116 protein-coding genes, 1 tRNA gene and 2 other annotated features (2 of these 119 cut by a window edge) are annotated in these 115,343 nt (G+C 35.5%); of the genes, 18 read left to right on the forward strand and 99 right to left on the reverse strand.

Annotated elements, in window-relative coordinates:
- From F5ESL0259_RS04360 to F5ESL0259_RS04435, 16 genes are all read right to left on the reverse strand, one after another.
- Nucleotides 1–540, reverse strand: partial view of a hypothetical protein gene (locus tag F5ESL0259_RS04360; RefSeq protein WP_122037600.1) — the 5' portion only. It extends 297 nt beyond the left edge of the window; 540 of the gene's 837 nt are visible here — the first part of the coding sequence; its start codon is at nt 538–540; the stop codon falls past the left edge of the window.
- Nucleotides 540–1,247, reverse strand: coding sequence for an ATP-binding cassette domain-containing protein (locus tag F5ESL0259_RS04365; RefSeq protein ID WP_122037601.1), 708 nt, complete (start codon nt 1,245–1,247; stop codon nt 540–542). Before F5ESL0259_RS04365 ends, F5ESL0259_RS04360 begins: the two co-directional genes overlap by 1 nt.
- Complete coding sequence (locus tag F5ESL0259_RS04370) at nt 1,247–1,612, reverse strand: GntR family transcriptional regulator (RefSeq protein ID WP_046324860.1); 366 nt, start codon at nt 1,610–1,612, stop codon at nt 1,247–1,249. The genes F5ESL0259_RS04365 and F5ESL0259_RS04370 overlap by 1 nt, the downstream gene beginning before the upstream one ends.
- A 140-nt stretch (nt 1,613–1,752) precedes the next feature.
- Nucleotides 1,753–2,592 carry a hypothetical protein gene (locus F5ESL0259_RS04375; RefSeq protein WP_122037602.1) on the reverse strand — a complete coding sequence of 280 codons (840 nt, stop codon included), beginning with the start codon at nt 2,590–2,592 and terminating at the stop codon, nt 1,753–1,755.
- Nucleotides 2,593–2,668: 76 nt separating this feature from the next.
- On the reverse strand, nt 2,669–3,496 hold the full coding sequence (locus F5ESL0259_RS04380; RefSeq protein ID WP_122037603.1) for a hypothetical protein: 828 nt from the start codon (nt 3,494–3,496) through the stop codon (nt 2,669–2,671).
- Nucleotides 3,497–3,539: 43 nt separating this feature from the next.
- Nucleotides 3,540–4,349, reverse strand: coding sequence for a hypothetical protein (locus F5ESL0259_RS04385; RefSeq protein ID WP_110446106.1), 810 nt, complete (start codon nt 4,347–4,349; stop codon nt 3,540–3,542).
- Nucleotides 4,349–5,053 (reverse strand): ATP-binding cassette domain-containing protein, encoded by a 705-nt coding sequence (locus F5ESL0259_RS04390; protein ID WP_122037604.1) that lies wholly within the window; start codon nt 5,051–5,053, stop codon nt 4,349–4,351. Before F5ESL0259_RS04390 ends, F5ESL0259_RS04385 begins: the two co-directional genes overlap by 1 nt.
- Before the next feature lie 10 nt (nt 5,054–5,063).
- Nucleotides 5,064–5,417 carry a GntR family transcriptional regulator gene (locus F5ESL0259_RS04395; protein WP_122037605.1) on the reverse strand — a complete coding sequence of 118 codons (354 nt, stop codon included), beginning with the start codon at nt 5,415–5,417 and terminating at the stop codon, nt 5,064–5,066.
- A 76-nt stretch (nt 5,418–5,493) separates the two neighbouring features.
- Nucleotides 5,494–6,258 (reverse strand): ABC transporter permease, encoded by a 765-nt coding sequence (locus F5ESL0259_RS04400; protein ID WP_122037606.1) that lies wholly within the window; start codon nt 6,256–6,258, stop codon nt 5,494–5,496.
- Nucleotides 6,259–6,276: 18 nt separating this feature from the next.
- Nucleotides 6,277–7,032 carry an ABC transporter permease gene (locus tag F5ESL0259_RS04405; RefSeq protein ID WP_122037607.1) on the reverse strand — a complete coding sequence of 252 codons (756 nt, stop codon included), beginning with the start codon at nt 7,030–7,032 and terminating at the stop codon, nt 6,277–6,279.
- Nucleotides 7,033–7,037: 5 nt separating this feature from the next.
- Nucleotides 7,038–7,901 (reverse strand): ABC transporter ATP-binding protein, encoded by an 864-nt coding sequence (locus tag F5ESL0259_RS04410; RefSeq protein ID WP_122037718.1) that lies wholly within the window; start codon nt 7,899–7,901, stop codon nt 7,038–7,040.
- A gap of 357 nt (nt 7,902–8,258) precedes the next feature.
- The gene (pepT, locus tag F5ESL0259_RS04415; RefSeq protein WP_122037608.1) at nt 8,259–9,500 is read right to left on the reverse strand and encodes a peptidase T; all 1,242 of its coding nucleotides are present in this window, start codon (nt 9,498–9,500) and stop codon (nt 8,259–8,261) included.
- Between the two features lie 13 nt (nt 9,501–9,513).
- The gene (locus F5ESL0259_RS04420; protein ID WP_122037609.1) at nt 9,514–10,311 is read right to left on the reverse strand and encodes a Nif3-like dinuclear metal center hexameric protein; all 798 of its coding nucleotides are present in this window, start codon (nt 10,309–10,311) and stop codon (nt 9,514–9,516) included.
- Nucleotides 10,304–10,987: a class I SAM-dependent methyltransferase gene (locus tag F5ESL0259_RS04425; RefSeq protein ID WP_122037610.1), complete on the reverse strand. Its 684-nt coding sequence runs from the start codon at nt 10,985–10,987 to the stop codon at nt 10,304–10,306. Before F5ESL0259_RS04425 ends, F5ESL0259_RS04420 begins: the two co-directional genes overlap by 8 nt.
- A gap of 71 nt (nt 10,988–11,058) precedes the next feature.
- Nucleotides 11,059–11,298, reverse strand: coding sequence for an ATP-binding cassette domain-containing protein (locus tag F5ESL0259_RS09040; protein WP_122037611.1), 240 nt, complete (start codon nt 11,296–11,298; stop codon nt 11,059–11,061).
- Nucleotides 11,271–12,647, reverse strand: a complete 1,377-nt coding sequence (locus F5ESL0259_RS04435) for an ABC transporter ATP-binding protein (RefSeq protein ID WP_122037612.1) — start codon at nt 12,645–12,647, stop codon at nt 11,271–11,273. Before F5ESL0259_RS04435 ends, F5ESL0259_RS09040 begins: the two co-directional genes overlap by 28 nt.
- A 180-nt stretch (nt 12,648–12,827) precedes the next feature.
- Between F5ESL0259_RS04435 and F5ESL0259_RS04440 the strand changes: the two genes are divergently transcribed.
- From F5ESL0259_RS04440 to F5ESL0259_RS04450, 3 genes are all read left to right on the forward strand, one after another.
- A complete protein-coding gene (locus F5ESL0259_RS04440; protein WP_122037613.1) occupies nt 12,828–13,268 on the forward strand; it encodes an 8-oxo-dGTP diphosphatase in 441 nt (146 codons plus the stop codon).
- 11 nt (nt 13,269–13,279) lie between these two features.
- A complete protein-coding gene (locus tag F5ESL0259_RS04445; protein WP_122037614.1) occupies nt 13,280–13,489 on the forward strand; it encodes a hypothetical protein in 210 nt (69 codons plus the stop codon).
- A gap of 204 nt (nt 13,490–13,693) precedes the next feature.
- Nucleotides 13,694–14,065, forward strand: a complete 372-nt coding sequence (locus F5ESL0259_RS04450) for a hypothetical protein (protein WP_122037615.1) — start codon at nt 13,694–13,696, stop codon at nt 14,063–14,065.
- A gap of 44 nt (nt 14,066–14,109) precedes the next feature.
- Here F5ESL0259_RS04450 and rpoD read toward each other — a convergent pair whose 3' ends face one another.
- The 10 genes from rpoD to rpsU all read right to left on the reverse strand — a co-directional run bounded on the left by rpoD (nt 14,110) and on the right by rpsU (nt 24,217).
- Nucleotides 14,110–15,231 (reverse strand): RNA polymerase sigma factor RpoD, encoded by a 1,122-nt coding sequence (gene rpoD / locus F5ESL0259_RS04455; protein WP_084619548.1) that lies wholly within the window; start codon nt 15,229–15,231, stop codon nt 14,110–14,112.
- A 13-nt stretch (nt 15,232–15,244) separates the two neighbouring features.
- Entirely contained in the window at nt 15,245–17,053 is a 1,809-nt protein-coding gene (gene dnaG / locus F5ESL0259_RS04460) for a DNA primase (protein ID WP_122037616.1), read from the reverse strand.
- A gap of 15 nt (nt 17,054–17,068) precedes the next feature.
- Nucleotides 17,069–19,135: a glycine--tRNA ligase subunit beta gene (gene glyS, locus F5ESL0259_RS04465; protein ID WP_122037719.1), complete on the reverse strand. Its 2,067-nt coding sequence runs from the start codon at nt 19,133–19,135 to the stop codon at nt 17,069–17,071.
- Nucleotides 19,128–20,045 carry a glycine--tRNA ligase subunit alpha gene (glyQ, locus tag F5ESL0259_RS04470; protein ID WP_046324875.1) on the reverse strand — a complete coding sequence of 306 codons (918 nt, stop codon included), beginning with the start codon at nt 20,043–20,045 and terminating at the stop codon, nt 19,128–19,130. Before glyQ ends, glyS begins: the two co-directional genes overlap by 8 nt.
- 243 nt (nt 20,046–20,288) lie before the next feature.
- Nucleotides 20,289–21,044: a DNA repair protein RecO gene (recO, locus tag F5ESL0259_RS04475; protein ID WP_122037617.1), complete on the reverse strand. Its 756-nt coding sequence runs from the start codon at nt 21,042–21,044 to the stop codon at nt 20,289–20,291.
- Nucleotide 21,045: 1 nt separating this feature from the next.
- Nucleotides 21,046–21,954 carry a GTPase Era gene (gene era, locus F5ESL0259_RS04480; RefSeq protein ID WP_122037618.1) on the reverse strand — a complete coding sequence of 303 codons (909 nt, stop codon included), beginning with the start codon at nt 21,952–21,954 and terminating at the stop codon, nt 21,046–21,048.
- Nucleotides 21,954–22,478, reverse strand: coding sequence for an rRNA maturation RNase YbeY (gene ybeY / locus F5ESL0259_RS04485; RefSeq protein ID WP_122037619.1), 525 nt, complete (start codon nt 22,476–22,478; stop codon nt 21,954–21,956). Before ybeY ends, era begins: the two co-directional genes overlap by 1 nt.
- A 5-nt stretch (nt 22,479–22,483) precedes the next feature.
- Entirely contained in the window at nt 22,484–23,434 is a 951-nt protein-coding gene (locus tag F5ESL0259_RS04490) for a PhoH family protein (RefSeq protein ID WP_122037620.1), read from the reverse strand.
- A gap of 24 nt (nt 23,435–23,458) precedes the next feature.
- Nucleotides 23,459–23,902: a GatB/YqeY domain-containing protein gene (locus F5ESL0259_RS04495; RefSeq protein ID WP_046324880.1), complete on the reverse strand. Its 444-nt coding sequence runs from the start codon at nt 23,900–23,902 to the stop codon at nt 23,459–23,461.
- Nucleotides 23,903–24,040: 138 nt separating this feature from the next.
- Nucleotides 24,041–24,217: a 30S ribosomal protein S21 gene (gene rpsU / locus F5ESL0259_RS04500; protein ID WP_009560161.1), complete on the reverse strand. Its 177-nt coding sequence runs from the start codon at nt 24,215–24,217 to the stop codon at nt 24,041–24,043.
- A 164-nt stretch (nt 24,218–24,381) separates the two neighbouring features.
- Here rpsU and F5ESL0259_RS04505 point away from each other — a divergent pair, with 164 nt between their 5' ends.
- The 3 genes from F5ESL0259_RS04505 (at nt 24,382) to F5ESL0259_RS04515 (ending at nt 26,925) form a co-directional block, all read left to right on the forward strand.
- A complete protein-coding gene (locus F5ESL0259_RS04505) occupies nt 24,382–25,209 on the forward strand; it encodes a pyruvate, water dikinase regulatory protein (protein ID WP_046324881.1) in 828 nt (275 codons plus the stop codon).
- Between the two features lie 150 nt (nt 25,210–25,359).
- Entirely contained in the window at nt 25,360–25,896 is a 537-nt protein-coding gene (gene msrA / locus F5ESL0259_RS04510; RefSeq protein ID WP_122037621.1) for a peptide-methionine (S)-S-oxide reductase MsrA, read from the forward strand.
- A gap of 150 nt (nt 25,897–26,046) precedes the next feature.
- Nucleotides 26,047–26,925, forward strand: a complete 879-nt coding sequence (locus F5ESL0259_RS04515; protein ID WP_046324883.1) for a YitT family protein — start codon at nt 26,047–26,049, stop codon at nt 26,923–26,925.
- Nucleotides 26,926–26,974: 49 nt separating this feature from the next.
- Here the strand turns inward: F5ESL0259_RS04515 and msrB are convergent, their stop codons facing one another.
- Nucleotides 26,975–27,406, reverse strand: a complete 432-nt coding sequence (gene msrB, locus F5ESL0259_RS04520) for a peptide-methionine (R)-S-oxide reductase MsrB (protein WP_046324884.1) — start codon at nt 27,404–27,406, stop codon at nt 26,975–26,977.
- 144 nt (nt 27,407–27,550) lie between these two features.
- On the opposite strand from msrB, the gene F5ESL0259_RS04525 reads away from it, so the two are divergent.
- Nucleotides 27,551–28,735, forward strand: coding sequence for an aminotransferase class I/II-fold pyridoxal phosphate-dependent enzyme (locus F5ESL0259_RS04525; RefSeq protein ID WP_122037622.1), 1,185 nt, complete (start codon nt 27,551–27,553; stop codon nt 28,733–28,735).
- Between the two features lie 84 nt (nt 28,736–28,819).
- The gene (tpx, locus tag F5ESL0259_RS04530) at nt 28,820–29,314 is read left to right on the forward strand and encodes a thiol peroxidase (RefSeq protein ID WP_122037720.1); all 495 of its coding nucleotides are present in this window, start codon (nt 28,820–28,822) and stop codon (nt 29,312–29,314) included.
- 53 nt (nt 29,315–29,367) lie between these two features.
- Here tpx and F5ESL0259_RS04535 read toward each other — a convergent pair whose 3' ends face one another.
- The 7 genes from F5ESL0259_RS04535 to prmA all read right to left on the reverse strand — a co-directional run bounded on the left by F5ESL0259_RS04535 (nt 29,368) and on the right by prmA (nt 37,795).
- Nucleotides 29,368–29,868, reverse strand: coding sequence for an NUDIX hydrolase (locus tag F5ESL0259_RS04535; RefSeq protein ID WP_122037623.1), 501 nt, complete (start codon nt 29,866–29,868; stop codon nt 29,368–29,370).
- Between the two features lie 477 nt (nt 29,869–30,345).
- Nucleotides 30,346–32,196: an aspartate--tRNA ligase gene (aspS, locus tag F5ESL0259_RS04540; RefSeq protein WP_122037624.1), complete on the reverse strand. Its 1,851-nt coding sequence runs from the start codon at nt 32,194–32,196 to the stop codon at nt 30,346–30,348.
- 2 nt (nt 32,197–32,198) lie between these two features.
- Complete coding sequence (gene hisS / locus F5ESL0259_RS04545; RefSeq protein ID WP_122037625.1) at nt 32,199–33,485, reverse strand: histidine--tRNA ligase; 1,287 nt, start codon at nt 33,483–33,485, stop codon at nt 32,199–32,201.
- Between the two features lie 270 nt (nt 33,486–33,755).
- On the reverse strand, nt 33,756–34,193 hold the full coding sequence (gene dtd, locus F5ESL0259_RS04550; protein WP_122037626.1) for a D-aminoacyl-tRNA deacylase: 438 nt from the start codon (nt 34,191–34,193) through the stop codon (nt 33,756–33,758).
- Nucleotides 34,193–36,433, reverse strand: coding sequence for a bifunctional (p)ppGpp synthetase/guanosine-3',5'-bis(diphosphate) 3'-pyrophosphohydrolase (locus tag F5ESL0259_RS04555; protein WP_110446137.1), 2,241 nt, complete (start codon nt 36,431–36,433; stop codon nt 34,193–34,195). Before F5ESL0259_RS04555 ends, dtd begins: the two co-directional genes overlap by 1 nt.
- Before the next feature lie 20 nt (nt 36,434–36,453).
- Nucleotides 36,454–36,807 carry a hypothetical protein gene (locus F5ESL0259_RS04560; protein ID WP_194240838.1) on the reverse strand — a complete coding sequence of 118 codons (354 nt, stop codon included), beginning with the start codon at nt 36,805–36,807 and terminating at the stop codon, nt 36,454–36,456.
- A gap of 43 nt (nt 36,808–36,850) precedes the next feature.
- Nucleotides 36,851–37,795: a 50S ribosomal protein L11 methyltransferase gene (gene prmA / locus F5ESL0259_RS04565; protein ID WP_122037627.1), complete on the reverse strand. Its 945-nt coding sequence runs from the start codon at nt 37,793–37,795 to the stop codon at nt 36,851–36,853.
- Nucleotides 37,796–37,858: 63 nt separating this feature from the next.
- On the opposite strand from prmA, the gene ybaK reads away from it, so the two are divergent.
- Both ybaK and F5ESL0259_RS04575 read left to right on the forward strand, forming a co-directional pair.
- Entirely contained in the window at nt 37,859–38,359 is a 501-nt protein-coding gene (ybaK, locus tag F5ESL0259_RS04570) for a Cys-tRNA(Pro) deacylase (RefSeq protein ID WP_046324899.1), read from the forward strand.
- Between the two features lie 132 nt (nt 38,360–38,491).
- A complete protein-coding gene (locus tag F5ESL0259_RS04575) occupies nt 38,492–39,436 on the forward strand; it encodes a sugar-binding transcriptional regulator (RefSeq protein WP_110446139.1) in 945 nt (314 codons plus the stop codon).
- On the opposite strand, the gene citX is transcribed toward F5ESL0259_RS04575, so the two are convergent.
- The 21 genes from citX to F5ESL0259_RS04680 all read right to left on the reverse strand — a co-directional run bounded on the left by citX (nt 39,433) and on the right by F5ESL0259_RS04680 (nt 61,549).
- Entirely contained in the window at nt 39,433–39,990 is a 558-nt protein-coding gene (gene citX, locus F5ESL0259_RS04580; RefSeq protein ID WP_122037628.1) for a citrate lyase holo-[acyl-carrier protein] synthase, read from the reverse strand. The two genes, F5ESL0259_RS04575 and citX, sit on opposite strands and share 4 nt — an antisense overlap.
- A gap of 89 nt (nt 39,991–40,079) precedes the next feature.
- Nucleotides 40,080–41,618, reverse strand: a complete 1,539-nt coding sequence (gene citF / locus F5ESL0259_RS04585) for a citrate lyase subunit alpha (protein WP_122037629.1) — start codon at nt 41,616–41,618, stop codon at nt 40,080–40,082.
- Nucleotides 41,608–42,522, reverse strand: coding sequence for an aldolase/citrate lyase family protein (locus F5ESL0259_RS04590; RefSeq protein ID WP_122037630.1), 915 nt, complete (start codon nt 42,520–42,522; stop codon nt 41,608–41,610). Before F5ESL0259_RS04590 ends, citF begins: the two co-directional genes overlap by 11 nt.
- The gene (gene citD / locus F5ESL0259_RS04595; RefSeq protein ID WP_046324904.1) at nt 42,523–42,819 is read right to left on the reverse strand and encodes a citrate lyase acyl carrier protein; all 297 of its coding nucleotides are present in this window, start codon (nt 42,817–42,819) and stop codon (nt 42,523–42,525) included.
- Nucleotides 42,809–43,864: a [citrate (pro-3S)-lyase] ligase gene (gene citC, locus F5ESL0259_RS04600; RefSeq protein ID WP_122037631.1), complete on the reverse strand. Its 1,056-nt coding sequence runs from the start codon at nt 43,862–43,864 to the stop codon at nt 42,809–42,811. The genes citD and citC overlap by 11 nt, the downstream gene beginning before the upstream one ends.
- Nucleotides 43,865–43,884: 20 nt before the next feature.
- Nucleotides 43,885–44,679, reverse strand: coding sequence for an alpha/beta fold hydrolase (locus F5ESL0259_RS04605; protein ID WP_122037632.1), 795 nt, complete (start codon nt 44,677–44,679; stop codon nt 43,885–43,887).
- Complete coding sequence (locus F5ESL0259_RS04610) at nt 44,680–46,146, reverse strand: DASS family sodium-coupled anion symporter (RefSeq protein WP_122037633.1); 1,467 nt, start codon at nt 46,144–46,146, stop codon at nt 44,680–44,682. It lies immediately after the preceding gene.
- Between the two features lie 5 nt (nt 46,147–46,151).
- Nucleotides 46,152–46,862 carry a dimethylmenaquinone methyltransferase gene (locus F5ESL0259_RS04615; RefSeq protein ID WP_046324908.1) on the reverse strand — a complete coding sequence of 237 codons (711 nt, stop codon included), beginning with the start codon at nt 46,860–46,862 and terminating at the stop codon, nt 46,152–46,154.
- Between the two features lie 20 nt (nt 46,863–46,882).
- Nucleotides 46,883–47,812: an L-lactate dehydrogenase gene (locus F5ESL0259_RS04620; RefSeq protein ID WP_046324909.1), complete on the reverse strand. Its 930-nt coding sequence runs from the start codon at nt 47,810–47,812 to the stop codon at nt 46,883–46,885.
- Between the two features lie 403 nt (nt 47,813–48,215).
- Complete coding sequence (locus tag F5ESL0259_RS04625) at nt 48,216–49,610, reverse strand: flavocytochrome c (RefSeq protein ID WP_122037634.1); 1,395 nt, start codon at nt 49,608–49,610, stop codon at nt 48,216–48,218.
- Nucleotides 49,611–49,640: 30 nt separating this feature from the next.
- A complete protein-coding gene (locus F5ESL0259_RS04630; RefSeq protein WP_122037635.1) occupies nt 49,641–51,044 on the reverse strand; it encodes a class II fumarate hydratase in 1,404 nt (467 codons plus the stop codon).
- A 185-nt stretch (nt 51,045–51,229) separates the two neighbouring features.
- A complete protein-coding gene (locus tag F5ESL0259_RS04635) occupies nt 51,230–53,281 on the reverse strand; it encodes a copper-translocating P-type ATPase (protein WP_370448800.1) in 2,052 nt (683 codons plus the stop codon).
- Nucleotides 53,282–53,382: 101 nt separating this feature from the next.
- Nucleotides 53,383–54,756, reverse strand: coding sequence for a branched-chain amino acid transport system II carrier protein (gene brnQ / locus F5ESL0259_RS04640; protein ID WP_122037636.1), 1,374 nt, complete (start codon nt 54,754–54,756; stop codon nt 53,383–53,385).
- Between the two features lie 92 nt (nt 54,757–54,848).
- Nucleotides 54,849–55,098, reverse strand: a binding site (T-box leader).
- Between the two features lie 198 nt (nt 55,099–55,296).
- Nucleotides 55,297–55,935: a copper homeostasis protein CutC gene (locus F5ESL0259_RS04645; protein ID WP_122037637.1), complete on the reverse strand. Its 639-nt coding sequence runs from the start codon at nt 55,933–55,935 to the stop codon at nt 55,297–55,299.
- A 27-nt stretch (nt 55,936–55,962) separates the two neighbouring features.
- The gene (locus F5ESL0259_RS04650) at nt 55,963–56,919 is read right to left on the reverse strand and encodes a N(4)-(beta-N-acetylglucosaminyl)-L-asparaginase (protein ID WP_122037638.1); all 957 of its coding nucleotides are present in this window, start codon (nt 56,917–56,919) and stop codon (nt 55,963–55,965) included.
- 341 nt (nt 56,920–57,260) lie between these two features.
- On the reverse strand, nt 57,261–57,980 hold the full coding sequence (locus F5ESL0259_RS04655; RefSeq protein WP_046324915.1) for an MIP/aquaporin family protein: 720 nt from the start codon (nt 57,978–57,980) through the stop codon (nt 57,261–57,263).
- Nucleotides 57,981–58,238: 258 nt separating this feature from the next.
- Entirely contained in the window at nt 58,239–58,610 is a 372-nt protein-coding gene (dhaM, locus tag F5ESL0259_RS04660) for a dihydroxyacetone kinase phosphoryl donor subunit DhaM (protein ID WP_122037639.1), read from the reverse strand.
- Complete coding sequence (gene dhaL / locus F5ESL0259_RS04665; RefSeq protein ID WP_122037640.1) at nt 58,607–59,191, reverse strand: dihydroxyacetone kinase subunit DhaL; 585 nt, start codon at nt 59,189–59,191, stop codon at nt 58,607–58,609. Before dhaL ends, dhaM begins: the two co-directional genes overlap by 4 nt.
- A gap of 14 nt (nt 59,192–59,205) precedes the next feature.
- On the reverse strand, nt 59,206–60,201 hold the full coding sequence (dhaK, locus tag F5ESL0259_RS04670) for a dihydroxyacetone kinase subunit DhaK (protein ID WP_122037641.1): 996 nt from the start codon (nt 60,199–60,201) through the stop codon (nt 59,206–59,208).
- 168 nt (nt 60,202–60,369) lie between these two features.
- Complete coding sequence (locus F5ESL0259_RS04675) at nt 60,370–60,852, reverse strand: nitroreductase family protein (protein ID WP_122037642.1); 483 nt, start codon at nt 60,850–60,852, stop codon at nt 60,370–60,372.
- Between the two features lie 52 nt (nt 60,853–60,904).
- Nucleotides 60,905–61,549, reverse strand: a complete 645-nt coding sequence (locus tag F5ESL0259_RS04680) for an SLAP domain-containing protein (protein WP_122037643.1) — start codon at nt 61,547–61,549, stop codon at nt 60,905–60,907.
- Between the two features lie 208 nt (nt 61,550–61,757).
- On the opposite strand from F5ESL0259_RS04680, the gene F5ESL0259_RS04685 reads away from it, so the two are divergent.
- A complete protein-coding gene (locus tag F5ESL0259_RS04685) occupies nt 61,758–62,618 on the forward strand; it encodes a glycosyltransferase family 8 protein (RefSeq protein ID WP_122037644.1) in 861 nt (286 codons plus the stop codon).
- A 160-nt stretch (nt 62,619–62,778) separates the two neighbouring features.
- Nucleotides 62,779–63,060, forward strand: coding sequence for an HU family DNA-binding protein (locus tag F5ESL0259_RS04690; protein WP_046324922.1), 282 nt, complete (start codon nt 62,779–62,781; stop codon nt 63,058–63,060).
- Nucleotides 63,061–63,123: 63 nt separating this feature from the next.
- Here the strand turns inward: F5ESL0259_RS04690 and F5ESL0259_RS04695 are convergent, their stop codons facing one another.
- From F5ESL0259_RS04695 to F5ESL0259_RS04715, 5 genes are all read right to left on the reverse strand, one after another.
- Nucleotides 63,124–63,825: a methionine ABC transporter permease gene (locus F5ESL0259_RS04695; protein WP_046324923.1), complete on the reverse strand. Its 702-nt coding sequence runs from the start codon at nt 63,823–63,825 to the stop codon at nt 63,124–63,126.
- Nucleotides 63,818–64,882, reverse strand: a complete 1,065-nt coding sequence (locus tag F5ESL0259_RS04700; protein WP_122037645.1) for a methionine ABC transporter ATP-binding protein — start codon at nt 64,880–64,882, stop codon at nt 63,818–63,820. Before F5ESL0259_RS04700 ends, F5ESL0259_RS04695 begins: the two co-directional genes overlap by 8 nt.
- 19 nt (nt 64,883–64,901) lie before the next feature.
- Nucleotides 64,902–65,753: a MetQ/NlpA family ABC transporter substrate-binding protein gene (locus F5ESL0259_RS04705; protein WP_122037722.1), complete on the reverse strand. Its 852-nt coding sequence runs from the start codon at nt 65,751–65,753 to the stop codon at nt 64,902–64,904.
- A 42-nt stretch (nt 65,754–65,795) separates the two neighbouring features.
- Nucleotides 65,796–66,034 (reverse strand) — a binding site (T-box leader).
- Nucleotides 66,035–66,094: 60 nt separating this feature from the next.
- The gene (locus F5ESL0259_RS04710; protein ID WP_122037646.1) at nt 66,095–66,283 is read right to left on the reverse strand and encodes a hypothetical protein; all 189 of its coding nucleotides are present in this window, start codon (nt 66,281–66,283) and stop codon (nt 66,095–66,097) included.
- 1 nt (nt 66,284) lies between these two features.
- Nucleotides 66,285–66,794: a dihydrofolate reductase gene (locus F5ESL0259_RS04715; RefSeq protein ID WP_122037647.1), complete on the reverse strand. Its 510-nt coding sequence runs from the start codon at nt 66,792–66,794 to the stop codon at nt 66,285–66,287.
- Between the two features lie 138 nt (nt 66,795–66,932).
- Here F5ESL0259_RS04715 and F5ESL0259_RS04720 point away from each other — a divergent pair, with 138 nt between their 5' ends.
- The gene (locus tag F5ESL0259_RS04720; protein WP_370448801.1) at nt 66,933–67,265 is read left to right on the forward strand and encodes a TipAS antibiotic-recognition domain-containing protein; all 333 of its coding nucleotides are present in this window, start codon (nt 66,933–66,935) and stop codon (nt 67,263–67,265) included.
- A gap of 33 nt (nt 67,266–67,298) precedes the next feature.
- Here F5ESL0259_RS04720 and pnuC read toward each other — a convergent pair whose 3' ends face one another.
- From pnuC to F5ESL0259_RS04740, 4 genes are all read right to left on the reverse strand, one after another.
- Nucleotides 67,299–68,012 carry a nicotinamide riboside transporter PnuC gene (pnuC, locus tag F5ESL0259_RS04725; protein WP_122037649.1) on the reverse strand — a complete coding sequence of 238 codons (714 nt, stop codon included), beginning with the start codon at nt 68,010–68,012 and terminating at the stop codon, nt 67,299–67,301.
- Nucleotides 68,013–68,156: 144 nt separating this feature from the next.
- Nucleotides 68,157–69,302: a cation:proton antiporter gene (locus tag F5ESL0259_RS04730; protein ID WP_233558041.1), complete on the reverse strand. Its 1,146-nt coding sequence runs from the start codon at nt 69,300–69,302 to the stop codon at nt 68,157–68,159.
- 156 nt (nt 69,303–69,458) lie between these two features.
- Nucleotides 69,459–69,626: an AzlD domain-containing protein gene (locus F5ESL0259_RS04735; protein ID WP_122037651.1), complete on the reverse strand. Its 168-nt coding sequence runs from the start codon at nt 69,624–69,626 to the stop codon at nt 69,459–69,461.
- Between the two features lie 15 nt (nt 69,627–69,641).
- The gene (locus tag F5ESL0259_RS04740) at nt 69,642–70,049 is read right to left on the reverse strand and encodes a carboxymuconolactone decarboxylase family protein (protein ID WP_122037652.1); all 408 of its coding nucleotides are present in this window, start codon (nt 70,047–70,049) and stop codon (nt 69,642–69,644) included.
- 158 nt (nt 70,050–70,207) lie between these two features.
- Between F5ESL0259_RS04740 and F5ESL0259_RS04745 the strand changes: the two genes are divergently transcribed.
- Complete coding sequence (locus F5ESL0259_RS04745; RefSeq protein ID WP_122037653.1) at nt 70,208–70,576, forward strand: MerR family transcriptional regulator; 369 nt, start codon at nt 70,208–70,210, stop codon at nt 70,574–70,576.
- Between the two features lie 112 nt (nt 70,577–70,688).
- Here F5ESL0259_RS04745 and F5ESL0259_RS04750 read toward each other — a convergent pair whose 3' ends face one another.
- Nucleotides 70,689–71,012 (reverse strand): AzlD domain-containing protein, encoded by a 324-nt coding sequence (locus F5ESL0259_RS04750; protein WP_122037654.1) that lies wholly within the window; start codon nt 71,010–71,012, stop codon nt 70,689–70,691.
- Nucleotides 70,999–71,706, reverse strand: coding sequence for an AzlC family ABC transporter permease (locus tag F5ESL0259_RS04755; RefSeq protein ID WP_122037655.1), 708 nt, complete (start codon nt 71,704–71,706; stop codon nt 70,999–71,001). Before F5ESL0259_RS04755 ends, F5ESL0259_RS04750 begins: the two co-directional genes overlap by 14 nt.
- A gap of 212 nt (nt 71,707–71,918) precedes the next feature.
- On the opposite strand from F5ESL0259_RS04755, the gene F5ESL0259_RS04760 reads away from it, so the two are divergent.
- Nucleotides 71,919–72,008, forward strand: a tRNA-Ser gene (locus F5ESL0259_RS04760).
- 253 nt (nt 72,009–72,261) lie between these two features.
- Here the strand turns inward: F5ESL0259_RS04760 and F5ESL0259_RS04765 are convergent.
- On the reverse strand, nt 72,262–73,185 hold the full coding sequence (locus F5ESL0259_RS04765) for a hypothetical protein (RefSeq protein ID WP_122037656.1): 924 nt from the start codon (nt 73,183–73,185) through the stop codon (nt 72,262–72,264).
- Nucleotides 73,186–73,431: 246 nt separating this feature from the next.
- On the opposite strand from F5ESL0259_RS04765, the gene F5ESL0259_RS04770 reads away from it, so the two are divergent.
- Complete coding sequence (locus F5ESL0259_RS04770) at nt 73,432–74,007, forward strand: phosphatase PAP2 family protein (protein ID WP_370448802.1); 576 nt, start codon at nt 73,432–73,434, stop codon at nt 74,005–74,007.
- A gap of 98 nt (nt 74,008–74,105) precedes the next feature.
- On the opposite strand, the gene F5ESL0259_RS04775 is transcribed toward F5ESL0259_RS04770, so the two are convergent.
- Nucleotides 74,106–74,936 (reverse strand): DegV family protein, encoded by an 831-nt coding sequence (locus F5ESL0259_RS04775; protein ID WP_122037657.1) that lies wholly within the window; start codon nt 74,934–74,936, stop codon nt 74,106–74,108.
- A 243-nt stretch (nt 74,937–75,179) separates the two neighbouring features.
- Between F5ESL0259_RS04775 and eno the strand changes: the two genes are divergently transcribed.
- Nucleotides 75,180–76,466 carry a phosphopyruvate hydratase gene (eno, locus tag F5ESL0259_RS04780; RefSeq protein WP_110446171.1) on the forward strand — a complete coding sequence of 429 codons (1,287 nt, stop codon included), beginning with the start codon at nt 75,180–75,182 and terminating at the stop codon, nt 76,464–76,466.
- 70 nt (nt 76,467–76,536) lie between these two features.
- Here eno and F5ESL0259_RS04785 read toward each other — a convergent pair whose 3' ends face one another.
- The gene (locus tag F5ESL0259_RS04785) at nt 76,537–76,872 is read right to left on the reverse strand and encodes a hypothetical protein (RefSeq protein WP_110446172.1); all 336 of its coding nucleotides are present in this window, start codon (nt 76,870–76,872) and stop codon (nt 76,537–76,539) included.
- 612 nt (nt 76,873–77,484) lie between these two features.
- On the opposite strand from F5ESL0259_RS04785, the gene F5ESL0259_RS04790 reads away from it, so the two are divergent.
- A complete protein-coding gene (locus F5ESL0259_RS04790; RefSeq protein WP_122037658.1) occupies nt 77,485–79,758 on the forward strand; it encodes an HAD-IC family P-type ATPase in 2,274 nt (757 codons plus the stop codon).
- Nucleotides 79,759–79,860: 102 nt separating this feature from the next.
- Here the strand turns inward: F5ESL0259_RS04790 and F5ESL0259_RS04795 are convergent, their stop codons facing one another.
- The 30 genes from F5ESL0259_RS04795 to F5ESL0259_RS04940 all read right to left on the reverse strand — a co-directional run.
- The gene (locus tag F5ESL0259_RS04795) at nt 79,861–80,379 is read right to left on the reverse strand and encodes a GNAT family N-acetyltransferase (protein WP_122037659.1); all 519 of its coding nucleotides are present in this window, start codon (nt 80,377–80,379) and stop codon (nt 79,861–79,863) included.
- A gap of 274 nt (nt 80,380–80,653) precedes the next feature.
- Nucleotides 80,654–81,181, reverse strand: a complete 528-nt coding sequence (locus F5ESL0259_RS04800) for an adenine phosphoribosyltransferase (RefSeq protein WP_046324984.1) — start codon at nt 81,179–81,181, stop codon at nt 80,654–80,656.
- A 100-nt stretch (nt 81,182–81,281) separates the two neighbouring features.
- Entirely contained in the window at nt 81,282–83,558 is a 2,277-nt protein-coding gene (recJ, locus tag F5ESL0259_RS04805; RefSeq protein ID WP_122037723.1) for a single-stranded-DNA-specific exonuclease RecJ, read from the reverse strand.
- A gap of 31 nt (nt 83,559–83,589) precedes the next feature.
- Nucleotides 83,590–85,428 (reverse strand): translation elongation factor 4, encoded by a 1,839-nt coding sequence (lepA, locus tag F5ESL0259_RS04810; protein ID WP_122037660.1) that lies wholly within the window; start codon nt 85,426–85,428, stop codon nt 83,590–83,592.
- A gap of 96 nt (nt 85,429–85,524) precedes the next feature.
- Complete coding sequence (locus F5ESL0259_RS04815; protein WP_122037661.1) at nt 85,525–87,393, reverse strand: HTH domain-containing protein; 1,869 nt, start codon at nt 87,391–87,393, stop codon at nt 85,525–85,527.
- A gap of 114 nt (nt 87,394–87,507) precedes the next feature.
- Entirely contained in the window at nt 87,508–88,326 is an 819-nt protein-coding gene (locus F5ESL0259_RS04820; RefSeq protein ID WP_122037662.1) for a PTS system mannose/fructose/sorbose family transporter subunit IID, read from the reverse strand.
- On the reverse strand, nt 88,319–89,119 hold the full coding sequence (locus tag F5ESL0259_RS04825) for a PTS sugar transporter subunit IIC (protein ID WP_122037663.1): 801 nt from the start codon (nt 89,117–89,119) through the stop codon (nt 88,319–88,321). The genes F5ESL0259_RS04820 and F5ESL0259_RS04825 overlap by 8 nt, the downstream gene beginning before the upstream one ends.
- A 1-nt stretch (nt 89,120) precedes the next feature.
- The gene (locus F5ESL0259_RS04830) at nt 89,121–89,603 is read right to left on the reverse strand and encodes a PTS sugar transporter subunit IIB (RefSeq protein ID WP_122037664.1); all 483 of its coding nucleotides are present in this window, start codon (nt 89,601–89,603) and stop codon (nt 89,121–89,123) included.
- A 22-nt stretch (nt 89,604–89,625) separates the two neighbouring features.
- Nucleotides 89,626–90,681: an SIS domain-containing protein gene (locus F5ESL0259_RS04835; protein ID WP_122037665.1), complete on the reverse strand. Its 1,056-nt coding sequence runs from the start codon at nt 90,679–90,681 to the stop codon at nt 89,626–89,628.
- 155 nt (nt 90,682–90,836) lie between these two features.
- Nucleotides 90,837–91,979, reverse strand: a complete 1,143-nt coding sequence (gene dnaJ, locus F5ESL0259_RS04840; protein ID WP_122037666.1) for a molecular chaperone DnaJ — start codon at nt 91,977–91,979, stop codon at nt 90,837–90,839.
- Between the two features lie 78 nt (nt 91,980–92,057).
- A complete protein-coding gene (dnaK, locus tag F5ESL0259_RS04845; protein ID WP_122037667.1) occupies nt 92,058–93,926 on the reverse strand; it encodes a molecular chaperone DnaK in 1,869 nt (622 codons plus the stop codon).
- A gap of 18 nt (nt 93,927–93,944) precedes the next feature.
- Nucleotides 93,945–94,538 (reverse strand): nucleotide exchange factor GrpE, encoded by a 594-nt coding sequence (gene grpE / locus F5ESL0259_RS04850; RefSeq protein WP_046324988.1) that lies wholly within the window; start codon nt 94,536–94,538, stop codon nt 93,945–93,947.
- A 12-nt stretch (nt 94,539–94,550) separates the two neighbouring features.
- On the reverse strand, nt 94,551–95,600 hold the full coding sequence (gene hrcA / locus F5ESL0259_RS04855; protein WP_122037668.1) for a heat-inducible transcriptional repressor HrcA: 1,050 nt from the start codon (nt 95,598–95,600) through the stop codon (nt 94,551–94,553).
- A 134-nt stretch (nt 95,601–95,734) separates the two neighbouring features.
- Entirely contained in the window at nt 95,735–96,667 is a 933-nt protein-coding gene (gene ribF, locus F5ESL0259_RS04860) for a riboflavin biosynthesis protein RibF (RefSeq protein ID WP_122037669.1), read from the reverse strand.
- 18 nt (nt 96,668–96,685) lie between these two features.
- Nucleotides 96,686–97,579: a tRNA pseudouridine(55) synthase TruB gene (gene truB / locus F5ESL0259_RS04865; RefSeq protein ID WP_122037670.1), complete on the reverse strand. Its 894-nt coding sequence runs from the start codon at nt 97,577–97,579 to the stop codon at nt 96,686–96,688.
- Between the two features lie 46 nt (nt 97,580–97,625).
- Nucleotides 97,626–97,988 carry a ribosome-binding factor A gene (locus F5ESL0259_RS04870; protein WP_046324992.1) on the reverse strand — a complete coding sequence of 121 codons (363 nt, stop codon included), beginning with the start codon at nt 97,986–97,988 and terminating at the stop codon, nt 97,626–97,628.
- 17 nt (nt 97,989–98,005) lie between these two features.
- Nucleotides 98,006–100,645, reverse strand: coding sequence for a translation initiation factor IF-2 (gene infB, locus F5ESL0259_RS04875; RefSeq protein WP_122037671.1), 2,640 nt, complete (start codon nt 100,643–100,645; stop codon nt 98,006–98,008).
- Between the two features lie 4 nt (nt 100,646–100,649).
- Nucleotides 100,650–100,961, reverse strand: coding sequence for a ribosomal L7Ae/L30e/S12e/Gadd45 family protein (locus tag F5ESL0259_RS04880; RefSeq protein ID WP_046324994.1), 312 nt, complete (start codon nt 100,959–100,961; stop codon nt 100,650–100,652).
- 2 nt (nt 100,962–100,963) lie between these two features.
- Nucleotides 100,964–101,260 carry an RNase P modulator RnpM gene (gene rnpM / locus F5ESL0259_RS04885; protein WP_110446180.1) on the reverse strand — a complete coding sequence of 99 codons (297 nt, stop codon included), beginning with the start codon at nt 101,258–101,260 and terminating at the stop codon, nt 100,964–100,966.
- An 18-nt stretch (nt 101,261–101,278) separates the two neighbouring features.
- Nucleotides 101,279–102,535: a transcription termination factor NusA gene (gene nusA, locus F5ESL0259_RS04890; RefSeq protein WP_122037672.1), complete on the reverse strand. Its 1,257-nt coding sequence runs from the start codon at nt 102,533–102,535 to the stop codon at nt 101,279–101,281.
- A 19-nt stretch (nt 102,536–102,554) separates the two neighbouring features.
- The gene (gene rimP, locus F5ESL0259_RS04895; RefSeq protein WP_122037673.1) at nt 102,555–103,028 is read right to left on the reverse strand and encodes a ribosome maturation factor RimP; all 474 of its coding nucleotides are present in this window, start codon (nt 103,026–103,028) and stop codon (nt 102,555–102,557) included.
- Nucleotides 103,029–103,133: 105 nt separating this feature from the next.
- On the reverse strand, nt 103,134–107,441 hold the full coding sequence (locus F5ESL0259_RS04900; protein ID WP_122037674.1) for a PolC-type DNA polymerase III: 4,308 nt from the start codon (nt 107,439–107,441) through the stop codon (nt 103,134–103,136).
- 5 nt (nt 107,442–107,446) lie between these two features.
- Complete coding sequence (locus F5ESL0259_RS04905; protein ID WP_122037675.1) at nt 107,447–109,147, reverse strand: proline--tRNA ligase; 1,701 nt, start codon at nt 109,145–109,147, stop codon at nt 107,447–107,449.
- 25 nt (nt 109,148–109,172) lie between these two features.
- Nucleotides 109,173–110,429, reverse strand: a complete 1,257-nt coding sequence (gene rseP, locus F5ESL0259_RS04910) for an RIP metalloprotease RseP (RefSeq protein WP_122037676.1) — start codon at nt 110,427–110,429, stop codon at nt 109,173–109,175.
- A gap of 10 nt (nt 110,430–110,439) precedes the next feature.
- Entirely contained in the window at nt 110,440–111,237 is a 798-nt protein-coding gene (locus tag F5ESL0259_RS04915; RefSeq protein ID WP_046324999.1) for a phosphatidate cytidylyltransferase, read from the reverse strand.
- Nucleotides 111,238–111,245: 8 nt separating this feature from the next.
- A complete protein-coding gene (locus F5ESL0259_RS04920; RefSeq protein WP_122037677.1) occupies nt 111,246–111,980 on the reverse strand; it encodes an isoprenyl transferase in 735 nt (244 codons plus the stop codon).
- Nucleotides 111,981–111,984: 4 nt separating this feature from the next.
- Nucleotides 111,985–112,542, reverse strand: coding sequence for a ribosome recycling factor (gene frr, locus F5ESL0259_RS04925; RefSeq protein WP_122026157.1), 558 nt, complete (start codon nt 112,540–112,542; stop codon nt 111,985–111,987).
- Nucleotides 112,535–113,266, reverse strand: coding sequence for a UMP kinase (gene pyrH, locus F5ESL0259_RS04930; protein ID WP_046325002.1), 732 nt, complete (start codon nt 113,264–113,266; stop codon nt 112,535–112,537). Before pyrH ends, frr begins: the two co-directional genes overlap by 8 nt.
- Before the next feature lie 163 nt (nt 113,267–113,429).
- Entirely contained in the window at nt 113,430–114,341 is a 912-nt protein-coding gene (locus tag F5ESL0259_RS04935) for an ROK family protein (RefSeq protein WP_046325003.1), read from the reverse strand.
- Nucleotides 114,342–114,523: 182 nt separating this feature from the next.
- Nucleotides 114,524–115,343, reverse strand: the 3' portion of a protein-coding gene (locus F5ESL0259_RS04940; protein WP_122037678.1) for a PHB depolymerase family esterase. It continues 233 nt past the right edge of the window; the window shows 820 of its 1,053 coding nt (coding positions 234–1,053); its start codon lies beyond the right edge, outside the window; its stop codon occupies nt 114,524–114,526.

Below are 115,343 nucleotides of genomic sequence, written 5' to 3' on the forward strand. Positions count from 1 at the left end.
GATTATGAAGTAACCAAAAAATGCGCAGAGAATAATCATCATAAGTGCACCAAAGAAATTAAACATAATTTCCAGATCAACTTGTTGCAAATGTCTTCCAATATCAGCAAATAATTCGATTAGGGAGCGATGAAACTGACTATCAAAAGTGAAAGTTACAACGCTTAAAATTAATGTGCAGATAATTTCCAATATTACAAAGAAAAGTAAGGCAGCAAATGAACTTAAAATGTTATCAAAGTAGAATTTTTTATCATCAATTGGTATTAAGCGCCAAGTCTGGTTACCACTCACCCTTTCATTTTGAAAACAGGTAGTTAAATAAAAGATTCCAGTGAATAGCCATGCTTGTACAATAAAAATAGCTAGCCATAATGTAAAAAAGTTAGAAAAAATGTGTCTGTTGATATAAACGTGGCCGTTATTAAAATTGAAAAAAGTCATCGCAAATGAGGCAACAGTCTGGATAATTAACAGAAGAGAAATCCATTTAGTTTTTAACCTAAAGAGTACGGTAAAATAACGATTAAAAATTGCCATTATTCCTCCTCCTCTCTCTGGTAAAAGCTTTCATAAAAATCTTCTACTGTCTGGTTATCCGCTCTAATTTCTTCAGTAGACTTTTGCATACAGACAGTTTTATTTTTAATAATTACCACTTCATCTAATACTGCAGCGATTTCATTGACAAAATGATCAGAAATTAAAATAGTAGACTTTTCCTGCTTCCATAAGATGATCGATTTGATAATCTTTTTACGAGCCATAGCATCAATGCCGGAAAAAGGCTCATCCAGAAGATATAAATCGGTTTTTCTGGAAAAAGTTAGAGCAATAACCAACTTCTCTTTCATACCCTTTGATAATTCAGATAAGCGCAGATCAGAAGCTAAATTCATGAATTTTCTTAACTGCTCAAATTGCTTTAGACTAAAATCATTGTATAGAATTTGGTAAAACTTGACGATTTCATTAATTTTAACGGAGTTAGAAAATCCAGTTAAACCGTCAGTAAAAGAAAGATGTTCCTTTCTTTCAGCCTCCTTAGCAAAGCCTGCAACTTTTACCGTGCCATGGTAATTTTTGGCAACTCCGCTGATAATTCTCATTAAAGTGGTTTTACCCGCACCGTTTTCGCCCAAAAGAGCGACAATTTTTCCCGGTTTGAGTGTTAAATTTAAATCAGTAATAATTTTTTTCTGGTTCTTTTTGTAAACCAAATCGGTTATTTCTAAAGGGTTTGCCATTATTCACGCTCCTCTTTAAGATATTCAGATAAAGATATGAGAATTTGTTCGTCAGATACTCCTAAAGAATTCATACTATGTACAAACTTATCTAGTTCCGCATTAATTAGTTCCCTTTTTGTTTTATCAAGTAAAGTAGTATCTTCAGTGACAAAATTACCTTCTCCCCTCTTGGTGTACAAAATACCTTCAAAATTCATCTGTTGTAAAGCACGTTGCACCGTGTTGACATTAACAGTGAGTTGCACTGCCAGTTCACGTACAGAAGGGATTTTTTTACCTGGCTTTAATTTACCGGTAATTATTTGTCGATATAGGTATTGCTTAATTTGTAAGTAAATGGGAATGTTATCTTTAAATTCCACAAGTCCACCATCCTTTGGCCGTAATACACCTATAATACACTATCATAAACTAGATTGATTTTTTCCGCAAACCTTTTAACATTTGTAGTTAAACTACTTTTTGCAAATAGTTGGCAAGTTTATACTTTTTATTAGTAACCCTACTTATGTTCAGTTGCTTCATAAAAATGATTAATTAGGAAAATATTGCTGCCTAATAAAATAAGATCGCTAATTGCGTTTGCCAAAATTGCAAAAGGTAAACTACTAGAAAAATTAAGTCCATAATTAGTCGGATGAATCACTGATAAAAGAACTTGGTAAACAAAGATATTTTGGATTTTAAAGAAAAACCAGATTAATCCGAAGATTATGACTATGTGTAATACTTTCACAACTGCGCCATTAATGTTTGCAGGGACAAAATCTAGTATTGCGCGGCTGGCAAAATTAAAGAAACTGATAACAAAATATAAAAAGAAACAACTTAAAATAGCTAAAACGATCGTACCAAGTATTATCCAGAATACATTAATGTCAAGATTGCGTAGAATGCTTTTTAATAAATCGCGGAAAAAGTATACAACAGGCTTGTCGGTCAGATACGATGAAAACAGTAATATCATTACTGTGACGAATTCGAGTACAATAAAGTAAATAAAAGATACGAACGTGCTTAATACATTAACAAGATAAAATTGCCCATCGCTTATTGCAGCTAAGCGCCAAGTTTGACTGCGATTAAATTTCTCGCTTTGTAACGGCGTAATAAAATAAACAAAAAAAATAACAAAAAAGGCCAAGAAGACAAAATATAATGCCCATTCCGGTAAAATTCCGACATTGTTTTGGGGATTTTTGCGGATATGCCAATTGATTACTTCATAATATGTAAAAAAGGCACATGCAAGAGCTGCAATTACCTGGAAAAAAAGTAATATGTGTAATTTTTTAGTTTTAATTTTAAATAATCGATTAAATAACCTGTTAAATTCTGCCATTTTGAACTCCTTATTTTTTAATTTTGCTCGATGCCAAACTGTCGCTCATATAAAATTGGTATTATGCCTCTATTTTTTACTCTGCTTCAAAGAAATGCTTAAATAAAAAAATATTAATGACGAACACAATTAAATTAACAACTATAACAATTAAATTAAGATAGGGTAAAGTGTTGTTGTAAGCCGGATTTAAGTTTAAAAAATGCAAAAGGCTGCCTAAAAATTGGTCGACAAAAATTTTTGCTACTCTGGTAAAAAGCCAGGCTATTAGGATAACAATAAAAATATGTAATAGTTTGACAATTAATCCACTTGAAGCTACAGGAAGATAATCCATGATGGCTTTACTGGAAAAATTTAAAAAGCTGATCAATAACGAAATGAAAAAGCAACATAAAAGTAAGAGTAACATGATATCAAAAATTAAACGAATTGTATTCAGTTCAAAATTTGGTCTAAATTGCTTAAACATTCTTTCGCATGAATTACGAAAAGCCTTATCCGTAAAAAATGAAACAATTAGTAAGATGCCTGCAACAATAATGTTAAGAAAAATGAAATAGATAAAAGTTATAAACGAACTTAAACTATTAGCAATATAAAATTTTTCATCAGTGATTGCTGTTAAACGCCAAGTTTGACTGCGATTAATCCGCTCATTTTTGACAGCCATATAAATAAAAAAGAAAATGATAAAAAAGACACTCAATAGACAAAAGTACATTAGCCAATCAGGTAAAAGCTCGGAGTAAAGATTTAAAAATTCACCAAACTCACCTGTACCAATCAGCAGCCCAAAAACAGAAAATGCTAAGGCACCAACTAATTGTATAATTAAAAATGAATAAACTTTCTTGGCTTTTTCTACAAAGAATCTGCCAAATAAATTTTTAAAAGAAGTCATGCTTTTCCCTTCTCCTCTGAAAACAATGAAACAGTATTAGGTTTTACTTCTCTCCTGCTTCAAAAAAGTGATTGATTAAGAAGACGTTAATGCCAAGTATTATTAAATCAATAATAAACATCATTAATACCACTGATTCCAATCCCGCAAGACCTGTAGATCTTAGTAAAAGTATATTGATAATATAGTTTGCAAAGACACTATAGAGCCTAACTAGTAATCCTACCAAGACGATAATTATAAATATGCGCACAAAAGAAATTAGAATATGACTTGATGCATGTGGTAAAAAGTCTAAGATTGCTTGACTGGAAAAGTTAAGAAAACTAACCAAAAAGTAAAGAAAAAGACAAGTAAGAATTAGCAGTAACATAATGCCAATAAAATCAAAAATTGCAGTACTGTTTAAATCAACTTCAATCTGTAAATTTTTGCCAAATTTAGAATTAGTAAATATTGATAAAAATAAAAAACAAATTGCAATTAACACGTCTAAGAGCACAAAATAAACCAATGAAACAAATGAACTTAAGATATTGGCAACATAAAACTTGCCATCACTGATTGGTGCTAAACGCCAGGTTTGATTTCTATTTAACCGTTCATTTTCAACTACAGTTAAAATGAACAAAATCGGTCCGAACAAGAAAGTTAATGATGCAAACAGTGCCATCCATCCTGGTAAAAACTCGAGATTATTGTTCGAATTAAAGTGAAATCTGCCAGAATAAAAACTAAAATAAGTAAAGAATGCTGAAGCTAGAGAACTAATGAATTGCAGAATAACTAAAAGATAAACATTTTTGGCTTTTTTCTGCAGTAACTTTTCAAACAAATGATTGAAAACGTTCATTATTCCTCCTCCGCATCGTATAAACCTTCATAATAATCTTCAACACTTTTATGAAGCTCGCGGATCTCTTCAGTAGATTTGTGCGTGTAAATGGTTTTGTCTTTAATAATGACGATTTCATCAAGCATACTGGCTATTTCGTTGACAAAATGATCTGAAACAAGAATCGTTGAATTTTCCGGTTTCCATAAAATGATCGAATTAATTATTTTTTTGCGCGCCATGGCATCAATCCCCGAAAAGGGCTCATCTAATAAATAAAGGTCAACTTTGCGCGAAAATGCCAGGGCAATGATTAACTTTTCTTTCATTCCTTTGGACATTTCAGATAAGCGCATCTCTGAATCTAATTTCATAAACTGACGCAACTGTTCAAATTGATTTTGATCAAAATCTTGATAGATGACCTTATAAAATTTAACAATTTCTTTGATTTTCGTTGAATTAGCAAAACCAGATAATCCATCAGTAAATGACAGATGTGCCTTTCTTTCTGCAACATTGCTCTCACCTGAAATAGTAACTGTCCCGTGATAGTTTTTGGCCATGCCACTGATGATGCGCATTAAAGTTGTCTTCCCAGCACCATTCTCACCTAGAAGGGCTACAATTTTTCCTGGTTGTAAATTTAAATTGATGTTATCCAAAATTGTTTTTAAATTTTTCTTGTAAGTTAAATCTCTTATTTCCAATAGATTTTCCATTTTTTACTCCCTACTTTAAGTGTTTAGTTAAAATTAAATTAAGCTGTCGCGCTGAAACTCCTAAGGCCTTCATATTATGCACAAATTTACTTTGTTCAGATCTGATAATGTCTCTTTTAATTTTTTCCAGTAATTTTTTATCATTAGTCACAAAATTACCCTCTCCTCTTTTAGTAATTAAAAGCCCCGACGTAGTCATATGTTTGAGCGCTTTTTGTATGGTGTTCACGTTGACCGTTAGATGGGTTGCTAAACTACGGACAGATGGAATTTTTTGACTGGGTTTAAGTTTTCCGGTAATTATTTGGCGACATAAATTTTCTTGGATTTGAACATATATCGGCCTATCATCTTTAAACTTCATATTTTCCCTCTAACTGTATTACATTTATAATACACTATAATATTACAATAAACTTAAAAGTTATGCAATTACTTACTTAAAATCTTTTTCTGCGAAAGATTAAATAGCCGGTAATCACAAAAATAAGAATATAGACTAGACTACCCATAAAAAGCTCTTGGTTATTCAGGTGGGTAGTTAAAACATACATGCCATAATTACCATATTGCCGGGTTAAGTCCACCATATTAAAAGGGTTCCATTTCATAATGCTTATAAGCTTGCCCCCGTTCATTAAGTCGGAAGAAATGTTTTGACCCATGAATGTAACTAGAAGGCTTGCTGTAATTACAATTGCACTACTATTAATTAGACACGAAAGTAAAAAAACAGTGGCAATAATTAACATTGTAGTAACTAAATCTATTAGAGAAGCAGTTATCATGTTTAGCCATACTGGCTGATGATATAGATATGACGCTGACCAGTTAACTTGGTAATTAAATATGGTATAGCGCAAAAAAATTGTATAAAAAAGAGCTAGCAGATGCAGAAAAATATCGTATAAAAACAAAACAATATACTTTGATAAGTAAACATATATTTTATTAGAAGACTTATATAAAAGTGTCAAAATCGTATTGTTTTGAAATTCCATTGAAAAACAGGTGGCACCTACTATCACTAGGATAAACATGATGAAATCAGATGAATCAAAAGTTAATGTTAAAATTAGCTTTTTACTTTCATCTGCTAAAGCGAAACCGGTAACAAGCATTAGAAAAAATAATATGATAGCTGCAATCCAGCTAATTTTGCGGTGCACTAATTTATATAATTCTTGCTTAATACTATAAATCATTTTATTGATCTCCTCTCTTTATACTTGTCGATGTTTGAATAGATAATATCCTAGAACCATAAAAGCTATGCCGTAAATGATATTGGCTATAATTAGTTCAAGACTTGATAAGTGCGATTTTAAGCTAAGACTTGGATTTGATAATTGCTGAGAAATAAAAGTCATATTTAAAAAGTTCCATTTAATAGTACTTATAAAATGGGGAAAGGTTTGCATTAATCCTTTGGAAAAGCTGGCACCAAAAAATGCTAGTACAATTCCAAAACAAACTACTACGGCATTATTTTTAACCAGCATAATGAGCATAAAAGATAAGCCAATGCTAAAAAAGGAATAAATCAATGCTCCTGCCAGGTTAGTTAACAAACCATTTAAAAGAGTATGCCCATTATGAACGGCTAACCAATCATATCTGCCAGTATTAAAGATCACGCTTAACATCAAGGTAAGTAGAAATGCAATCACTGTTAGGAGAAAACTATAGACTAATACAACCAAAAACTTGGAAAAGTAAATTTGAAACTTGCTTGAAGTCTTATACTCCAGCATGATAATCGTGTTATTCTTGTATTCCATTGAAAAAATTGCAGATGCTACGGTAATAACTATTAAAGGAATCCACTCAATTGCACCAAATCCGTAGCTAAGGGATTGGCTTGTAATAGGATTAGTAAAAAAGTTGTAAATCATTGTTACAATGAGAATAATCAGACCATACAGAGCAATGTTTTCATGCTTTAATTTATAGATTTCCTGTTTAAAGCTTATAAGCATTCTGTCTATCCCCTTTTCTTTTCCAAGACATCAACTACAATTCGTTCAAGGTTGGCTTCAAGCGGCAAAATTTCTTTTAAATGAACACCTTCGTTAAAAAGCAGATCTTCTATTTTGTATATATCCTTTTGGCTTACTATCAAATAGTTTTCTTTTGCTTTAAACGTGATCTGGTAAGCAGCAAAAATCTTTTTTGCAAGTTTATTATTTTCAGTAGTCAAATGGTATTTTTGGTGACTAATTTTTTCAAATTCTTTGACCTCTTTATTCAATATAATTTGTCCCCCAGAGATTAAGACAACTCTCGTCATTACTTTTTGTAATTCACTTAAAATATGACTTGAGATTAAAAAAGCTGTTCCTTGATCAGAAAATCTTTTGATTAATTTTCTTATTCGAATCGTTGATTCAATATCCAATCCGTTCATTGGTTCATCAAGAATTACAATTTGAGGTTGATTTAGTAAGGCGATTGCTATTCCTAATTTTTGCTTCATACCAAGAGAATATCCTTTTGCCTTATCATTAATATACGAATCCATTTGTAATTCAGAAATCAAATGTGCCATATCTTTTTGGTCATGAGCATAAAGAGTTAAATTTTGTTTACCAGTAAGAAATGGGTAAATTGCAGGATGTTCAATTAACGCACCTGCCTTGTTTAAAGCATGATGATCATTTTCAGAAACTTCTTGCCCATTAACTTCAACTTTTCCTTTGAATTTCATTAAGCCCAAGATGGTTTTCATAATGGTGGTTTTCCCAGCACCATTTGGTCCAATTAAGCCTATTATTTCACCAGGTTTAATCTTAAAAGTAGCATTTTTGACTAACACTGTTTTGCCAACATAAGTACTAACATTATCCATTTGTAGTACAATAATACTTTTCACTCTTAATCATCCTTACTAAAAAATTATTATACTAGTGAGCTACATATGTAATACACTAGTATAATAAAATAAATTTTATTTTTTTGCAAATTTATTTTTAATCAAAAGTCTTAGAATAATTTAAATGTTCCACATCTTGCTTGTTAATATTACAAGAAATAAAAAAGGCACCTAAAACCATTTTTGATAATGTTTTTAGGTGCTCGTTAGCATATTTTTAATAACTGTGCATAATTTTGCTAACCTTTTATAAGCTTAATTTCCTTTATCAGAACAAGCTTTTAATTTTTAATTTTTTTATAAACAGTCTTAAAAAGGCCCGTTTTTGTTTCACTACTTATTAGCGGCAGCATTCATTTGTACCATTTTTATCATGACATCTACAGCTTTTGCCATGGATTCCAGTACTGTGTACTCGAAGCGTCCGTGCATGTTTTCTTGACCAGAAAACAGATCCGGACAAGGTAAACCTCTATATGTCAGAAGTGAACCATCTGTCCCTCCCCTTACGGGGTCTTCATTGATGGTTAAACCTTCAGCTTGATATGCTTTTCTCGCTAAATTAACAATTTCCATGTGATCTTTAAGAATATCAGCCATATTGTAATATTGATCTCTCATGTTAAGCTTAATTCTTTCTGTGCCGAAATCCTTATTCATTTGATTGACAATAGCTCTCACTTTATTTTTACGATCTTCAAGACCATCTCTTTCAAAGTCACGCACGATGTATTCCATTTGTGCGTTGTCTACTGTACCAGTAAAGTTGGTCAGATGATAAAAGCCTTCTCTTCCAGCCGTCTTTTCAGGAACTTCGTTTTGCGGAAGTTGATTTTGGAAGTTAATGCCAACTTGGATAGCATTAATCATTTGATCTTTTGCAACAGATGGGTGCACATTTACTCCTTGAATATCAAGCGTGAAAGTAGCAGCAGAAAAAGTGCCCCAATCTAACTTTCCAGGAGCTCCGCCATCAACCGTGAAAGCAAAATCTGCACCAAATTCATCAATATCAAAATATTGGGCCCCCATGCCAATTTCTTCGTCCGGAGTAAAACCAAGGCGAATCTTACCATGTTTAATTTCAGGGTGGTTTAACAGATATTCTGCTAATGTAACTAATTCCGCTACCCCGCATTTATCATCCCCACCTAATAAGGTGTCACCTGAAGCCGTAATAATAGTTTGGCCAGCATATTTTCTTAAGTTCGGAAATTCTGCAGGATCTAAATAGAATTCGGAATCTCCAAGGCGAATTTTTGATTTGCCATCATAATTTTCATGAACTTGCGGTTTGACATTTTCCGCATTAAAGTCTGCGGTATCGCAGTGCGCTAGAAGTCCCATTACAGGTACATCATAATCTACATTAGCTGGAATTTCGGCAATAACACACCCTGATTTTTGATTATAATGCACATCTTTGAGGCCAAGCTCTTCGAGATCAGGTAAAATAACATGTTTTTGAAAATCTTCTTGACGCTTAGTTGAAGGAAACCTGTCTGAATGCTCATCAGAGCGTGAATTAACTTTTACATATTTTAAAAATCTTGGTAATAAATTTGGATACTCCATCTTATCTCCTTAATTAAAATAAATCTTGAAATGGGTTAGTTGATACTTCAGATTGGGTAATTTCGACATTCCAAGAATGTTTTTTATTCCATTCAAGCAACTTTTGATAAATTTTTTCTTTAAAAATCTTTTCAGTGTAGTGACCCGGATCAACTACCGTCAGACCGGCAGAAATCATATCGTGGCCCGTATGGTAATAAACATCTCCTGTAATAAAAGCATCAATATTCTCTTCTACTGCTTGATGCCAATATTTGCCGCCATCACCGCAGATAAAACAAACTGAAGAAATAGTCTGCTGATTATCAGCAGTAATTAATCTTACCATTTTTACCTGCATCTTGTCTTTGACGTAATAAGCAAATTCTTCAGCAGATAGTGGTTGAAGCAATCTCCCCTTGCGTCCTATGGCAATTCCATCATCGTCTGGACAAAACGGTTCAACATCTTTCAAACCTAACTCTTCAGCTTGCCAATCACTTGAGCCATCTTCAGCCTTGTCTGAATTGGTATGAATAGAATAGACCGTAATGCCATGAGCAATTATTTTACCGTACATAGCATATTGGGGATTGGCAAAATCCAAGTTTGCAGCGGGGCGAAACATCAAGGGATGATGACTGATAATCAAGTCAACACCATTTTGCACTGCCTCGTCCACCACTTGTGGTCTGACATCTAAGGTGGTCATTATTTTAGTGACATTTTGCTCAAGTGAGCCTATTTGGATGCCAATTGGATCACCTTGGCTAGCTATTTCTTCTGGAAAGTGTTGCCTTAAAACGGCAACTATATCCTCTACTTTAGTCATTTATTTCTTCCTCAATCATTTTTATTTCATACTCAATTTGCTTAATATGTGCCCCATCTTTTTCCTGGGCCTTATTTAAATTAGTTAGCAGCCTTTGATGGTAAGCTAATTGATCACGCCATTTTTGATAAAAAACTTGATTTTTTTCTTTTAGAATTTCAGGTCCAAAAAATATTTGCCGATCAGTTAAACTGATAGTATTTTCCAGCTCTTGTGCCTTAATCAGTTCATATATATGCCCGGCTTCAGTGATAATTTTTTCGTTGATAATTTGATACTTATGTGCTGAAAGCCATTCACGCACACCCGGCTCCCCCACATTAGGCTCCAAAATTAATGTAGCAAAATGAAAATTTCTTGACCAAGCTTCGTTTAAAATATTGGTCATTAACTTGCCACCCATACCGGCAATTACCACTGTATCAATTCTGTCTTTGGCGCTAATTGTTTCAAGTCCAGATCCTAAACGAGTTTCAATTTTGTTTTTTAAGCCAGCAGCAATGATATCTTTTTCAGCATTTTCTAAAGGCCCAGCTGCTACATCACTGGCAATAGCATAATCCACTTTACCCTCTTTTACTAATTGGATCGGTAAATAAGCGTGATCTGTTCCAATGTCTGCTACACGGGCTCCTTGATCAACCATTTGTGCTAAAGTACGTAATCGTAAATTCATCCTCATCCTACTTTCTTTATAATAGAATTTTAGCATAATGCTTTTTATAAGATAAAAATAAAATAATAAATTTAGCTACTCTTATTATTAGTTTCTAAAGCAATCTGGCGGTTAAACATGCTTACCTCGTCTTTAGCTATGTGATGAGCAACTTCAATCACTGTTCCGGGAAATTCTTTTAAGAAAGCGGCGTGGATTTTTTGAGACAATTTTGTGTCCAATGAGGAAGTAGCTTCGTCTGCTAACAAAATTTGTCTTTGCTTAAGCAACGCGCGGGCAATTTCTATGCGCTGATTTTGCCCTCCTGACAAATTTTTACCTCCAAGACCAACTTGATACTGATACCCTTTTTTCTGACCAGTTCTTCTAGACCAGCTTTAGAAACCGCCTTATTCAGTTCTTGTTGGGTAACCTTTTGCCCTAAAGTAATATTGTATTCAATCGTATCATTTAATATAAACGGTTGTTGATTGATTAAAGCAAAGAGTTCATGGTCTTTATTCCAATTGCCATTAGCTTTTTCTTCATTTATTAGATAGGTGCCTGAATCCAGCTTATATTTTCCTAGCAAGACTTTGAGCAAGGTTGATTTTCCCCAACCCGAAGGAGCTTGTAATAAAATTTTTTCGCCCTGTTTGATTACCAAATTTACTTTTTTAAAAATATTTTGGTTATCAAAATGGATTGTGGCATTAGTTAAACTCAAATTATTGAAAACTGGAATTGAACTATTATCGCTTGTTTGTTTTGGTTTTTTATACTTTTGTATTTTTATAAATTTAGTCCAAATGGGAGTAGTTGTTTTAATATCATTAATGCACATAAAAATATTAACTATCGGATTCACAAAATTATTCGATAGCTGCACAATCATCATAAAAGTACTCAAGGTAATATTTCTTATAGTTATCAAATAAACTCCAACACTAAATGGAATAATCATGCCAAAACAATATGCGGCAAAAGAGGTTAATTCGTTTGCAATGCCCTTGGATAAATTCGTTGATTGTAAGGCGTCCTCCATTTCGCGAGCTCTTTTTATTAAGCGCTGAGCAATAGAATTCTCTGAATTATATAAAGAAAAAATGGTTGAGCCGTTAATTGTTTCCATAACAGTAGTGGTATAATTACTATTTGCTTTTTCCCATTTTTTAGAATTAGCAGAAATTTTTTTACCGGCAAAATTTTGCACTAACGCTGGAACTATTGCTGCAATAAAAAAGATCAGGGAGATAAACCAAGATGCAATCACTGCAGTGATAATAGCAGTCAAAAATTTTAGGATGTAATTAACAATTTTTAATTCGGCTACAACTTTGCTGGTCTCAATTTGTTTAAGGTCGTTAGTCATAAATGACGTATCAAGATTAGCTTGATCATTAATATCAATGATCTGATCGGTTGCTATCTCTTTAATTTTGATGTTAATATCATGGATCAAATTTAAAAAGGAATATTGAAATAGTATTCCAATTATGCTAAAAAGACTTAATCCGCTAATAGCGAATATAGTTAATCCGGGCAAGTTTCCCGTAGGCTTTTCAGCAAAGGAAATGAATACTTTTAAAAGATAAGCTAAAAATACTGATTGAAATGAATCAAGAATTGAAATAAATAGAAAAAGAAAAAGTTTCCATTTCTTCGCATATTTGAGAGCCATGTTATCCTCCTAAAACTTAAAATAGTATTACAAGTATAATGGAACAAATTAATAAAAGCCACAAAATTTCTGGTCTAATTTAAATTTGCTGGCAAAAAAGTGAGAAAAATTTTCTTTTTCTTTCTAAATTGCTATTTTATAATTGATAATAAGATTTAAAAGAAAGAGATTTTTTACTTAATGGATAGAACTGAACCAGTTACTTTAACGAATATGTGTATGATTAAAAGCAAGAATAAAATATTAGTGTTGAATCGTAATGACCCCTCTTGGCCAGGGCTTACTTTTCCAGGAGGCCATGTTGAAGATCATGAATCTTTTCATGACTCAGTGGTGCGAGAAGTTAAGGAAGAAACAAATTTAGATATCAAAAACCCTCGCCTATGTGGCATTAAGCAATTTTATGATGAAAATGATCACCGCTATCTTGTTCTTTTTTATATAGCGACTGAATTCATTGGCACAGTCAAAGCCTCAAGAGAAGGCAAATTGACGTGGATGACTAAAGAAGAACTTTTCCAACATAAATTAGCATATAATTTTGACCGCGACTTGCTGGTATACTTTAACGAAGATATTGATGAGCATATCTTGGACGGTAAACGGGATGAATTATTTTAAGGAGTAGCGAAATGCTTTCTGAACCAGCAATTAAGTGTTGGCATTTAGGACAAATAATAGTCCAAGAAATTCTGATTATTATGGTACCTGGATTATTTTTATCTATTAAGCCCCTGACTAAAAGCAGAATTATGGCCCTAATAATTTTGCTAACTTTGTTTATTATGGTTCTTCTGCAACTAACCCTTCTACGCGAAAACATCTTTAAGCAAATAGTCTAATTTAATCATTATTTTCAAGCCGTTAAAGTCCTAATATATTTTTTGGTACTTCACAAAATCGGAGCAGGTTTTAACAAAGTTTTTAATACTTAAGAACTTTATCTATTTGTTAATCCCACTTTCTTTGTATGAACTGGTTATGCTAGTTCCTATGGCAGAACTAACAAGGGAGTAAAATAAATCATAATTTGAGCAAATTATAACTTGTTATTGTTTGAAAAGCTGCTTGTTTCTATCCCGGAGATTTTTACAGTTTTTAATCATTCATGGTTGCAAATTATAAATTCGTTTGCGACAGGTATTGTTTTTGCTGCAGTTTATTTATATGCAGGTTCTTTTTTGGTTAATTTGGGCTATCGTGCAGTTTATGATATACTAGCCTTCCTAGCTACTGGCTCAACAGTTATAACAGTACCCCATATCTTTGACTGGGAATATCTCTTTATTACCACTTTGATCTATTTGGCTTTTGCCTTTTTCTTATTATCAAGTAAGCGAAAAAGTGTTATCGCATATAATTTGCAGCAAAGGGGACTAGAAAATAAGTACGGTGCCAGCGAATTAACTTTTAGCTAATAAAAAAGACAAGATTTTTCAAATCTTGTCTTTTGTTTGGCTAATTAATCTAGGAAATCACGTAATTGATTTGACCTACTTGGATGTCTTAGTTTACGTAAAGCTTTAGCTTCAATTTGACGAATACGCTCTCTCGTAACTCCAAACACTTTACCAACTTCCTCAAGTGTTCTAGTTCGACCATCATCAAGTCCAAAACGCAAACGAAGAACATTCTCCTCGCGATCAGTTAAAGTGTCAAGCACTTCTTCTAATTGTTCTTTGAGCATTTCGTATGAAGCATGTTGTTCAGGACTAGTTGCATCCTTATCCTTAATAAAGTCACCTAAATGTGAATCATCCTCTTCACCAATAGGAGTTTCCAAAGATACTGGTTCTTGTGCAATTTTTAAAATGTCCCTAACTTTAGAAGTAGGCATATCCATTTCTGCACCTATTTCTTCAGGAGTTGGTTCACGTCCTAAGTCCTGCAACAGTTGTCTCTGAATTCTAATCAACTTGTTAATTGTTTCAACCATGTGGACCGGAATTCTGATAGTTCTAGCTTGGTCGGCGATCGCACGGGTGATAGCTTGTCTAATCCACCAAGTTGCGTAAGTTGAGAACTTGAAACCTAGGCTGTAATCGAATTTGTCCACGGCCTTCATCAGACCCATGTTACCTTCCTGGATAAGGTCCAAAAATGACATGCCACGACCTACATAACGCTTAGCAATAGAAACCACTAAACGTAAGTTGGCCTCAGCCAATTCTTGTTTAGCTTCTTCATCACCTTTTTCAATCCTTTTTGCCAAAGAAATTTCCTGATCAGCATTTAGTAAGGGTACGCGGCCGATTTCTTTCAGATACATTCTGACTGGATCATTCATTCTGACACTTGAAGGTGCCGACATATCTTTTAATTCAGCCTTTTCAACATCTTTTTGCTTTTTTAAAGCTAATCTCGAAGGATTACCCTTCTCGTCAACAATGCTAATGCCATTATCTTCAAATTCCTGAACTAATTGGTCAACTGCTTTTCCCTGTAGTTTATAGGGCTTAATCAATTGAGCAACGAATTCTTTTTCAGTAATAGATTTATCTTTTTTAACATCTTTAACTACCTTTTTGACCATTTTGTCTAAAGATAATTTTTCGGTGTTAGCGGTTTTTCCATTTTCTACCACAATAAGCCCCCCTTTAACCCTGGATTCTTTTTAACTGCAAAATTTTACGAGTAATACTTAATATTTCATCCGTATCAGTTTTACGTTTAGCATCTTGTAAATCATTCATTAGTTGCTGCAATTTAAAATCAATTTTTCGCCTGTTTAAAGCATTAATTTGCTCATCGATTTCGCGGTCTGAAAAATCCTGGGGCATGTCTGTCATTTCAGCATTAACTATTATACCTTGAAGTTCACTAGGAATAAAATCTAAAAAACTATTAACTCCCGGATTTTCTTGATTTTCACTAAAATTTAACCATAATTCCGCTAATTTTTGATATTTAGAGTCTGGAAATAAAAATTGATGTGATAATAAATATTCCCGAGCATGTCTTGAATGAATAAATAAATATAATAACCGAGTTTGAACAGGATCGTTTTTACTATAATTCTGTTCAGGTTCAACAAAAGAACCGGAATAGTTGCTATTTGCTTCTTCAGGTTGCACACCATAATTGTTTTGGTGCCTTCTAGCCGCATTTTGCTGTCTGCGATATTTGGTAAAATTAACTTTGAGTGAATCCTTAGAAACACCTTGTTGTTGCGAAATCTTATCCAAATATAGATCTTGCTCTACTGGATTAGACAATTGAGCAATCTCTTTCACTGCTTCGTCGAGATAAGCCAATTTTTCGCGGTCATTTGCTAAATTATATTTTTGAGCCAACCTTTTAAGAAAAAAGTCTGTAGGAGTTAAAGCACCTTTAACTTCTTCCTGATATTTTTCCCAACCATATTTCTTTACATATTCATCAGGATCTAGCTTTTCCGGCAGAACTACTATCCCTAAATTAAAGCCCCCAATATTATTAAACATTCTGGCTGCACGTTCTTCAGCGTGTATTCCTGGGTCGTCTCCGTCATAATTAATGATGATGTTTTTAGTGATCCTGCGTAACATATATATTTGTTGATCAGTCAAGCTGGTTCCCATAGAAGCTATACCAGATTTAATTCCTGCTTTATAGGCCGCAATTACATCCATGTATCCTTCATACAAAATTAAATGCTTTTCACTGCGGACTGCTTTTTTTGCTTCCGCAAAATGAAAAAGAGTTTTAGATTTAGTAAAAATTTTGGTTTCAGGACTATTAATATATTTAGCTTCTGTTTTATCTGGCGAAAGCCTTCTACCAGAAAATCCAACCACATAGTCGCCTTCATCAGTGAGAGGAAACATCAGCCGATCTCTAAAGCGATCAAATAATTCACCAGTCTGAGATTGCACAAATAAGCCACTCTCAGCCAAATCTTCATCTTTAAATTTCTGGTCTCTTAAATAAGTCAAAAGCAAATTGTTTTGTTTAGGAGCATAACCAATACGAAAATGAGCAATTATTTCATCGTTAAGACCACGTTGTTTAGCATAATTATATCCTGGTCTACCAGCATTTGTTGAAACTAATACTTTATGATAAAAATCGGCAGCCTCCTCATTAATTTTTATTAAAATATTGGAAAACTTTGGTTTTTGGTTATTATATTGCCCGATATCAATATGACCAAAATCAGCAACTTTTTGAACACTTTCAGGAAATGTAAGATTTTCTTTATACATTAGAAAAGAAAAGACATTACCACCTTTGCCACAGCCAAAGCATTTAAAAAATTGTTTCCCTTCATTAACAGTAAAAGAAGGAGTTTTTTCTTCATGGAATGGACAAAGACCAACATAATCTTTGCCTTTCTTTTCTAGAGAAACATACTGGCTTATGACATTTACAATATTGACATTATTACGAACTTTAGCAATAGTTTCTTCAGGTATAAGACCGGCCATCTTTGCACCTACTTTTTATTTAATGACTAATTTGCTTAAATCACCCAATCGCTTTGAATGTTGTGCCACATCACTTAGCTGTGCCAAACGATTATTTTTAACAGCTTCATCTTTAGCCATAATCATATTAGTTTCGAAGTAAAGATCAATTACTGGCTGTAATTTCACAAATCCGTCATAAAGATCTGCTAATTTATCAATTTTACTTAAATCGTTAACGCCCTCGGCAAGTTGGATTTCGGTATCGTTATCAAATAAGTCCTTGTTAACAATATTCTTACCTTTATATTTTGCCTTTTTCAAAATATTATTAATTCTAATTAAACTTTCTACTACTGGTTTGAATTTATCATCATCATGATGTAATTGCAAAACTTTTGCTGCAGCTAAAATTTGTATTGGATCCTGCTGACTTGAAGCTAAAACTGCATCAATTATGTCATATTTATAATTATTTTTCTGTAAGTACTGTTTAATACGATCACGAATAAATAAAGAAATCTCTTCTTCCTGCTCAGCTTTTTTAGGCAGCTTAGCCGGAGTTTGATTTTCAAGAGCCGACACAATCTCTGGTAAGACATCATTAAAAGGTAATGACCAACTCTGGTTTATTAAAATGCGAACAATACCATAAGCATAGCGGCGAAGAGCGTAGGGATCATTGGATGAACTAGGGATCATACCCACAGCAAAGAAAGTAATTATAGTATCTAATTTATCTGCTATAGATAACAAGGAGCCAACAGTTGTTTTGGGCAAATTTCCTTCAGAAGTGGTTGGCATATAATGCTCTGCAATTGCTGCGGCAACATCATCCTTTTCACCAGCCAATTTGGCATAATGCTTGCCCATGACACCTTGCAATTCAGCAAATTCTCCTACCATTTGAGTTACCAAATCAAACTTATATATTTGGCTAGCACGATCGAAATCACTGACAACTTGCTTATCTAGGTGCCATCTTTTTGCTAAGAAATCACCAATGATATTGACACGCTTCATCTTCTCAGACATTGAGCCAATTTTGTCATGAAACGAAACATTGTCCAATTTTTGTACAAAATGACTTAAAGGATATTTTCTGTCTTCATCATAGAAGAATTGTGCATCATCAAGTCGTGCTACCAAGACCTTTTCATTTCCTGAAACCACATTTTCTAAGTAATCTTTATTACCATTGCGCACAGCAATAAAATGATTAATTAATTCTCCATTTTGATCATAGACTTCAAAGTAACGCTGATTATCCTTCATCGAAGTGATAAGAACTTCTTTGGGCATCTGCAAATACTTTTTAGCAAAAGAACCTGCAAAAACAGTAGGATATTCAACTAAATTTGTTACCTCTTCAAGTAAACTTTCATCAGGTTTAATTTGCCAATTATTTTTCTTAACCAATTTATTCATTTGGTCAATGATCATTTTCCGACGTTTATTTGCGTCAACAATCACAAACTGATCTTTTAACGCATCTTCATAATCGGAACTATTGGCTAAAACTACGCTATCTCCCAGAAAACGATGCCCTGCCGTCTTTCTACCAGCTGTAATGTCAAGAATTTTTACGGGTATTACATCACTGCCATATAGTGAAACAAGCCAGTGAATAGGACGGACAAATTCGAAATCGTGAGAATCCCACCGCATTTTTGTGGGAAAAGTCATAGACTTAATGATTTCACTCATTCCCAACAGGATATCACTTGTTTTTTTACCCTCTTTTTTTACATGCACGTAAGCGTATTCCGTACCTTTTAATTTGTCAAAATAAATATCGTCAGTGGTCATTCCTTGGCCACGGGCAAATCCCTGTGCGGCTTTGGTCCAATTCTTATCTTGATCAAGAGCAATTTTCTTTGCCGGTCCCTTTTTTATTTCATCAATATCTTCTTGTTTTTCTGCTAAATCTTCAACTAAAACAGTTAATCTCCGAGGTGTTGAGAAAGTTTTAGTACATTTAAATTTAAGACCTTTTTCTTTAAGAAACTTTTCTGTTCTTTGCGCAAGCTGTTTAACACTCCGTTCAACAACATGAGCAGGCATTTCCTCAGTACCAATTTCAAATAAATAATCTTTAGCCATTTTCAAGTCCCGCTTTCTTATCTTCTGCTTTTTTCAATAACGGAAAGCCTCTTTTTTCGCGTTCTTCTACAAAACATACCGCTACTTCATGAGCTAAATTTCTAATTCGAGCTAAATAACCCGCTCTTTCAGTAACTGAAACAGCTCCCCGAGCATCAAGCAAATTAAAAGTGTGTGAACATTTTAAAATATAATCGTATGCTGGTTGAACTAAGTTTAGGCCGATTAATTCTTTAGCTGTTTTTTCATAGACATCAAAAAACTGTAAAAGATCTTCCTGATTTGATTCTTCAAAAGCATACTTAGAGTTTTCATATTCAGCTTCTTTAAATATATCACGGTATAAAACGCCATTGCCCCATTCTAGGTCAAAAACAGAATTGACATTCTGTATATATGAAGCTAATCGTTCCACTCCATATGTGATTTCACTCATTGTGGGTTTAACATCAAGTTCACCAACGGTTTGAAAATAAGTAAATTGACTTACTTCCATTCCATCAAGCCAAACTTCCCAACCAACACCAGCACAACCCATTGAGGGGTTTTCCCAGTTGTCTTCTACAAACCTAATGTCATGCTCAAGTGTATTGATACCTAGTTCTTTTAAACTGTCTAAGTAGTATTGTTGAATATTTTCAGGTGCAGGTTTTATTACCACTTGGAATTGATGATGTTGAAACAATCTATTAGGGTTATCACCATACCTGCCGTCAGCCGGACGTCTTGATGGCTCGACATAACATGCAGCCCATGGTTCCGGTCCCACAGCACGTAAAAAAGTATAAGGACTCATTGTTCCAGCGCCTTTTTCAACATCATAAGAAGGCATGACCATGCAACCTTTTGAAGACCAAAATTTTTCTAATTTAAAAACCATATCTTGAATAGTTAATTTTTTCTTTGCCATTTATATTTCCTTCCTGCATCAGACCATAAAAAAAGCCTATGCAAAACATGCATAGGGACGAGATTTAATCGCGGTTCCACCCTAATTCAGGAAATAATTCCTGCTCTTAATTAAATTGACTAGAGGTGCCTTTTCCCAGATGCTCTCCCACTGTTTAGCACTCGCTTAACAGGTACTTTTTTTATCCTCATTATCGCCAAAATACATTATTATTTTACCATAAAAATCAATGAAGCAGAAGACTCACTCGTTTAATTTAAGTTCATCTAAAAACTTTTTAGTTTTAAGGTTAAGATCAATCGTTTCCTGATATATGCGGTCAATAGCCTTACGGGTCGCCATTTTGGTAGCAGTATTTATTTTGATGTCGCCTAACCGTTCAAAAGGAAGTAAAAAGATTGTTCTTAAAACAGCAGTTTCCTTTGGCTTTAAATGTAATCGCCCAGGATCTGTATCAAAATGTTGACTACATAAAATGCCACCGCTTTTAATGGAATAATCAAATTCGCCTTGTTCTTTACCACAAATAACGCAATGACGCATTTCCGGCTCAACACCATAAGCTTGCAACAGTTGCATTTGCACAATTTGAGTAATCATTTCAGGATCAGTTCCAGCGTCAATTTTTTGCAACGCAGAATTTGCTAGATTATAGTATTTACCCAGATTTTGATATTCAATAAAAGCATGATCTATCAAATCAAGGATAAAAGAAGCATATGCATTTTTAGTTAAATCACTAAACAGGCCATCAAATTGACTGACGTCTTTATAAGTTCTGAGCGTACTTAGACCGTGACCAGTAAAATATATGACATAAGTGCCATAGGAAAAATTAAGTAAAGATGCACCTAGTTTTGATTTTGGCTTAAGTGCTCCATGAGCAAGTAGAGTAACTATTCCATTATTCTTGGTCATTATTTTTGCCAATAAATCTGCCTCACGGTATTTTTGCCTTTTAAAAATAATTCCCTGCACTTCTTTTAATTGTCGTGCCATTTTAGCTAAAATCCTTGGGATTATAGCCTATTTGCTTTAAAAAGCGTGGATCAGAACGCCAATTATGTTGAACTTTAACCCAGAGATGCAAATTGACTTTTTCACCTAACAAATCTTCAATTTGATGTCGGGAATTAATGCCAATCTGCTTCAGCATCTTTCCGCTTTTGCCAATAATAATTCCTTTTTGACCATTCTTTTCAACATAGATGGTAGCTTCAATTTGCAGTTTATTATTTTCATGCTTATTCATTTGTTCGACCCAAACAGCAGTAGCATGAGGAACTTCTTCAGCAGTCAAGTTTAAAATTTGTTCACGAATTAATTCTGCTACCATGAAATATTCAGGGCGATCAGTTATTTGATCTGTTCCATAATATTTAGGTCCTACAGGTAAATATTGATGCAACACCTGAATCAGATCACTAATCCCTATTCCCTGCGTTGCAGAAACTGGCAAAAATTCCTTAAAAATGTTCAGTTGACGGTATTGATCAATAATTGGTAACAGTGCGTTGGGATTAACCTGATCTACTTTATTAATAAGAAGCAAAACTGGAATTTTTGCTTTTTTCAACAAATCAGTAATATAAGCATCACCTTTGCCCATTTTTTCTGGTTCAACCATAAATAAAATGAGATCGACATCGTTTAAGCTAGACAAGCTGGCTTTATCCATATAATTATCTAAATCAAGGTGGGGCTTAAATATACCGGGAGTGTCAACAAAAACTGCCTGCATATCATCAGTGGTTAAAATGCCAGAAATCTTGTTACGCGTAGTCTGCGGCTTACTCGAGGTGATAGCAACTTTTTGACCTACTAAATAATTCATTAGAGTAGACTTACCAACATTTGGTCTTCCTAATAAAGCAACAAAACCAGATTTATTTTTCATATCGTCAGTCATTATTTTCCTCTGCCTTCATCAAGTTGATCCGGATATAGTGGCAACCCATATTCCTCTAAAACTTTACCCTGAATTTTAAACATTACTTTTGCTTCATCTGGTTTAATATGATCATACCCATTAAGATGCAGAAAACCGTGAACCAAGGTATAACCAAATTCACGGTCCCAACCTGTACCATAATCCTTGCTATGACGCATAATCACACTTGGACACATAAATAAATCGCCTATGTCTTCACTGAATTCTGGGTCATTTTCAAATGCGCTGTAATCTAACAGGTCTTCACCATCTTCAATGGCAAACGAAATAACATCAGTCGGTCTGTCTTTGTCACGATATTTCTTATTAATTTCATTGCTTTTTTCTTCATCAACGAAATTAATACTCATTTCCAAGTTATTCTTTTTAGCAATATCATTTTTAGCAAGCAAAAGAAGGTCATTAATCCATTTCTTCCAATCACGCGTTTTATCATCAAGAAAACCAACTTCATCATTGAAAGTAATATCAATTGGGTTCATTAATTTTATTTATCTTCCTTTTCATATGCATTAATAATCTTGGCAACAACCGGATGACGAACAACATCGTTAGCTGAAAACCAAATAAATTTTATTTCAGCAATATTTTGCAAAATTCGCTGAGCATCAATTAATCCACTACGTTGTCTCCCAGGAAGATCAACTTGTGTCATATCACCATTAACAATCATTTTTGAATTGAAACCAAGTCTTGTTAAAAACATTTTCATCTGAGCATCAGTGGTATTTTGAGCTTCATCTAAAATCACAAAAGCATCGTCCAAAGTGCGTCCGCGCATATAAGCTAAAGGAGCTACTTCAATAACTCCCCGTTCCATTAAATGATCAGTAGTATTTGTTCCTAATATAGCATAAAGAGAGTCATAGATTGGCCTTAAGTAAGGATCAACTTTTTCTTTTAAATCACCAGGTAAAAAGCCTAATGACTCTCCTGCTTCAACAGCAGGCCTAGTTAATACAATTCTAGAAACTTCTCCTCTTTTAAAAGCAGCAATTGCACATACCACCGCTATAAATGTCTTACCAGTACCGGCAGGACCAATACCAAATACAACATCATTTTTTTCAATTGCTTCTACATACTTTTTCTGCCCCATATTTTTAACTCTAATCGGTTTGCCTTTAGCATCCCGAATTAAAATCTTTTTGTATAAGTCAGGAAAATATTCCGTAGTACCTTTATCGGCCATTTTCATGGCACTCACAACATCAGCGGGACCAATGTTGATATTGGCATTAACTACATTATCCAAAGCTTGCAGAACAGCTGATACTTTCTTGATATTTTTATCTTCACCCTGAATGGCAATGCTATTACCAGTGTCAATTACACTAGTATTATAGCCAGTTGATAAAAGATTCAAGTTACTATCATTAACTCCAACTAGTTTTTGGATATTTTCAGGATTTTTAGGAATAAAATTGGTTTGGGCCAAATAACTCTGCTCCTTTTCTTGCGTTTAACTTAACTGCTTACGCACCGCATTAGAAGCTGCTTTACCATCAGCTTTACCTTTTATTTTGGGCATCAAAGCTTTCATCACTTTGCCAAAATCGGACTTGCCCTTAGCTTCAGTTTCAGAAATTGCTTGGGAAACAGCCTGGTTGAGCTCTTCATCTGTCATTTGCTTGGGCAGATAATTTTCAACAATAGCTAATTCCTGTTTGGTTTCTCCTACTAAGTCGTCTCTATTAGCCTTAGTAAATTCTGCAATTGATTCTTCACGCTGCTTCTTTTCTCTGCTGAGAACTGTCAGTTCTTCATCAGCGGTTAAATCATGACCAGCTTTAATCTTTTCATTCATCAAAGCTGCTTTTATCATACGCACTGTGTTTAATTTTACTTTATCACGTGCTTTCATTGCGTCTTTCATATCTGACATTATTTGCTCAGACAAACTCAAATAAATTCCCTCTTTCTGTGTAAAGTCTAGGTAAATTATATCAAATTTGAAGCTTAGTTTAAATTAAATAATGCCTTAAACTTTTGATATTTGTAATGAAAAAAACGACTTCTATCTTTTGATAAAAGTCGTTTATAATTAATAATGTCTACGTTTACGAGCTGCTTCAGACTTGAGTTTCCTACGAACGCTAGGTTTTTCATAGAACTCGCGCTTACGGTATTCTTGTAGAGTACCGCTTCTAGAAACGGAACGTTTAAAACGACGAAGAGCATCATCAATAGACTCGTTTTCGTGAACGACTGTCTTGGCCATATGTGATCCCTCCTTCCATTTCTTGACGTTACCGTCATACATTTAACTAAATTATATCAAACATCAACAATCGGTCAATACAAACGTTCAATATTTTTTAGAAAAAAGTTAACCTGTTAATGACTTTTGTTAAATTGTATAATAAATTAAAAAAGGAGTAAATGATGGCTGAAGAGACACTAAAAAAAGAAGTTAACATTATAATTATTTCAGATTCTGCCGGAGATACAGCGTTTAATAATGCTGTAGCTGCCGCAGCACAATTTCCTGACGCACAAATCACTTACAGAAGATATCCTTTCATAATCAATAAGGAAAAATTAGAGGAGACTTTTGAAGAGATAATACAATACCCTAATTTGTTACTTATTTACAGCTTGGTAAAAGATGAAATGCAAATACCAGTTATTCGTTTCGTCAGAGAACATCACATACAAAGTGTAGATATCTTATCACCTGCAATTGAGTCTATCCAAAAATTGACTGGTCTTAAACCTGAGCAAAAAATTGGTGCACAACACAAAATGAACCAAAAATACTTCGATCGGATTTCTGCAATGGAGTTTGCTGTAATGTACGATGATGGGAAGGATCCTAAAGGGTTTTTGGAAGCAGATGTTGTTCTGTTGGGAGTTTCAAGGACTTCAAAAACGCCTTTATCTTTATTTTTAGCAAACAAAAATTTGAAGGTAGCGAATTTACCGCTGGTGCCTGACACCCATATTCCTAAGGAAATATATCAAATTGATCCTAAAAAGATTATCGGTTTGACTAACGATTTATCCGTTTTAAATGAAATTAGGCGTGAAAGAATGATTTCTTATGGTTTGAGTCCTGATACGTCTTACTCTAATACTGATGCGATTAAAAAGGAATTGGATTCTGCACAAAAGCTTTATGATAAATTAGGCTGTTTTGTAATTAATGTTGCACACCGCTCAATTGAAGAAACAGCAGCTATTATTATGAATCATTTAGGAGTACAAAAGTAATATCTAGGGACATATTTTAAGCTGAAAAGGGCTTATTTAATAAATCACCAAGTTTAAGAATTCATAGGCTGATTAATTGCAGTAAAATGGCTCAAAAAATAAAATAGAAGTAGGTAATAACAGCTTTTAGTTCATAGAAAGGGCCAAATTATGCAAGCAAATAATGAAAAACTAGATACTGCGATTTTCGCTGGTGGGTGCTTCTGGTGCATGGTTAAACCTTTTGATTCACTGCCTGGAATTAAGAAAGTGATTTCTGGATATACAGGAGGTCATGTCCCTAATCCTACTTATGAGCAAGTTTGCACTGGAACTACCGGTCACACAGAGGCCGTGGAAATAACTTTTGATCCTGAAATTATATCGTATCAGAAATTATTGGACTACTACTGGCAAGTAACGGATCCTACAGATGCAAGCGGACAATTTCAGGATCGTGGAGATAACTATCGTCCAGTAATCTTTTATAATTCCCCTGCTCAAAAAGAAGCAGCTGAAAATTCAAAAGAAGCTTTACAAAATAGCGGCAAATTTGATGACCCCATTGTTACTCAAATTGAACCTGCTAAACCGTTTTATCCGGCAGAAGATTACCATCAGGATTTTTACAAAAAAAATCCTTTCCGGTACAATCTTGAAGAGTCTGGTGGCAGAGCAGATTTCATAAAAAAACATTGGCAGAATTAATCAAAGTTTTGACCAAAAGTGCTTTAAATTTTACGTAGTTGTGTTAGTATACTTAAGAAAAATACTAGTTTTTATATTTAATATGAAAACTAGTATTTTATTATTTTATAAAAATTAATTAGAGTGCTTAATAAAAAGGATTTATTAACAATGGATCAACTTGACGCGTTCAATCGGCGGTATAACCTACTATCAAAAATTTCTGCATCTTTTTTTTATTCATTAGCGGTTGCCGTAGCTTTAAATTTCTTTTGGACACCCGGCCACATGTACTCTTCGGGGGTTACTGGTTTTGCACAATTGATTAACACTATGAGTGAGCGGTTTTTGCCCTTTACCTTGTCAACTTCAGTCCTCTACTTTGTTCTTAACTTGCCCCTACTTCTTTTAGCGTGGATAAAGATTGGCCATAAATTTACCTTCTTTACCATTATTACTGTCATTCTTGGTTCAATTATGATGAGAGTCATTCAACCAGTAAATATGCATATTGACCCCCTTGTCTGTGCTATTTTTGGTGGTATGATCAACGGACTAGGAACAGGTTTTGCTCTAAAGAATGGTATTTCAACTGGCGGACTGGATATCATTGGAATAGTGATTCAAAGGAAAACGGGTACTAGTTACGGTAAAATCAGTATTTTAATTAACCTGATTATTATTGCTGCTGCGGGTTTTGCTTTCGGCTGGACCCGTGCCCTTTATTCAGCTTTGACAATTTTCATCAATGGCCGTGTAATCGATGCTGTATACACTCAGCATCAAAAATTACAAGTCACAATTGTTACAGAAAAGCCTAAAACAATCATTGATGGTATTCAGGAAAAAATGCACCGGGGCATCACTATCTTTCATGATGTTGAGGGTGCATACAGCCATAACGAGAAAAAAGTTCTCATTACAGTTATTGATAGATATGATATGTATGACGTTTTACATATTGTTAAAAAAAGCGATCCTTATGCTTTTATGAGTGTTACCGAAGTAGAACGAGTTTATGGCAGTTTTAAGGAACAAGAAATAGTTTAAGTAGTAAAAAGGCCTGATTTTGACATCAGGTCTTTTTACATAATTTTTATTATTTAAAAAGTTTACGGTATTCACCATATCCTCTTTGTTCCAATTGATCAAAAGGAATAAAGTCTAAAGCAGAGGAGTTAATGCAATATCTGAGCCCTCCTTTATCACTGGGTCCATCATCAAAGACATGTCCCAAATGTGAATCACCTTCTGGACTCTTAACTTCAGTTCTTTCCATATTGTGTGATTGATCACGGTGATAAACCAATTTCTTGATTGGCCGGGTAAAACTAGGCCACCCGCAACCCGCATCATATTTATCTTCGCTTGAAAACAAAGGCTCTCCTGAGACAATATCAACGTAGATTCCTTTTTGGTAAAAATCATCATATTTTCCTCTAAAAGGATAATCTGTTGCTGCTTCTTGAGTAACTTGAAATTGGTCTGGTGTTAGTTCTTTTAGCCTTTTGGCTTTTTGATCTTGATCCATTTATCTCACGCTCCTTAATTAACTATAACAAAATTTGGGATAACACACTAAACTAAAACTTTATAAAAAACACTTTTTCTTAATTTTATTTAGAAACATACTGGGTTATAATATGGTTTCAATAAAAAAAGGAAGGTTCTTTTTATGCCAACATTAGCAAAAAATTTATCAACAAAAATTAATTCGAAAATTAGTAGTATACCTAATCCAGCGATCAGATCCTTCAATCAAAAAATTTCCACAATACCTGGAATTATAAAATTGACTATTGGTGAACCTGACTTAAATACCCCAGAACACATAAAAAGAGCGGCAATTGATGACATCAAAAATGATGACTCTCATTATGCTCCTGAAGCTGGAAAAGAAAAATACCTGGAAGCTGTTAGCAAATATCTAGCAAAAAGCTTAGGTGTTACATATGATCCCAAAAGTGAACTCTGTGCGACGGTTGGAGTTTCTGAAGGATTGAATATTGCCGCTATGACTTTACTCAATCCCGGTGAAAAAATAATCGTACCTACCCCCGTTTGGGGAGTCTATTTCGGAATCATAAAAATGGCTGGTGGAATTCCAGTTCAAGTAGATACTTCTAATGATCATTTCCTCTTAACTCCAGAAAAATTAACGGAAACTTTGGAAAATGAAGGAAAAGGCGCAAAGGCTGTTATCATCACTGATCCCTCTAACCCAACAGGACGAGTTTATTCAAAGAAAAACTTGCAAGAATTAGCAGCTGTCATTACTAAATACGACATTTTCGCTGTCAGTGATGAAATCTATGCTGAATTAATTTATGGTCAAAAAAAGCATTATTCATTGACACAATTCATTCCTGAAAGAACTGTTTTATTATCGGGGCTTTCAAAAAGTGTTGCCATGACTGGCTGGCGTATAGGCTATATAGCTGGACCTGCTGAGTTAATGAAATCAATGATAAAGGTGAACTCATTTTTAATTTCCGCAGTAACTGACAATGTTCAAGCAGCCGCCACAGAGGCTTTGAATTATGGAGATCAGGACTATGTTGCCGCGCGAGAAAAATATCAAAAACTCATGCATCTGCTTCAGGATGGACTTGAGAAAAATGGCTATACTATGGCTACTCCTGAAGGGGCATTTTATATTTTTGCTAAAATTCCCAGTAAATTTGGCTGTGATGATGTGGCGTTTGCCAGTGATTTAGCTGAAAAAGCCAAGGTTGGCGTAACACCAGGCAGTTATTTCGGTGCTGGGGGTCAAGGATACGTACGCTTATCCTATGCTTCGTCTGAAGAAAACTTAAAAGAAGCTATTAAACGTATCAGTAGCTATACTGAAAGCAATTAAAAAGCTGATTTATTGAGTTACTATTCTGCGATAGGTTAAACTTGAAATGGTAATTGTTTTTATTTTTGAGAAAGGGTAATGATTATGCAAGTAACAATGAAAAGTGAGCCGCTGTCAACTAATGGAGAACCAATCAAAATTGGTGAACAACTGCCAGATTTTAAGGTAAAAAAGTCTGATGGTTCAGTTGCATCAAGCACTGATTTGGTTAATAAGGTTACACTGATTAGTGTTGTACCTAATATCAATACTAGCGTCTGCAGTATTTCCACTAAACGCTTTAACAGCGAAGTGGATAATTTTGATGGTATTAATTTCTATACTGTTTCCACCAATACTCCAGAAGAACAGAAAAATTGGTGTGCTGCAGAGGGTGTATCAAAAATGGAGCTTTTGTCAGACGAGAGTTTTGACTTCGGCAAAAAAATGGGTTTGTTTATTGACGCTACGAAATTCGATTCTAGAAGTATCTGGATTGTAGATGCAAATAAAAAAGTTTTGTACCAAGAACTTATTCATGAGTTAACCAATGAACCTAATTATGCCAAAGCACTTGCATTTTTACAAAATTTGCGGTAATTACAAATAAACAAAAACGGTTAAGGAAAAAATTCCTTAACCGCTTTTTTAGTTTAAAAAACTGGGTGATCTAGTACAATCCAATTAGCAAAAGTTTGATCTGCTAAGTCAAACTTATCTGGCTTTAATAAAATCTCTTTTGCCTTTAATACCAGAGGTGAAGAATTTGCCAGATTGAGCTGTTCTAGAGGAACTGATACAGCCCCTAAAGAATCTTGCCCCGTAAACTGTTTAACTGTAGTTTGTAAATTACCACCAAACTTATTGATTTTATAAAAAACACAGATATGTTGATTAAAATGCCATTGTTCATAATCCCAAGGATATCTAAATGAGGTAACACCAATTTGGTCATAGTCTTGCACAATTAATCCAGTTTCTTCCTTAACTTCTCGCTTAACCGTATGGTCTAATGGCTCCCCATCTTCCAAACTACCGCCCGGCAAGTCATACCGATTTATATAAGGCCCACCCTCTTTTTTGATAACAACTAAACTTTGTTGATCACCAATAATACCATAGCACCCGAAAGCACGATGAAATTTATCCGTCATAAATTATCCTCCTAGTATAAAAATAATAACTGAATAATAATTCTCTCATCATTTAATACTCAAAGCAATTTTATTTAGAGCCTAGTTGCAGCTCTGGCCAGAGGAGCAATAGAATTATATATTTTATGATATAAATGATAGTATTTTTGATAAAGGGCAGTGTTATGTGGATCTGGCGCGATAATTTCATTATATTTTACAAATACATTGATGCAGCTATTCCAGTCTTTAAACCAACGGCACCCCATTGCTGCAATCATAGCGGCACCAATTCCAGGTCCCTGTTCATTCTTTAATGCAACAATATTTTTACCGCATAATTTATCCTGACATTTTTTATTATATAAGTCTGTGAAAGCGCTACATCATAAGAAAATGTCCTCAAGCAAAATTGAATGAGGACAAATAAAAAAGCACAAGAGCTGTGAAAATTTCTTCACAGCTCTTGTGCTCTAATTAAAAATATATTTAAATCTGCTAATCCCAAGTAGTATTTTGAGCGGCGTCTTTTTCAGACTGTGCTCTTAAGTTAGCTTCAATCTTTGCAACATCATCATGATACTTATCTTCGACAACTATGCCCAAATCACTTAACTGCTGATCAGATACAGGTGCAGGAGCATGCATCATTGGTTCAGATGCATTAGCGTTTTTTGGAAATGCTAGTACATCACGAATATTGTCTTTTTCTGCAAGAAGCATTGCAAAACGGTCAAGTCCAATGGCAAGACCAGCATGAGGTGGAAATCCCATGTCCAAGGCTTCTAGCAAATAACCAAATTGTTCATAGGCACGCTTTTTAGTAAAACCGAGAGCCTTAAACATTTTTTCCTGAATTGACCGTTTGTGAATACGTATTGAGCCCCCACCGAGCTCATCACCATTCATAACTATATCGTAGCTACGCGCATGAGCCTTATGCGGTTCAGTATCAAGAAGCTTGATGCCTTCGTCATCCGGCATTGTAAATGGATGATGTGCAGCAATCCATCTACCGAAGCCTTCATCGTATTCAAATAATGGCCAGTCCACTACCCAAATAAAATCAAATACGTGCTTAGGTATAATATCAGTTTCTTTGGCAAATTCACGACGTAAGTGATCAAGTGAATCACAGCAAACTTTCCATTTATCAGCAATAAATACTACTAATTCCCCACCTTTTAGCTCAAATTCATTAATTAGTGCGGATTTATTTTCAGCAGTTAAAAAGCGCGAAATAGGTCCGGAAAATTCTCCATCTTCAAATTTAACCCAAGCCAAACCTTTTGCATGATAGCGCTTAATATAGTCTTGCTTTTTCTCAATTTGTTTACGGGAATATTTTTGTGCGCCGCCTCTAACTGCAATTCCTTTGACAAAACCACCATTAGCAATGGCACCAGAGAATACTTTGAAAGCACTATTTTTAAACACAGAGCTTAAATCGTGAATCAGCATGCCAAAACGAATATCAGGCTTGTCAGTGCCATACTTATTCATTGAATCAGTCCAAGAAATGCGTGCAATAGGTGTTTTTAAATCAATCCCCATTACATCTTTCATAATTTTCTTTAATAGGCCCTCGGTATAGTCCTGCACCTGTTGTTCATCAGTAAAAGACGTTTCCATATCAATTTGCGTAAACTCGGGTTGTCTATCACCGCGCAAATCTTCATCTCTAAAACATCTTGCCAGTTGATAATATTTATCAAAGCCTGCACCCATCAATAACTGCTTGAAAAGTTGAGGAGATTGCGGTAATGCATAAAAACTACCCGGATAAATCCTGGAAGGAACTAAATAGTCTCGCGCTCCCTCGGGAGAAGATTTTCCTAATATTGGTGTTTCAATATCGATAAAGCCGTTTTGATCAAAAAATTCGTGCGTGGCTTGCAATATTTTTGAGCGCAAAATAATCGCGTTTTGCAGGCATGGTCTGCGTAAATCCAAATAGCGATATTTTAATCTGGTTTGTTCAGCAACTTCAACATCATCTTTTATTTCAAAAGGTGGGTTCTTTGCTTTATTCAAAATAATGATTTCTTGAGCATCAACTTCAACTTCTCCAGTCTTCATATCTGGGTTAATACTGGAGCGTTTGACTACTTTTCCTTTAACTTGAATAACGAATTCATTTCCCAGTGCGTCAGCGGTAGTCATCAAGTCTTGACCCGAATCATGGTTAACGACTATCTGAACTATACCTTCACGGTCGCGTAAATCAATAAATACCAAGTTACCAAGGTTTCGCACCCGTTGAACCCAACCATATAAATTTACTTCTTGGTTAAGATATTTGGGGGTAATATTACCACAATAATCAGTTCTTTTTTCTACTTGCTTCATTTTTATTCCTTTAATTGTTTCATTACTGCATTCATATTTTCAAGATCACCAAAACTGAACCTGAAAGTTTGCCCATCAGCAAGACGCTTAACATTTAAAACTCCGTCGGATAATTCTTTGGCGCCAAGAGTAATAACAAATTTTGCATTTGCTCTGTCAGCCTTCTTAAATTGAGCCTTTAATTTCTTTTGGTCAACATCATATTGTACCTTTAGTCCGTTTTTACGCAACAAACGAGCAATTTCAACAGTTTTTATTTGTGTTTCTTGACCGATATTAGTAATGAAGAAATCAATGCCTTGATCTGCAAACAATTCTGGGTTTTGTTTTTGTAATACCAGCATTAACCGTTCTTCTCCGATACCAAAACCAACAGCAGGTGTAACTGGTCCGTCAAATTCCTTAACTAAGTTATCATAACGACCACCACCTAAAATGGTTGAGGCAGATTCCCAAATACTTTTATCTTCGACCATAAATTCAAAAATGACGCCAGTATAATAATCAAGTCCGCGAACTAAATCATTATCTATCACATAACTAATGTCCAGTTGGTCCAGCATTTCCAAAATCTGATCAAAATTAGCTTTTGATTCTTCATCTAAATAGTCAATTATTCGGGGGGCGCCAGGTAAAAATTGCTTATCCTGGTCATCTTTGGAATCTAAAATACGTAAAGGGTTTTTTTCTAACCGCCTTTTTGAGTCATCTGAAAGCTGATCTTTAAAAGGTGTAAAGTAATTGACTAAAGCATCATGGTAATCCTGACGAACCTTGGCGTTTCCTAAGGTATTAATATGCAATTCATAATTTTTGACACCCAGTTTGGCTAATAAATCATGTGCTAAAACAATTGTTTCTACATCAGCTAAAGGATTATCTGAGCCAAAACTTTCTATACCAATTTGATGGAACTCACGCTGGCGGCCTGCCTGAGGCCTTTCATACCGAAACGTGGACTCGATATAGTAGACATTTAAGGGCTTAACCACTTCAGGAGCATAAAGTTTATCTTCTACATAAGCTCTAACTACTCCAGCTGTTCCCTCGGGCCTTAAAGCAATATGCCTGCCGCCTTTATCATTAAAGTCATACATTTCTTTTTCAACGACATCCGATGTCTCACCACTTGAACGAGCAAAAACGCTATAATTTTCAAAACTCGGTGTCCGAATTTCCCGGTAATTTGCTTGTTTAAAAAAATCACGCAATATTTGTTCTACTTTTTCCCATGAACCAGATTCGTCTGGCAAAATATCAACTGTCCCTTTAGGTCTTTGAACTCTCATTTAATCATCCTTTTAATAAAAAAACGTCCTTGAATAAATCAAGGGCGCTCTGAATTAGCACGGTACCACCTTTTACCTGCTGCGAATAACGCTCGCGATGCGCTTATTATCTGGTAAAGGGGTCACAGTTAGTTTGTTTTCCGTCTTTTCAGCAAAACAGACGGTCTCTGAAATTAAAAACTATACTTCAGTCTTTGTCATTGATAATTCTTTTTTAGCTTATAGTTTTCCAGGCAAAAAGTCAACCTGTAGTGCTGTTAAGCCTAATTTTTACAGGTCCAACACAATAGTAAAAGGACCATCATTTTGTAAATCAACCTGCATATCTGCACCAAATTCTCCGGTTTCAACAGTTAAGCCCTGCTTTTTGAGCTCTTCATTAAACTGCTCCCATAATTCCGCGGATTTTGGTGGTTTCATAGCTTTGATAAAACTTGGTCGATTACCTTTTTTAGTGTCAGCTAATAAAGTAAATTGACTCACGCTTAAGATTTGTCCGCCAACATCTTTAATTGACAAATTGGTTTTGCCATTTTCATCTTCAAAAATTCGCATTTTGGCAATCTTAGTAGCAGCCTTTTTAATCTGCTCTACTCCATCGCCTTCTTTTAAGCCAACCAGTAATAACAAGCCTTTATTAATTTGGCCAACCGTATTGCCTGCAATTTTGACACTGGCATTATTTACTCTTTGGACGACAACTCGCATTAATTATCAGCCCTCCTTGTTTGGTAAACATCAGGAATATCTCTTAATTTTGATAAAATTCCGTCTAATTGTGCAGAATTATTAACTGCAACTGTCGCATAAATATGAGCAATGTTATCTTCATTTACTTTACCAGAAATATTATTAATATTTGGTGTCAGTGTATTTAATTTGGTAATGACGTCAGTAAGCAGCTTTCCGCGATTGTAACCAAAAACTTCAATATTGGCATTAAATGCTTGGGCACTGTTTTCTTCAACATTTTCCCATTGCACTTCAATCAATCTGCCCTGGCTATCATCATTATTAACAATATTGCGGCAATCTGTTCTATGAATAGTCACCCCGCGGCCCTTAGTAACGTAACCAACAATTTCATCTCCTGGGACGGGATTACAACACTTAGCTAAATGAAGCATCAAGTCACTAATTCCTTGAATCATGACACCATTTTTATGCTTGATTTTCATTGCTTTAGAATCTTTTTTAGTGGTTGTAGTTTCCGAGACAGATTTTTGCCCAGAGTTAAGAATTTCTTCTTCTAGCTGCTTTTGTTTCTTTTTCTCGTTTTCATGGCGTATATCAGCTGTCAGCCTATTAACTACACCAATAGCGGAAAGATCACCAAAGCCTATTGAGGCATACATCTCATCAGCAGTATGATAATTAATTTGTTCCAAAAGTGGCTCGATATGATCTTTAGACATGAATTCTTTTGGTGAAAGTCCCTGATCACGCAATTTATCAGCAACCATTTGCTGACCCTGCTCGATGCTGTGATCCCGGTCAAGGTTTCTAAAATATCGCCTAATTTTATTACGAGCACGGGAAGTCTTAACCAAATCAACCCAATCACGAGATGGCGTCGCATTTGATTGTGTCATAATTTCAATGACATCGCCGTTTTTCAGCTTATAGTCTAAAGGTACCAATTTACCGTTAACTTTAGCTCCAACAGCATGACTGCCAACCTGAGTATGAATTTCATAAGCAAAGTCCAAGGTTACTGACCCTTTTGGCAATTCATAAACTTCACCTTTGGGAGTAAAAACATAAACGCGATCAGAAAAGATTTCACTCTTAACGCTTTTCATAAATTCATCAGCATCCTGAGTTTCGTCTTTTAATTCTAAAATTTCGCGCACCATATCCAATTTTTCATTTGAACTGGTCTGTTCTACACCCTTAAAATTACCTCTTTTATAAGCCCAGTGGGCGGCAACACCATATTCGGCAATTTCATGCATTTGTTCAGTTCTAATTTGTATCTCAAGTGGTCGGCCGCCAGGACCAATAATAGTCGTATGAAGAGACTGGTAGCCATTTACCTTGGGAACAGCAATGTAATCTTTGAAACGGCCAGGCATTGGTTTCCATTTCGTATGAACAGCTCCTAACACTGCGTAACAGTCCTTAACCGTTTTAACGATAACCCGTACAGCTAACAAATCATAAATTTCATTAAAATCCTTATGTTTGTTAACCATCTTTTTATAAATAGAATAGATGTGCTTAGGTCTGCCATATATCTCATATTTAATTCCCAGACTGTCCAAGCTTTCCTTAAGTGTCTTGATGGCATCTTGAATGTATTTTTCTCTTTGACTACGCTTAAGACTCATTAAATTGACAATGCGATAATAAGCTTTAGGATTCAAATAATGAAAACTCATATCTTCAAGTTCCCATTTAACTGTTCCAATACCCAGACGATCTGCTAAAGGTGCATAAATATCCATTGTTTCTGAAGCAATTCGGCGTTGTTTATCGGGACGAAGATGCTCTAAAGTATGCATATTATGAAGTCTATCAGCCAGTTTAACCATAATTACCCGGATATCTTTAGCCATTGCTATTAGCATTTTCCTGTGGTTTTCAGCTAAAAATTCCTGGTGTGATTTATACTGGTATTTATTTAGTTTAGTAACACCATCAACAATAAAGGCAACATCTTTGCCAAATTTTTCTTTTATATCATCATTTGTAACTGGCGTATCTTCTACAGTGTCATGCAAAAAGCCTGCAGCGACAGTGTCAGGGTCAAGACTCAAATTAGCAAGCGTACCGGCAACCTGAGTAGGATGAACAATATAGGGTTGTCCTGAAGCTCTTTTTTGTTCTTTATGCGCGTTTGCAGCAAATTCATAAGCTTTTTCGACAAATGCAATTTGATCATCATTCATATATTTTTTACAGGTATCTATCACCTGCTCATGTGTCATTTCAATGTACTTTGACATATAAATCGACCCTTCTAATACTATGCATAAATTTGATTATCCATTACGCCAAAAATTTCTAAAATGAGGTAGATTAACCCAAACAGAAAGTTGTAATTGGCATATTTAATTAAAACGATTAAACAAAAACACCCAGGCATTAATAACAGCCAATAATGTTTGAGATTGCGTTTTTTAATTAGTTTACCAACATGGTAACTGATAAAGCTGTTAGCTAATATAAATAATAAACTTACACGCCAAATAGTCCCTATTGAAAAAAGACTAAATAATAACGGCAGGATCATGACTAAAACGCTCCAGTAAATGACTGGTGTCACCTCATAACTATTTAACTTCTTAATTACAGGTATATTTTTTATTTTGTCAATCAACTTGCTAATTCCTTACTAATTTAATTATCTATTATAACTCATTTTAGTTATCTTTTCTTTCAATAATTAATCCTATCCAGCGGCCACTTTGCATTGATAGGACAACCTGGAAGCCATTTTCGCTTAAAGCTTTCTTTATTTTAGCAGCCTGAGAACAATCTATTCCTGAAAAAATGACCTGTCCGCCCTCATTGAGATGATTATTTAACTGCGGAATCAAATCAAGGAGTATTTCAGCTAAAATATTAGCAACTATAATATCATATTTACCCTGAACATTATCTAATAAGCTGGTTTTTTTAAGTTTAATATTAGTTAAATCGTTCAAAGAAATATTTTCACGAGCAGCAGTAATTGCTTCGTCTGAAATATCAGTTGCCAGAACAGAACTGGCTCCCAAAAAAGAGGAAGCAATAGCTAAGATTCCTGAACCAGTGCCAACATCACAAACTTTTTTGGGTCTTATAAGCGTTTGCTCAAGTCCAATTAGGGCTAACTGCGTTGTCTCATGCGAGCCAGTGCCAAAAGCCAAACCAGGATCTAATTTTATTAACCTTTGATCTTTAAAAGCCGGCTGATATTCTTCCCATTCAGGTACTATTGCCAAATGGCGGGAAAAATCAATTGGATGATAAAACTTTTGCCAAACAGTATTCCAGTCCTCATCTTTAATGTAGGATGTACTTATCTCTGCTTTACCTATTTTTAAACCATAGCTTTTTAATTCAGATAACTTTTGCTTGTATTCTTCAATCAATTTTTCTTTATCTTGATCACTATCAAAATAAGCTAAAAACTGTAAATCTTCTGGTAAATCATTTATTTCATCAAGCTTAATCATTGTTGAGTCAGATTTCCAGCCAGCATGTTCAAAGTCAGACCGTTTTCGGGTCTCAGTGCCCAAACAATGCAAGACATCATTACTAAATATGTTTAAAGCATCTTCAACTTCGTGACTGGTTTCAATTTTAATAATCAATAATTTCATTATTTTTTAAACTTCCTTTTTATTTTCCCTTTTTGTAATGCTATCATGAAAAGGGTGATCAATATGTCAAAAAAGAAAAATAATATTGAAAAAACACTTGTCGAAAAAATTTTAGACAAGAACAAGATTCCATATCGTCAAGCAGAGTTTGCCACCCACGAAGATTCTGGTGGTGTAGCACAAATGGATACATCCATTTTAAACGAGAAAGAACATTTGGTCTATAAAACTCTCGTTTGTTCTGGAAATAACACTAAAGTTCTGGTAGGGGTTGTACCAGTAACAGAGCATTTAAGCATGAAAAAACTAGCGCAAAATTCTGGGAACAAAAAATGTGAAATGTTACCTTTAAAAGATTTGGAAAAAACTACAGGTTATGCTCACGGTGCCAACACGCCTATTGGTATTTATTTCAAACATCATTTTCCTATTTTTCTTGATAAAAGCATGTCTAAAGAAAGCGAGATAGCTGTTTCAAGTGGTAAAATTGGCCGCAGCGTCTTTTTAAAACCACAAGATTTGCAAAAAATTACACATGCGAAGTTTTGCGATTTATTAGAGTAAGAAAAAATAAATATATTTTTCTGATATTCTGAAAAATATTTTATTTTAAAAAGTTGTTTAGGTTATAGTATTAAAGCGCTTTTTCTAATATAATTAAAATAAATGTAGAGTATGAAGAATAGGAATAACCAAATGACATTGTTAACAGATGAGCAAATTGCAAATATTGCACATGACTATTTTTTAAGTAAGTTAAATATTGCTGAAATTTCTAAGAAATACAACCTTTCTCGTTATCTTATTGCAAAAGCAATAGACGAAGCGGAAGACAAGGGTATTGTAAAAATTAGTATTTATCAAAGTCCCAAAAGAGCGCAAAATCTTGAACGGGAGTTTCAAAAACTTTTCGATCTGAAAGAAGTTTATATCTTAGAAGATAAAGAAACTAAAAATCAAGACAATGAAATGATTGTCAATTTTGCCGCCAAACAAATTCAAAACTATATTAATTCTGCTCACGTTGTGGGATTAACTTGGGGGACACTTTTAAGAGACATTATTGATGATTTTTCAGCCGAAACTCGCGCTGACCTGACATTTATTCAACTATTAGGTCAAGTGGTAAATTCTAGTAAACGCAAGCAGCCGCTTATTCAACATGCTGCTGACAAATTTAATGCAAAAAGTTTAACCTTCCCCGCACCTCTTTATGCAATTGATCCGAGACTTATCAAAAAAATTCAGCAAGAACCTTATTATCAATATATTGAAAAATATTTTTCACAACTTGATCTGGTATTTGCAAGTATTGGTACCATGCAATCACTGGAATCAGGGCAATTTTTTATGGATTATTATGCTGATAAACTGTTTACTGGAATTGAAAAAAATCAGTTAGCAGGAATTATTTTTGGCAGACCTTATGATATTAAAGGTCGTTTTTATAGTCCAATTGAGCCTCATATATCTGGCATCAGTCTTTCCGACATTTTTGCAGTTCCTGATCGGTTTGTAATTGTTAAAAACAGGTTTAAGGAAGATGCACTTTTGGGGGCTCTTAGATCTGGCATAATAACGCATTTAATTACCACTTCGGGTATAGCTGAAAGAGTTTTACGCAAAAATGAGGCACTTTAATTTGCGGATTTTTTACAGAACTCTTCATTATATAAGCTTGTAATATAATTTTGCAGATCTGCCACTGAATGTGTTCTTGAGCGAGCGCATTCTTTAGCGGGTTTTGAACATAAAAAGCATTTGCGAACAGGCAAGTCCAGATCTTTGCGGGATATTGCCTGTTTTTGCTTTTTAATTAATACATCGGCATCAAATAGCCGATTAATTTTTTGTTTATTTTCAAATTCAACTGCCCTTTTTTTAACTAAACGATAATCAGCATTAACGAGATAGAAGTTTTCTGAACCTGCTGCTCTCTCCCAATGTTCATACAAAGTAAAAGGTAACTGGCTATTTTGCAAAATTTCTTCTAAATTTAGAATACCTGAAGCAAAAATTTCTTTTAAATAGCGATTGTTTTTAATAGGGCCGGGAATGTTTAATTTAACATCCAGCAGCGTACATTCAGGAAACTTGTGAAATATTGTTTGTTGCAACTCTACCCTTTCATCCTTATTAGCTAATACCTCTGTAATACTCTGTGGTTCTCCTTCAGTAAATATTGTTTTTACCATTTTATCATCTTCTTTCTATTTTTATATTATAACTAAAAAGTGTGAGAACAAGTCTTAGCCTCATTCTCACACTTTATTAAAATAATTAGTTAATCTTTTACTTGCTTAATTGTATCAATAATAGTGCCATCCCGATATTGAATTAAAGCAACAACACGATCAGTATATTCTAGTGGCTTTGGTGTTCCAACCTGTTTTTGTGCCATTTTTTGCAGTTCTTTGATATCAACAATATTGAGTTCAGGAACCTTAGCAAAAGCAGCTATTAAGTCTTTACGGCGGGGATTAATCGCAATTCCTCTTTCGGTCACTAAAACATCAATTGAATCTCCTGGTGTAACAACTGTTTCCACTTCTGGTACTACTGTAGCATTGCGTCCACGTACTAGCGGAGCAGTGATAATAGTCATTTTTGCTGCAGCCGCATCCTGGTGACCACCTATGGCACCGCGAATAACGCCATCGGAGCCTGTCATTACGTTAACGTTAAAATTGGTATCAATTTGCAAAGCTGAAAGAATAGCCACATCTAAGTTATTTACTACAGCTCCTTTATTATGAGGATCAGCGTACCAGGAAGCATCAATTTCCTGTTGGTTTTTATTTTGGGCCATTGAAGCTGCAGCACCCTTGTCAAAGTCCTGAACATCCATGATTTTCTTGACCAGGCCTTCCTCAAGAAGATCAGTCGTAGGCTTAGTTATACCGCCGAGCGCGAATGATGCCTTAATCCCATCCTTTAGCATAGATTCTCTTAGGTATCTGGTCACTGCCAACGCAGCTCCTCCAGACCCGGTTTGGAAAGAAAATCCTTGTTTATAATATGGTGAATTTGTTATCACCTTATTAACAGTTTGTGCAATTTTCAGTTCTTTAGGATCTTTGGTAAAACGAGTCGCTCCTGAACCAATCTTATCAGCATCACCAATTTGATCAACCTTCACAACATAATCAACTTGAGTTTGTTTAATTGAGGCAGGCGTATTTGGATAATCAACTATATTGTCAGTCAGCAAAACTACTTTATCAGCATATTGTGCATCAATCAAAGCATAGCCCAGAGATCCAAAAACTGCGTCCCCTTCTTGACCATTGGCATTACCAGCTGGGTCAGCATTTGGAACACCTAAAAATGCCACGTCAATTTTGATTTCTCCTTCTTCAATAGAACGAGCTCTATTGCCATGAGAACGGAAAATCACTGGGTTTTTCAAACCACCATGGGAAACAAAATCTCCCAAGCTGCCTCTCATTCCTGATGAAGTAATATTTGTGATAACACCCTTTTTTATTGCTTCAATCACCGTGTCATTCATAACACCGGTTAAGGAAGATGGAGCTAATGTTAAGTTTTGATAACCCATTTTAATAATTAGATTCATTACTTTATTAAAAGCAAAATCACCATTTCTAAAATGATGGTGGAAAGAAATAGTCATACCATCTTTTAAAGTTTTCTTAATAACATCTGCTAAAGAATCAACCACTTTTGATTCTCCCGTAGTAACTTGCACCTTAGGAGCCACTCTTTTCACTTCAGGGTTACCTATTTCCACAGATGCAAATGGTTTAAGATTCATTTTTGTCATCAAATCATCAGGCAAATTGCGTTTTACTTTATTCTCCAATGTAATTACCCTCCTCATCAATTAAATTCGATGCTTTAGCTGTTGCAATAACACGGTTAGCCTTCTCAACAACCGGTTTGTCGACCATTTTACCGTTCATTGAGATAACGCCTGAGCCTTTTGCCTTTGCTTCTTGAATAGCATTTTGGACAGAAAGAGCATTTTCAATTTCTTCCTTGGTAGGGTTAAATACCTCGTTAACCATAGGTATTTGTCTTGGATTAACTAAAGACTTACCATCATAACCTAGTTCATAGATATACTTGGTTTCACGGTAAAATCCTTCTGTATCATTCATATTAGAAAACACAGTATCGAAAGCATAAACATCGGCTGCTCTAGCAGCTTGCAATACCATGTTGCGGGCAAATTCTAACTCACGTCCATCCGGATAACGGTGTGTGTGCATATCAGCAGTATAGTCTTCACCAGAAACGGCTAAGCCCATCATTAATGGTGTAGCTGTTGCAATTTCAGGAGCATTAAGAACACCTTTTGCACTCTCAATCGCTGCCATAACACCAATTGAGCCCTTTTGCACTCCATATCGTTCTTCAGCATCTTCCATATCCGCTACTAATTTTTTAATCATAGCGGCCGATTCAGTTTTAGGCAGGCGAATAACATCTACTCCAGCGCGCACCATTGCCTTTACGTCTTCGTCATAAAAAGGAGTGTCTTGACCGTTAATTCTAACGACTATTTCAGCGCCACCAAAATCAACTGTTTTAATAGCATTAAATACTAACATTCTGGCTGCATCTTTTTCAGTTAATGAAACTGCATCTTCTAAGTCCAGCATAATAGAGTCAGCTCCATAAATGCCAGCGTCTTTAACCATTGCAGGATTATTACCTGGTACAAACATCATTGTTCGACGCAAACGATTTTTAACATAAGTCATTTATTGCAATACCTCCAATCTCGGCTTGTCAGTAGTTTCAGTTGCTCTTTGCGCAGCTGCTAATGTTCTTGCAGCAATTACGCAATCAAGAGCTCCTTTGTCTGTAGCCTTAACTTTTGCGTTAGTAATACCAAATTTATTTAGGGTTTCAGTTATTACCTTTTTGATCTGATCACCGTATGATTTAGCTACCTCTGAATCCAGATCAACTTCAATTCCATTTTGACCAGCAGAAATCATTATCTGAATATCTGAAGATTCTAATGTTCCTGCTACTCCAACAGTTTTAATTTCCATCAATGTTCATTCCTTTCTTTATTCTTTCTTGTAAAATTTGATAATTTTCATTTATAAAATTCATTGTAGTTGGTGGAACTAGAGTGGAAATATCTTTCAAATCACTATTTTTGATCAATTGGCGCACATTAGTTGCCGTAATTATTTTCTCGTTATCACGAAAGCGTTGCACAATTTTAACCTTAATAGTGGGACTAAGTATTTTTTGTAAACTTTGATTATAGAAATTAGTCGTCCTTGAAAATGGCTCAGTACCCAGATAACGTTTCTTAATTGTCAATTTTGGTGCAATAATATTTTTAAAAATTAAAGCGTCAATCGCCGTTTGTGTTGTAATTAGTTCATCAGGTGACTTTAAAAAATAAGCCGGAAATGTCGAGCGTGAAACTTGGTAATCTCCACCACTGACTACCACCACGTTTTTAAAGTTGGCAGTTCCTTTTTTTACTAAATCCATTCTTTCAGTTGTTTTAAATAAAGAAGCATCTGTAGCCACTACAAAAACATACACCAAATCATTTTCACTACTTGCTAGTTTTACTAACTTTTGGTGGCCCAAAGTAAATGGATTAGCATTCATTACAATTGCCGCAACTTCTTTTTGATTTTGGTTTTTAATTCTAGGCATTTTTGTTAAAAAGTCTTGAATACTTGGTGTTCCACTTTCTAAAAAAGCCGCAGTATCAGTATGAGCCAACTCATTAAAGCCTAAATGGGCGAAACTAGACGAATATTTTGCCTTGGTGAATACGAATGAATGATAAATTTTCTGACCAAAAAGGTATTCTTGCAAAGCCGACACTATTTGATTAAAGCGTGCCCCGTGAACAGCTTCATCATTTGACACTGCTATGTATTTAAGAACTTTGCCCGCAATACTACCAGTTCCAACCAAATGGCCATCTTCATCTATTAAACCAATAGTATGATCAAGAACGTCAACTTCGCGGGAGCTGAAATCTGTAATTCCCTGATTAATTAAGAAATTTTCCCATCTTGTTTTTGTGTCTGGAAAATTTAAATTGAGCTCTATTGTTTTATCCATTTATTTGGTTCTCACTTTAGCTAAAATTCTTGCAAAAATTTCATGACTTCTTGATACATTTTCAGAGGCTGTTCCGCCTGAATTAAGTGACCACAATTTGCTATTATTCCTGTGTCAATTTTAGGATTCAATTCTCTTGTAACATAGGCAAAATGATAATCAAAAAAGGGTGAATTTTGTCCTGCTAAAACGAGCATAGGAACTTTTAAGCTAACTAAAACGTCCCGCCAATCCTGCTCAGCATGATCTATTCGACAAAGATAATTTTCTTCAGCATTATACGGATATTTTTGGGCTTCAATTTTGGCCTCTTTAAACATCTCATCATTGATATGAGCATAAATACCACTGCCCTGATCTATCTTTAAATAATCCGGATAATTTTTCCAAGTTAAATCTTTAAACCCATAGTGCCAAGTGCTGTCTTGAATCATTTTTGGAGGTTGATCTAAGTCAACAATTGCCTGCAATCTTTGCGAGCCAAATAGTGAAACATAAGCCCAAATGTTTGCGGCTCCCATGGAATTGCCAACAGCAATAATATTTTGTAAATCTAATCTGCTAATGAGCTCGGCTAAATCAGCTGCATGGCGACTAATACGTTGCCCCTTAAACGTTCTTTGAGAACGTCCCTGATTTCGAGGATCAATTATGATAATGCGGTAATCTTCTGTGAAAAGCTTTACAGCTTCTTGCCATAATGTGGCAGAACTACCTATGCCAGGAACCGCTAAAATAGGCTGACCACTTTTTAATGTATCGTAATAAGTTATTCGAATACCATCATTTGTTATAAAATTGTTTGCCTTAAGCATTTACCAAATTCCAATAACTTTCATCCATAAAGTGCCTATTACGCCGAAAATCAGTAAATAAATAATTCCTAAAATAAAATTATATTTCCACCATTCACTCTGCTTAATGTAACCAGTTGTAGCTAATATAGAAGCCGGTCCGTTAGCATAGTGAGTAGTTGAAGCATTAATTGCCCCGGTAAACGCCAAGAGCATAGCTGATAATCCTAATGGAGCTCCTGTAGCAACAGCAACAGATAAGAATGGCAGGTATAATGCTGTCATATGTGCAGTACCACTGGCAAAGAAGTAGTGGGTGTAAAACATCAAGATCACTAAAACGGCTAGTACTATTTGCCAGCTTATACCGCGAAGACTAGTCTGAATAGTCTTAGAAAACCAGTCAATGAAACCAAAGGAAATAAGTTTACTTGCCATAAATATTAAAATTGACAGCCAAATTAGAATATTCCAAGCTCCAGTTTGGTTTAAAGCATCTTTCATAGTTAAGACACCAGTTAATAGCAACAAACCGACAGCCAAAAAGGCTACAAAAGTAGAATCTAATTGAGGAATTTTGAAGATTCCGGATAAAACCCATAAAATAATAGCCAGCAAAAATACTATTGACATAATCATTTCAGGCTTTGTCACTGGGCCCATTTTTGCTAAACGGTCACTGGCCCATTTTTTAGCATTAGGAGTTTCTTTAATTTCTGGAGGAAAAATCTTATAAATCACAACTGGAATAATAATAGTTGCAACTAGAACAGGAACTATCGCAGCTGTAAACCAGCTGATCCAGGTCATATTATAATTTTTCTGTGCCGCCATTTGAGAAGCAACCATATTAGGAGCAGCACCTGTAATAAACAGAGCAGTTGACAGAATGTTTGCATGGAAGGCTGTAAAACTAAGATAAGCTCCGATTTTCTTTCTTGAAGGATCATTAGGATCAGAATCATAATCTTTAGAGATTGATTCTGTCACCGGCCAAACTACACCACCTGTACGAGCACTATTTGATGGTATTAAAGCTCCTAAAACTAATTCCAAACCGGTAATAGCATAGCCGATACCAATGGACTTCTTACCAAATTTTTCAATCATCCAATACGCAATCCGATTACCTAAACCGGTTTTGCTAATACCATAAGCCATGATAAAAGCCATAGCAATTAGCCAAGAAGCAGAATTACTAAAGGCGCTGAGAATGCCAGATGTCACTTTACCAGTTTTGGGATCTACAACATCTTTGATTGGAGCCAAACCAACTAAAACCGTCACTATCAGTCCGATTAAAGTAGTACCACCTATTGGCAAAGGCTTTGTAATACAGCCAACAATAGTTGCTACAAAAATGGCAAACATCTCCCATGCGGAAGCAGACAAGCCACCAGGTCTCAACGGTGTGATGCCCCATAGAATCACGCCAATCACTAAAGGTAAAACAAAGCCCTTATAATTAACTTTTTCAAGTGTTTTCATAGTAATTACCTATAATTTTCCGGGCGATAAAAATCGTCGATAATTTTATAATTCTTATTCTTTAATTCATCATCAAGCCAATCTATATTTCCTGAACCATCATGAAAACTAGCTGCTTTTGCCTCATCCTTTTCATGAAAATTCTGAACAATCGGCAACAATTCAGTTGCTTCTTCCAGAGCAATTTTGATAACACCGTCAGCGTCGCCTAAAATGACGTCACCTGGGTTAACACTTACGTTACCACAAGAAACCGGTACATTAATTTCTCCCGGTCCTTCTTTATAAGGACCATCTGGAGTGGTACTTACAGCATAAATAGGCAAATCCCAGTTGCTTAAACTATCAATGTCTCTTATTGGCCCATCAACTACTACACCAGCTACATGTCTTTGATCCCGCAGCCATGTCATCATTACTTCACCAATAACTGCCCTGGTATTATCATTTTCATTATCGATGACCACCACATCACCCTCTTGGCAATATTTTAAAGCTGCATAAATAGTTAAATTATCACCTGGGCGGTTATGAACTGTAAAAGCTGGACCACACATTTCTTCATGTGGGTGCGACATCAGCCTAATTCTGGGCGACATTGCACCTGTTCTATTCATACAGTCAGCCACATTTGATGAGGGCAGCTTTTTATATGCAGAAACTACTTCTTTTGCGGGAAGCTTTCTTTGTAAAAAAATTCTCTTACCAACCTGCATTATTCATGCCTTCTTTTTAATTAATCTAAAGCAATATTATTTAGTACTTCTTGCATTTTGGCAGCCGAATCCACCATCTTTGCCTTTTCAGACTCTGAAAGTTCAGTCTCAATCACCTGGCTGATTCCAGACCCGTCAACTACTGCAGGTGTGCCTAAATAAAGTTCGCTTTTAATGCCATACTCACCATTAATTGGTGCAGATAAAGGCAAAGCAATTGAACGGTTAGTCAATATTGCGGTAACAATTTGCGTTAACATCATCGCAATGCCATAAAATGTTGCACCTTTATTTTCAATTATTTTTCCACCTTTTTGACGAATATTCAGTTCAACTTGGTTCAAAATATTATCATCAATATGAGCAAATTCTGTTAGTGGCTTACCGCCCACGATTGACTCATCAAAGTTTTCAAATGAAGTATCACCATGTTCACCTAAAACCATGGAATTAACCTCAGCCACCGGAACATTTAATCTTCTGGCTAAATCAACCTTTAAACGAGCAGTATCTAGTGATGTACCTGTCCCAATTACTTTGTTTTTCGGAAAGCCAGATAGTTTTTGGGTTAAAGTTGTCAATATATCAACTGGATTAGCAGAAACTAAGAAAATACCATTAAAGCCCGATTCAACTACTGGTTGAATGATACTTTTCAAGATGCTAACATTTTTATTCACAAGATCAAGCCGACTTTCTCCTGGCTTGCGGGGAACACCTGCTGTAATTACCACCACAGCAGCATCTTTTGCATCAGAGTATTCACCAGAATGAATATTACACTCGCCTGTAAAAGGCAGTATATCTTCCAAATCCATTGAATCTCCCACTGGACGATTCTTGACCACATCACAGATTACCAGCTCGTCAACACTAGTATGTTGCAACAAGTCATTTGCAAAAGTTGAACCTACAGCTCCGTCTCCAACCAATAATACTTTCTTATTCATTAAGTCATTTCCTTTCGAATTTTTTAAAAATGTAATCCTTTACATCCACATTATAAATTTTATTTCTATTATTTGCAATATTCAAAATAAATAATTTATTTTTTAATTTTTTTAAAAATAAAAACAGTCTTACATATTTAAAATTCGGTTTGTTAATAAGGTAAAAATTAGTATTTTTGGCATACCCGTTTACTTAAAAACCTAAAATAAAAAAGCCCTTCGTCGCTGCTAGACGACAAAGAGCTTGAAAACTGCTAAACATAATTTTGCTTATGTAAAATAAAAAACAGTAAACAAATCACTGGCAAAACCCCAGCTTACAAAGCGTAGAAACTAACAAAATACCTATCAGTATTATCAACGGCTGACACTTTTTTTAAGCACCAATTTAGTTAAATTATAGTTATTGGTTTTTGACAAACTTGCTCATTTGTATTCCTGCCTGCCTACCAAAAATGACAGTTTCAGCAATCGAGTTGCCACCAATTCGGTTATTTCCGTGTAATCCACCTGAAACTTCTCCCGCAGCATAGAGGCCTTTAATAATGTTACCGTCTGTATCATAAACTTCGGTCTTGGGATTGATATGGATACCGCCCATAGTATAGTGGATAGCCGGGTTAATATGAATTGCAAAGAATGGTCCCTGCGCAATTTGATGCTCCATTCCTGTTGTTCTGCCAAATTCTTTATCTGTTTTATTGGTGACAGACTCATTCCAATTAGTAATAGTTTCATTCAAGTTCGAAGCTGTGACGCCAATATTTTGAGCTAGATCAGAAATTGTTTCCCCGTGACTAACCAATCCTACGTGATCATAAAATTCAACAGCAGTAAAGTTATTTCTAATACCTTGATCGAACACCAAAAAAGCACCGTTCTCATTTAAGTTGCTAATGGCGTCAGAAACAATTTTACGTGTACTTAACTCGTTGACGAATCTTTTACCAGATTTGTTAACGAGAATAGCTCCTTCTCCTCTTAAGCCTTCTCCGATCAAGTAGACGTGGTCAGTATCAGTTTGTGCAGTTGGGTGCACTTGAATAAAGTCCATTTGCTCTAGTTGTGCATCAATTTGACTAGCAAGTTTTAAACCATCGCCAGTAGCACCGGGCTGATTGGTAGTCTGATAATTTACCAGGTCAGGACGATATTTTTTAATTAATTCTTTAGACGAGCCAAAGCCACCTGAAGCCAGTAGCACAGCATTTGCATTTACTTTTACTTGTCCTTCAGGAGTATCAACCTGGACACCTGTTACTTGTTGTTTATAATCTTGTAAAAGCTTAGTTACTTTTGCATTATTAAAAACTGGTATTTTATCTTCGTGGATTTGCTTTAAAGCACCGGTAACCAAATAATTGCCGACTGGGGCCATTGAAGCTGGACGGTGAGCTCTCTTCTTGCTCATCCCACCAGTAATAGTTAAATTAGTTAGCTCTATCCCGTGATCCATTAGCCAAGCTATTGCAAGAGCAGAATGATCGACAAAGTAGCGCAAAAGTTCACGGTCATTCATCATTCCTCCACCCTTGAGAGTTTCACGATAAAAATCTTCTTTATCATCTATAATTCCCTGTTTTATTTGAACAAGACTTTCAGAAGCATTCATTCCAGAAGAAGCCCTGTTTGTGTTCCCACCTAAATCAGAATTCTTTTCAAAGACAGCAACATTCAGTCCTAATTCATGAGCCTGAATAGCTGCAGTTAAGCCGGCACCACCTGCACCGATTATAATTGCGTCATAACTTTCTTGTATTTCAGAAGCCTTATTAGGCGTAAAAACAAATTTACCCATTGATTTCTCCTCTACAGAAATTTAAAAGATTTATTTTTCAGGATTAGTCTGAGAAATATTGGTCATCTCCATATAATCCATCCATTCATCATATTCCTTTTCAGTTAATTTGCCACTTTTAAGGGCTGCTTCTTTAAGCGTTGTACCTTCTTTATCCGCAGTCTGTGCAATCTTAGCAGCTGCATGATAGCCAATATGAGGTGACAAAGCCGTCACTGTCATTAAAGAACTTGCAAGCAAATCGTCCATTTTTTCAGCGTTTACCGTTAAGCCGGCAATCATTTTATCAGCAAAACCATTAATGGTACCGGTTAAAATGTCGCAAGAATCTAAAAACGCGGTGATCATAACTGTTTTATAAACATTCATTTCAAAATTGCCCTGGGAACAAGCAAAAGTGATAGTAGTATCATTGCCAAAAACTTTTGCAGCTGCCATAGTCACGGCCTCAGCTTGTGTCGGATTAACTTTGCCAGGCATAATCGAAGAACCCGGTTCATTAGCCGGAATATTAAGTTCATGATAGCCTGCTCTTGGACCTGATGCCAGGAATCTTATATCTTGGGCTATCTTAAACATGTCGGCAGCCAAAGTTTTTAAAGCACCATGGACAACATCTATGCCAGAATGATGAGCTAAACCCCAAAATTTATTGGTATTAACTTTAAAATCATGGCCATAAACTTGAGATAGTTTGTCAGCAATTTTGACAGTCATTCCCGGTGCAGCATTAAGGCCTGTTCCAACAGCAGTACCACCAATTGCCAGTTCATATAATGTTGGCTTAAGTTCTTTGATATAAGATAAATCATGTTTTAAAGCTGAAATATAGCCAGAAACCTCTTGACCGAAAGTTATCGGAGTAGCATCTTGCAGGTGAGTACGGCCAACTTTGACGGTTTTCCAATACTTGTCCTGCTTAATTTTGAGTTCGTCAATTAAGTGTTGCACAGCCGGTTCAAGTTTATCTAAAGCTTCCACTGCCACAATGTTCATTGCTGTGGGATAAGTATCGTTTGAAGATTGCCCTCTATTAACGTCATCATTGGGTAAAATATCCAAATTTGGGTGCATCTTGTTAGCTAGATTTGCTACTACTTCGTTAACATTCATATTGCTCTGAGTACCAGAACCGGTTTGTAATACGTGTAACGGAAAATCTTGTCGCAATTCATGATCATCTAATTTTAATAGTTGATCTATTGCTTCCTCAATAGCCTGCCCTTTTTCTGCTGGTTCAGCGCCAACTTCTACATTCGATTCAGCTGCAGCTTTTTTTAAATGTAAAAAAGCATGAATAATTGCAAGCGGCATTAATTCACCACTGGGAAAATTTTTACGACTTCTTTCAGTTTGAGGACCCCACAGTGCATTTTTAGGAATTTTAACAGGACCAATTGTATCACTTTCAACACGGTATTCTTCTTTACTCATACTAAATCTCCTTTTTCAAATGTTAGTATTTAAGCTATTAAAGCAGTAATATTCTCTTGCACTTATAATACAGGTTTTTAGTATTATTTTCAATATTTTAAAATAAAAGGGGTATCATTTTAAAATTTTAAAATTTATTTTATTTTAGCAAAAAAGCACTCTTATTGAGTGCCTTAACTAGATATTTATATTTTTAGTGTTTCAGCATTAATAGCTACGATAACTGTTGACAAAGACATTAAAATCGCTCCCACAGCCGGTGATAGCAAAATTCCCCATGGTGCAAGTATACCCGCTGCCAGTGGTAAAGCTATGATATTGTAGCCTGCTCCCCACCATAAGTTTTCGATGGTTTTTCTTTGAGTATGCTGAGCAAGGTTGAGGAAACTGATAATATCAAGAGGTTCACTGTTCACTAAAACAACATCAGCTGAGTCCACGGCAACATCAGTTCCTGCACCAATAGCTACACCAATATCAGCTTTAGCTAAGCTAGGAGCATCATTGATGCCGTCTCCCACCATCATGACTTTGTTTCCTTTTTCCTGAAGGTGCGCGACAATTTTTTGTTTGTCAGCTGGCATTAAGCCTGAGTGAACCTCAGAAATTTTAAGTTTCTGCGCAATACTCTGAGCGACTTTTTCATTATCGCCGGTTAGCATCACCGATGTAATGTTAAGATCTTTAATTTGCTTAATCAAAGCTGCTGCATTTTTCTTTATTTCATCACCAACTGCTACGTAACCCAAAAGTTCATTTTCTGCTACCAAATAGCTGGAAGTGTAATTTAAAGCATCAATTTCCGGGAAATGACTCACCAAACTTCTAGCAGCTTTTTCATTTACAAGTTGATATTCCTTTCCATTTAAAGTTCCAGAAACACCTTTACCATCCAAAGTCTTACTATTTGACAATGGATAGAGCTCAATATTTTTTTCCTTAGCAAACTGTAAAATGCTTTGCGCAATCGGGTGATTAGAATCTTGCTCAAGTGAAGCGATCAGTTTGATGATTTCAGCAGAATCATATTCTTTATTTAAACTATCATATTTTCTTACCTGAAATTTGCCTTCAGTTAAAGTTCCCGTTTTGTCTAAAAGAAGATAATTTATTTTTGAACTAACACTGATAACGTTGCGGTTTCTAATGAGCAAGCCGTTTTTGGCACCAATCGAGGTACTTTTGGCATTTACTAAAGGAATAGCCAAACCGAGTGCATGAGGACAAGCAATAACTAAAACAGTTACCATCCGTTCAAGACCGCCAGAAATTCCCCGTAAACTGGTCCAAACGATTAAAGCAATAATACCAAAAACAAGTGCGGCATAAAATAACCAGCTGGAAACCCGATCGGCTAAGTTTTGCAGCCGTGATTTATTCATTTGAGAAGATTGCACTAACTTATTAACATTGGCCAAGAAACCTGAATTTGCGGAGCTAGTAACTTTGACAGTTAAAGTACCAGAGCCATTTATTGAGCCACCAATTACCTTGTCATTTTCTTTGCGCGTAACTGCACTTGATTCTCCAGTAACGAGCGATTCATTTACTTGACTTGAACCATTTAATACCACGCCATCAAGTGGGATACTTTCACCGGCTTTGACTAATATAACAGCATTTTTTTGGACAGCATTAATTGCTACGTCTTCTGTTCGGCCATTATTTTGAACGTGAACTTTATCTGGCAGAAGTTTTGCCAAATCATGAACTGAGCTATTCGCATTCATCACGGACTTCATTTCAATCCAATGTCCTAAAAGCATAATTAAAATTAAAGTTGCCAATTCCCAAAAGAAATCCATTACATGGACTTTACTGCTTAGTAAATTGTTTTCAACGAAAGCATAAATACTATAAATATAAGCAGTAGTGATGCCTAAAGAAATCAAAGTCATCATTTCAGGCTTTTTTGCTTTTATTTCATAAAATGCACCTGATAAGAAGGGCTCACCGCCATAGAAGTAAAGAATTGTGGCAAAAATGGCTACGACCCATTCAGAGCCTGGAAATGAAAATTGAAATGGCAAATGAACTCCCATTGCAGGGGACAAAAAGATAATTGGCAAAGATAATATTAATGAAAGCCAAAACTTTCTTTTCAAATTACCCATATGCATCATATGACCGCCATGCATCATCATGTCATGACTACCCATTTTCATCGAAGAGTTGGCGTCCATTGAATGATTCATATTTTCACTATGATTCATGTTCATATTATTCAAAATACTCAATCCTACCTTTTACATTAACAAAACTGCTTTTTCTTTAATCTACTTTTATAAACAGTTGTTGTCAAAAGATGCGCTTGAGAAATCGAACAATATTTACACAATTAATTAGTTCTTTGCTTATGATAAAAGTGAACAATAAAACCGATTGCTAATCCAATAACTGCCGGAATAACCCAGTCCATACCTATGTCAGCAAAAGGAAGAAATTGTAATTGGAATGCTCTTAATTGTAGTGCCCATGCTTGTTTGCTAACTAGCGCAGGAAAAGACGCAATCATATCCAAAATGGCTGGAATAAAAGTAAAGACGATACTCCAGAAGTAAACAACTGGATCATGGTCAAATAAAGAACCAGAAATCGACAATATAATCAATACCATAGCGATTGGATATAAAAACATTAACATTGGTGTTGACCAGGAAATAATTGTGTCCAAACCAAAATTAGCAGTAATGAAGGAAACAATAGTCATAATTGTCAGCCAGCCATGGTAACTAATTTTACTAAAACTGCGGTGAAAGTCTTGCGCGAAAGCGGCAATCAAACCGACTGCTGTAGTTAAACAGGTTAGTGTAACTAACGTAGCAAGTAGCGCATGACCAAAGTCACCCAGATAATAAGTCACTATTTGGTTAAAGACAGTACCGCCTTCAGCAGAAATTTTAAATTGATTTAATGTCGTTGCTCCAACCCAAATTAAACCAACGTAAATGACACCAATTGCACTTGTGGCAATCACACCGGCTCTGGCAGTCACTTTTGCGTTACTTTTCGCCGAAGTTTTTCCAAGTTGGCGTACGGCTGAAACTATTGTGTAGCCAAAAGCCAATCCAGCCAGTGCATCCATAGTGTTGTACCCTTCCAAAAAACCATTAAAGAAAGGTGCACTTTGATAAGCCGCAGTAACATTTTGATTTTTGGCAGCACCCATTGGAGAAATAGCAGCTAATAAAAAAATTGAAAATAACAGCAATAAAAACAAAGGATTTAAAATTTTGCCGATACTGGTCAAAATCGTAGATTGCTTATAAGAAATAATAAAAGCCAAAATGAAGAATATTGCCGAGAATATTAAAAGTGCCGGCTTAGTGGCTGATTTCGGCAATACCGGCTGCAAGCCAACTGAAAAGGAAATACTCGCGGTCCGCGGTGTGGCAAATAATGGTCCTAAGGTCAAATGGATTAAAACCATAAACGTGAGAGCAAAACTATTTCCCAAAGGTTTGCCAATATCGTAAACCCCCTTAGCATGACTGGCACTAATAGCTAAAACGGCTAATAGTGGCAAAAGCACAGCCGTTACTAAAAAGCCAAAAGTGGCCATTCCCCAATTTGCTCCTGCAAGCTGGCCTAAATGAAGTGGGAAAATTAAATTACCGGCACCAAAAAATAGACCGAATAGCAATGATGCAACTACTAAATATTGTTTCCAAGATAAAGGCTTGGTATTAACATCTCTTTCGATTTCTTCCATTACAGTTCCTCCTGAAAAATATAAACACTTAATATAGATAAAGAGCCTTGATGAATTTATTTAGGTAATAAAAAAGCACCCTTGATTTGAAAATCAAGGGTGCTTAAGCACGGTACCACCTATATTACTGCAATAATTATCATTAAAGATGACAAAAACACAGTCACTTCACGTACGGCATACTGCGATACGCTAACACGTTAATGGGTGTACCCAATAATAGCTACTAACTTTCACCATATAGCTCAAAGTTACTTTCAGCTTACCATCACGGTCCCTTTTCAGCAACAGGACTCTCTAAAACGTTACTTGCAAACTTACTTATCTTTTCATCGCTTTATCAATATTAAAGATATTTTAATCAATGACTTATTTCCTGTCAACTATATTTTAGTCAAAATAATAAAAGCACTACCTAAATTTTCTTATCCAGCTGCTGTAGACAAATAAAACTAATGCCTTATTGCTTAAAGTGGCTGTATATTTTGATGTGCAACTATTTTTCAGTAATCAGACTTTGGCCTATGTTAAAAATTAATTTCATTCAACAATTTTTGTACCATGTAACTGGTCTAGCTGCAATCTTTCAGCAATTAAAGTGCTATTTTGGGCGGTAATGCCACCACCTGGTAATATTTCTATCTTGCCGTTTGCCCAGTTAATAATTTCTTTTAGATGAGAAATGGTATTTAAAACAGGAATTGATAACTCTCCGCCATGTGTCAAAATTCTCTTAACACCATTATTCGCTAACCAGTTTAGTCCATCTTCTTGCTCAGTTAAAGGCATTGCGTCAAAAGCCATGTGCATGACAACATCAATATTTAAAGATCTGGCTAATGAAATAAGACGCTTCATTTTTACTTTATCCAAATGATTTTGAGAGGTTAAACAGCCAAAGGTGACTCCTTGAGCACCTAATTTAGCTGTTATTTCTAAATCACTGGCCATTATTTCTATTTCACTTTCACTATAACAAAAATTTCCACCCCTCGGCCTAATCATCACAATAACTGGTATGTGAAAATTAGAGGCATAAGTAACTGCTTTTTTGATAACTCCATAAGAAGGCGTGGTGCCACCTAATGTTAAGTTATTATTCAGTTCAATTCTGTCAGCACCTTTATTAATCACATAAGGAATACTAGTAAAATTTTCTACACATGCTTCTTTTAACATCTAACTTCACTTTCTTTTTAACAATGATTACTTTACAGGAGCTTTGATTTGCTTTTGGTAGTCATCTAACCAGGCTTGAGAAATTGGTTCAATTTTGGTGTTATTGTGCAGCCCCGGATTTGCCATTAATATCTGAGGTTCTTGCTTTTTAGCAGCAATACAAAAAGGAAACTCCACGTTAGTAGCTACACCCCACTCGCCTTTTTTATTCAAGGCAATGAGGGAAATTTCGCCTACTTGACCATAACGCTTCTTTAAATCATTACAAAACCGATAAACTGTAGCATCACAGGCTTCTTGGGGAGACTTTCCTTCTGCCATTTTACGGACTATTTCGTATGAAAGGCAGCCCTTCATGATGTCTTCTCCTAGGCCAGTTGCAGTCGCAGCTCCAATGTGACTATCCGCATAAAATCCAGATCCGGACAGAGGTGAATCGCCAATTCTACCATTTTTCTTCATAAATAAGCCAGAGGTTGATGTAGCAGCTGCCAGCGAACCATTTCGATCAAGAGTTATTGCTCCTACGGTATCATGACCATCATAAGGATGCAGGTCTGATTGAAGTTGCTGTTTTACCTTGTTCTGCCAGATAGTTTTGGCCCTTTCAGTCAACATATTAGTCATTTCAAAGCCATTCTGCATTGCATATTTAGTCGCTCCTTCTCCGACTAAAAAGCTGTTGGTCTTATTTAAGCTTAGTCTTCGAGCAACTGAAACAGCATGTTTTACGTTCTCAATTGCAGCTACAGAACCTTGTGCCAAGGTGTCACCGTCCATGAATGCAGCATCCATTTGAACAACTCCGTCTTCGTTAGGAAGTCCGCCATATCCCACGGATTTATAAAGGGGATATGATTCGACTTTTCTTAGCAAATTTTCAACAGCATCCCCAGCACTTTTATCCTTTTTCAACAGCTCTGCCGCTTTCACCAATCCGTCATACGACATACTCCAAGTTGATATTACAGCCCAATTATTCATTTAAACCGCCTTTTTTAATTCAATTTAATGCTAATAATACTAAACTAGAGCAGCAGAAAACAAGCACCCAAGGCAATTTTAAGGAGAATGTAACCTGTTCTAGTGAAAATCGTTGCTGCTAAACTCTTTTCTATAAAAAAATTAAAATATGTTAGCAGATTAAGCTCAACAGAACAATCAAAAATATTTAGCACATAAGCATTAAAAGTTTACTCGATAATTATTTTGGAACTAGAAAATTTTTATGAAATCAGATTGGAAAGGGAAAATGGGTTGAGAAACAAGAAACACCCTCAAATTTTACAAATTTGAAGGTGTTACTATAAGCTAATGCTTTTCTTTTATACAATAACTTTGAACAATAATGCAGCAATTACTCCGCCAAGAAGTGGGCCAAAGATTGGAACCCAGCTATAAGCCCAATCTGAACCACCTTTATTGGCAATCGGCATAAATTGGTGAGCCAGTCTAGGTCCCAAATCACGGGCTGGATTAATCGCGATTCCAGTCGGTCCTCCTAAAGACAAACAAATCGCTGTAATCAAAAATCCAGCTAACAATGGATTAAATCCTGGAGCTAATTTTGTATTGGTCAATCCCAACAAGCCAAATACCAAAACAAAGGTAGCAATCGTCTCAGTAAAGAAATTCCAACCGTAATTTCTTATAGCTGGTGTCGTAGCAAACGACCCTAAAATGCCATCTTGATCAGTTGTTTCTTGCCAGTGAGGAAAATAGGTTAGCCATACTAAGATACCACCGATAAAGCCTCCCGCTGTCTGTGCCAGCATATAAGGCAAAACGGAAGACCATGGCAACTTATTGGCAATTGCCATACCTAGTGACACTGCAGGATTAAAGTGACCCGGGCAAAGCCAGCTAACACAGAATACACCAAATGTCACGGCAAAGCCCCAGCCAAAAGAAATAACGATCCAGCCACTGCCCTTTGACTTCGACTTATTCAAATTGACACCGGCACAAACGCCATCTCCAAGCAACACCAAGATAATAGTTCCGAGGAACTCTCCCACTACTTGCATTGTTAAGCTATTATTCATTTTTAATCTCCTACTTCGATTATTGGACTTCCTTTTGAAACCCAAAATAATGTTTAGTAGTAAATTACTCCCAGATCCAATATATTATAAAATTCTACCTATGTAAACCCTTTCTTTAAATAAAACTATCTTTCTATAAAATCTCAATTTGTTGTTATTTTATAACATAAGATTTAAAAGAGTTTCTAAATTTTTCGGCTACAATTAAGTTAAGAAACGTTTAGTGTTATTTTTACTCAATAAAATCTAATATTTATTCTATTTCTTTAGTTTTAACGGCTTAAGCTGTTCTTCTATCTCCGTTAACTCGACTCCTGCCTCAATTAAAGTAGCAGCAGTATAGGCCCCCTCGATAAAAGCCACATCATATAAATGGATTTTTTTAGAAGTCATTTCCGTTGCTAATTCAAGATTCATTTTGGCACTGCCTAAATCATAAAATGCTAATATTTCCTCAGCTTTATTTTTAGAAAAAGCCTGCAAAATTTTGTCCATACTGGTACCAATATCTTCAGCGTTTGTCCCACCCGCAGTGGTGATTGACACATCTTTTGCGACTTGTCCCAACAGCTCAGACAAACCAGTTACAATTTCTGGAACATGTGATACTAAAGTAATGCCTAACCTCATAAGATACCTTCTGTTTCAAGTAACGCCTCGAAAAGGTACCCACTGGATTGTGAGCCGGGATCAACATGGCCTTTTGATCTTTCGCCTAAATACGAAGCACGCCCTTTTTTGGCAACTAAGTCTTTGGTTGCCGTTACAGCTGAAGCAATTTTTTCCTGAGTTAGTTTATTGGTTTTAACCTCTGGAACTAATGCGGTCCACACGTCTACCATGGTTTTATCACCCGGTTCGGCGCCGCCACGTTTTTTAATACCCGTCAAAGCAGCATCCAGTAAGTCTCCTATGTCTGAACTGGTGCTGCTTTTCTTCGCCATTTCCAAGAAAGCAGTTCCATAAAGTGGACCAGAAGCACCACCAACTGTAGAAATGAGAGTCATAGCAATTTGCTTAAAAGCATCAGTGATGGTTTTAGGCTCAGTACTTAATTTTTGACTAACTGCAGTCATACCACGACTCATATTAAAACCGTGGTCACCATCGCCAATCGCGGTATCCAGATCACTTAAAAATTGCTTATTTTGTTCAATTTTGGCAGAAAAATTATTCATCCATTCAATTACATTTTTAACTGTTAAGCCCATATTAATTTCTCCTTTTACCAAGCGATTGTTTCCACTGGCTGATTGAGATAGTCAAGCCACTTGTCATCAGCTAATTCAAATATTGTGAGTGAAATACCTGCCATATCAAGCGAAGTCATGTAATTACCCACTTTCATGAAAGCTGGCTTGACATTGAACTCTGCTAGTTTGTTAAGTAAATCATTACTAAAAATGTACTGTTCCATTAATGGTGTAGCGCCCATACCATTTACCAACACAGCATATTTCTTATTTTGGTCTAAATGCATTTCATCATTTAGTTTGCCCACTAATTCAGTTACTAAATCTTTAGCAGGTTTAATCTGTTCACGCCGGTATCCAGGCTCTGAGTGAATGCCTATTCCATATTCGATTTCATTATCTTTGAGAACGAAACCAGGTTTACCTGTTTCAGGATTGGTAGCAGCAGACAAAGCAACCGCAATTGTTTTAATATTAGGCAATACCTTTTTGGCTGTCGCATCAATCTCGTCAAGACTAGCACCATTTTGAGCCATTGCCCCTAAAATCTTATGCATAAACAAAGTTCCTGCTACTCCCCGTCTTCCTTGTGTAAATGTACTATTTTCAACGGCAATATCATCATCTACCACAATTGACTTGACCTTAATGTCGTCCATATCAGCCATATCTTTAGCCATGTCAAAATTCATCACATCGCCTGAATAATTTTTAATAACTAAAAAAACGCCCTGACCTTGATTAACCGCCTTAATGGCCTCATATATTTGATCTGGAGTTGGGGAAGTAAAAACTTGTCCGCAAACAGCTGCACTAAGCATCCCCTTACCCACAAAACCAGCATGAGTAGGTTCATGACCCGAACCTCCGCCACTTACAATACCGACTTTGCCCGTCATAGAATCTATATCTGCTCTCATAACAGCTTCAGTATCCTTAACTCTGGCAATATATTGGGGATATGATCTGACCATTCCTTCAACCATTTCTGGTACAACATTTGCTGGATCATTAATAATCTTTTTCATGAAACTTGCTCCTTAAGTAAAAAATGTAACGCTTACATAATTATTATATCAAGTAAGATAGCCATAAACCATTCTAGCTTTAATAAATTTAATTTTTTTGTCAAAAAAACTGTAGCCACATCATTTAAAATTTGGACTACAGCTTTAATATTAAGTCTTTTAAAGCAGTTATTTTCTTACAACTTTATATCTATTTGACCTGTCATCATTTGGTTGCTCTGCAGCATGTCCGCATGCCACAATGACACTAGTTTCAAAATCTTCTGGAACTTCCAACTTTTGTTCTAAACTTTTAGCAGAATTTAACACATTTGCTGCATTCATTAGATAAACTGAACCCAAGTTAAGTGCTGCTGCCTCTACCATCAAATTTTCTGCAGCAACTGAAGCATCTCTCTCACCAAATTCATTACCTTTTTTGACATTAATAATAAACAATAAAGGAGCATTGTAACAAGCATTGCTTGTTACCTGTTCAATTTCAGATAACAAATTCTCATCTTCAACCACTGTCATCTGCATCACATCAGCTTGGTGCATACCACAAGGTGAAGCTTGAAATGCTGCAATCAATGCTTTTATGTCGTCTTCAGAGACTTTTTCAGCCGTATATTTTCTAATAGCTACTCTCTTTAAAACTGCATCAGTCATTTTAGTACCTCTTCCTGTAAATTCTTTAACTACCATTATTATTAAGCAATTTTTAATTAGCCTTATGAACTAAATCAGACCATTTTAAAAATTGGGTATTAGAAATTCCCGCAAATTTTTGCCCATTAATTTTCTTCAGGTAATAGACGGGAATCTTTACTCCTTTTTTAACAAACGGATATTTATTTCCTATTACCACTAGTCTACCCTTTTTATCGTAAACTTTGGCGTTTTTCTTAACTTTATAAACTTTAATTTTTAGAATTTTAACATTTCCTGGTTTAATATATTGTTTTTTCTTACTTTTAGTACTTATTTGTAAAAAGCTGTGTCCTTTAGCAGTATTAAGACCGGAAACATATATAATTGTTCCTTTTTTTAGTTTTTTATTTTTTATCTTTTTGCCTTTGTTATCATAAATATATGCTGGCTTTTTTAATATGACACTTTTTTGCAAATACTTTAAAACTTTACTTAAATTATTAGTATTTTTAGATGAATTGCCAGTAGTAGATGTTTCGTTTGAGTTAGTTTTTTCCTTATTGCTGTCACTCTGAGTTGCAGTATTTGTTTCTTTAGCTGTAGCAGGATTCTGTCCTTGAACTGACGAATTTGCAGCTTCAACTGGTTTGCTAACAGATAGTCCCAATATTAAAGAAGTAATTCCAGTTAAACTTAGCAATAATTTTTTCTTCATGTTAATACCTCTTTGTTAAAACTTTATTTATATACATTCTACTACTTTGAATAAATAATTTCCTTGGTAAAATCTAAGACAGCAAATTTAGTTATGATATTTTCACACTATGTTATTTTTACAACTTATATTATGAGGTATCTTAACATGTTTTGCTTTATACTAATAAATAGTGAAAATAAACAAGAAACTGGTAAAGGAAGACTTTATGAATAATCCTCAAAAAGAACCGATCGAAATATTGGTTACTATTGACCAAAACTATATCAAACCACTTGAAGTGATGATGTATTCCCTCAGACTGAACAATATGACTGAGGAGTTCCATTTCTGGTTAATTTACGATAATATTGATCAACATGCTCTAAATAAACTTAAAAAATTTGGTACAAAAATTAGAATTAAAGTATCAACCCTAACTATGAACAAAAAAATTAAATTTCCAAAATCATTGCTAAACTTGCATGATTACCCCAAAGAAATGTACTTTAGGCTACTTTCAAGCAAAATTTTACCTGCAAACTTACATCGAATTATTTACCTTGATCCGGACATATTAGTTATAAACTCAGTCGTGCCATTATGGCAATTAGATCTTGAAGGTAAAATGTTTGCTGCTTCGGTTCATGAGGGTTTAACAGATATTATGAGTTCAATCAATAATATCAGACTTGGGACTTCAACTGGATACTTTAACTCTGGAATAATGTTAATGGATTTGGACCAAATGAGAAAAAAGATCAAAATTGAAGATATCACTCAAGCAATTGAACAACACCATGATACCCTGATTTTGCCTGATCAGGATATTCTAAACTACTTATATGGCGAGGATATACTCAAAATTCCTGAAACACGTTGGAACTATGATGCAAGAGCTTTTTCAGTTTACTTGACTAGAAGCACTGGTGAAATTAACACAGAATGGGTCATGAAAAACACTTCAATTTTGCATTTTTGTGGTAAACCCAAGCCTTGGCAAAAAGAAAAACATTCTCGCTTCAAACCTCTTTATTTGAACTATCTGCAAATGGTCAACCGCTTGTTAGATCAACAAAAATTAAGTTAACATTTAGCTTTTTACTATTGAAGGTAGCATTATCTGTGCTAAAATAATAAAAGTTGCCGGATATCAAGCGACACAATGCTTTAGGTGGATTAGTATAGAAAAATACGAACTATTTAACAGCATTGAATAAGTATAAATTTTTATAGAAAAGAGAAGAATTATGGCTTCAATTAACAAATCTGAACTCACTAAAGAGGTTGCAGCAAGAGCAGAACTTAAGCAAAACGTGGCAGAAAAAGTCATCGATGCTTTAATCGGATCAATCAAGGATAACTTGGCTAAAGGTGAAAAAGTACAAATTATAGGTTTTGGTTCTTTTGAAGTACGTAATCGTGCAGCTAGAAAAGGTAGAAACCCACAAACTGGCGAAACTTTAACTATTCCTGCAACTAAGGTTCCTGCGTTTAAACCTGGTAAAGCTTTGAAAGATGCAGTTAAATAGCTCTATATTTAAATACGAAAAAAACAACGAGTTTACCTCGTTGTTTTTATTTTTTTATATTTTTTAGCGACTTTGATGATTTAATTTCTTAGCGAAAAAGTCACCGATCACTTGAATAATAAATATCAAAATGATAACCAGCACTGTTGCTACAAGTGTTACATCATTGTTAAAGCGATTGTATCCGTAGGATATTGCTGTATTTCCAAGGCCTCCTGCACCAATAGCTCCAGCCATTGCAGTTAAACCAATTAAACTAATAATTGTAACGGTAGAAACACGAGCAAGTTCTGATCTCGCTTCATTTAAATAAACACTAAAAATAATATCCCAAATCGTAGCACCCAAGCTCTGTGCTGCCTCAATTTTACCGTGATCAACGCTTTCTAAAGCCACTTGAACTTGACGGGCATAAAAAGGAAAAACGCCCAATGTTAGTGGAACCAGAGCCGCTTTTATACCAATCTGAGTCCCGACAATTTTTTGAGTAACTGGTGCTATAAACGCTAGCAAGATAATAAACGGAATAGCACGAAAAATTGAAACTATTTTATCGCAAACATTGAACCAGAATTTATTAGGTCTTATTCCATCACTTTTGGTCAGAACCAAAATTACACCGAAAATCAAACCTAAAATTCCCCCAAATATTCCGGACCAAAAAGTCATATATAATGTTTGAAAAATGCTGGTTCCCCAGCCAGTATCACCTAGCCAGCCCAGTTGCACAACATTGGGAAAAACTCTGCTAAACCAACTACTCATAAAGATCCCCCTTTTCGTTCAAACGAGTAACAGCGACTTTTTCTTTTCTCAAATAAGCTACTGTTTCTTGCTGTTTTGTCTTATCACCTTTAACTTGAACAAGCAGAGTTCCAATTGGCTCATCATCAAGCAGTTCTACGTTACCATATAGCATACTAGCTTCAACCCCGACTTTACGGTATAAATCAATAATAATAGTTTTAGTAACGTTAGCCATACTATAAACAAGTTGATAAATAGCTTCATTATCGTTATCTAATTTATTAATCTTAAGAGACCTTAAAGTATTAATAACTTCCAAAGATCCACCAACAAAACTCTTAGTTAAATCTTTTTGCGGATGCAAGACTACTTCACGGAGATTGCCATTTTCGATCACCTGACCAGATTGCATTAGCGCTACTTTGTTACAGATTTTTTTGACTGCAGCCATTTCATGTGTGATCAGTACGATGGTTAGGTTAAGATCTTTTTGTAACTTCTTTAATAAAGTTAAAATTTGCAATGTATTTTGAGGATCGAGTGCACTCGTAGCTTCATCAGAAATCAAAATATCTGGTTCGTTTGCTAAAGCCCTAGCAATAGCAACTCTTTGCTGCTGACCCCCAGAAAGTTGAGCTGGGTATGAATTTGCTTTATCTTTTAAATCCACCAGGTCCAACAATTTTAATGACTTTTCTTTAATTTCTTTTTCTTTTAAGCCGGAATGTTTTAGGGCAAAAGACACGTTATCAACTACGCTAATTTCGTTTAATAGGTTGAAATTTTGAAAAATCATGCCGATCTTTCTGCGAGCTAGTTGTAAATCCTTATTAGCAATTACTTGCTTACCATCTTTGACAAAGTCAGTACCATTTACCTTAATATTGCCTGCAGTTGGTTTTTGTAAAAGGTTGACTGTTCTAACTAGTGTAGACTTACCTGCTCCGGAAAAGCCTACAATGCCATAGATATCACCCTTTTCAACTGTTAGGCTGACATTATGGACAGCCTGAACAATTTTGCCTTTTTTACTAGGGAAATCCACACTAACGTGTTCTAAATCAATAATACCCATTTACAATCTTCTCCGATCATTAAAACTTAACGTCCCAAGCAGGTTTAGTCATATCGCCATAATATTTTTTGTCCAGACGCTTAGTTTCAGCTGTTTGATATGCTTTTACCACTGCCTGGTAATCCTTATTCTTTTCCTGACCTTTCTTTGCACAAATGATGTTTACCCATTGCAGAGAATCTTTGTTAACAGGCTCAACAAAAATTGTCTGCTTCTTACCTAAACCGGCAGGACCTGCAAAGTCGTTATTAACAACGGCGGCATCAACTGAATTAATTACTCGACCACATTGATCGGCACTAACTTCTTTAACTTTAATGTTTTTAGAAGTTTTAATTACATCAGCAGCAGAAACTAAAATCTTGCCTTTGCGTAACTTGATCAGACCAGCATTTTTAAGAACGAAAAGTGCGCGAGATTCATTACTTGCATCATTAGGCACAGCTATAGTTGCGCCCTTTGGAATATCACTGAGTTTGTGATACTTCTTTGAATATAGTCTAATAGGGTTAATTTCGGTTCTACCAATTGCAACTACACCACCGTGATTTGCTTTGTTCCACGCTTTCAAAAATGCATAGTGTTGAAATGAATTAAGGTCAATATCACCACTTTTAACTGCCTTATTCGGTTGATTATAATCAGTAAAGTTCTTTATCTTGATTGTTACTCCATATTTTTCTTTAGCCAATTTTGCAGCTTTGTTCCAAATAACTTGTTTTGGTTTTGTTTCACTAACTATACCTACAGTAACTACGTGATTACTCTTTTGGTCACCACTTTTTTTACCAAAACTAAACCAGCCGACAGCAACAATTATAATTGCTGCAATCACTCCGATAATTATATTGCGACTCTTTTTTTTCATCAGAAAAACCTCCCAATTTTTCAATAAAAAAAGCACTCTTCCTCAAATAAGGACGAGTGCTTCGTGTTACCACCTTTAATTTGTCTATTACTTACGTAATAAACCTCAACAGCTATCTAACAATAGCTTGCAATTATAACGGATGCAATTCCGCCACTAGCTAAATATCACCAGCAGTCATCATTTCAAGCCCATGTTCACTAGGTCTTGTTAACTGACTCTCACCAAACGTCAGCTCTCTTTATTAACAAAAACTTAGCTACTCTGCTTTTCAAGATGTATTAATTATTTAATTGTTTATTAATTTAACATTGAAAAAATATTCTGTCAACCAAAAAAGTAAATTATTTTTTGGTCGATTGGTATGATTTTATTATTGCAAAAAAATATTGTCCAACAGCAAAAGTGACAACGGCCATGCCAATTACTTGCCACCAATAATTGTGATTAAAATTTTCTGCGAGAAAAAAACTGCTAATTAAGGTCATAATGCAGATTATAAAAACAATCGTCGAAGTAATAACTTGTTTCATGTTATTTCTCCTTTCTCATAAATGTCTGAAATTCATATGAATACAGATTAAGATTATCAGGCTGATGAAATTCTTTTTTGACTAAAATGAAGTCATCATAATCAATTTTTGTCATTGTGACATCAGCTTTAAAGGTTGCATTTATTTCAGTTTTTTCTAAACAATCTACCTGATTTTTTAAAGCGTTAAAAACCGAATTACCACCTATCACACAGAGATTTTGCTGTTTATGCTTGTTGATCCAGTCCTGTAATTCTTTGACTGATTTAATAATTAAAACCTGTTTATTATTACGATATTTATTTTTTAACGTCAAACTGGTCGTCAAAACTATGTGTTTGCGCCCGGGCAAAAGATGAGGCAAGCTCATGAAAGTTTTACGACCCATGATAATTGGATGACCATAAGTGATTTTTTTAAAGTGGTGTAGATCTGCAGGCAGTTTCCAAGGTAAATGTCCATCTATACCAATTTGGTGTTTTTGATCTTCTGCCCAAACAAAAGTGATCATAATTTTCCTCTCTCTTTATTATAGCGCTTTAATTGGCGGATTTCTTAGCATCTGCTTAACTTTACCAATTATTTGGAATTAAATTATACCTTTTTTATGTGATTTTTACTTATTTTGTTGCTATAGTATTTTAAGTATCTGAATAATTCGTTGGAGGAAAATATGGCTGAAAAAAATCAACTAACTGAAGAAAAATATCATAAAATGAAAGAAACAGAAGCCGATCTTGTACGAGATTTACAAGCAGTTGTTAATGATCCCAAGCAAGAAAAAGTTTTAAGTGCTGCTATTTTTAAAAATCACCAGAAATGGCTGCAGATCATCATGCCAAATTATTCTATAAAAATTCACTTAGGTATTGTTAATGCCTATGATAATGATACGCGGTATCAATATTATTACGATGATAAGGCCGGTAAGGGTGCAACTAAAATCTTAAGTAAAATTGTAAAAGAACATTTGGAAAAATAAAAGAAGTCTTGTACACAAAAGACTTCTTTTTTGTTAATGAAACCAGTGGACATGCTTATCGGTAAAAGCAAGTAAATCATTGGTTAAATACAAAATATATGTTAAGAACAATGTGAGATTAGCATCACCTTGAAAGGCAGTGACTCCCCATAAAATAATTGAAAAAATTCCTTGCACAGTCCAAAAGTAATACTGCTCGCGAAAATGCAACATACAAAGAAGCGAGCCGGTAATCCCTATTGCACCCGCAGTTGCATCAATTACAGGACGTGGACTAATAAATATTTTGGTGTCCAGCAGATAAAGTAAAGCTAAAACTATAGTAAAAAAGCTAACTGTCATAAGCCATTTTTTCAGCGTCAACCCATGAATATGTTTTTCCGTATCTTTAGACCATGACGGCAACATTAAGACTGGCAGATCCAACAACAGAATATAAATAGTTTGCAAGATCACGTTAGCGTAATTTTTCGCATAGACAGAAATTATAATATAAATTGCAGCAGAAACTAAACCCAAGATGCCGTTAATTTGCCTAGCGTTAGTAATAGCGAGTGTGCACGTAAAGCCCAGAATAGCAGCAATCATCGTTAACAAAGAAATTTGGGTGATGGGCGATGCCACAGTAGCACCAATGATAATGCCTATTCCCAACATTAACAATAAATAGGTTTTAAAGCTCCAACCCCGCATTTGCTTAAAATACCATCTTAATTTAAATATTTCAGCTCCTGGCTGAATTTTCATTCGACCTTCCTACCTTCTGCTTAAATTTAACAATGAAAAAAACATGTTTTCCATATTATCATAACTTTTAAGCAATTTTAAGAGATTTGACTAGATAGCCAGGCAAATGATTATAGCCTTAGTAATTGGTATTTTGGAGTTTCATTACTTCTGAGCCATTTTTGATATTGACCATTTTAGGAGAAAAGGCGAGACTACAGTGGTCATAATGATTGCTCCGATTACAGTTGAATAAGCCGCAGGTGCAAGTAAATGGTTGGTTAAGCCCATTTGCGCAACCACAAGAGCCATTTCACCACGCGAAACCATCCCGGTTCCAACTAATAAAGAACTAGAATTATTGAAACCAGCTAGTTTTGCTCCTAACCCCGCACCCACCAATTTTGAAAAAACACTGCCAATTACCAAGACCAAAAATAAAATAAAGTCATTTAGAATGCCTTTAATACTCATGTCTAAGCCAATACTAACAAAAAAGATGGGAATAAAACTGCTGTAGCCAATTACCGTAAAATTCTTTTTGAGAGTTTTCTGCGCTGAAGTACGATTCAAAGATAGTCCGGCAAAAAAGGCTCCAATCACGTTACTAAGGCCTACCTTCTCAGCTCCCCAAGAAGCCATTACTACAATAATCATTGCCACTAGCGTCTCTGGAACCGGTAATGTTAGACGCTGACTTAACTTTATCAAACGGGGTATAACGTAAACACTAACAAAAACTAAAAGTATCAGAAATGCTGCTTGGATCACCAGGCTTATAATTAAATCTTTACCCTTATTTGAGCCGGGTTCAGGAACACCCGTCAGTCCACTAACAATGCTCAATAGAAGTATTGAGAGCAGATCATCTGCTACTGCAGCGCCCAGAATAGTCATGCCCTCTTTTCCTTCTAAGCGCCCCATTTCCTGCAGAACCGCAACTGAAATCGAAACGGAGGTGGCTGAAAACGTTAAGCCTAAAAATAAACTTTCCGCTTGTGAAAATGCGAAAAGAATGCCCGTCATGTATGCAATGATGATTGGTACGATCATACCGAATCCTGCTACCAAGACACTGGGACGTAGTAACTTTTTTAAAGTTTTCAGATCACTGTCAAGACCAGCTAAAAACATTAAAAAAATTACCCCAATATCGGAAAATACCTTTATGATTCCTGTAGGTTGCACAAGATTAAGAACTGCAGGACCAATTATTATTCCAGCCAGCAATTCACCAACAACTGCCGGCAATTTTAATCTGGCACTAAATTGTCCTCCAATTAACGTGGCTAATAAAATAACGCTCAGCATCCCTAAAAACCTCATTTGCACTCCCACTTTCTACAGCAAAAAAAGGCCTTCACAAATTGCTTTGGCAACCCAAACCAAAGAACAATTCTTGAAAGCCTTAAACTCCAACCAAAATATTTATAATATTAATATTCTACCATTTTTAACTTAAATTTTCTAAATTAAGCGTAGGACTGTTAAAGATATTATGCCTACAATTACAATCACTAGCAAAGATTTACTAATAATTGCTGCTACCACAGTTGGTAACGAAGCAATTAAAAAATCTACTCTTACCTTGGATATTTGTCCTGGTTGAGCTATGAATAAATTGCCAAACCACATAGTTGACCTGATGGCTCATTTACTTTTATGAGAATTGGTGAAATCAATTCCGCGGTCTTTAAAAACTTGTTTTGCAACAGTAATTGCATTCAGGACTTTAGGAAATCCGACATAAGGAATAGTTTGAATAAAGGTTTCAATTATTTCTTCAGGCGTTAAGCCAACATTTAAAGCGCCATTAATATGAACATTCAATTGTGGTTCAGTGTCACCCTGCGTCAACAAAGTTGTGATGGTAATCATTTCTCTTTGCTTCAAATCTAAAACTTTCCGGTCATAGATGTCACCGAAAGCAAATTCAATAATGTAGCGCCCCACATCTTCTGATAAGCCAGCAAGTGAGTCAATAACTGACTGGCCTCCTTCCCTGTCCACTTTCTCTAAATTTTCCAGACCCTTTTGATAGCGTTCATCGTTTGTCATGGTTTTCTCCTTTTCATTTTGTTTTCTGATATTTAACAAATTTCAGAATAATTGCTGGAGTATAGTCCATGTCAACTACTTCTTAAAAAATTTTGAAGTAATAAAATATGACGATATACTATTTACTGCAGTCAAAATTATTTTTGAAAGGAAATTCGATGAAATATTCAATTGGTCAATTTTCAGAACTTAGTGGTTTTTCAATTGACACATTACGCTATTATGAAAAGCAAAAATTACTTTTTCCGAAGCGAGATGAAAGCAATCGCCGGATTTATAACGAAAAGGATGTAGCTTGGATCAGCTTTATCTCACGCCTCAAAAAGACAGGCATGAGCATTAGAGAAATGCAAAAGTACGCCCAATTACGTTATGCTGGCGATCAAACTATCCCCGAAAGATTAGTTTTATTATTTAATCAATTAGATAATCTCCACGAAGAAGAAAAGAAAATTGAAGATAATATTGAGTTTGTAGAACAAAAGATCAAAACCTATCTCAAGACAATTGGAGATTTAAAAGAATAAGAGTGGGATATTCATGAATTTCAATCTTATCTTATTTAGCTAATTTAGAAATAAAAATATGACCTCCGAAATTATCTTAATTTCGGTGATCATATCGGTCTATGATCCGTTTTTAAATTAAGCGCAGAACCGCTAGGGAAATCATTCCCACTATTACAATGGCTAATAGAGACTTACTAATGACTGCGGCAACAAAGGTTGGCAAGGATGCCAGAACATACTGCCAATTAAATTTAGGTAAATGACCCGGCCTAGCGATAATTAAATTACTAAACCAGAGTGCAGCCATAATTACTATGGGAACAAAAGAAAGAAATTCAACCAACTTTGGCGGCAATGAGAATTTTTTCAATAAAACAAATGGTATCACTCTTGAAAGCAAAGTGGTCACTCCGCACAAAACTATCGTTATTAAAATATATTTAGAAGAAGACATGTTTGAGCACCATTCCTAAACTGCAGCCGATCAAAGTAACAACTATTACTACTAAATTAGCTGGCAAAACAATGGTCAATAAGTAGGTCAGCGCAAAAGATATTAATATTACAATTATCTGTAATACCTTATTAAGATTTTTGTCACCCAGCACTTGTAAATAAAGTAGACCAATAAACATTGCTACAATGGCAAAATCCAGTCCTAACTTTTTAGGATCTGTAATAAAACCGCCTAATATTGCACCGAGAAGTGTTCCAGCTTGCCAAGTCAAATAGGAAATAATATTGACGGTATTAAACCAGGTAAAGTTTAATTTACCATTGGTGTAATTTATTTTATTCATACTAAGAGCAAAACTCTCATCGGTGAGGAAAGTTCCAATCAAAATATTTCTTTTTAAATTTTCTTGTTTTAAATAGCCTGCGACAGTTGTGCTCATCAGGATTACTCGTGAATTAACTAAAAAAGCCGCTAATACAATTGAGGCTATAGGACTACCCGCAACTAACATATTGAGAGTTGTCAGCTGAACCGATCCAGCGTAAATAATAAGGGACATTAAAGATACTTCGATGGTAGAAAAGCCACTTGCCTTACCGATAATTCCAAAAGCTACACTGATACCAATGTAGCCAAATATAGTAGGAAGTGCTTCTTTAATTGCTGCTTTTTTAGTTAGGTAACCGTCCATTGCTGCACCCTTTTCTGCAAGCTGTCTAAATAAAATATTAATTAAGTTAATTTTAAATTAATTTGTAGCTTAACATTTATTATTATTTTTTACAACAATATCTTTTTCATTGCACGATAATTAAAAAATGCAGAATACTGACTATTACCAAGTTTTATGGATAAACAACAAGTTGAAAAAAATTTTAGATAAGGTATAATGTTATTCGTTACGGAGAGTTGGCAGAGTGGTAATGCACCGGACTCGAAATCCGGCGAACCAAGTTTTTCCTTGGCGCGCAGGTTCAAATCCTGTACTCTCCTTTTATTTTGCTCTGTAATTGCTGCTATTACAGACTTTTATACGGAAAAAGTATTCAAAAGGTGTCCAAGTTCTAATTTAAAAAAATAAAGTCTTTTTTCAAATCCTTCTGAAAAAGAGCAAATGAATAGAATCAAGCTTTATAACCAAATCTGTTTTCGGTATTAAAAAAAGCCAGTGAAAGAAATTACTTTTACTGGCTTCTCTTTGTATCAGCGTCACAACTGTTAAAATTATCCAAACTTAATCTTATAATTAAAAGACTCTGACTTTATGTAAATATTTGTATTGCAATCCTAGGCCAAATATTGCAACCAATGCTCCTAACAAGTTTGCTGCTAACCAATTAATTGCACTACCTGTAAACAGACACATTGCAACCCATGGTGCAATGGCTATCAGATAGCCGCGGGCAGCCGTCATTAATAAAGTACCCCACTTAAAGCCTTTACTTATATTATTTGTAACAACTTTATTGTGTAGAAACCTTTGAAATAGAACTGTACCCAATACTATTAAAATAGTAATTAAAACAAATTGCCAAGCTTCAAATTTAACTAAGATGAATTCTTTATATGAAAAATGATTTGCCAAAAGCGCAAAACCACACGCAATATCAAAGAAAAAGCCTTGGCTAACATAACCCTTTTTGCAACTTTTAACACTAAAGTCAATAGCATTTTTGCAGGTCTTTCCTAGTGATTCCTTTTGTCTGTCGATGACTTGATGATTAGTTAGGTAATAATACTGACAAGTTATTCCAATCAAAGCTACAATTAGACCAACCAGCAAAGAAATAAGGAGGTTAAATCTTCCCTGAGTATGCATACTAAGAGCTAGTAATGGTGCGTTTCCGATTACAAAACACCTCACCCCAGTTGAAATCAAACTAGTATTTACGAAAAACAATGTCATCTTTTGGGAATTAACCTTGTGTCGCAAGAAGTTTTGATAACGGATTACGTTAATGATTGCAAAAATAGCCAACAATACAAATAGCCAGTCAAACCAAATAACAGAAAATAAAATTGCAAAAAAAAGATAAACGGCGCCGTAAACAACGAGATCACCAACATGATTTGTAGAATTATCAGCTAAAGCAAAGTTATGTTCATGGTGAGCAATATCACGTATAGCTTCACCCACAGTCTCTTGCTTAGAAGTATGATTATTATTCATTTTTTCCTCCTAAATTACGCCCTAACTTGATAAGAATAATTTTAAGTTGGTTTTAATTAAAGTCAAGCTTTCTTTTAAAAATAATTACCTTGCTAAAACTAATCTTAATGAAAGCTATAATTCTGAATCCCCTTTAAATTACAAATATTAAGTTTTACTCAAGAGTAGATTTTAATTTTTATGCTTTGCCCCGTTGCTGTTAAAATACAAGCGAATATAAATTATAGGTAGGGATGTGTTTTGAATATTAATTTTTGGATATCTTTATTATCTGCTCTAATACTAATACTACTTATCTTTAATGTCAGAAATTCACGGCGTTTCAATCTATTCGATCACTGGCTGCACCACAAACTGATTAGAAGGCGTGATGGCATTGGCTGGCAAATAATTGCATTTATTAACGACCCTAAACTGCTGGTTGTTTTGGATGTATTTCTGGCAAGTTTTTTAATTAGTAATAATGAAAATTTACTTGCCTTCTGGGCCTTATTTACTTTAGGCTTTACCGATTTAATCGGGATTTTTTTGAAAAAGTGGATGCGCAGAAAACGTCCAATTCTGCACTCAGATTTAGAAGACGGTTATAGTTTCCCTAGTGGACATGTTTTAGGAAGTACTGTCATGGCTTTAATTATCTGGCACCTCTTTGCAGGCCAACTAGGAAACAGCTTGCTGTGGGTTTTGCTGATAATTTGGCTGATGGTGGTCATTTCCCGTATCAGTCTTAAAGCCCATTTCCCATCGGACATTATCGGAGCAACATCGCTTGCAGTATTCTGTTTTAGCATTTCGCAACAATTATTACTAATGATTATTTAAAAAACAGCTCTCAACTAAAAAAGTTAGAGCTGTTTTTTTGCATACAAAATTATTTTTATCTTATACAAAAGAGAAGCGAGCCATTTTCTATTGAAAAATCACAAATCATCAAAGCCTATCATTAAACTTCCCTCTTCGGCATAAAAGGTACACAGTCCTCTCATTGAACGAATTACTATTTCTGCTTGGGGGTAATTTGCTAAAATTTTCTCTTTTAACGTTTGAGCATCTTTTTCATTTTTACAATGATCTATGATCAAACGGCCTCCTTGGTATTTCATTTCGGCCATTAATTTCAGAATTTCTTTAAAAGCACGCTTTATCCCTCTAACTTTTGATAATGGCTCTAATTTACCCTCATCACTGGCGGTGCCAACCACATCAATATTTAAAACTTTTGCTACTTTGGCAACAGCCATGTTTATTCGGCCATTTAGGGCTAAGTTATGGAGCGACTTTAATACAACAAGTAAATGTGTATGTGTCTTGTAATCTGAAATTTTTTGCTCTAAATCTACAAAACGAGTCTTACTATTAACTAATCGTTTAATTTCCCGTAAAATAACTGAAATTTCCGGTCCGGCCGTTCTGGAATCAATTACAAGCACGTGACTTCCTGGATGATCTTTTTCATAAATTTGTTTTGCCTGAAATGCAGAGGAGAAGCTTCCGCTCAAACCGCTGGTAATCGTCATAATGATTGCTAAGTCTGATCCCCTTAAAGCATTCAGCCATTGATTGATACTAGGGCAAGATGTTTTGCCTTCTTCAGTGTTTTTCTCCATACTAGCAATAAAACTATCTATATCAAGATTTTCGTCATCAACAAAATCTTTTCCAGCAATGGTCATTGTTAGTGGTACGACAGTTAAATCATCATTCATCCTGTCGTTTGAACCAGAGTCGATTATTAACTTTACTTTATCCATATTTTATATCCTTATAGAAATAAACTATTCTTTTTAAAAAATATATAGTTAAATCATAAATCAAACCTGCAAAAAAAGCGACAAAAATATTTTTAATATTTTTTAACATTAGAAATCGTTTACAAATGTTTACATAATCACAAACTTAGGCTAAAATTTGTGATGTAGATATGGAGCTTATGCTCCACTAATGTATGTACTTACACAAAATAGTACAGCATTTATTATTTAGGAGGTTTTTAGATGTTAAAATCAGTCATTGAAAATGTTCATGCACTGGAAATCTATGATTCACGTGGTAACCCAACTGTTGAGGCTTTTGTAACCTTATCAAATGGTGTCGTTGGTAAAGCTGAGGTTCCATCAGGTGCTTCAACTGGTGAAAATGAAGCAGTTGAATTACGTGATGGTGGCAGCCGTGTAGGCGGTAAAGGTGTTTCCAAAGCCGTTGAAAACGTAAATACTAAAATTGCTGATGCTTTAAAGGGTTTGGATCCACACGATCAGGCAAACATTGACCGCGTAATGATTGAATTAGATGGTACCCCTAACAAAGCTAAGCTTGGTGCTAACGCCATTTTAGGTGTATCTATGGCTACTGCAGCTGCTGCCGCAAAAGACAGCCACCAACCTTTGTACAGATACCTCGGCGGCACTGATCTTGAAATGCCTCAAACTTTCCACAACGTTATTAACGGTGGTGAGCATGCTGACAACGGTATTGACGTTCAAGAATTCATGATCACTCCAGTTAAGAAGACTTCATTCCGTGATGGTTTTGAAAAGATCGTTAACACTTACCACACTTTAAAGAAAGTTCTTGAAGATATGGGTTACGAAACTGGCCTTGGTGATGAAGGTGGTTTTGCTCCTAACATGAAGAACTCTGAAGAAGCTTTACAAGCTTTACACGACGCTATCGTTAAGGCTGGTTACAAGCCTGGTGAAGACATTGCCATAGCTTGTGACTGTGCTGCTTCTTACTTCTACAACAAAGAAGACGGCAAGTACCACTTCGAAGGTAAAGTATTTAACGATGAAGAATTAGCTCAATACTACGACAAGTTACTTGACGAATTCCCAGAGTTAATCTCAATTGAAGACCCATACGATGAAAATGATGTTGACGGCATGATTAAATTTACTCAAAGCCACAAAGACAGAATTCAAATTGTTTTGGATGACTTCATTTGTACCAACCCTAAGCTATTGACTAAAGCTATTAAGGAAGGTGCCGGTAACGCTTCATTGATTAAATTAAACCAAATTGGTACTGTTACTGAAACCTTGGAAACTATTCGTCTTTCACGCAAGAATGGTTACAACACCATGATTTCTCACCGTTCTGGTGAAACTGGTGACACATTTATCGCTGACTTTGCCGTTGCCGTTAACGGTGGTCAATTGAAGACTGGTGCTCCAGCTCGTTCAGAACGTGTTGAAAAGTACAACCGTTTACTCGAAATCGAAGAAGAACTTGGCGAAGGCGAGCGTTTAGCTACTTTCCCAGACAGTGTTGATAAAGATTAATTTATCAATTCAAAAAGTCTGCAATCATTGCAGACTTTTTTTGTGCCTTTTTAAGCTGATAACAAAGTGGTTAATCATTATCTTGTTTAATTGCTTTTAGGTAAGTGGTTTTAGAAATATAGTCAATCTTTCTAACATACTGCCCTTTGTGGTCAATTCTAATATATTGCCTACCTGGTTCATAGCCGCCCACTCTCTTGATTTTATATGGCAATTTTTTACCAGTTTCTGGATCTATTGCTTGAACATTTAGATACTCTTGAGTATTACCTGGAACTTTCGCATAACTTATAGCTTCGTCAATTGTGGGATCTGCTCTATCAGTCCATGAATTATGGTTTAAAGGAATTTGGTTAGTGATAATTAAAAAACAAACATATATTGGTACTAACATTTTTTCAAACATGGTATTTCCTTTCTGCTAGCCGATATTTATACTTTTTGTCCAATTTTTAAAGATAACAAGTTTATTTACTGCTGCACTAAAAGCGATAGAATTTCTATTTATTTACAACTTTTAAAAATTCTTTTTTAGAAACGTATTGAATTTTCTTAAGATACTGGCCTCTATAATCAATTATTATATCTTCCTAACCTGGTTATTTTATAGGGATGCTTAACTTCCAGTTTGAATCGTATGCTTGCACGTTATAATATTGTTGAACATTTTGCGGTCCTTGAGAATAACTTTTGGTTCCCGGAAGCGCAGGGTTAAAGTAATCCAAAATTTCATTATGAATAAAAAAGGAAAACAAAAGAAAGCTGTAATTGTTAGCAATGAAACTAAAAGTATCTTTTTAAAGGACATGGGACTCACCAGATTAAATTAGGTATAACTGCATACATCCGACAGACTTTGGAATAATTATAATTGTTTAAGAGAAGTGTACTAATACACTACTATACCTAGTGTACACTATTTTGGGATTTTTTAAAACAAAATTGGGTATAAATTTATAGCAAAAGCGGTCTTTTTATGCTACTTTAATTAAAGTATTAAAACTAAGGAAGTAAAATTATGTCGGAAAAAATCACTGGTTTAACTCAGGCCCAAGCAGATAAACTTTTGCAAAAAAATGGCTTAAATGAGGTACCGGAACCCCAGTTCAATTTTTTTAAAGAGTTTTTGTCCAAGTTGTGGAATTTATCAGCCTGGATTCTCGAAGCTGCTCTACTTTTGGAGTGTATTTTGGGCAAATGGATACAATCTCTGTTTGTTCTTTTAATGCTTCTTTTCGCTGCTTGGAACGGGGCTTCCAAGAAAAAGCAGTCTAGACGCGTTTTAAATAATATTTCACACAAACTGACCCCTACTATTTCTGTTCAAAGGGACGGTCAATGGCAAAATATTGACTCTAAATATTTAGTCCCAGGAGATTTAATCAGTATGCAAGCTGGAGATGTTTTAGCAGCAGATGTAAAACTAATTGATGGCCAAATTTCTACCGATGAGAGTTCAATTACTGGTGAAGCCAGAACCGTCCGCAAAAATCCCCAAGATACAGCCTACGCGGGAACTACTGTTACGGAAGGCAACGGCCTTGCAGTTGTTACGGCTACCGGAGCTAATTCACGGTCTGGTAAAACAATTAATTTAATTAATAATTCCGCTGCTCCGGGTCATTTGCAACAATTACTTACTAAAATCATTTACTATTTGTGTATTCTTGACGGTATTTTAACTTTAATAATTATCATTGCTTCTTTCTTCAAAGGAGGAGACATTAATAATCTCATTAATATGCTGCCATTTTTGGCAATGATGTTTATAGCTTCCATTCCAGTGGCAATGCCCTCTACGTTTGCACTTTCCAATTCATTTGAAGCTACTCGTCTTAGCAAAGAAGGAGTGTTAACTTCAGATTTAACTGGAATTCAAGATGCCGCAAACCTTAATCTAATTTTGCTCGATAAAACGGGCACCATTACCGAAAATAAAACAGCAGTTGGTCAATGGACAAATTTCAGCTCATTTAGTGATAAAGAAGCCCTTGAATTAGCTTCAGCAGCTATAGATCAAAGAAATAAAAAGCTAATAGACACTGCGATTGCTGAATACATAAAAAAGCAGGGTTTAACCGTCAAATCAGGTTCTGACTTTACTCCTTTTACCTCTAGTACAGGTTATTCAATGGCAAATTACAACGGTCATAATATTAAACTTGGCTCTTTTAAACAACTTTCATTAATTGACAATAATGCAAACGAAAAAGCTAAGGAAGTAAATTTTAGTGCTGGTCGTTCAGTAGCTTTATTAATTGATGATAAATTAGCCGGTGTTTTCATCTTGCAAGATATGGTGAGATCTGATTCTAAAGAAGCCTTAGGTGAACTCAAAAAACGTGGAGTAAAACCGATTATGTTAACTGGCGATAACCAAAAAACGGCCGTTGCAGTTGCTAAACAAGTTGACCTGCAAGGTGAAGTAATTTCTATTCATGATTTTACTGATCAAACTGATACCAGTAAACTGGCTGGAATTGCAGATGTTTTACCAGAAGATAAATTGCGCATGGTTAAATTCTTTCAAAAACAAGGCTATATTGTGGGGATGACAGGTGACGGTGTGAATGACTCGCCAGCCTTAAAACAAGCAGAGGTTGGAATTGCCGTTTCGAATGCGGCAGATGTCGCAAAAAGATCTGGCAAAATGGTTCTTTTAAATGATGGCTTATCTTCGATAGTAAAAATACTTGATGCTGGACACAGAGTTTATCAAAGAATGACGACTTGGTCCTTAACAAAACTGGCCAGAACTGCACAACTAACCATGCTCTTGACCTTTGGTTATTTATTCTTCAATTATATTCCGATGGCACTAAACGCCATGGTTATTTATACAATCATGAATAATATGGTTACGATGATGATCGGTACTGACAGAACTCATATCACCTATAAACCTGAAAATTGGAACATGGCTAAATTGGCTAAAATTGCTTTTTCATTAGCTTTCGGCTGGACGGTAATTGGAATAGCAGGTATTGCTTATCTCAATACTCATGGCTGGAGCCACGGCACAATATCAACAATGGTTTATGTTTATTTAGTTCTAAGTGCAATGTTTATTGTCCTGATCACCAGAACTAAAAAGTTTTTCTGGCAGGATTATCCTTCTAAAGCTGTTGGCTTAACTCAATTAGGTGATGTCCTCTTAACTGTCGTTTTAGCATTGTTAGGAATAGCTATGACGAAAATTAGCTGGATGAATTTGCTACTCACTTTCGCTGTTGCCCTAGTGGCTGCTATATTGATTGATCTCTTTTACCAACCAATTATGAAGAATCGCTAATTAAATAAAAGCAAAGAAAAACCTGGTAATGGAAAAACGCCATCACCAGGTTTTTAGTTTTGAATAAATTGCTATTGTGATATTTGATAACAATTTTTTCTTTTATTTAAGTAGTTCATAAACATATGAGGTTTCATTTGGTCGGTAAGCGCCATGCAAATAACCAACTTTAGAAAAACCCATCTTTGCAATCAAATGTTGCATGGCTTTATTGTCTTCGTGAGTATCAATTCTTATTGAGTCAATGTCGTCCCTGTTGTTTTTAATATCATTGATAACAGCCTGTAACAGCTTGGTAGCATAGCCTTTACCAGAATGCTGAGAATGAATTGCCACACGATGAATAACCACATATTTATTAGTATCAGCCATCCATTTGCCATCTAAATGATCATAAACATGGTCTGGTCCGTCCACTATGGCAATAGCACCAACTGTTTCCTGATCTTCAGAAACAGCTAAAAAGGCCCAGCCGTTTTCAATATCTTCTTTAATTTGTGCTTTTGACGGATAATCTCCTTGCCACTGATCAACACCACGTTCAGCCAGTTGATTGGCCCCGTCTTTTAAAATAGCGATAATTCGGTCAAAATCGGCCATTGTTGCTCTTCTTAATTGCAAATTACTCTATTCTCCTTTTTTAAAAATACTGTATCATTATATATACTTGACTTTGTCTTGTAAAAAATTTGCACTCAAAAAGAGTATAAAAGTTTTCATTTTTCAAAAATCGCTTTCCTTAAATTTTAAGTTTTGCGTCAGCAATTTATTTTAGTCATGAAAAAAGTGCCCCTAATAGTTGACTTTATGGTCTAACTATTAAGAGCACTTGAGATAAAAGCAGTATTTAATTGTAATTCATGAACTCACCATAAATTGCTAGCTTTTGGTGATTTTAAGCACCATGATATTTAACGAGTGAAAATACGTCAAGTCCTGGTAATTTTTCTTTTCCCTTCAAATCTGGTAATTCAATATAAAAAGCTGAACCAACTAATTCTCCACCAAGATTTTCAATTAGCTCTTTACATGCCCTTAAAGTTCCTGCAGTAGCAAGTAAATCATCACAGACTACTACACGCTGACCAGGTTTAATAGCATCTTTATGAATTTCCAAGCTGTTTGAACCGTATTCCAGATCATATGAAGCCCTTTCGACTTCCCGCGGTAACTTGTGCGGCTTTCTAGCTGGAACAAAACCAATACCCAACTCTGTAGCCACAGGGCAACCAACAATAAAGCCACGGGCCTCCGGACCAACAATTACATCAGCATTTTTACTTTTAACGTATTCAGCTAACTTATGAGTAGCTGCTTGAAACAACTTGCCATCCTGCAGAACAGGGGTAATGTCACGAAAGATAATACCCTTATTAGGGAAATCCTTAACACTTGCAATATGTTTCTCAAAATCGTTTGCCATAAGAAGAAAAAACCTCCAAAACTTAACTTTCTTGCTAAAGCTTACTCGACCTTAATATTCTAACAGATTTTGAACTTAAAAGCATTAAATCCGTAAGAAATTAATGTTGTTTTAATTGCTCATTCACGTACATTAGTAATTTTTGACTTGGCATCTGTCTTAAATCGGTTATAAATTTAATTTGGGAATTAGTTGCCCTAAAATAATTAGAATCTGTTAATTTTCTTTTTATGGGATTGGCAACGCCAAATATTCTATCATCTTCTAATTTGACAAATTTTAGTTCAAAAAACACCCGCAAAATGAAAAGAATCTTATCATAAGTGATTTGTAAAAATAAACCTACCGCACGATAATCGGCTACAGCCAAACCAGGGTGAGAATACACGTATTTCAGCAGCCTCACAAAATCAGCTTTTAGCGGTAGTTGCTTAACAGGCAATTGATCCATAATAAAGCGCAAATAAAGTTGGTCGTAATTATTAGTTAAAGCTAAATTGAGTTCCTGCAGATTACGGGGAACATCAAGAAAAGCAGCTACTTCACCCTCATTGTTATAATCATTTACCAAAGTAACTTTAGCTGGATCAATATCATACAAGCTAGAAGCAATATTTTTATTTCTTTTATCAAAAATCAAATACCTATCGGCAAATCCCATTATGTATTTTTCATTCCGCAAATCAATAACAGGTGCAGGAACTGCTAATTTTGGCGCAGCAAAAATTATGCCCTTGATTATTCCTTGCAGTTTTACCTGATTACGGTAACAATTTTCCTGCAGCTGAATAAATATTTGATCTACATATGGTAAGAGGATCTTGGTCAAATATTTTTTATTGAAGCCGACAACATCAATATTTTTATTATTTTTTCTAATATTTAACTTAATATGATTCTTTTCTTTTCCCATGTAAAAGCAGCTATTTATTGCGGGACGCAATATGCTGAAAACAGGAGTCACATTATTGCTGCCAAACGGCCCCGCCTTTTTAATGTCAGTAATTATTTTCAAGTCAAGATTAGAAAATGGTAATTCACAATCATAATAGCGAATATTTTGATTATAAATTCCTTTAAAACTTTTCTCGAAAGTGGCACGCAATGAAGATATCTTGTCTTCTGTCATTGACAGACCACAGGCAAAGTCATGACCGCCAAATTTGAGAAACAGTTTATCTTTCAAAGGTTCTAATGCATTAAAAAGATTAAAACCGTCAACTGACCTCCCAGAGCCTTTTATGATTCCCCTGTCATTTTTGGTCAGTACTATAGTTGGTTTGTGAGTTTTTTCTACCAGTTTATTGGCGACTAATCCTAAAATTCCTTCATGAAACTTAGGATCATATATAACTAAGGTTTTATTTCTTTCCCAGCTGTTATTTTTAATTTGACTGAGACAGGAATTGTAAACCTTACTAGTTAAAGTTTTGCGTTTATCGTTTAATTCTTCAATTTTATCTGCAATTTTTTCTGCTTCATCATCAGTTTCACACAAGAGAAGGTCCACAGCTAAACTGGCATTGTCCAGTCTGCCAACTGCATTAAGTCTTGGCGCAATATTAAAACCAACATCTGTTTCATCTATGTGTCCCATTTGCAAACCGGCTTTTTTTATTAGGGCTCTCAAACCTGGTCGCTCAGTTTCGTTGAGCATTTTAAGGCCCCGCTTGACGAGAATGTGGCCTTCCCCTGAGACTTTAACCATGTCGCCGATTGTACCAATCATTGCCAGCTCCAATAATTCTGGCATTGAATCTTGCATCAAGGCTCGGCTAATTGTATAGGCTACTCCAGCGCCGCAATAGTCATCAAACGGATATTTTTGTCCGGGGTAATTACAATGAACTAGGGCATAACTTTCAGGCACTTTATCTTGAAATTTATGGTGATCAGTAATTATTGTATCAACGCCCATATTTTTAGCATAGTCTACTTCTTCAACCCCTGTAACACCATTATCAACAGTAATAATTAGTTTCGTACCGTCTGCCGCAATTTTCTTGTAGGCATCAAGATTTGGACCATAGCCATCTTTAAAGCGATCAGGAATGAAGAAATGAACATCGGCTCCTAAAATTCCCAGCGTCTCCATCATGATACTGGTGGCAGTAATACCATCTGCGTCATAATCACCATAAATAGTAATTTTTTCACCTGCATCAATTGCCTGGTTAATCCTTGTAACAGCTTTTTGCATATCGTGCATTAAGTACGGGTCTGCTAAATCGTCTTCAGTTGCATTAAACCAAAATGCAAGTTTTGCGTCAGTATTTATTCCGCGCAAAGAAAGCAGCTTAGCCGTAATCGGACTAAGCTGATACTTTTCAATCAATTCTGGAGCTAATTTTTCACCCTTGCGCTCACGCCATTCAATCATTAATTAATTCAGCCTTTTTATTTTCCTACTATTTTGAATTTAAATCATCATCATTCATTTTTAAAACTGCCATAAAAGCATCTTGAGGAATTTCAACATGCCCTACAGCCTTCATCCGCTTTTTACCCCTCTTTTGCTTTTCTAGTAATTTAGCTCTTCTATCAGGGTCTCCCGTATGAATTTTCCAAGTAACATCCTTGCGGTATGGCTTAACAGTGGCACGAGAAATAATTTTTGCTCCAATTGCTCCCTGAATATCAACCTCAAAGTTTTGCCGCGGAATTAATTTCTTAAGCATCGAGGTCATTTGTCTTGCTCTATTTTGTGCCTCATCCCGGTGGGCTATGAAACTTAAAGCATCAACAACTTGCTTATTCAACAGAATATCAATTTTAACTAAATCTGTTGCGCGGTAACCCGTAATTTCGTAATCAAGAGAAGCATAACCCTTAGTAGAAGACTTCAAATCATCAAAAAAGTCATAAATAATTTCGGCTAATGGCATATTGTAAATTACGTTAACCCGATATTTGTCTAAATAGTCCATTGTCACAAACTCGCCTCGTTTGCGTTGACATAATTCCATCACAGGACCGACAAAATCATTCGGCACCATTACTTCTGCTTTAACAAAAGGTTCCTGCACTTCCTTATATTCACCTGCAGACGGTAAATCAGAAGGATTATCAATTACTTTGGTCGTACCGTCATTCATAATCGCATGATAATCTACAGAAGGGGCAGTCATAATCAAGTCTAGGTCAAATTCCTGTTCAAGTCTCTCCTGCACCACATCCATGTGGAGTAAACCTAAAAAGCCGCACCTAAAGCCAAAACCTAAAGCGGTTGAAGTTTCAGGTTCAAATTCTAAAGCAGCATCATTGAGCTGCAACTTTTGCAGAGCTTCTTTTAAATCATCATATTTGGCGTTATCAACTGGATACATCCCTGAATAAACCATCGGCGGAATTTGTCGGTAACCCGGCAGTGGTTCTGCAGTAGGATTATTAGCATCAGTAATGGTGTCGCCAACCCGTGTTTCCCGTACTGATTTGATATTTGCTGTCAGATAACCTACATCACCAGCAATTAAAATATCTTTTTTGACTGGGTGCGGACTTGAAACACCGACTTCAGTTACCTCATATTTTTTACCAGTATTCATAATCTGAATCTGATCACCCGGCTTGACCGTCCCTTCTTCAATGCGCACAGACAGCACAACCCCGCGGTAATCATCGTATTTGGAGTCAAAAATCAAGGCTTTGAGTGGTGCTTGCAAGTCACCTGTCGGCGCCGGAATATCCGTCACGATTTTTTCTAGCATGTCGGCAATACCTTGGCCAGTTTTACCAGAAACTTCAGCAGCTTCGGAAGCATCTAGCCCTAGCATTTCTTCAATTTCTTCTTTAGCTTTATCTGGATCAGCAGAAGGCAGATCAATCTTGTTAATTACCGGTAAAATTTCCAAATCATCATCAATTGCTAAGTAAGTGTTAGCCAAAGTTTGCGCTTGGACACCCTGAGAAGCGTCGACAACTAATAAAGCACCTTCACAAGCAGCTAGCGAACGCGAAACTTCATAAGAAAAGTCCACGTGTCCTGGGGTATCAATCAAGTGAAAAATATAATCTTCACCATTTTGCGCATGGTACTTTACCTCAACCGAATTCATCTTGATTGTGATCCCACGCTGGCGTTCAAGCGGCATGTCATCAAGCATTTGATTCTTTAATTGTCTTTGCGAAACCGTATCAGTTAATTCTAAAATTCGGTCAGCAATTGTTGATTTACCATGATCAATATGTGCAACTATTGAAAAGTTACGGATATGTTTTTGATAATCTTGTAATTTTTTTATGTCCATAAATTTATTCGCACCCTTAATTCTATCTTCTTAATTATAACAAAGGTACTAAATTGATGAAATACAAAGATAAATCTATATCTTGTTTTGCATTAATCAGCATAAAAGCTTAAGCAAAGATTTAAAGTCTTGAACATGATAAGTTTTTTCAATTTTATCTAGATCATTCGACCATTTCGAAAAAACTTCACATAATAATGGTAAATCTTTATCTCCATCTTTCTTTGTTTTTATTAGTATCAGCATTTTGACAACAGTATTATTCCAAAGAATTGGTTTTTCTAAAATTACTAATAAACATAAATCATGTTTTATTACTTTATATAAATCTTGGACATGTACAAGTCCGTTTCCAATTTCTTCATATTCAAATTCATTAATAACATCTTTTTTTATAAAATTTAATCTCTTGAGGTAATAAAATATTTTTTTATTAACTTCATGCTTATTAGAAGCATTCATTTTTAAGATACTTTCTTTTCTAACATACTTTGACAAAATTTCTAAATTTGAATTTTTATTAAAATAATTTTCTTCTACCTTTTCTTGAGTTAGTTGATTAACATTATTGATAACAAGAGAATGTTTAGTTGCAATTGGAGCCGAAGAAATAACCAGATCAAAGGTATTCGAAATTAGAGCTTTTGACCTAATAATTTTTACTTTGGTTTTATCAGATTTTATAGCATTTAACTTCTTTAAAAAAATAAGTTCTTTAGAACGATCATTTTCCGTATAGAGTCCGATAAATCTTGGGGTTGAACGTCTAATCCCTTCTAAAGCACTCTGAAAATATAGAATTAAATATCCGTATTCACTAAGTGGCAATGACTGACTCAATAAATTTTCTGAAATAATTTTTGCTGCAGAAATAGTTAATTTTGCAGCGAAAAGATAATTTCTGAAATATTTGAATGTATCTTTACCTTGAATAAAAACATTGTTATTTACACGTCTTTGTAGTTGAATTAAATGTAATTTAAGACTATATAAAACATCAATTTGAGAAAATAGATCTATTCCAAAATTATTTTTAATTTCTTTAACAACTCCTGTTACCGTATTATTAATTGCCAAGTTTTTATCTTCAATTATGTCTTCTTTGTTAATATATTTCTTAAGATTGATATGGTATGCAATATACTCTATTGTTTTATCTGTAAATACATGTTCTGAGAAAAAATTCTGCGAACGTTGAAGAACATGTTTAGCAACAGCTGCTTCTTTTAAACCTAAATATTCAAAATCAAATTTTGCTGGAAAATTTAAAGCTGCTTCTTTAAATATTCTATTAAATGCTATAACAACGTGAATAGAAATATCTATTATCATTTTGCTGTTCATTCTCAATCCAGCTGCAGAAACCTCATCGTATACTATATTTGTTATTTTTTTAAGTAATTCAGAATCTTTATTATACAAATTTTGCTCAAAATTTGATAAATAACTCAAAAAACTATGATAAAAATAATCGGAAATCGCTAATCTCATTTGCATTTCCTCACCAGTTATATATATACCTTTACCAGGTTTTTTTATCACTTTTAGATTATACTGACTAAATAATAATTTCACTTTTTTCATATAACGATTTAAAGTCGAATAACTCACAAAAATTTCAGATGCTAAATCTTCATAACGCAAAAATTTTTTTGCCAAAAGTAATTCTTGAGTAAGATAAGCTATTTGATCGTAATTGTTAAGAATCATATCTTTATCTTTAACTATATTTTCGTCTCTAGATAGTGGCTTCTGCTTTGAAAGAAATTTATATCCCTTTCTGGTTGAAGAAGTTAAACAAATTTCTTTATTGTTCACAATACTCTTTATATGAGCTAGATCTTTTTTTACTGTCCTGTTTGACACACCCACGTAGGATGCCAATTCATCAGAAGTAATGTACCGATTATTCTCTTTTAAATAGGTTATAATAATTAATTCTCGATTTGAAAAATTTTCTTTCATTAGTGATAATACTTTCAAAAAATCTATTAAAAAAACATAAATAATTTATTCCAATTACAGTATATAGTAAATAAGATAAATATATTTATGCTTTTTATAATTATTTAATTGTTTTTAAAAAATACCAATAAACGATCCTACTAATCCAACAACAATTGTAACTAATAAAACAAAAGTTGAACTCTTCTTTTTACTTTTTAGTAACCAAAAGATAAATAAGGTATACAGCAGTGGCAGTAACAATGGAAAAATTTGATCAATATATGTTTGTAGTTTGAAAGCAGTTTTACCAAAATGAAATTCAAGCGGCGTTTGCAAAATAACCATTTGCGCACTCATTGCTCCAATTACCATCAATCCAATTATAGTTGCTGCCTTAGAAATTTTATTAAAAATTGTCGATGAGGAAATATTTGTTAATAAATTTGTACCAAGCTCATAACCTAAAACTCCTGAATAATATCTAAGAATTAAATGTGGAACATTAAAAGCTACCAAAAACAAAATCGGTCCAAGAACATTTCCTTCTTTTGCTAAAGGTAATGCTAAAGCAGTAGCAATAACACGAAGTGTGCCCCAGAAAAATGAATCACCAATGCCTGCCAAAGGCCCCATTAAACTAACTTTAATATTATTAATAATATCAACTTGAAAATCTGGATCTTCACTAGCTTTTTTCTCTAAAGCAGAAGCAACACCAGTAATTGCCGGCACTAAATGAGGGGTTGTATTAAAGATTTCCATGTGTCTAGACAGAGCTTTAGCTTGATCTTTTTTGTTGTGATAAAATCTTTTAATTGCAGGCCACATTCCTAATGCAAACCCTAGCGCTTGCTGACGTTCATAATTATATGAATTTTCAAGAATAAATGAATTCCAAAACATTTCTCTAAAAAACTTTTTTTCGTCTTTACTATATTTTTTTCTAGGCATCGAACAAATCCTCCACTCCATTATCTTTATCTGATTTTTCATTTGTATCATTCTTGTGCTTGTTGTTATCTGATTTATTAAATTCAAATACAACTACAAATGCCAGTATTACTCCAAAAAGTGTCACGGCTAAAATTGGCATCTTTCCGTATGCAATCATTAAAAATCCTAATAAAAAGTATAAAAAGTTCTTTTTTGTCATCATTGGCATTAAAAGTAAACCAAAACCAACTGCAGGAAGCAAATTTCCCGCAACAGTTAACCCATTCATGATTACTTGAGGAATTGCATTAACAAATGTTGTCACTGCAGATGAGCCAAAAAGCAATGCAACAAATACTACTATAAAATACATCAAACACTGCAGTATTAGACCAAAAAAGTTTAAGCAATGCATTCCTTTTACATTAGCATGTTGAGCCATTTTAACTGCATATTTCATAAACCAGCTTCTGACAATAAAGATAATCACCTTCAATGATTGTGACAGAAGCGAAATTGGCAACGCCAAAGTTAATGCAACTGCTGGTCCTTTACCAGAAATAATTGCAAAAGCGGTTCCCAAACTTGCACCAACTAATATGTCTGGTGGAACAGCTGCACCAACTTGAATTGCGCCCATAAAAACTAATTCCAAGCTGGCACCAATCATAACGCCTAACTTAAGATTCCCTAATACAAGTCCTACTAACGTCGAAATAATAAGTGGGCGGTTAACCATCGGCGTTCCGCACATTTTTTCAACAAACCAGACCAATGCTACCACTAATCCAATTAATAATGCATTTTGCATGTTATTCACCTCCCTTAATTAGATCATTTAATTTCTTGGGTGTGTCTGAAGGTACTAATCTAAATTCAACTTTAAAGCCGTCAGAATTAAGTTTTTTCAGAACTTCTTTTTCCTCACTAGTTATATACGCATACTGTGTGATTTCAATTTTATCTTCTCTTTTTGCTAGTCCACCGATATTTAATACCGGCTTTTCATTAATATGGCGTAAAATATAGTCTGCATTGTCCACTGTATCTGTCACTACAAACACTTTCAAAGACTTAAGTCTTGGATTATTTAGTAAATCAACTGCATCCTTTACTTTTCTAATTGCCAAATGAACTCCATCTGGCTTCGCCATTTTCATAGCACTTTTACGTATTTCATCATTAGCTGCATTGTCACTTGCAATGACTATAGCCTCATAACCGAGTGATCCTTTCCAACTATAGGCAACTTGACCGTGCAACAGTCTGTCATCAATTCTTATTAGTTGTATCATTTTTTACTCCTTCCAAATAAACTTATTTAACTGTTTTATTAATATATTTTGTTATTTGTGGAAACATGGTTTTTGATAAATCACGATTATTATCAGTTGCTGTTAAATAACTTAAAACTTGTAAAAATGTTATATAACCTATTGAAAAGAAATGAATTGAATTTATTAAAGGCTTGAAATCTGCAGATTCTATATTACGAGAAATCACGAAAATATTTTGCGTTATTTCATTATATATAAAATCATGGATACGTTCAGCTTTTTCAATATCCTCCTTTTGTTCTGCCATTAAGAAAAATACCATTCCCTTTTTAAAACTATTTTGAGGACCATGAATTATTTCTTCAATTTCATAACTCTTTGTAATTACTGGAACCATTTCCATAAATTTCATTTCAGCTTCTTGAGCTGTAGGCCAAAGATCACCACCTCCTGCAAATAAAAACGCATTAGCAGAAGACATCTCTTTTTTATGATCCTCATACCAATCCTCTGCTTGTTGGATAATTCTAGGTAAATCTTTTGAAATATTATCTATTTCTATTAAATAGTTCTGATGCTCCTTTTCGCTAATAACCTTATTGTTTTCGGCAATTTGCAGTAAAAGCATTAGCATAGTTACAACTGATAAGGTATATCCAGAAGTTCTAAAAACATATGGTTCATTGTTACTACCTATTTCAAATGAATACTTAGCCGATTTTGCAATAGGTGCTAACTTTGATTCGGTTAATGCTAATGTCATTCCCCCTAATTTCTTAATAACTTTAATGGTTTCTAATACAGTTTTAGTCTTTCCCGTTTGTGATATAAATACATATAAATTTTTCTTGTTTATATTTTGCGGCAAAACATGATTGTAAAAATAATTAGGATAATATATCTCTATTTTTAATCCCAAATTTTCTTCAGAAAATACTTTCGCGGCAAACGCTGCATTATATGAAGAACCGGATGCAACCACTACAATAGTATCAAATTTAATTTCTTTAAATCGCTCCTTCATTATTTCAGATTTATCTATTTGCATATTTATAAGATTTGGAATGCTTTTAATAACTTCTAACATTGTTTCCATGAATTTCACCTCTATTTAAATGCTATCACCTATTTTTAAGCGCTTCCATTCAATTTTATTCACTAATATTAATGAATAAAATGAAAACATATAATTTACACGTATTTTTTTGCATAAAAAAACCCAATGTTTACATACAAACATTAGGATTAATTTTATTTCAATTTATCTTTCAAGCGTTCAAAGAAGCCTTTTTCTTGCGGGGTAATTGACCCGCCACCAGCTTTAACAAAATCAACGAGCGCTTGTTTTTGCTGTTCATTAATTTTTTCAGGAATCTGCACTTGAACTGTTGTGATCTGATCGCCATTACCATTGCCACGCAAATATGGAACACCTTGGCCTTTAATTGTAAATTTCTTATTTGGCTGCGTGCCAGCGGGAATTTTTAACTCACTCGTCCCGTGAACAGTTTTAACCTTAATTTCATCACCCAAAGTAGCTTGAGCAAAAGAAATTGGCACTGTGGTATAAATTGTGTTGCCCCGGCGTTCAAAATCACGTGATGGTTTAACCCGATAACTAATATACAAATCACCGTAAGGACCACCGTTTTTACCAGCTTCACCTTGGCCTTCATAGCGCAGCTGCTGACCGTTATCAATTCCTGCCGGAATATCAACCTCAATCGTATTTTTACGATCAACAGTGCCTTTACCATGACAAGTCTGACATGGGTGCTGAATAATTACACCGCGTCCCTGACACTTATCACAGACTGTTTGCCGGCGTACAACCCCAAGCATTGATTTTTGGGTTACTGTCATATAGCCACTACCATGGCATTTATCACAGGTAATTGGATGGGTGCCCTTTTCGGCGCCAGTTCCAGAACACGCTGAACAAGTTTCACTGCGTGTGTAACTTACCTGCGTCTTTTTACCGGTAATTGCATCCATAAAATCAATCGACAGGGTATAGTCTAAATCCTGACCGCGTGTTGGCGCTGTTGGATTGGCTTGACGCGTCTGACCACCGCCACCAAAGAAGTCGTTAAAGATGTCACCGAAACCGCCAAAATCACCATCAAAGCCGCCAAAGCCACCTTGACCGGCACCACCAAATCCGCCCTGACCATTGACACCAGCAGCACCAAACTGATCATACTGAGCCTTCTTTTGTTTGTCGTGTAAGACTTCATAGGCCTCATTGACTTTTTTGTATTTTTCTTCAGCCCCTGGTTCATGATTTAAATCGGGATGATATTTCTTAGCTAATTTACGGTAAGCAGAATTAATTTCTTGATCACTGGCATTCCGGTCAACGCCAAGAACGCTATAATAATCTTCTTGTGCCATTTAACAAGCTCCCTACTTTCCAAAATAAAAGAACCACTCTTAGGGCAGTTCTTTCTAACTTGTTTAATTATAAACCCTTTATTTGTCTGGGTCTACTTTATGAAATTCACCATCATTAGCTGAACCGTTATTTGGATTGTCATTTCCAGGTTGTGGTCCTTGAGGGCCAGCCTGCGGGCCTGCTTGACCAGCAGCACCTTGTGGGCCACCATTAGCTTGATACAACTTAACGGCTAAATCTTGAGCAACCTTGGTTAATTCATCTTTCTTTGATTTCATTTCATCCAAGTTGTTGTCTTTTTGCGCTTTCTTCAATGCATCGAGTGCATCTTGAACTTTCTTCGTGTCGTCTTCAGAAATCTTATCGTTACCTTTAACATCCTTCAAGGTCTTTTCAGTAGAGAAGATTAATTGGTCAACTTCATTGCGTAAATCAACTTCTTCTTTCTTCTTCTTATCCTCTTCAGCATGCTCTTCAGCTTCTTTTTGCATCTTCTTAATCTCTTCATCAGACAAACCGGATGAACTCTTGATCGTAATCTTTTGTTCTTTACCAGTGCCCATATCCTTAGCAGAAACATTTACGATGCCGTTTTTGTCAATGTCAAAAGTAACTTGAATTTGTGGTACACCACGTGGTGCGGCAGGAATATCTGTTAATTCGAAGCGACCTAAAGTCTTATCATCTGCTGCCATTGGCCGTTCACCTTGTAAAACATGAACGTCGACAGCTGGCTGGTTATCAGCAGCAGTGGAGAAAATTTGACTCTTAGAAGTTGGAATTGTCGTGTTTTTGTCGATTAACTTAGTGAAGACACCACCCATGGTTTCAATTCCAAGAGACAATGGTGTAACATCAAGTAAAACAACGTCCTTGACATCGCCGGAAATAACCCCACCTTGAATGGCAGCACCTAAGGCAACAGCTTCATCAGGGTTAATTGAATGGTCTGGGTCTTTGCCTGACCACTTCTTAACTGCATCTTGAACAGCAGGAATACGGGTTGAACCACCATTCAAAATAACCTTATCAATATCATTAACACTTAATTCAGCGTCTCTTAAAGCATTATCAAATGGAATCTTAGTCTTTTCAACTAAATCAGCAGTCAACTCATCAAACTTGGCCCGGGTTAAATCAGCTTCCAAATGCAGTGGACCTGATTCACCAGCAGAGATGAATGGTAGCGAAATATGAGTTGAAGATACACCAGAAAGGTCCTTCTTGGCTTTTTCAGCAGCATCCTTTAACCGCTGCATGGCCATCTTGTCTTTAGTTAAGTCAACTCCGTTTTCATCTTTGAAGTTGTTAACTAACCAGTCAATGATCTTGTTATCAAAATCATCACCACCCAGGTGCGTGTCACCATTAGTTGACAGTACTTGGAAAACACCATCACCTAATTGCAAAACTGAAACATCGAAAGTACCACCGCCGAGGTCGTAAACTAAGACTTTTTCATCTTCTGCGTCCTTGTCCAAACCATATGCAAGTGAAGATGCAGTAGGTTCATTAATAATTCTCTTAACATCTAAACCAGCTATTTTACCAGCATCCTTGGTAGCTTGACGCTGAGCGTCATTAAAGTATGCAGGTACAGTAATAACAGCATCGGTTACTTTCTCGCCCAAATAATCTTCAGAGAATTTCTTGATATACTGCAAGATCATTGCTGAAATTTCCTGTGGTGTATAAGCTTTATCACCAATTTTGACCTTGTAATCAGTTTCGCCCATATGACGCTTAATAGAAGAAATAGTATTGGGATTGGTAATTGCTTGTCTTTTGGCAACTTCACCAACTTGGATTTCTCCATCTTTAAAAGCAACTACTGAAGGGGTAGTGCGATTTCCTTCTGGGTTAGTAATAATTTTGGGTTCTTTACCCTCCAAAACGGCAACTGCTGAGTTAGTAGTTCCGAGGTCAATTCCGATAACTTTTGACATTGATATGCTTCCTTTCAATTATTGTGCTACAACAACCATAGCTGGTCTTAAAGTACGATCTTTGTACAAGTATCCCTTTTGTAAAACTCGTACAACATGATCTTTTTGATCATCATTTTCAGCTGCAACGGTTTGAACAGCTTGGTGTAAATTGGGATCAAATTTGACACCTTCAGCTATAATTTCACTGATACCGTGATCTTTCATCGCTTTAACCAGTGAATCAAGTGTCATCTGGACACCTTTTTTAAGCTGTTTTGATGCTTCGTCATCGACTTTAGTAGCTAAAGCTCTTTCTAAATTATCCATCGCTGGCAAAACATCTTTAGCTAAGGATTGAGACTCATATTTGATAAGCTGCGCTCTTTCTTTATTGTAGCGATTTTGCATATTTTGCATCTCAGCTTGACTGCGCAAATACTTATCTTCCAGATCGTCTTTTTCTTTTTGCAATTGAGTCAAATTACGCTGCAATTTACTTTCCAAAGACTCTGGTTTCTTTTCTTCGTTAGCCTTAGTCTTAGAATTTTCTACTTCTGTCTTTGACTTTTTATGCTCATCTTTTTTTGGCTCTTTTTTTGAGTTTTTACTATTATTTTCTTCTTTACTCACGGCTAACCTCCTTTATTTGAATCTACCATAATAATCAAGTAATTTTTTAGATAGTTCGTTTCTGAAATACTCGAGTAATCCAATCACCTGAGAATACGGCATATTATCAGGGCCAAGTAAAGCAATTATGCCCTTTCCATGAGAGCCAACGCTGTACTCTGCCGTAAGCAGACTGTAATCCTTTAACAAATCATTTGATAATTCGGATCCTAAACTAACTCGAACCGGATACCTGTCGCTTTTCAAATTTTGCCTATTGTCCAAAATACTGGAAATCAAATCATTATGCTCAATCATTTCATAGAGCGATCTTAAGTTTGAAATATCGTCCAGAGAAATGTTGTTAAGCAGGTTAATCTGGCCATCAACATAGGTTTGCTCACTGGCAGCATCGTTAATAACATCCTCGACCAAATTAATCAGTTCAGAGACATGAGCAACTTTAAGTTTATTGCCCAAAGTCTTTTTAAGATAGTCTGGAGTAACTTGATCTAAAGTTTTGCCCACCAGCTGATCGTTAATCATGCGCACAGCCTGTTCAATTTCATCACCATTAACATTATAAGGTAAAGTATAAACCTGGTCATGAACGTCACCATCACTAGTTCCTAAGACAGCCATAATCTGTCTGTTAAACAATGGCACGATACGAAAACCAGTAATAGTTAATTCACTATTTTCAGGACCTTCCGCAAATGCTGTGTAATTGGTTAGATCCGATAAAATTTTGACAGCTGCCTGAACGATGTCGTTAACCTGATGAAACGGTTGATCAAGCTGACTAATGATTCGCTTGTATACAGAAGATGAAATTTTTAAAGGTTCAACTAAATTGTCAAGATAGTAGCGGTAGCCTTCAGTTGAAGGCACGCGGCCACTAGACAAATGAGTTTTCTCAATCAAACCCTTATCTTCTAAAACAGCCATTTCGTTACGAATAGTAGCACTTGAAACCTTAATAGGCAGTTGATTCATAACAGTTTTCGACCCAACAGGATCATGTGTCTGCGTAAAATCATTGATAATTGTTTTTAAAATTAATTCTTGACGTTCGGTCAACATAAATATCGCCCTCACTTTTAGCACTCAATCTGATTAGGTGCTAACAATTTATATGATACTAGCTTTTAGCAGAATGTCAAGTTGAGTGCTAACTTTTTTCTTAAAAACGTCAATCGTTTTTTCAGTATCATTAATTAATTCATCGCAGCAAAATAATTTTTAATTTCAGCCTCGTCTTGACTCATTTGTTGTGTTAGCTCTTTTAAATTGGCAAATTTAATTTCACCACGGGTATACTTATACCATTTAATTACCATTTCCTCATCATAGGCTTCCTGATCAAAGCCAAATAAGTTTGACTCAATATAAAGCTTTTTCCCTTGATTGATAGTCACATTATAGCCTACACTTGTCATTGAGTCATACCACTTACCACAAATCTTAGTTTTAGTCGCATATACGCCAATTTTAGGAACAGCCTTGTCATCAGTCCAAACCAAATTAGCTGTAGGAAAACCGAGTTTATGACCATTGCGCAAACCGTGACCTACGTAGCCTGACATAACATAGGGAAAGCCTAACAACTTAGCGGCTAATTCCATATTTCCGCTAGTTATCGCTTTTTTGATTTCCGTAGAACCAATTTTTTGACCATCATAAGACTGCTTAGGGACATTAATTATATTGAACCTTCCCTTAGCAAACTTAGGGAAATTTTTCATATTAGCAGTATCTTTAGGACCATAGGTGTAGTCAAAACCAGCTACGACAGTGTCTGCGTGTAATTTAACTATTATATTATCAACAAATTCCTGAGCCGTAAGTTTACTAAATGCTTCATTAAAATGCATCACCAGCAAATAATCAACTTTGAGTTTTTGCATCTTGTAGGCTTTTTCTGCAAGCGTATCTATGTAAGTAACTTTTTTATTTTGATAGACTTCTTTCGGATGACGATCAAACGTCATTACCACTAGTGGCAAATGTTTTTGCGTTGCCTTTTCTTTTGCAATTTTGATTAATTCTTGATGTCCGCGATGAACTCCATCGAAGAAACCTAAAGCAAGAATAATATTTTGGGGAATTATGTTTTCCTTAAAGGGGTATGTTAAATGGATAATTTCCATAATAAGACCTTCATTCACCTATTCATTTTGTAAAAGCATTAAATAAGGGCGATAAATGGTACCATCTTTGCGATATATTGCCTTAACTTTATTATTGTAACGTAATGCCACCTTTTTTGCATTCGTTTTCAAAGAAATAGCTGCACCATTTTTAACTTTAGACCATAATTTATCATCAAGATCCATTTGCACGTAATTCCTAAAAAAAGAATCAATTGGTTGAATAATTTGATCAATTAATTTAGGATCTTCGGTAATTTCAGAAAGTTTTACAGACTGACTAATATCAAAACCTGAACTAGATATGCGGCGCAAACTTTTCATTACTGCTGGTATTTTCAGTTGGGTACCTAAATCATTTATTAAAGATCGAACGTAGGTTCCTTTACTACATTCGATTTCAAAGTCAAACATTTCTTGACCTTTTTCTTTATCAAAGATAGGTTCATTTACAAGATTATAAGCAAAAATTTTAACTTGCCTTTTAGGTCGTTCTACCTCAATGCCAGCTCGTGCATATTCATATAAATGCCTACCGTTAACCCTCACAGCAGAATAGATCGGCGGCACCTGTTCAATTTGTCCCACAAATTCTTGCATTGCATCTTTTATCTCAGTTGATTTGACTTTATTCGTGATCTTTTTGCTAGCTGTTATTTTGCCGCTAATATCGCAACTATCGGTGGCAAAACCAAGTATTCCCTGGCCGATATATCTTTTATTTTGAGTATGCATTAACTCAATTAATTTAGTAGCCTGTCCTATTGCGACTGGTAAAACACCTGTAACATCAGGATCAAGAGTACCAGCATGACCTATTTTCTTAATGTGCAAGACTTTGCGTAATTGATAGACAACATCAGCACTCGTCATGCCTTTTTCTTTGTCTATCACCAATATACCATTTAACATTTTTCCCGTACCTTAACCATGAAAAAAGCGCCTAACAGCGCTTTTATTAATTATTTCGATTTTCATCCTGCTTTTTAACTTCAGCAATTAACCGATCAATTTTGCTACCGTATTTAACTGAATTATCTCGTTTAAATATTAATTCAGGAACTTTGTAGACAGTTAAGACTTGACCCAACAAATGCCGCATCATGCCCTTTGCCTTATTTAAACCAGCTGCAGCCTCTTCTTCCTTTTTAGCATCTTCTGAAAGAATACTGTAGTAAACAGTAGCATACGAGAGATCATTAGTGCATTCAACTGCTGTAATAGTAACGTCATTAACACGTGGATCACGAATATTTTTGCGCAAAATTTTCGTTAATTCACGGAGGATTTCTCCTTCAACACGACCAATTCTGTGTTTCATACTTTCCTCCCAGTTAATTACTCTGGTTTGACTTCTTGCTTTTCAACGGCTTCCATTTCATCACCAATTTTGATATCATTGTAGCCCTCAATTGTTAAACCACAGTCAAACCCTTGTTTAACCATTTTAGCATCATCTTTAAATCTTTTAAGTGATGCCACTTTTCCAGTATATATTACAACACCGTCACGAATCAAATTGATTTCAGAATCTTTTGAAACATAACCAGAATCGACAAAGGCACCAGCAATTGTTCCTATCTTTGAAACCTTCCAAGTTTCCCGTACAGTCAAATTGCCCACAACCTTATCTTCATAAGTTGGTTCAAGCATACCCTTCATCGCTGCTTTAACATCGTCAATAGCCTTGTATATGATGCTATACAGACGAATATCTACACCATCTGTTTCAGCTTGTGACTTTGCGGTAGCTGTTGGACGAACATTAAAGCCAATTATGAATGCATTCGAAGCGCCAGCCAAGGTAACATCTGATTCATTTACAGCACCAACTCCAGCATGAATGATGTTTACACGCACACCTTCAACTTCTATCTTTTCAAGTGACTGCTGTAAAGCCTCTACAGAACCTTGAACATCCGCTTTTAAGACAACATTTACTTCCTTCATGTTTTCTTTTTTCATTGTGTCAAACAGGTTATCAAGAGTAACATGTTGAACATTTTCACGAGATTGTTGCAAAGCTTGTTGCGCTCTTTGTTCACCAACACTTCTAGCCGTCTTTTCATCATCGAACACTACTATTTTATCAGCAGATTCTGGAACATCATTTAATCCGGTAATTTCTACTGGCATTGATGGAGTAGCCTTTTCGACTTGACGACCGCGGTCATTAGTCATAACACGAACTCTACCAAAGCGGTTCCCAACTACAATTGGATCGCCAACTTTTAGTGTTCCTTGTTGAACCAAAAGGTCGGCAACAGGACCACGTCCACGAGAAAGTCTGGCTTCAATAACAGTACCAATTGCTTTTTGCGTTGGGTCTGCTTTCAATTCCATCACATCCGCTTGCAAAAGGATCATTTGCAAAAGTTCATCAACATTTTCACCAGTTTTAGCAGAAATGTTAACAAATATTGTGTCACCACCGTAATTTTCCGGAATTAAATTGTACTTCATTAACTGCTCAGTAACATGCTCAGGGTTTGCTCCCGGAACATCCATCTTGTTAATGGCAACAATAATTGGAACTTTAGCACTTTTAGCATGATCAATTGCTTCAACAGTTTGAGGCATTACACCGTCATCTGCAGCAACAACCAAGACAACAATATCGGTAATTTCTGCTCCACGTTCACGCATATTTGAGAATGCGGCATGTCCTGGTGTATCCAAGAAAGTAATTGGCTGATTATCAACTCTTACCTGATAAGCACCAATTTTTTGAGTAATTCCTCCAGCTTCATGAGCCGAAACATGCGTATGACGTAAACGATCAAGCAGTGTTGTCTTACCATGGTCAACGTGTCCCATAATAGTAACTACTGGTGGGCGTTTAATTAAATGCTTAGATTTCAGAGAAGCTTTCATTCTCTTGTCATAAAGATTATCAATGTCAGATATATCCTCATGCACCTTTTCTTGAGCATTAATATTATATTCAGCCGCTACTAACTCTATTGCATCTTTATCAAGGGATTGATTTTGATTAGTCATGACACCCAGCATAAATAATTTTTTGACTATTTCAGCTGGCTCTCTGTGCAAAATTTTTCCTAAGTCTTGAGCATTCATACCCACTTCGTAAACCAGAGTATCTGGTAATGGCCGCTCTTTTCTTTGCGTTGGCTGCTTTTTAGGTACTTGTTCAAACTGCTTCTTCTTATTTTTACGCTTACGCTTTTCTTGGTGTTTCGAATAATTATTTGCACCATAGGTTTGATTTTTACCTTTTCTGCCTGGCTTGCCAGAGTTACGACCATGACCGTTGCCACGACGTTTTTCTTCTTTTTCGGGTTCAGGAGCAGCAGTATCTAAAATTTTAGGCTGGCGAACAGGCGTAGACTTTTGATTATTCTTAAACCTGGCTGGTGAAGGTTTAAGAATTTTAGGTCCCGTCACTTTAGGAGCAGTAGTTTCAGTTTTAACTACTTTATTTTCATTCTTAGAAACAGGTTTATTAGTTTCAGCAGACGTTGGTTTAGTTTTAGTCTGATTTTCTTTATAAGACTTTTGTGCTCTTTCTGTTTGCCGATTTAATTTTTTCTCTTCCACTCGCTGTTTTTGCTTTAATTGCTTTAATAAATCTTGAGCTACTGGTTTAGAAGTTTTTTGACTCAAATTGGAATGTTGTCTAGTGCGATCTTGACCTTGTCTTGATCTATTATTTGATTTGTGAAAGTTATTATTTTTTCTATTACTTTTGCTATTCTTAGTTTCATCATGCTTTTTTTCATTCTTTCGAATTGAAGTAACAGAAATTTTGATTTTACTACTCTTTTTCGCTGGTCTTTCTTGCTTTTTGGCGGGAGCGGAGCTACTGCGGAAACTACCCTTTATTTGCTCTACTTGTGTATCTTCAAGTGATGACATATGATTTTTTACATCAAACCCCAGGTCCTTTGCTTTATTGACCACAGTTTTATTATCGATGCCTAATTCTTTCGCCAATTCATAAATTCTTGTTTTAGTCATCAAATCACACTCCTTCTTTGATTTTTTGTAACAATGCTTTGCCAAAACCAGTATCAGTAATTCCCAAAACTTTACGCTTTTTACCAATAGCTTGGGAAATTTCACTACTATTAAATTCTGTAATCACAGATACGTTATTTTGTTTTCCAATCTTGGTAATCTTTGCGGTGGTATCCGTCTGTGCGTCTTGAGCTAAAATAATCAGCTTAACTTTTTTAGCCTTTACGCTTATTGAAACAATTTCAAATCCTGAAACCAGTTTACCTGCCTTTTGGCTTAGTCCTATTAAATTTAATGCTTTTTGTCTATTTTGCAAACCTATTTATCACCAAACAATTCTTTTCTTGCCTTTTGATGGTCAACATATGAATAAAGCTCTTGGTAAAACTCTTCAGGCACTTTTGTTCCTAAGCTGCGCTCAATCAATCCCTTTTTCTGAGCGTTTTTGATCTGACTTGGATCAAGTGAGACATATGCTCCCCTACCAGGTTTCTTTCCAGTAGGATCAACTGCGATATTTTTTTCTTTGTCAACCACAATTCTGACCAATTCTTTTTTGGGCTGCATAGTATTAGTTAACAAGTCTTTTCGCATTGGAATCTTTCTTTTTTTCAAAAAGTTTCACCCCTTGCATTACTCTTCAGTAGTATCTACCGTTTCACCGGTAGTAGCTTCAGCTTGAAGTCCATCTTCTGTTTTGGTCTCATCAGATGAAGTTTCTGCTTCAGGTTCTTCTTCTGCAGCAGAATCTTCTGTTATATCACTTGCAGAACTTGCATCGCCTGCTACTAAATTGTCAGACTCAGCTTCTTTATTTTCCTTTTCAGCTTGATCACTGCTTTCATCAACAAATTCTACTTCTGATTCTGGTCTGATATCTATTTTATAACCGGTTAACCGTGCAGCCAAACGAACATTTTGGCCCTTTTTCCCAATTGCCAGTGATAATTGGTAATCAGGAACTATTACTAAAGCACTTTTTTCATCATCTTCATCTCCAAATTGCACGGCAATAACCTCTGCAGGATTTAAAGCATTAGCTATATAATCTGATGGATCTTCTTCGTATTTAACTACATCTATATTTTCTCCGTCAAGTTCGTTGACCACATTTTGCACTCTGGCACCTCTTTGACCAACGCAAGTACCAACCGGATCAATGTTAGGATCGTTCGATTTCACGGCAATTTTAGTTCTGTCTCCTGCTTCACGTGCAATTGAAGCAACTTCTACCGTTCCATCGTAAATTTCAGGTACTTCTTGTTCAAATAACCTTTTTACCATATCAGGGGCAGTGCGTGAAACCGTAATTTGGGCTCCCTTAGAATCCGAGCCAACATGAGTCACTAAAACCCGAATCTGATCTTGTGGATTATAAGTTTCACCCGGCATTTGATCATTGCGAGGCATTACTGCTTCAACATTACCAATTTTAACATAAACAAAGCGATTATCACGTCTTTCAACTGTGCCGGTAATCAATTCATCTTCATATTGAGAATATTCATCAATAATATGGTTTCTTTCAGCTTCGCGTAAATGTTGCATAATAACCTGTTTAGCTGTTTGAGCAGCAATGCGGCCAAAGTTCTTGGGTGCAACCTCAAAACGAATTTTATCACCAAGTTCATAGGCCCGATTAATTGTCAAAGCATCTTTTAAACTGATTTCCAGGCGTTCATCATGAACTTCTTCAACAACAGTTTTTTCAGTCATTAATTTGAAGTCCCCTCTGCGCTCGTCAAATTCAACTATGACGTTTGTTGCTTGGTTATAATTCTTCTTATACGCCGCAACCAGTGCCGCTTTTATTGCTTCAACAATTACATCTTGTTTTATACCTTTAGTTTTTTCCAAAGTAGCAAACGCTTCAAGCATTTCTTTAGACATAATTTTTTAATCAACCTTTCTAAAACTCAATTGCAAAACGAATATTTGCAATTAATTTACGGGGAAGTGATAAAACCCTTTTTCTTGTTTTTACCTTTATTTCAAGTTTGATTTCGTTATCATCATAAGATTTTAAAGTTCCCTCATATTCCTTTTCGCCTTCAACTTTTTGATAAAGGTTAACATGTACATAATCATTTAAAGCCTTTTGCCAGTCGGAAGCATTTTTTAATGGTCTCTCGATACCAGGTGAAGAAACTTCTAAAATATATGGATCAGGAAATGGATCAGGTTGCAACTGATCAAGTTTCGTAGATAATAGTTCACTTAACCCCGCAATTTCATCCATATCAATACCATTTTCACGGTCAACGTATATTCTTAAATAATTCTGACCTTTTTCTTTAACATATTCCATATCAACAAACTCATCGTTTCGTGCAGCAATAATTGGTTTGATCTCTTCGATAACAGAATCTTTAACTTTCGCCAAGTACTTTCCTCCGTAATAAAAAGAGTGAGCAAATTTGCCCACTCCGAATCATTTATTCGAACTTCTTTAGGAAGTATAACACATTTATATTAATACTGCAAAATTTTAAAAGAGTGACAGTTGATTTTGGTCTGGCATACCTGCTAAGACTTCGTTATCCTCCAAATAATCCATGATCGATTGCGATACTTTGCCCCGATTAGCCAAATCTTCTTTGGATAAAAATTCTTGCTCAGTTCTAGCAGCCACAATCTGTTTAGCTGCATTGTTGCCTAATCCGGGAACAGCATTGAATGGTGCTAAAATAGTATGCTTATCTATTATTTTAAAATTGGTCGCTTCTGACTTATTAATATCGACCATTTTAATTTTAATTCCACGTTCCAAACATTCATTAGCAATTTCAAGAACAGTTAACAAACTCTTGTCCTTTGCCGATGCATCGTTTCCCTGATTCTGAATATCGGCCATTGCCTTTTTGACCGTATTTTTACCATGACTCATAGCGACCAAGTCAAATAAGTCGGCACGGACTGAAAAATAAGCGGTATAGTAAATTTCAGGATAATAAACCTTGAACCAGGCAATTCTAAGAGCCATTAGGATATAGGCGGTAGCATGGGCCTTAGGAAACATATACTTAATTTTGAGACACGACGGAATATACCAGTCAGGTATCTTATCGTTTTTCTTTAAAACAGCCATGTCTTCATCACTAATTCCGCGGCCATGACGCACAGATTCCATTGTAGAAAAGGCTACTTCAGGTTTAACACCCCAGTGGATCAGGTCCATCATGATATTGTCACGACAGCCAATAACATCTTTTAACTTACACGTACCATTATTAACCAATTCCTCGGCATTTCCTAGCCAAACGTCAGTACCATGTGACAAACCTGAAATTTGCAACAGCTCAGAAAAAGTAGTTGGCTTGGTTTCTTCAAGCATCCCTCTAACAAATTTAGTACCAAATTCCGGTACCCCTAGGGTACCTGTTTCTGATTGAATTTGTTCAGGGGTCACGCCTAATATTTTGGGACTTGAAAAAAGTGACATCACTCCGGGATCATCAGGGGGAATTGTTAACGGATCAACGCCTGAAAGATCCTGCAACATCCTAATCATCGTTGGATCATCATGGCCTAAAATATCAAATTTTAAGATATTATCATGAATGGAATGAAAGTCAAAATGCGTCGTTAACCAGGCAGCATTAACATCATCTGCTGGGTATTGTACCGGAGTAAAGTCATAAATATCCATATCATCGGGAACCACAACAATTCCTGCCGGGTGCTGACCAGTTGTCCTTTTAACGCCGCTGACTCCAGCTGCAAGACGATCTAGTTCTGCTCCGCGCAAATTCAATTCTTTTTCTTCATCATAATGCTTAGCATAACCATAGGCTGTTTTATCTGCCACTGTGGCAATTGTACCGGCACGGTATGAATTATCAGGTCCAAACATTACCCGAATAAAGTTATGAGCCACTGGTTGATAGTCACCAGAGAAATTCAAATCAATATCTGGAACTTTGTCACCATGGAATCCTAAAAATGTTGCAAATGGAATATCCTGGCCGTCTTTAACTAACTCTGCCCCACAGTTGGGACACTTTTTATCAGGCAAGTCATAGCCTGAACCAAATTCACCATTTTCAAAGAACTCCGAGTATTTACATTTTGGACAACGATAGTGCGGTGGCAGAGGATTGACTTCAGTGATTCCTGACATTGTAGCAACAAGGCTGGAGCCCACAGAGCCCCGGGAGCCAACTAAGTAGCCGTCTTTATTAGATTTAGCCACCAATCTTTGTGAAATCAAGTAAATAACTGCATAACCATTTGAAATGATCGAGTTGAGTTCCATATCAAGTCTGTCTTGAACTATCTTAGGTAACGGATCTCCATAAAGTTTATGAGCCTTGTCATAAGTCAAACGTTTCATTTCTTCATCTGCATTATCAATGTGAGGAGGATAAAGTCCATCTTTAATAGGTGAAATTTCTTCAATTGATTCAGCTATTTTATTAGGGTTGGTTATGACTATTTCCTTAGCAACATCTTCACCTAAAAAGCTAAATGCGTCCAGCATTTCCTGAGTGGTGTAAAAGTGCATATCAGGCTGCTTTTTGTTTCTATCAGGATTGCTGCGTTGTGCCGAAATTAAAATTGTACGGTAAATAGCATCATGTTCCTCAATGTAATGAGCGTCACCAGTAGCTACCACTGGTTTATTCAATTCCTTACCCAATTTATAAATGTTAGTCAGAATTTCTTCAAGTTCTGCTTCATCGGCGATCAAATGATCTTCAATCATAATGGAATAATTTGCGGGAGGTTGAATTTCAAGATAATCATAAAAGCGGGCTTTTTTACGAGCCTCATCGTAGCCCTTCTGCATCATTGCGACAAAAACATCGCCCTCAGAACAACCTGAACCGAATAGCAGGCCTTCATGATTTTTTACCAAATCAGACTTTGGCGTTCTTGGTATCCGATAAAAATCTTTTGTACTTGCGATTGAAACCAACCTATACATGTTTTTAAGACCAGTCTGATTTTTAGCTAAGATAGTCATGTGTTGTGGTCGTGCTCTCTTAAATACTTGACCTTGAGCAGCATATTCGTTCATCTTACCTAAATCATCTTCATGATACTTTTTGGTAAAAGCTTCCAGAAGCTTAAACATTAAATATCCCGTAGCCTCAGCGTCCTGATTAGCTCGATGATGATGCTCTAAGACTACATTATATTTTTTAGCCAGTGAATCAAGCGTATGTCTTGATTGTTCTGGGTGAAGCAAACGCGATACTTCAAGTGTATCCACTACCGGTTGAGTTATTTCGCTGAGGTCTGCCCGTCTTAATGCAGCATTAACAAATCCAACGTCAAATTGCACATTATGACCGCAAAGTGGTCGATCGCCATAAAAATCTTGAAATTGCTTAATTACTACAGCTTCGTCATCAGCAGCCCCAACCATTTCATCAGTAATTGAAGTTAAGTTAATTGTCTGTTCGCTTAATGGATGGTGGGGATTAATAAATTTATCGAATCTTTCCAGAACTTCACCATTTTTCATCTTAACGGCGCCAATTTCAATGATAGTATCGTAAACAGAAGAAAGACCAGTTGTTTCAACGTCAAAAATGACAAATTCACGATCTTTATAAGTCATTGATGCAGGATTAAGAACAAGCAGAGCATGATCATCAATCATATTAGCTTCAAGACCATAAATAATTTTGACGCCATTCTTTTTACCAGCATTATATGCTTCTGGAAAGGCTTGAACATCGGCATGGTCTGTAATCGCGATTGCTTTTTGACCGAATTTTTTGGCGGCTTTGACAAAGTCTGTTGCCGTATTGGTTGCATCAAGCTGACTCATATTGGTGTGCAGATGTAATTCTACTCTTTTTTCTTCGCCTTGATACTTTTCCGTTCGACCGACATGCTCAATAATTTCCAAAGCCGAAATGTTAAAAACTGTATCATGACTCCACTGGTCCTGAGAAGCTGATCCCTGCATTTTTGCCCAGGTTCCAGGTTTTATGTCTTTCATACTTTGAATTTGATCTTTATCAGAAACAAATTTCTTAAATGAGATAGAATCAGTATAGTCTGTTATTTCACCAGTAAATATAATTGAACCGGTTTTTAATTCTCTGCTGGAAATATTAAAAATATTTCCCTCTATTACAACATTTCTGCTGCCATCGATAACATCTTTAATTTGTGTTATAGGCAGATTTTCATCAAGCTTACGGTTGCCATAACGACTTTTTTTAGTAGGATAACTTGGAGTTTTGACTTTCTCTTGTGTTGGAGCAGCATCATATTCTTCCTGCATGTTTTGCTCATGCTGCTGCTGCAATTCTTGCAGACTGGCTAAATTATTGAGAGAATTTTCATCATCGATTTCAGTTACAAACTTTAAATTAAAGAAACCATAATTCCTCATTTCTTCAGCTAGCTCATCAAGCATCTTTTGTTCAAGCAGCCCATCAACAACCAAATTATCTACGGGAATAATCCAGCGTCCATCTTCCTTTTTAGGTTTATGGCTGGAAATAAATTCTCGAGCCACCGGCTGCAAAGCCTGAGAATTCTGGACAGCATAGTGCCAATAATCGGTTAAGTAGTCATCTGCTCCATCCAGAGAACGAATATACAAGCGAGTATTTACAAAAGAAGAAAAATTAGCGGTTATTGCCTTATTTAGTGCATCAAAAGTTGCAAATTTTAACGGTGTAGTAAAAAGAACGTGGATATCCCACCTGTGTTCTCTAGCGTAAACATCCACGTTCTCAATTTCGCCTTTTTGCAACAATTTATTATCTGCAAATTCTTGCGGAAACTTTATTTGCTGCAATAACCTTAAAAATAGTTTATTTTTATCAGTCACGAAAATTATCCTAACTCTTTATTAACAAAATCATCTAATTCAGACAGTGTCATTTCAGTAGCTTTTTCGTCAGCAGGTCTTTTGACTTCGACTACACCTTCAGCTGCTTTTTTACCGACTGTTACCCTGACCGGAGCGCCAAGTAAGTCAGCATCCGCAAACTTCACACCAGCACGCTCATTACGATCATCATATAATACATCATACTTAGCACTATATTTTTCTTCAAGTTTTTGAGCCAGAGCAGATTGATCATTATCTTTCATTTTCATTTGAACGATATGAAGACTAAATGGTGCGATTTCTTTGGGCCAGGCTACACCATTTTTGGTTAAATGTTGTTCAATGACCGCAGATAATACTCTAGTAACACCAATGCCGTATGAACCCATTATAACGGGCTGGGCTTTACCATTTTGATCTAAAAAGTCTGCACCCATGGTTTTGGTATAATATGTTCCCAGTTTAAAAATATGACCAACTTCAATAGAAGTAGTGAATTTTAAAGGGAGATGATCAACCGGATCCGGTTCACCTTCATTGGCTACCCTAATATCTCCAAACTTGTCTGGATTAATATCACGCTTTAAATTCACATTTTTAAATTGAAAACCAGTTTTATTAGCACCAACAACAACATTATACAAGTTTTTTACCGTGTTATCTGCAACAACTTGATCCGCCCAGTCAGCATTAATTGGTCCGACGCTACCCTTAGTGACACCAGTTATCTGTTCTAGTTCATCATCTGTAGCTACTCTAAGTGAATTTACATCTAACAGGTGCTTTAATTTTACTTCGTTGATCTGTTTGTCGCCACGAATTAAAACCAATACCTTTGCTTTTTCATCAGCGATGTAAAGGATACTTTTAACTATCCGTGTAGCTGGCACTTGCAGGAATTGAACAAGATCAGAAATAGTTTCTTTACCTGGAGTAGCAACTTCTTCAACTTGCTTTAATTGTTCTTCTTCTGGCTTGAAAGTATCGACACTTGAAGCCATTTCTAAATTAGCTGAATATGTTCCTGTTTCATTAGTGGCAATAGTATCTTCACCAATTGCTGCAGGAGCTTGGAATTCTGTCGAATTTTTGCCACCCATAGTACCAGAATCAGCAATTACTGGGGTAACCTTTAAACCACACCGATGATAAGCGGCCGTAAAAGCTTTCTTTTCATCCTCAAACTGCTGATCAAGTTGCTCTTTAGTAGCAGCAAAGCTATAGGCATCAAGCATTATAAATTCACGAGACCTTAATAAACCAAAACGAGGTCTGTTTTCGTCCCTAAACTTTGATTGAATTTGGAAAAGAGCAATTGGCATTTGTTTGTAGCTCTTTAAATCTTTAGCGACAATATCAGTAAAAGTTTCCTCATGAGTCGGTCCCAGTAAACTTTGGCGACCATGTCTGTCCTTTAATTTAAACATTTCAGGCCCATATTTTTGCCATCTACCCGATTCTTCCCATAGAGTCGCAGGCAAAAGATCTGGCATTGCCATTTCCGGCACGTTGATTTTTGCCATTTCTTCGCGCATTATTTTCTCGGCTTTACTTAAGACGCGATATCCTAAGGGCAAATAGGCATAAACTCCAGCTGTTACTTGGCGAACATATCCACCTCGCAACATTAATTTATGACTTTCAGCAACAGCATCAGCTGGTGCCTCTTTTAAAGTCGGCATAAATAATTTAGATTGACGCATTAATTCTCTCTCCCAAATTGTTTTTTTATTTAATAAAGTAACGGTAGATATCATTGCCCGTTACAGCAATAATTAAAACTAACAGTAAACCGAAACCGATTAATTCCACTATAGCTTCATGATTTTCAGAAATTGGTTTACCACGAATGATTTCAATAATATTTAGTAAAAATTTACCACCATCTAAGCCAGGAATTGGTATTAGATTAACAATACCCAAGTTAATAGAAATCATTGCCAAAAAAGCCAAAATATAGGTGAAGCCCATTTTAGAAACCTGTGATGTCTGTGAATAAATCCCAACTGGGCCAGAAAGTTTATTTAAGCTGAAGTGACGGAATAAACCACCAACTGCATTAAAAATCATCCCCGTAGTGGAAACGGCTGTATCCCAGCCACGCTTATACTTAGCATTAAAACTATCATCGCTTTTTGCTCTAATTCCAATTTGATAAACTTTTTGCCCCTGCACCTTAACGACTTGTGGTTGAACACTTATCACTTTTTGGTGATTATTTTTGACCACCGCAATATTAGTTTTTTTGCCTTTGCTTTGATAAATTTCTTCAGATATTTGTTCAAAAGAGGTTATTTTATGACCATTAACAGCCGTTATTTTTGAACCAGGCTCAAGTTTTGCAAGCGCAGCCGGCGAATTTGGTGCTACTTCTGCTACTTCTGTAGTAGCTGGTCCAGGAACGGTAAAGGTCCAAATCAAAAAGACAACAAAACCCAGAATAATATTCATCAAAGGGCCAGCAATGTTAGTAGCTAATTTTTGCCAAACATTTGCTTCTTGAAACTGCGTGTCACGGGGAGCAATGATCAGTTCAGTATTTGATTGATCAATGATAGTGGCATCATGATTAACATGATATGTTACTAGTTTTTCTTCTTCGCCGTTTTCATACCCTGAAATAAAGAGTTTATCAACTAGATCAAACTTAGTGATCTGCAATGGAATTCCTTCAAGCGGGACATCCGACTCAGAAGCATCAATCCTGACTACTTCATTTTGCTGATTAAGTTGCAAAACTACTCTCATACCAGGAGCTAACGTGGTTTCATCATCTTTACTTGCCAAACGCACATAGCCACCTAAAGGCAGCCATCTAATGGTATAAGTAGTAGGATTGCGTCGTACTTGGAAAAGTTTAGGTCCCATCCCAATTGAAAATTCACGCACTAAAATGCCGCATTTTTTAGCAACAATAAAATGCCCAAACTCATGGACAAAAACCAATATTCCAAATACAACTAAAAAGATTAGTATACCTTTCACAAGAATTCTCCTAGTGCATGATTCCCATTAGAGCAGCAAATACAGGCAAAACAAAGAGCATACTGTCAAAACGATCTAAAATACCGCCATGACCAGGTAGTATTTTGCCAGAATCCTTAACCCCGTAATATCTCTTATAAGCTGATTCGACTAGGTCGCCCATTTGGCCAACAATTGATAGCACAAAGGCAAAAATAATCATTTCAACTTGAGAATGATTTAAGTTGACAAAATAAACATAAATTGCCGCACAAATCACTGCACAAATTGTGCCTCCAATTGATCCTTCCCATGTTTTATTGGGACTTATCACAGGCCATAACTTATGTTTACCAATTTTTCGGCCAATCATATATGCACCTGTGTCAGTAAGCCATACAACGACAAAAACGTAGCAAAGAAGTGCAAGACCATTACTTGCATTTCTGACGCTTGCCATATAATGAAAGCCTGTGCCGACATATAATGAGCCTAAAGTATAAACGGCTACATCGTCAAAAGTGGTTTTATTTTTAGTTAAAACAGTCCAGGTAAGCATTAGCATGATAAGGGCAAAATAAATACCATATTTCGTCCAGTGAAATGGCATTGACTGGATAAAATTATCTGGTACAGCCCAAGTGATTGTAGCCAGTAACGCCAATAAAAAATTGACTGAAACCAGAATTTGCTTTTTCATTAAAAAGAATTCGCTAATACCAACGGCTGCAAAGATGACGGTGAGCCATTCCATCCAGAGCCCACCCATAATTACAATAGGAATAAATAAAATTAAAGCAATTACTGCTGTGATTATACGTTGTTTCATATAAATACCTAACTATCCGATTCATCAAGTTTGCCGAAACGACGATGACGATTCTGAAAATCATTAACAAATTTTTCTAAATCAGTTTTAGTAAAATCTGGCCAATTTTTCTCACTAAAAGCAAGTTCTGAATAAGCTAACTGCCAAAGCATAAAATTAGAAATCCTTTGTTCACCAGATGTTCTAATTAATAAATCAGGATCGCTATATTCGCCAAAACTCGCAGTCATCAATCTGTGAGAAATCATTTCCTCATCAATTTCTTCGCTTGTTATCGCATTTGTTTCAACGAGCGTGGCAAGTTCTTTTACTGCAGTCGTAATCTCTCTTCTAGAGCCATAATTGAAAGCAAAGTTCAAAATTAAACCGCTATTTGTGGCGGTTTCCGCCATTGCTCTTTGGACGACATCATAAGTCTTAGGCGGCAGCTCATCCAAGTAGCCCATAATATTCACTTTAACATTTTCCTTCATCAGGGTAGGCATAAATTTATCAAAAAAACGCACTGGCAAGTTCATCAGATATGCTACTTCCTCCTTAGGTCTGGCCCAATTTTCTGTAGAAAATGCATATAGTGATAAGACTTTGATACCAAGCTGATCTGCTGCCAAAGTTATTCTTTCGACATTATTCATGCCTTCGTAATGGCCTGCTATTCGTGGTTTTCCTTGCCTAGTTGCCCAACGACCATTACCATCCATTATAATAGCTAAATGGTTTAATTGATTTTTTTTACTTGCCATTTAATTAGCCTTGTGTAATTTCCTTACGCTTTTCTTCCGCAATTTTGTCGATTCTTTTAGTAGCATCATCCGTAACTTTCTGCACGTTCTTTTCCAAATTGCGTTGTTCGTCTTCCGTGATTTCATCGTCTTTCTGTTGTTTTTTCAGACTGTTCATAGCATCACGACGAACATTCCTAATGGCAATCTTACTCTCTTCAGCCATCTTGTTGACTTCTTTGGCAATTTCTTGTCGTCTTTCACCAGTAAGCTGCGGGATCACCAAACGGATCACCTTACCATCATTTGCAGGTGTTAAGCCCAAGTTTGAAGCCAAAAGAGCATGTTCAATATTATCAAGACTGCTTTTGTCATAGGGCGTGATTAATAATACTCGCGGCTCCGGAATAGTGACACTGGACATTTGCGTTAGTGGTGTCGGGGCACCATAATAATCAACTTTTACACCTTCAAGTAAAGCTGCATTAGCAACACCAGCACGAATAGAGCCCAAGTTTTTTTCAAAAACGGTAATTGATTTATTCATATTATCTTGTGCTTTTTTAATAGCATCATTATTCATTATTTTCTCCTCCGATTACTGTTCCAATATTTTCACCTAAAACCACTTTTTTAATATTACCTTCAGTATTAACGTTGAATACAATAAGAGGAATGTTCGTGTCCATTGAAAGTGAACTTGCCGTTCTGTCCATGACTTTTAAGTTTTTAGAAATAAGATCTAACTGAGAAAGTGCACTATATTTTTTGGCATTGGGATCAACTTTCGGATCAGCAGAGTAAACTCCGTCAACTCCATTTTTAGCCATCAGAATGACATCCGCGCCTATTTCAGCGGCTCTTAGTGCAGCAGTGGTATCAGTCGAAAAGTAAGGATTACCAGTGCCACCACCCATAATTACTACTCGCCCTTTTTCTAAATGACGAATTGCTTTTCTTCTAATATATGGTTCTGCTATTTGTCTCATTTCAATCGATGTTTGTAATCTAGTAGGTACGCCTACATGTTCCAAGCCATCTTGAAGAGCTAAACCATTCATTATAGTAGCAAGCATACCCATATAATCAGCTTGTGAACGCTCCATTCCTAGTTTTGCACCAGTTTCACCTCGCCACATGTTACCGCCACCAACGACAATACCAATATCAACACCGAGATCATGAACTGATTTGATTTCTTTTGCTAAATGACTAATGACCGTGGGATTTATTCCAGTTCCTTCAGCACCAGCAAGAGCTTCACCAGAAATTTTTAAAACTATACGCTTATACTTAACTTTAGTCATGACAGCCTCCTCTATTAACTTTAGTTATTCTACCATATAAAAAGCGCAAATGTGGACTTAGAAATAAAAGAGAGGGATTTCTTAAAAAAATTCTTTGAACTAAAAATTAACGGGAAAAGCAAAAAATCTCAAAGTTATCTACTTCGAGATTTTCAAAATATAATTAATATTTATTTTCCCTATTAATTTGCAGCAATAAATTGTAAAGTGACCCATACAAATTTGAATCGTTCCTAAAATGAGCAGAAACAATGGCAGGCTTAGTTAAAGTATTTCCTATAATAGGGTTCTTTTCCTGTACCAATTTGTCATATTCTTTGTTAATACCACTTATTAAAATTGGTTGGGCACTGATACCACCACCAATAGCAATTTTTTCAACATCTACTACGGTTTGGATATTGAGAATTAAACCAGCTATTGTAAGACAATAGTTCTGAAAGATATTTACCGCGTCAGGTGACTTCTCCTTAATTGCCTCAAAAGCATGAAGTCCATCATTTTCTTTAGGATAATTAAGTTTGTGGTTTATCTTTTTAATAAAATTGACGGCAGAGCCAATGTTACCCAAAGAGCCTTGCATATTATCTGGGTGAGATAAATCATTAATCATAAAACTTAATTCACCAGCCTGATAATGTGTTCCTCTTAATAAGTGACCATCAATAATTATGCCACCGCCAACTCCTGTTCCCAAAGTAATAGCGGCACAATTTTGTTCACCTTTTAGACTCCCCAACCAGTTTTCAGCTAGAACACTGGCTTTACCATCATTAATAACAGCAACTGCTATGTGATACTTTTTACCATATATTTCGGCAAAGTCAATGCCATCTAAAAATGGTAAGGCCCCGCCAAATCTAATTTTAGTATTTTCAATTTTACCAGGAGCACAAAAGCCGATGCCCTTGATATCTGAAATATAGCGGTTAACAATCTGGTCAATATTTTCTAAAAACTTTGCTTTATCTTGATCAGTAGCAATTTTATCTTTTTCAATTATATTTCCAGCAGAATCTAATTTAGCAAATTTAATTTCAGTTCCACCAATATCAATGCTCAAATAATTTTTCATAAATCTCTTCCATATAATGACAAAATCAATAAAATCGTTTAGCTTTAAAGCTAGCACAATCCAGCACTAAAAATTTTACACCAAAACAGTTTTAAATTTGAAATATAATTTATTACTTGGTGTTTAAATTTTATTTCAACAAGTTGTTCATTATAGCAAAATTTACAATTTTAGAACAGCTTTTATTTATGCTGCTTAAAAAGCCACGGTAAAAGCTCAGGATTATTATATGCATATGCCCAGCTAGCATGTGGATTTGGTCTCACTTTCCCTTTAGGGAAAATTGTCACCTTCAGTTTCTTTCCCCCAGCGTTTTTAATTGCCTCCTCAGCTTTTTTAGTGCCTAAAACCCCTACTACCGGATCATCTTCAGCATGAAAAGCCCAGATCGGTAGTTGCGCCAAGGACTGTCCTTCTTCACCCGTAGCCAACATATATCTGCCCTTTCCTTGTTCTCCATAACCTTTTTTGCCATCTTCATAGACATAGCCTGAACAAGGAACGAGTGCTGCAAACAAATCAGGATAATTAGCTCCCAAAAACCAGGTAGTAGAGGCACCATTTGAAAGTCCTGTTAGATAAATTCGTTTTGAATCAATATTATATTCTTTTGTTATCTGTTTCAATAATTGAAACAGAGCAGCGCGAAATTCTTTTCTAAACCAACCATTTAATGTCGGTGCCCAGGTAGCTTGGGGAACCAAAATTACAGCATTCTCTTTTTCCTTAGCATATGTATATATGGTCTTAGGGACATCATTTCCTAAAAGAGGCATACCATTATAAAAGCCGCGTTCACCTGAACCATGTAAAAATACTACCAAAGGCCTGGGAACATTTTTATTACCAGAAGCATAAATTGAATAGCTTAACTGTACTTTATCGGTTTGTATGATTTTTTCTGCAAAATCTTTTAAGAAAGGATCTTTGCGGTATTCTGCTGCAATATGTGGTAAATGATTTTTAACTTGAACAAGAATATTAGGCAATGATACATTATTA

The organism is Lactobacillus sp. ESL0259 (genome assembly GCF_003693045.1).
Classification (GTDB): Bacteria; Bacillota; Bacilli; order Lactobacillales; family Lactobacillaceae; genus Lactobacillus; species Lactobacillus melliventris.

Excerpts from the sequence above, each read along its gene's own strand:
- F5ESL0259_RS04365 (WP_122037601.1), bottom strand. The coding sequence starts at position 1,247 with ATGGCAAACCCTTTAGAAATAACCGATTTGGTTTACAAAAAGAACCAG.
- F5ESL0259_RS04375 (WP_122037602.1), bottom strand. The coding sequence starts at position 2,592 with ATGGCAGAATTTAACAGGTTATTTAATCGATTATTTAAAATTAAAACT.
- F5ESL0259_RS04380 (WP_122037603.1), bottom strand. The coding sequence starts at position 3,496 with ATGACTTCTTTTAAAAATTTATTTGGCAGATTCTTTGTAGAAAAAGCC.
- F5ESL0259_RS04385 (WP_110446106.1), bottom strand. The coding sequence starts at position 4,349 with ATGAACGTTTTCAATCATTTGTTTGAAAAGTTACTGCAGAAAAAAGCC.
- F5ESL0259_RS04390 (WP_122037604.1), bottom strand. The coding sequence starts at position 5,053 with ATGGAAAATCTATTGGAAATAAGAGATTTAACTTACAAGAAAAATTTA.
- F5ESL0259_RS04395 (WP_122037605.1), bottom strand. The coding sequence starts at position 5,417 with ATGAAGTTTAAAGATGATAGGCCGATATATGTTCAAATCCAAGAAAAT.
- F5ESL0259_RS04400 (WP_122037606.1), bottom strand. The coding sequence starts at position 6,258 with ATGATTTATAGTATTAAGCAAGAATTATATAAATTAGTGCACCGCAAA.
- F5ESL0259_RS04405 (WP_122037607.1), bottom strand. The coding sequence starts at position 7,032 with ATGCTTATAAGCTTTAAACAGGAAATCTATAAATTAAAGCATGAAAAC.
- F5ESL0259_RS04410 (WP_122037718.1), bottom strand. The coding sequence starts at position 7,901 with ATGGATAATGTTAGTACTTATGTTGGCAAAACAGTGTTAGTCAAAAAT.
- pepT (WP_122037608.1), bottom strand. The coding sequence starts at position 9,500 with ATGGAGTATCCAAATTTATTACCAAGATTTTTAAAATATGTAAAAGTT.
- F5ESL0259_RS04420 (WP_122037609.1), bottom strand. The coding sequence starts at position 10,311 with ATGACTAAAGTAGAGGATATAGTTGCCGTTTTAAGGCAACACTTTCCA.
- F5ESL0259_RS04425 (WP_122037610.1), bottom strand. The coding sequence starts at position 10,987 with ATGAATTTACGATTACGTACTTTAGCACAAATGGTTGATCAAGGAGCC.
- F5ESL0259_RS04435 (WP_122037612.1), bottom strand. The coding sequence starts at position 12,647 with ATGGCTCTCAAATATGCGAAGAAATGGAAACTTTTTCTTTTTCTATTT.
- F5ESL0259_RS04440 (WP_122037613.1), top strand. The coding sequence starts at position 12,828 with ATGGATAGAACTGAACCAGTTACTTTAACGAATATGTGTATGATTAAA.
- F5ESL0259_RS04445 (WP_122037614.1), top strand. The coding sequence starts at position 13,280 with ATGCTTTCTGAACCAGCAATTAAGTGTTGGCATTTAGGACAAATAATA.
- dnaG (WP_122037616.1), bottom strand. The coding sequence starts at position 17,053 with ATGGCCGGTCTTATACCTGAAGAAACTATTGCTAAAGTTCGTAATAAT.
- glyS (WP_122037719.1), bottom strand. The coding sequence starts at position 19,135 with ATGGCTAAAGATTATTTATTTGAAATTGGTACTGAGGAAATGCCTGCT.
- glyQ (WP_046324875.1), bottom strand. The coding sequence starts at position 20,045 with ATGGCAAAGAAAAAATTAACTATTCAAGATATGGTTTTTAAATTAGAA.
- recO (WP_122037617.1), bottom strand. The coding sequence starts at position 21,044 with ATGGCACGACAATTAAAAGAAGTGCAGGGAATTATTTTTAAAAGGCAA.
- era (WP_122037618.1), bottom strand. The coding sequence starts at position 21,954 with ATGACTGACGATATGAAAAATAAATCTGGTTTTGTTGCTTTATTAGGA.
- ybeY (WP_122037619.1), bottom strand. The coding sequence starts at position 22,478 with ATGAACCCAATTGATATTACTTTCAATGATGAAGTTGGTTTTCTTGAT.
- rpsU (WP_009560161.1), bottom strand. The coding sequence starts at position 24,217 with ATGGCCAAGACAGTCGTTCACGAAAACGAGTCTATTGATGATGCTCTT.
- F5ESL0259_RS04505 (WP_046324881.1), top strand. The coding sequence starts at position 24,382 with ATGGCTGAAGAGACACTAAAAAAAGAAGTTAACATTATAATTATTTCA.
- msrA (WP_122037621.1), top strand. The coding sequence starts at position 25,360 with ATGCAAGCAAATAATGAAAAACTAGATACTGCGATTTTCGCTGGTGGG.
- F5ESL0259_RS04515 (WP_046324883.1), top strand. The coding sequence starts at position 26,047 with ATGGATCAACTTGACGCGTTCAATCGGCGGTATAACCTACTATCAAAA.
- msrB (WP_046324884.1), bottom strand. The coding sequence starts at position 27,406 with ATGGATCAAGATCAAAAAGCCAAAAGGCTAAAAGAACTAACACCAGAC.
- F5ESL0259_RS04525 (WP_122037622.1), top strand. The coding sequence starts at position 27,551 with ATGCCAACATTAGCAAAAAATTTATCAACAAAAATTAATTCGAAAATT.
- tpx (WP_122037720.1), top strand. The coding sequence starts at position 28,820 with ATGCAAGTAACAATGAAAAGTGAGCCGCTGTCAACTAATGGAGAACCA.
- F5ESL0259_RS04535 (WP_122037623.1), bottom strand. The coding sequence starts at position 29,868 with ATGACGGATAAATTTCATCGTGCTTTCGGGTGCTATGGTATTATTGGT.
- aspS (WP_122037624.1), bottom strand. The coding sequence starts at position 32,196 with ATGAAGCAAGTAGAAAAAAGAACTGATTATTGTGGTAATATTACCCCC.
- hisS (WP_122037625.1), bottom strand. The coding sequence starts at position 33,485 with ATGAGAGTTCAAAGACCTAAAGGGACAGTTGATATTTTGCCAGACGAA.
- dtd (WP_122037626.1), bottom strand. The coding sequence starts at position 34,193 with ATGCGAGTTGTCGTCCAAAGAGTAAATAATGCCAGTGTCAAAATTGCA.
- F5ESL0259_RS04555 (WP_110446137.1), bottom strand. The coding sequence starts at position 36,433 with ATGTCAAAGTACATTGAAATGACACATGAGCAGGTGATAGATACCTGT.
- prmA (WP_122037627.1), bottom strand. The coding sequence starts at position 37,795 with ATGAAATTATTGATTATTAAAATTGAAACCAGTCACGAAGTTGAAGAT.
- ybaK (WP_046324899.1), top strand. The coding sequence starts at position 37,859 with ATGTCAAAAAAGAAAAATAATATTGAAAAAACACTTGTCGAAAAAATT.
- F5ESL0259_RS04575 (WP_110446139.1), top strand. The coding sequence starts at position 38,492 with ATGACATTGTTAACAGATGAGCAAATTGCAAATATTGCACATGACTAT.
- citX (WP_122037628.1), bottom strand. The coding sequence starts at position 39,990 with ATGGTAAAAACAATATTTACTGAAGGAGAACCACAGAGTATTACAGAG.
- F5ESL0259_RS04590 (WP_122037630.1), bottom strand. The coding sequence starts at position 42,522 with ATGACTTATGTTAAAAATCGTTTGCGTCGAACAATGATGTTTGTACCA.
- citD (WP_046324904.1), bottom strand. The coding sequence starts at position 42,819 with ATGGAAATTAAAACTGTTGGAGTAGCAGGAACATTAGAATCTTCAGAT.
- citC (WP_122037631.1), bottom strand. The coding sequence starts at position 43,864 with ATGGATAAAACAATAGAGCTCAATTTAAATTTTCCAGACACAAAAACA.
- F5ESL0259_RS04605 (WP_122037632.1), bottom strand. The coding sequence starts at position 44,679 with ATGCTTAAGGCAAACAATTTTATAACAAATGATGGTATTCGAATAACT.
- F5ESL0259_RS04610 (WP_122037633.1), bottom strand. The coding sequence starts at position 46,146 with ATGAAAACACTTGAAAAAGTTAATTATAAGGGCTTTGTTTTACCTTTA.
- F5ESL0259_RS04615 (WP_046324908.1), bottom strand. The coding sequence starts at position 46,862 with ATGCAGGTTGGTAAGAGAATTTTTTTACAAAGAAAGCTTCCCGCAAAA.
- F5ESL0259_RS04620 (WP_046324909.1), bottom strand. The coding sequence starts at position 47,812 with ATGAATAAGAAAGTATTATTGGTTGGAGACGGAGCTGTAGGTTCAACT.
- F5ESL0259_RS04625 (WP_122037634.1), bottom strand. The coding sequence starts at position 49,610 with ATGGGTAAATTTGTTTTTACGCCTAATAAGGCTTCTGAAATACAAGAA.
- F5ESL0259_RS04630 (WP_122037635.1), bottom strand. The coding sequence starts at position 51,044 with ATGAGTAAAGAAGAATACCGTGTTGAAAGTGATACAATTGGTCCTGTT.
- brnQ (WP_122037636.1), bottom strand. The coding sequence starts at position 54,756 with ATGGAAGAAATCGAAAGAGATGTTAATACCAAGCCTTTATCTTGGAAA.
- F5ESL0259_RS04645 (WP_122037637.1), bottom strand. The coding sequence starts at position 55,935 with ATGTTAAAAGAAGCATGTGTAGAAAATTTTACTAGTATTCCTTATGTG.
- F5ESL0259_RS04650 (WP_122037638.1), bottom strand. The coding sequence starts at position 56,919 with ATGAATAATTGGGCTGTAATATCAACTTGGAGTATGTCGTATGACGGA.
- F5ESL0259_RS04655 (WP_046324915.1), bottom strand. The coding sequence starts at position 57,980 with ATGAATAATAGCTTAACAATGCAAGTAGTGGGAGAGTTCCTCGGAACT.
- dhaM (WP_122037639.1), bottom strand. The coding sequence starts at position 58,610 with ATGAGGTTAGGCATTACTTTAGTATCACATGTTCCAGAAATTGTAACT.
- dhaL (WP_122037640.1), bottom strand. The coding sequence starts at position 59,191 with ATGGGCTTAACAGTTAAAAATGTAATTGAATGGATGAATAATTTTTCT.
- dhaK (WP_122037641.1), bottom strand. The coding sequence starts at position 60,201 with ATGAAAAAGATTATTAATGATCCAGCAAATGTTGTACCAGAAATGGTT.
- F5ESL0259_RS04675 (WP_122037642.1), bottom strand. The coding sequence starts at position 60,852 with ATGACTGATGCAGTTTTAAAGAGAGTAGCTATTAGAAAATATACGGCT.
- F5ESL0259_RS04680 (WP_122037643.1), bottom strand. The coding sequence starts at position 61,549 with ATGAAGAAAAAATTATTGCTAAGTTTAACTGGAATTACTTCTTTAATA.
- F5ESL0259_RS04685 (WP_122037644.1), top strand. The coding sequence starts at position 61,758 with ATGAATAATCCTCAAAAAGAACCGATCGAAATATTGGTTACTATTGAC.
- F5ESL0259_RS04690 (WP_046324922.1), top strand. The coding sequence starts at position 62,779 with ATGGCTTCAATTAACAAATCTGAACTCACTAAAGAGGTTGCAGCAAGA.
- F5ESL0259_RS04695 (WP_046324923.1), bottom strand. The coding sequence starts at position 63,825 with ATGAGTAGTTGGTTTAGCAGAGTTTTTCCCAATGTTGTGCAACTGGGC.
- F5ESL0259_RS04700 (WP_122037645.1), bottom strand. The coding sequence starts at position 64,882 with ATGGGTATTATTGATTTAGAACACGTTAGTGTGGATTTCCCTAGTAAA.
- F5ESL0259_RS04710 (WP_122037646.1), bottom strand. The coding sequence starts at position 66,283 with ATGAAACAAGTTATTACTTCGACGATTGTTTTTATAATCTGCATTATG.
- F5ESL0259_RS04715 (WP_122037647.1), bottom strand. The coding sequence starts at position 66,794 with ATGATCACTTTTGTTTGGGCAGAAGATCAAAAACACCAAATTGGTATA.
- pnuC (WP_122037649.1), bottom strand. The coding sequence starts at position 68,012 with ATGAAAATTCAGCCAGGAGCTGAAATATTTAAATTAAGATGGTATTTT.
- F5ESL0259_RS04730 (WP_233558041.1), bottom strand. The coding sequence starts at position 69,302 with ATGCTGAGCGTTATTTTATTAGCCACGTTAATTGGAGGACAATTTAGT.
- F5ESL0259_RS04735 (WP_122037651.1), bottom strand. The coding sequence starts at position 69,626 with ATGTGGTTTGGCAATTTATTCATAGCTCAACCAGGACAAATATCCAAG.
- F5ESL0259_RS04740 (WP_122037652.1), bottom strand. The coding sequence starts at position 70,049 with ATGACAAACGATGAACGCTATCAAAAGGGTCTGGAAAATTTAGAGAAA.
- F5ESL0259_RS04745 (WP_122037653.1), top strand. The coding sequence starts at position 70,208 with ATGAAATATTCAATTGGTCAATTTTCAGAACTTAGTGGTTTTTCAATT.
- F5ESL0259_RS04750 (WP_122037654.1), bottom strand. The coding sequence starts at position 71,012 with ATGTCTTCTTCTAAATATATTTTAATAACGATAGTTTTGTGCGGAGTG.
- F5ESL0259_RS04755 (WP_122037655.1), bottom strand. The coding sequence starts at position 71,706 with ATGGACGGTTACCTAACTAAAAAAGCAGCAATTAAAGAAGCACTTCCT.
- F5ESL0259_RS04765 (WP_122037656.1), bottom strand. The coding sequence starts at position 73,185 with ATGAATAATAATCATACTTCTAAGCAAGAGACTGTGGGTGAAGCTATA.
- F5ESL0259_RS04775 (WP_122037657.1), bottom strand. The coding sequence starts at position 74,936 with ATGGATAAAGTAAAGTTAATAATCGACTCTGGTTCAAACGACAGGATG.
- eno (WP_110446171.1), top strand. The coding sequence starts at position 75,180 with ATGTTAAAATCAGTCATTGAAAATGTTCATGCACTGGAAATCTATGAT.
- F5ESL0259_RS04785 (WP_110446172.1), bottom strand. The coding sequence starts at position 76,872 with ATGTTTGAAAAAATGTTAGTACCAATATATGTTTGTTTTTTAATTATC.
- F5ESL0259_RS04790 (WP_122037658.1), top strand. The coding sequence starts at position 77,485 with ATGTCGGAAAAAATCACTGGTTTAACTCAGGCCCAAGCAGATAAACTT.
- F5ESL0259_RS04800 (WP_046324984.1), bottom strand. The coding sequence starts at position 81,181 with ATGGCAAACGATTTTGAGAAACATATTGCAAGTGTTAAGGATTTCCCT.
- lepA (WP_122037660.1), bottom strand. The coding sequence starts at position 85,428 with ATGGACATAAAAAAATTACAAGATTATCAAAAACATATCCGTAACTTT.
- F5ESL0259_RS04815 (WP_122037661.1), bottom strand. The coding sequence starts at position 87,393 with ATGAAAGAAAATTTTTCAAATCGAGAATTAATTATTATAACCTATTTA.
- F5ESL0259_RS04820 (WP_122037662.1), bottom strand. The coding sequence starts at position 88,326 with ATGCCTAGAAAAAAATATAGTAAAGACGAAAAAAAGTTTTTTAGAGAA.
- F5ESL0259_RS04825 (WP_122037663.1), bottom strand. The coding sequence starts at position 89,119 with ATGCAAAATGCATTATTAATTGGATTAGTGGTAGCATTGGTCTGGTTT.
- F5ESL0259_RS04830 (WP_122037664.1), bottom strand. The coding sequence starts at position 89,603 with ATGATACAACTAATAAGAATTGATGACAGACTGTTGCACGGTCAAGTT.
- F5ESL0259_RS04835 (WP_122037665.1), bottom strand. The coding sequence starts at position 90,681 with ATGGAAACAATGTTAGAAGTTATTAAAAGCATTCCAAATCTTATAAAT.
- dnaJ (WP_122037666.1), bottom strand. The coding sequence starts at position 91,979 with ATGGCACAAGAAGATTATTATAGCGTTCTTGGCGTTGACCGGAATGCC.
- dnaK (WP_122037667.1), bottom strand. The coding sequence starts at position 93,926 with ATGTCAAAAGTTATCGGAATTGACCTCGGAACTACTAACTCAGCAGTT.
- hrcA (WP_122037668.1), bottom strand. The coding sequence starts at position 95,600 with ATGTTGACCGAACGTCAAGAATTAATTTTAAAAACAATTATCAATGAT.
- ribF (WP_122037669.1), bottom strand. The coding sequence starts at position 96,667 with ATGGAAATTATCCATTTAACATACCCCTTTAAGGAAAACATAATTCCC.
- truB (WP_122037670.1), bottom strand. The coding sequence starts at position 97,579 with ATGTTAAATGGTATATTGGTGATAGACAAAGAAAAAGGCATGACGAGT.
- F5ESL0259_RS04870 (WP_046324992.1), bottom strand. The coding sequence starts at position 97,988 with ATGAAACACAGAATTGGTCGTGTTGAAGGAGAAATCCTCCGTGAATTA.
- infB (WP_122037671.1), bottom strand. The coding sequence starts at position 100,645 with ATGACTAAAACAAGAATTTATGAATTGGCGAAAGAATTAGGCATCGAT.
- nusA (WP_122037672.1), bottom strand. The coding sequence starts at position 102,535 with ATGTCTAAAGAAATGCTTGAAGCGTTTGCTACTTTGGAAAAAACTAAA.
- F5ESL0259_RS04905 (WP_122037675.1), bottom strand. The coding sequence starts at position 109,147 with ATGCGTCAATCTAAATTATTTATGCCGACTTTAAAAGAGGCACCAGCT.
- F5ESL0259_RS04915 (WP_046324999.1), bottom strand. The coding sequence starts at position 111,237 with ATGAAACAACGTATAATCACAGCAGTAATTGCTTTAATTTTATTTATT.
- F5ESL0259_RS04920 (WP_122037677.1), bottom strand. The coding sequence starts at position 111,980 with ATGGCAAGTAAAAAAAATCAATTAAACCATTTAGCTATTATAATGGAT.
- frr (WP_122026157.1), bottom strand. The coding sequence starts at position 112,542 with ATGAATAATGATGCTATTAAAAAAGCACAAGATAATATGAATAAATCA.
- pyrH (WP_046325002.1), bottom strand. The coding sequence starts at position 113,266 with ATGACTAAAGTTAAGTATAAGCGTATAGTTTTAAAAATTTCTGGTGAA.
- F5ESL0259_RS04935 (WP_046325003.1), bottom strand. The coding sequence starts at position 114,341 with ATGAAAAATTATTTGAGCATTGATATTGGTGGAACTGAAATTAAATTT.